The organism is Ancylobacter sp. TW_SC_1 (assembly GCF_056836805.1).
Genome location: NZ_CM166365.1, coordinates 4,654,655 through 4,767,161 on the forward strand (window position 1 = coordinate 4,654,655; position 112,507 = coordinate 4,767,161).

102 protein-coding genes and 2 riboswitches (2 of these 104 cut by a window edge) are annotated in these 112,507 nt (G+C 68.0%); of the genes, 53 read left to right on the forward strand and 49 right to left on the reverse strand.

The features are described 5' to 3' along the window. Positions 1–21, reverse strand: partial view of an ABC transporter permease subunit gene (locus AC1PZ7_RS22080; RefSeq protein WP_482357326.1) — the 5' end (the start) only. It extends 1,092 nt beyond the left edge of the window; 21 of the gene's 1,113 nt are visible here — the first part of the coding sequence; its start codon is at positions 19–21; its stop codon lies beyond the left edge, outside the window. Positions 22–166: 145 nt separating this feature from the next. On the opposite strand from AC1PZ7_RS22080, the gene AC1PZ7_RS22085 reads away from it, so the two are divergent. Together AC1PZ7_RS22085 and hutC are read left to right on the forward strand one after the other, a co-directional pair. Beyond that, complete coding sequence (locus tag AC1PZ7_RS22085) at positions 167–802, forward strand: GntR family transcriptional regulator (RefSeq protein ID WP_482357327.1); 636 nt, start codon at positions 167–169, stop codon at positions 800–802. 559 nt (positions 803–1,361) lie between these two features. After that, positions 1,362–2,102 (forward strand): histidine utilization repressor, encoded by a 741-nt coding sequence (hutC, locus tag AC1PZ7_RS22090; protein ID WP_482359699.1) that lies wholly within the window; start codon positions 1,362–1,364, stop codon positions 2,100–2,102. A gap of 91 nt (positions 2,103–2,193) precedes the next feature. On the opposite strand, the gene AC1PZ7_RS22095 is transcribed toward hutC, so the two are convergent. The 9 genes from AC1PZ7_RS22095 to hutI form a co-directional block, all read right to left on the reverse strand. Then, entirely contained in the window at positions 2,194–2,985 is a 792-nt protein-coding gene (locus AC1PZ7_RS22095; protein ID WP_482359700.1) for a transporter substrate-binding domain-containing protein, read from the reverse strand. Between the two features lie 188 nt (positions 2,986–3,173). Then, complete coding sequence (locus tag AC1PZ7_RS22100; RefSeq protein ID WP_482357328.1) at positions 3,174–3,986, reverse strand: amino acid ABC transporter ATP-binding protein; 813 nt, start codon at positions 3,984–3,986, stop codon at positions 3,174–3,176. A gap of 16 nt (positions 3,987–4,002) precedes the next feature. Beyond that, complete coding sequence (locus AC1PZ7_RS22105) at positions 4,003–4,674, reverse strand: amino acid ABC transporter permease (RefSeq protein ID WP_482357329.1); 672 nt, start codon at positions 4,672–4,674, stop codon at positions 4,003–4,005. After that, positions 4,671–5,315 (reverse strand): amino acid ABC transporter permease, encoded by a 645-nt coding sequence (locus AC1PZ7_RS22110; RefSeq protein WP_482359701.1) that lies wholly within the window; start codon positions 5,313–5,315, stop codon positions 4,671–4,673. The genes AC1PZ7_RS22105 and AC1PZ7_RS22110 overlap by 4 nt, the downstream gene beginning before the upstream one ends. A gap of 134 nt (positions 5,316–5,449) precedes the next feature. Continuing rightward, positions 5,450–6,829, reverse strand: coding sequence for an LLM class flavin-dependent oxidoreductase (locus tag AC1PZ7_RS22115; RefSeq protein WP_482357330.1), 1,380 nt, complete (start codon positions 6,827–6,829; stop codon positions 5,450–5,452). Positions 6,830–6,955: 126 nt separating this feature from the next. Further along, on the reverse strand, positions 6,956–8,623 hold the full coding sequence (gene hutU, locus AC1PZ7_RS22120) for a urocanate hydratase (protein ID WP_482357331.1): 1,668 nt from the start codon (positions 8,621–8,623) through the stop codon (positions 6,956–6,958). An 11-nt stretch (positions 8,624–8,634) separates the two neighbouring features. After that, positions 8,635–9,453: an N-formylglutamate deformylase gene (gene hutG, locus AC1PZ7_RS22125; RefSeq protein WP_482357332.1), complete on the reverse strand. Its 819-nt coding sequence runs from the start codon at positions 9,451–9,453 to the stop codon at positions 8,635–8,637. Between the two features lie 162 nt (positions 9,454–9,615). Continuing rightward, complete coding sequence (gene hutH, locus AC1PZ7_RS22130) at positions 9,616–11,151, reverse strand: histidine ammonia-lyase (protein ID WP_482357333.1); 1,536 nt, start codon at positions 11,149–11,151, stop codon at positions 9,616–9,618. Continuing rightward, a complete protein-coding gene (gene hutI / locus AC1PZ7_RS22135; RefSeq protein WP_482357334.1) occupies positions 11,148–12,350 on the reverse strand; it encodes an imidazolonepropionase in 1,203 nt (400 codons plus the stop codon). Before hutI ends, hutH begins: the two co-directional genes overlap by 4 nt. Before the next feature lie 97 nt (positions 12,351–12,447). Here hutI and AC1PZ7_RS22140 point away from each other — a divergent pair, with 97 nt between their 5' ends. Beyond that, positions 12,448–13,800 (forward strand): formimidoylglutamate deiminase, encoded by a 1,353-nt coding sequence (locus tag AC1PZ7_RS22140; protein ID WP_482357335.1) that lies wholly within the window; start codon positions 12,448–12,450, stop codon positions 13,798–13,800. 74 nt (positions 13,801–13,874) lie between these two features. On the opposite strand, the gene AC1PZ7_RS22145 is transcribed toward AC1PZ7_RS22140, so the two are convergent. The 5 genes from AC1PZ7_RS22145 to AC1PZ7_RS22165 all read right to left on the reverse strand — a co-directional run bounded on the left by AC1PZ7_RS22145 (position 13,875) and on the right by AC1PZ7_RS22165 (position 19,842). Continuing rightward, a complete protein-coding gene (locus AC1PZ7_RS22145) occupies positions 13,875–15,128 on the reverse strand; it encodes an RNA polymerase sigma factor (RefSeq protein ID WP_482357336.1) in 1,254 nt (417 codons plus the stop codon). Continuing rightward, complete coding sequence (locus AC1PZ7_RS22150; RefSeq protein ID WP_482357337.1) at positions 15,125–15,271, reverse strand: hypothetical protein; 147 nt, start codon at positions 15,269–15,271, stop codon at positions 15,125–15,127. The genes AC1PZ7_RS22145 and AC1PZ7_RS22150 overlap by 4 nt, the downstream gene beginning before the upstream one ends. Before the next feature lie 595 nt (positions 15,272–15,866). Further along, positions 15,867–16,517 carry an Isoquinoline 1-oxidoreductase subunit gene (locus AC1PZ7_RS22155; protein WP_482357338.1) on the reverse strand — a complete coding sequence of 217 codons (651 nt, stop codon included), beginning with the start codon at positions 16,515–16,517 and terminating at the stop codon, positions 15,867–15,869. A 44-nt stretch (positions 16,518–16,561) separates the two neighbouring features. Further along, positions 16,562–17,077 carry a (2Fe-2S)-binding protein gene (locus AC1PZ7_RS22160; protein WP_482357339.1) on the reverse strand — a complete coding sequence of 172 codons (516 nt, stop codon included), beginning with the start codon at positions 17,075–17,077 and terminating at the stop codon, positions 16,562–16,564. After that, the gene (locus tag AC1PZ7_RS22165; RefSeq protein WP_482357340.1) at positions 17,074–19,842 is read right to left on the reverse strand and encodes a xanthine dehydrogenase family protein molybdopterin-binding subunit; all 2,769 of its coding nucleotides are present in this window, start codon (positions 19,840–19,842) and stop codon (positions 17,074–17,076) included. Before AC1PZ7_RS22165 ends, AC1PZ7_RS22160 begins: the two co-directional genes overlap by 4 nt. Positions 19,843–20,178: 336 nt before the next feature. Between AC1PZ7_RS22165 and AC1PZ7_RS22170 the strand changes: the two genes are divergently transcribed. Further along, positions 20,179–23,310 carry a multicopper oxidase family protein gene (locus AC1PZ7_RS22170; protein ID WP_482357341.1) on the forward strand — a complete coding sequence of 1,044 codons (3,132 nt, stop codon included), beginning with the start codon at positions 20,179–20,181 and terminating at the stop codon, positions 23,308–23,310. Here the strand turns inward: AC1PZ7_RS22170 and AC1PZ7_RS22175 are convergent. The 10 genes from AC1PZ7_RS22175 to AC1PZ7_RS22220 form a co-directional block, all read right to left on the reverse strand. Next, complete coding sequence (locus tag AC1PZ7_RS22175; protein WP_482357342.1) at positions 23,307–24,911, reverse strand: FGGY-family carbohydrate kinase; 1,605 nt, start codon at positions 24,909–24,911, stop codon at positions 23,307–23,309. The genes AC1PZ7_RS22170 and AC1PZ7_RS22175 overlap by 4 nt on opposite strands. A gap of 2 nt (positions 24,912–24,913) precedes the next feature. After that, positions 24,914–25,642, reverse strand: coding sequence for an SDR family oxidoreductase (locus AC1PZ7_RS22180; protein WP_482357343.1), 729 nt, complete (start codon positions 25,640–25,642; stop codon positions 24,914–24,916). 124 nt (positions 25,643–25,766) lie between these two features. Beyond that, on the reverse strand, positions 25,767–26,804 hold the full coding sequence (locus AC1PZ7_RS22185) for an NAD(P)-dependent alcohol dehydrogenase (protein WP_482359702.1): 1,038 nt from the start codon (positions 26,802–26,804) through the stop codon (positions 25,767–25,769). Between the two features lie 41 nt (positions 26,805–26,845). Then, entirely contained in the window at positions 26,846–27,928 is a 1,083-nt protein-coding gene (locus tag AC1PZ7_RS22190; RefSeq protein WP_482357344.1) for an ABC transporter ATP-binding protein, read from the reverse strand. A gap of 60 nt (positions 27,929–27,988) precedes the next feature. Further along, entirely contained in the window at positions 27,989–28,975 is a 987-nt protein-coding gene (locus tag AC1PZ7_RS22195; RefSeq protein ID WP_482357345.1) for a sugar-binding transcriptional regulator, read from the reverse strand. A 13-nt stretch (positions 28,976–28,988) separates the two neighbouring features. Beyond that, complete coding sequence (locus tag AC1PZ7_RS22200; RefSeq protein ID WP_482357346.1) at positions 28,989–29,900, reverse strand: sugar phosphate isomerase/epimerase family protein; 912 nt, start codon at positions 29,898–29,900, stop codon at positions 28,989–28,991. Continuing rightward, complete coding sequence (locus AC1PZ7_RS22205) at positions 29,897–30,712, reverse strand: carbohydrate ABC transporter permease (RefSeq protein ID WP_482357347.1); 816 nt, start codon at positions 30,710–30,712, stop codon at positions 29,897–29,899. The genes AC1PZ7_RS22200 and AC1PZ7_RS22205 overlap by 4 nt, the downstream gene beginning before the upstream one ends. After that, positions 30,712–31,617 carry a carbohydrate ABC transporter permease gene (locus AC1PZ7_RS22210; RefSeq protein WP_482357348.1) on the reverse strand — a complete coding sequence of 302 codons (906 nt, stop codon included), beginning with the start codon at positions 31,615–31,617 and terminating at the stop codon, positions 30,712–30,714. Before AC1PZ7_RS22210 ends, AC1PZ7_RS22205 begins: the two co-directional genes overlap by 1 nt. Positions 31,618–31,715: 98 nt before the next feature. Continuing rightward, positions 31,716–32,270, reverse strand: coding sequence for an SIS domain-containing protein (locus AC1PZ7_RS22215; protein ID WP_482357349.1), 555 nt, complete (start codon positions 32,268–32,270; stop codon positions 31,716–31,718). 143 nt (positions 32,271–32,413) lie between these two features. Beyond that, on the reverse strand, positions 32,414–33,763 hold the full coding sequence (locus tag AC1PZ7_RS22220) for an ABC transporter substrate-binding protein (protein WP_482357350.1): 1,350 nt from the start codon (positions 33,761–33,763) through the stop codon (positions 32,414–32,416). A gap of 302 nt (positions 33,764–34,065) precedes the next feature. Between AC1PZ7_RS22220 and AC1PZ7_RS22225 the strand changes: the two genes are divergently transcribed. Beyond that, a complete protein-coding gene (locus tag AC1PZ7_RS22225; protein ID WP_482357351.1) occupies positions 34,066–34,881 on the forward strand; it encodes an inositol monophosphatase family protein in 816 nt (271 codons plus the stop codon). Between the two features lie 25 nt (positions 34,882–34,906). Here the strand turns inward: AC1PZ7_RS22225 and betC are convergent, their stop codons facing one another. Both betC and choX (AC1PZ7_RS22235) read right to left on the reverse strand, forming a co-directional pair. Then, positions 34,907–36,421, reverse strand: coding sequence for a choline-sulfatase (gene betC, locus AC1PZ7_RS22230; protein WP_482357352.1), 1,515 nt, complete (start codon positions 36,419–36,421; stop codon positions 34,907–34,909). A 75-nt stretch (positions 36,422–36,496) separates the two neighbouring features. Beyond that, on the reverse strand, positions 36,497–37,438 hold the full coding sequence (gene choX, locus AC1PZ7_RS22235; protein ID WP_482357353.1) for a choline ABC transporter substrate-binding protein: 942 nt from the start codon (positions 37,436–37,438) through the stop codon (positions 36,497–36,499). 152 nt (positions 37,439–37,590) lie between these two features. Here choX (AC1PZ7_RS22235) and AC1PZ7_RS22240 point away from each other — a divergent pair, with 152 nt between their 5' ends. After that, a complete protein-coding gene (locus AC1PZ7_RS22240; protein WP_482357354.1) occupies positions 37,591–38,496 on the forward strand; it encodes a LysR family transcriptional regulator in 906 nt (301 codons plus the stop codon). A 139-nt stretch (positions 38,497–38,635) separates the two neighbouring features. Then, positions 38,636–39,577: a choline ABC transporter substrate-binding protein gene (gene choX, locus AC1PZ7_RS22245; protein ID WP_482357355.1), complete on the forward strand. Its 942-nt coding sequence runs from the start codon at positions 38,636–38,638 to the stop codon at positions 39,575–39,577. Positions 39,578–39,583: 6 nt separating this feature from the next. On the opposite strand, the gene AC1PZ7_RS22250 is transcribed toward choX (AC1PZ7_RS22245), so the two are convergent. Beyond that, the gene (locus AC1PZ7_RS22250) at positions 39,584–40,549 is read right to left on the reverse strand and encodes a GlxA family transcriptional regulator (RefSeq protein ID WP_482357356.1); all 966 of its coding nucleotides are present in this window, start codon (positions 40,547–40,549) and stop codon (positions 39,584–39,586) included. Positions 40,550–40,639: 90 nt separating this feature from the next. On the opposite strand from AC1PZ7_RS22250, the gene bcoG reads away from it, so the two are divergent. The 7 genes from bcoG to zigA all read left to right on the forward strand — a co-directional run bounded on the left by bcoG (position 40,640) and on the right by zigA (position 49,610). Continuing rightward, positions 40,640–41,542, forward strand: a complete 903-nt coding sequence (gene bcoG / locus AC1PZ7_RS22255) for a 3-dehydrocarnitine:acetyl-CoA trimethylamine transferase BcoG (RefSeq protein ID WP_482357357.1) — start codon at positions 40,640–40,642, stop codon at positions 41,540–41,542. Positions 41,543–41,552: 10 nt separating this feature from the next. Further along, entirely contained in the window at positions 41,553–43,073 is a 1,521-nt protein-coding gene (locus AC1PZ7_RS22260) for a carnitine 3-dehydrogenase (protein ID WP_482357358.1), read from the forward strand. A gap of 168 nt (positions 43,074–43,241) precedes the next feature. Continuing rightward, entirely contained in the window at positions 43,242–43,955 is a 714-nt protein-coding gene (locus tag AC1PZ7_RS22265; protein ID WP_482357359.1) for a polyamine aminopropyltransferase, read from the forward strand. A gap of 60 nt (positions 43,956–44,015) precedes the next feature. Further along, positions 44,016–44,711, forward strand: coding sequence for a DUF2161 domain-containing phosphodiesterase (locus AC1PZ7_RS22270; RefSeq protein ID WP_482359703.1), 696 nt, complete (start codon positions 44,016–44,018; stop codon positions 44,709–44,711). 111 nt (positions 44,712–44,822) lie between these two features. After that, positions 44,823–45,067, forward strand: a riboswitch (cobalamin riboswitch). A 111-nt stretch (positions 45,068–45,178) separates the two neighbouring features. Then, positions 45,179–47,533, forward strand: coding sequence for a 5-methyltetrahydropteroyltriglutamate--homocysteine S-methyltransferase (gene metE / locus AC1PZ7_RS22275; RefSeq protein WP_482357360.1), 2,355 nt, complete (start codon positions 45,179–45,181; stop codon positions 47,531–47,533). Next, the gene (locus tag AC1PZ7_RS22280; RefSeq protein ID WP_482357361.1) at positions 47,530–48,285 is read left to right on the forward strand and encodes an acyl-CoA thioesterase; all 756 of its coding nucleotides are present in this window, start codon (positions 47,530–47,532) and stop codon (positions 48,283–48,285) included. Before metE ends, AC1PZ7_RS22280 begins: the two co-directional genes overlap by 4 nt. 110 nt (positions 48,286–48,395) lie before the next feature. Then, positions 48,396–49,610, forward strand: coding sequence for a zinc metallochaperone GTPase ZigA (gene zigA, locus AC1PZ7_RS22285; RefSeq protein WP_482357362.1), 1,215 nt, complete (start codon positions 48,396–48,398; stop codon positions 49,608–49,610). A gap of 40 nt (positions 49,611–49,650) precedes the next feature. Here zigA and AC1PZ7_RS22290 read toward each other — a convergent pair whose 3' ends face one another. The 3 genes from AC1PZ7_RS22290 to AC1PZ7_RS22300 all read right to left on the reverse strand — a co-directional run bounded on the left by AC1PZ7_RS22290 (position 49,651) and on the right by AC1PZ7_RS22300 (position 54,911). Next, positions 49,651–50,772 (reverse strand): ribonucleotide-diphosphate reductase subunit beta, encoded by a 1,122-nt coding sequence (locus tag AC1PZ7_RS22290; protein WP_482359704.1) that lies wholly within the window; start codon positions 50,770–50,772, stop codon positions 49,651–49,653. Between the two features lie 23 nt (positions 50,773–50,795). Further along, a complete protein-coding gene (locus tag AC1PZ7_RS22295; RefSeq protein WP_482357363.1) occupies positions 50,796–53,666 on the reverse strand; it encodes a ribonucleoside-diphosphate reductase subunit alpha in 2,871 nt (956 codons plus the stop codon). A 113-nt stretch (positions 53,667–53,779) separates the two neighbouring features. Beyond that, a riboswitch (cobalamin riboswitch) is annotated at positions 53,780–53,980 on the reverse strand. Between the two features lie 238 nt (positions 53,981–54,218). Then, a complete protein-coding gene (locus AC1PZ7_RS22300) occupies positions 54,219–54,911 on the reverse strand; it encodes a GntR family transcriptional regulator (RefSeq protein ID WP_482357364.1) in 693 nt (230 codons plus the stop codon). Between the two features lie 258 nt (positions 54,912–55,169). Here AC1PZ7_RS22300 and AC1PZ7_RS22305 point away from each other — a divergent pair, with 258 nt between their 5' ends. From AC1PZ7_RS22305 to AC1PZ7_RS22345, 9 genes are all read left to right on the forward strand, one after another. After that, positions 55,170–55,985: an ABC transporter substrate-binding protein gene (locus AC1PZ7_RS22305; protein ID WP_482357365.1), complete on the forward strand. Its 816-nt coding sequence runs from the start codon at positions 55,170–55,172 to the stop codon at positions 55,983–55,985. A 313-nt stretch (positions 55,986–56,298) separates the two neighbouring features. Beyond that, positions 56,299–56,961, forward strand: coding sequence for an amino acid ABC transporter permease (locus tag AC1PZ7_RS22310; RefSeq protein ID WP_482357366.1), 663 nt, complete (start codon positions 56,299–56,301; stop codon positions 56,959–56,961). A 25-nt stretch (positions 56,962–56,986) separates the two neighbouring features. Next, complete coding sequence (locus AC1PZ7_RS22315) at positions 56,987–57,640, forward strand: amino acid ABC transporter permease (protein ID WP_482359705.1); 654 nt, start codon at positions 56,987–56,989, stop codon at positions 57,638–57,640. Between the two features lie 9 nt (positions 57,641–57,649). Then, positions 57,650–58,375, forward strand: a complete 726-nt coding sequence (locus AC1PZ7_RS22320) for an amino acid ABC transporter ATP-binding protein (protein ID WP_482357367.1) — start codon at positions 57,650–57,652, stop codon at positions 58,373–58,375. A gap of 40 nt (positions 58,376–58,415) precedes the next feature. Further along, the gene (locus AC1PZ7_RS22325) at positions 58,416–59,312 is read left to right on the forward strand and encodes a dihydrodipicolinate synthase family protein (RefSeq protein ID WP_482357368.1); all 897 of its coding nucleotides are present in this window, start codon (positions 58,416–58,418) and stop codon (positions 59,310–59,312) included. Positions 59,313–59,448: 136 nt separating this feature from the next. Beyond that, positions 59,449–60,702, forward strand: a complete 1,254-nt coding sequence (locus tag AC1PZ7_RS22330; protein ID WP_482357369.1) for an NAD(P)/FAD-dependent oxidoreductase — start codon at positions 59,449–59,451, stop codon at positions 60,700–60,702. 12 nt (positions 60,703–60,714) lie between these two features. After that, positions 60,715–61,716 carry a 4-hydroxyproline epimerase gene (locus tag AC1PZ7_RS22335; RefSeq protein WP_482357370.1) on the forward strand — a complete coding sequence of 334 codons (1,002 nt, stop codon included), beginning with the start codon at positions 60,715–60,717 and terminating at the stop codon, positions 61,714–61,716. A gap of 162 nt (positions 61,717–61,878) precedes the next feature. Continuing rightward, positions 61,879–62,979 carry a cis-3-hydroxy-L-proline dehydratase gene (locus AC1PZ7_RS22340; RefSeq protein ID WP_482357371.1) on the forward strand — a complete coding sequence of 367 codons (1,101 nt, stop codon included), beginning with the start codon at positions 61,879–61,881 and terminating at the stop codon, positions 62,977–62,979. Between the two features lie 291 nt (positions 62,980–63,270). Then, positions 63,271–64,308, forward strand: coding sequence for a trans-3-hydroxy-L-proline dehydratase (locus tag AC1PZ7_RS22345; RefSeq protein ID WP_482357372.1), 1,038 nt, complete (start codon positions 63,271–63,273; stop codon positions 64,306–64,308). A gap of 89 nt (positions 64,309–64,397) precedes the next feature. On the opposite strand, the gene AC1PZ7_RS22350 is transcribed toward AC1PZ7_RS22345, so the two are convergent. Genes AC1PZ7_RS22350 through AC1PZ7_RS22360 form a run of 3 tightly spaced genes read right to left on the reverse strand, consistent with a single transcriptional unit; the run spans position 64,398 to position 67,346 of the window. Beyond that, positions 64,398–65,390: a TRAP transporter substrate-binding protein gene (locus tag AC1PZ7_RS22350; protein WP_482357373.1), complete on the reverse strand. Its 993-nt coding sequence runs from the start codon at positions 65,388–65,390 to the stop codon at positions 64,398–64,400. 58 nt (positions 65,391–65,448) lie between these two features. Further along, positions 65,449–66,726 carry a TRAP transporter large permease gene (locus AC1PZ7_RS22355; protein ID WP_482357374.1) on the reverse strand — a complete coding sequence of 426 codons (1,278 nt, stop codon included), beginning with the start codon at positions 66,724–66,726 and terminating at the stop codon, positions 65,449–65,451. After that, positions 66,726–67,346, reverse strand: a complete 621-nt coding sequence (locus AC1PZ7_RS22360; protein WP_482357375.1) for a TRAP transporter small permease — start codon at positions 67,344–67,346, stop codon at positions 66,726–66,728. Before AC1PZ7_RS22360 ends, AC1PZ7_RS22355 begins: the two co-directional genes overlap by 1 nt. A 97-nt stretch (positions 67,347–67,443) precedes the next feature. Between AC1PZ7_RS22360 and AC1PZ7_RS22365 the strand changes: the two genes are divergently transcribed. The 5 genes from AC1PZ7_RS22365 to AC1PZ7_RS22385 all read left to right on the forward strand — a co-directional run bounded on the left by AC1PZ7_RS22365 (position 67,444) and on the right by AC1PZ7_RS22385 (position 71,839). Beyond that, the gene (locus tag AC1PZ7_RS22365) at positions 67,444–68,133 is read left to right on the forward strand and encodes a GntR family transcriptional regulator (protein ID WP_482357376.1); all 690 of its coding nucleotides are present in this window, start codon (positions 67,444–67,446) and stop codon (positions 68,131–68,133) included. After that, the gene (locus AC1PZ7_RS22370; RefSeq protein ID WP_482357377.1) at positions 68,130–69,161 is read left to right on the forward strand and encodes an Ldh family oxidoreductase; all 1,032 of its coding nucleotides are present in this window, start codon (positions 68,130–68,132) and stop codon (positions 69,159–69,161) included. The genes AC1PZ7_RS22365 and AC1PZ7_RS22370 overlap by 4 nt, the downstream gene beginning before the upstream one ends. A 110-nt stretch (positions 69,162–69,271) precedes the next feature. Then, positions 69,272–70,012: a 5-oxoprolinase subunit PxpB gene (gene pxpB / locus AC1PZ7_RS22375; RefSeq protein ID WP_482357378.1), complete on the forward strand. Its 741-nt coding sequence runs from the start codon at positions 69,272–69,274 to the stop codon at positions 70,010–70,012. Next, on the forward strand, positions 70,012–71,046 hold the full coding sequence (locus tag AC1PZ7_RS22380) for a 5-oxoprolinase subunit C family protein (protein ID WP_482357379.1): 1,035 nt from the start codon (positions 70,012–70,014) through the stop codon (positions 71,044–71,046). Before pxpB ends, AC1PZ7_RS22380 begins: the two co-directional genes overlap by 1 nt. Before the next feature lie 22 nt (positions 71,047–71,068). Continuing rightward, entirely contained in the window at positions 71,069–71,839 is a 771-nt protein-coding gene (locus AC1PZ7_RS22385; RefSeq protein ID WP_482357380.1) for a LamB/YcsF family protein, read from the forward strand. A gap of 61 nt (positions 71,840–71,900) precedes the next feature. On the opposite strand, the gene AC1PZ7_RS22390 is transcribed toward AC1PZ7_RS22385, so the two are convergent. Continuing rightward, positions 71,901–72,608, reverse strand: coding sequence for a DeoR/GlpR family DNA-binding transcription regulator (locus AC1PZ7_RS22390; protein ID WP_482357381.1), 708 nt, complete (start codon positions 72,606–72,608; stop codon positions 71,901–71,903). 120 nt (positions 72,609–72,728) lie between these two features. On the opposite strand from AC1PZ7_RS22390, the gene deoC reads away from it, so the two are divergent. The 7 genes from deoC to rbsK all read left to right on the forward strand — a co-directional run bounded on the left by deoC (position 72,729) and on the right by rbsK (position 80,194). Next, entirely contained in the window at positions 72,729–73,430 is a 702-nt protein-coding gene (gene deoC, locus AC1PZ7_RS22395; protein ID WP_482357382.1) for a deoxyribose-phosphate aldolase, read from the forward strand. A gap of 62 nt (positions 73,431–73,492) precedes the next feature. Next, complete coding sequence (locus tag AC1PZ7_RS22400; protein ID WP_482357383.1) at positions 73,493–74,539, forward strand: substrate-binding domain-containing protein; 1,047 nt, start codon at positions 73,493–73,495, stop codon at positions 74,537–74,539. Between the two features lie 142 nt (positions 74,540–74,681). After that, positions 74,682–76,178, forward strand: a complete 1,497-nt coding sequence (locus AC1PZ7_RS22405) for a sugar ABC transporter ATP-binding protein (protein WP_482357384.1) — start codon at positions 74,682–74,684, stop codon at positions 76,176–76,178. Continuing rightward, complete coding sequence (locus tag AC1PZ7_RS22410) at positions 76,178–77,149, forward strand: ABC transporter permease (RefSeq protein ID WP_482357385.1); 972 nt, start codon at positions 76,178–76,180, stop codon at positions 77,147–77,149. The genes AC1PZ7_RS22405 and AC1PZ7_RS22410 overlap by 1 nt, the downstream gene beginning before the upstream one ends. A 14-nt stretch (positions 77,150–77,163) precedes the next feature. Next, complete coding sequence (locus AC1PZ7_RS22415; RefSeq protein WP_482357386.1) at positions 77,164–78,159, forward strand: ABC transporter permease; 996 nt, start codon at positions 77,164–77,166, stop codon at positions 78,157–78,159. Continuing rightward, complete coding sequence (locus tag AC1PZ7_RS22420) at positions 78,156–79,232, forward strand: DUF4432 family protein (RefSeq protein WP_482357387.1); 1,077 nt, start codon at positions 78,156–78,158, stop codon at positions 79,230–79,232. The genes AC1PZ7_RS22415 and AC1PZ7_RS22420 overlap by 4 nt, the downstream gene beginning before the upstream one ends. A gap of 44 nt (positions 79,233–79,276) precedes the next feature. After that, positions 79,277–80,194 (forward strand): ribokinase, encoded by a 918-nt coding sequence (gene rbsK, locus AC1PZ7_RS22425; RefSeq protein WP_482357388.1) that lies wholly within the window; start codon positions 79,277–79,279, stop codon positions 80,192–80,194. A gap of 104 nt (positions 80,195–80,298) precedes the next feature. On the opposite strand, the gene AC1PZ7_RS22430 is transcribed toward rbsK, so the two are convergent. After that, a complete protein-coding gene (locus AC1PZ7_RS22430) occupies positions 80,299–83,469 on the reverse strand; it encodes an efflux RND transporter permease subunit (protein ID WP_482357389.1) in 3,171 nt (1,056 codons plus the stop codon). A 27-nt stretch (positions 83,470–83,496) separates the two neighbouring features. Beyond that, a complete protein-coding gene (locus AC1PZ7_RS22435; RefSeq protein ID WP_482359706.1) occupies positions 83,497–84,678 on the reverse strand; it encodes an efflux RND transporter periplasmic adaptor subunit in 1,182 nt (393 codons plus the stop codon). A 672-nt stretch (positions 84,679–85,350) separates the two neighbouring features. On the opposite strand from AC1PZ7_RS22435, the gene AC1PZ7_RS22440 reads away from it, so the two are divergent. The 8 genes from AC1PZ7_RS22440 to soxA are packed head-to-tail and all read left to right on the forward strand — an operon-like array spanning position 85,351 to position 91,614. Next, on the forward strand, positions 85,351–85,809 hold the full coding sequence (locus AC1PZ7_RS22440) for a (2Fe-2S)-binding protein (RefSeq protein WP_482357390.1): 459 nt from the start codon (positions 85,351–85,353) through the stop codon (positions 85,807–85,809). A gap of 11 nt (positions 85,810–85,820) precedes the next feature. Next, complete coding sequence (locus AC1PZ7_RS22445) at positions 85,821–88,013, forward strand: xanthine dehydrogenase family protein molybdopterin-binding subunit (RefSeq protein WP_482357391.1); 2,193 nt, start codon at positions 85,821–85,823, stop codon at positions 88,011–88,013. Next, entirely contained in the window at positions 88,013–88,318 is a 306-nt protein-coding gene (locus AC1PZ7_RS22450; protein ID WP_482357392.1) for a c-type cytochrome, read from the forward strand. Before AC1PZ7_RS22445 ends, AC1PZ7_RS22450 begins: the two co-directional genes overlap by 1 nt. After that, positions 88,254–89,567 (forward strand): FCSD flavin-binding domain-containing protein, encoded by a 1,314-nt coding sequence (locus AC1PZ7_RS22455; protein ID WP_482357393.1) that lies wholly within the window; start codon positions 88,254–88,256, stop codon positions 89,565–89,567. Before AC1PZ7_RS22450 ends, AC1PZ7_RS22455 begins: the two co-directional genes overlap by 65 nt. Next, positions 89,564–90,034, forward strand: coding sequence for a sulfur oxidation c-type cytochrome SoxX (gene soxX, locus AC1PZ7_RS22460; RefSeq protein WP_482357394.1), 471 nt, complete (start codon positions 89,564–89,566; stop codon positions 90,032–90,034). Before AC1PZ7_RS22455 ends, soxX begins: the two co-directional genes overlap by 4 nt. 4 nt (positions 90,035–90,038) lie before the next feature. Next, positions 90,039–90,524, forward strand: coding sequence for a SoxY-related AACIE arm protein (locus tag AC1PZ7_RS22465; protein WP_482357395.1), 486 nt, complete (start codon positions 90,039–90,041; stop codon positions 90,522–90,524). After that, positions 90,521–90,844 carry a thiosulfate oxidation carrier complex protein SoxZ gene (soxZ, locus tag AC1PZ7_RS22470; RefSeq protein ID WP_482357396.1) on the forward strand — a complete coding sequence of 108 codons (324 nt, stop codon included), beginning with the start codon at positions 90,521–90,523 and terminating at the stop codon, positions 90,842–90,844. Before AC1PZ7_RS22465 ends, soxZ begins: the two co-directional genes overlap by 4 nt. Positions 90,845–90,855: 11 nt before the next feature. Then, positions 90,856–91,614: a sulfur oxidation c-type cytochrome SoxA gene (soxA, locus tag AC1PZ7_RS22475; protein WP_482357397.1), complete on the forward strand. Its 759-nt coding sequence runs from the start codon at positions 90,856–90,858 to the stop codon at positions 91,612–91,614. 55 nt (positions 91,615–91,669) lie between these two features. Here soxA and AC1PZ7_RS22480 read toward each other — a convergent pair whose 3' ends face one another. Both AC1PZ7_RS22480 and AC1PZ7_RS22485 read right to left on the reverse strand, forming a co-directional pair. After that, a complete protein-coding gene (locus AC1PZ7_RS22480) occupies positions 91,670–93,211 on the reverse strand; it encodes a sensor histidine kinase (protein ID WP_482357398.1) in 1,542 nt (513 codons plus the stop codon). Then, positions 93,208–93,927 (reverse strand): response regulator, encoded by a 720-nt coding sequence (locus tag AC1PZ7_RS22485; protein WP_482357399.1) that lies wholly within the window; start codon positions 93,925–93,927, stop codon positions 93,208–93,210. The genes AC1PZ7_RS22480 and AC1PZ7_RS22485 overlap by 4 nt, the downstream gene beginning before the upstream one ends. A gap of 282 nt (positions 93,928–94,209) precedes the next feature. On the opposite strand from AC1PZ7_RS22485, the gene AC1PZ7_RS22490 reads away from it, so the two are divergent. Further along, positions 94,210–94,485, forward strand: coding sequence for a hypothetical protein (locus AC1PZ7_RS22490; RefSeq protein ID WP_482357400.1), 276 nt, complete (start codon positions 94,210–94,212; stop codon positions 94,483–94,485). 221 nt (positions 94,486–94,706) lie between these two features. Here AC1PZ7_RS22490 and AC1PZ7_RS22495 read toward each other — a convergent pair whose 3' ends face one another. Then, positions 94,707–95,708 carry an AraC family transcriptional regulator gene (locus AC1PZ7_RS22495; protein ID WP_482359707.1) on the reverse strand — a complete coding sequence of 334 codons (1,002 nt, stop codon included), beginning with the start codon at positions 95,706–95,708 and terminating at the stop codon, positions 94,707–94,709. Between the two features lie 82 nt (positions 95,709–95,790). Here AC1PZ7_RS22495 and AC1PZ7_RS22500 point away from each other — a divergent pair, with 82 nt between their 5' ends. Continuing rightward, on the forward strand, positions 95,791–97,005 hold the full coding sequence (locus tag AC1PZ7_RS22500; RefSeq protein WP_482357401.1) for an MFS transporter: 1,215 nt from the start codon (positions 95,791–95,793) through the stop codon (positions 97,003–97,005). A gap of 214 nt (positions 97,006–97,219) precedes the next feature. Then, positions 97,220–97,342 (forward strand): hypothetical protein, encoded by a 123-nt coding sequence (locus tag AC1PZ7_RS22505; RefSeq protein WP_482357402.1) that lies wholly within the window; start codon positions 97,220–97,222, stop codon positions 97,340–97,342. Positions 97,343–97,369: 27 nt separating this feature from the next. Here the strand turns inward: AC1PZ7_RS22505 and AC1PZ7_RS22510 are convergent, their stop codons facing one another. Beyond that, complete coding sequence (locus AC1PZ7_RS22510) at positions 97,370–97,999, reverse strand: LysE/ArgO family amino acid transporter (protein ID WP_482357403.1); 630 nt, start codon at positions 97,997–97,999, stop codon at positions 97,370–97,372. A 73-nt stretch (positions 98,000–98,072) separates the two neighbouring features. Here AC1PZ7_RS22510 and AC1PZ7_RS22515 point away from each other — a divergent pair, with 73 nt between their 5' ends. Next, positions 98,073–98,996 carry a LysR family transcriptional regulator ArgP gene (locus tag AC1PZ7_RS22515; RefSeq protein ID WP_482357404.1) on the forward strand — a complete coding sequence of 308 codons (924 nt, stop codon included), beginning with the start codon at positions 98,073–98,075 and terminating at the stop codon, positions 98,994–98,996. Positions 98,997–99,190: 194 nt separating this feature from the next. On the opposite strand, the gene AC1PZ7_RS22520 is transcribed toward AC1PZ7_RS22515, so the two are convergent. Continuing rightward, positions 99,191–100,396 carry a M14 family metallopeptidase gene (locus tag AC1PZ7_RS22520; protein ID WP_482357405.1) on the reverse strand — a complete coding sequence of 402 codons (1,206 nt, stop codon included), beginning with the start codon at positions 100,394–100,396 and terminating at the stop codon, positions 99,191–99,193. 527 nt (positions 100,397–100,923) lie between these two features. On the opposite strand from AC1PZ7_RS22520, the gene AC1PZ7_RS22525 reads away from it, so the two are divergent. After that, positions 100,924–101,712 carry a phytanoyl-CoA dioxygenase family protein gene (locus AC1PZ7_RS22525; protein WP_482357406.1) on the forward strand — a complete coding sequence of 263 codons (789 nt, stop codon included), beginning with the start codon at positions 100,924–100,926 and terminating at the stop codon, positions 101,710–101,712. 244 nt (positions 101,713–101,956) lie between these two features. Here AC1PZ7_RS22525 and AC1PZ7_RS22530 read toward each other — a convergent pair whose 3' ends face one another. Beyond that, complete coding sequence (locus AC1PZ7_RS22530; protein WP_482357407.1) at positions 101,957–102,667, reverse strand: L,D-transpeptidase family protein; 711 nt, start codon at positions 102,665–102,667, stop codon at positions 101,957–101,959. Positions 102,668–103,034: 367 nt separating this feature from the next. Here AC1PZ7_RS22530 and hydA point away from each other — a divergent pair, with 367 nt between their 5' ends. Both hydA and AC1PZ7_RS22540 read left to right on the forward strand, forming a co-directional pair. Then, the gene (gene hydA, locus AC1PZ7_RS22535) at positions 103,035–104,459 is read left to right on the forward strand and encodes a dihydropyrimidinase (protein ID WP_482357408.1); all 1,425 of its coding nucleotides are present in this window, start codon (positions 103,035–103,037) and stop codon (positions 104,457–104,459) included. Further along, on the forward strand, positions 104,456–105,121 hold the full coding sequence (locus AC1PZ7_RS22540) for a GntR family transcriptional regulator (protein ID WP_482357409.1): 666 nt from the start codon (positions 104,456–104,458) through the stop codon (positions 105,119–105,121). Before hydA ends, AC1PZ7_RS22540 begins: the two co-directional genes overlap by 4 nt. Before the next feature lie 319 nt (positions 105,122–105,440). Here AC1PZ7_RS22540 and AC1PZ7_RS22545 read toward each other — a convergent pair whose 3' ends face one another. From AC1PZ7_RS22545 to AC1PZ7_RS22570, 6 genes are all read right to left on the reverse strand, one after another. Then, positions 105,441–106,178, reverse strand: coding sequence for an amino acid ABC transporter ATP-binding protein (locus AC1PZ7_RS22545; protein WP_482357410.1), 738 nt, complete (start codon positions 106,176–106,178; stop codon positions 105,441–105,443). Continuing rightward, positions 106,150–106,578 carry an amino acid ABC transporter permease gene (locus AC1PZ7_RS22550; RefSeq protein WP_482359708.1) on the reverse strand — a complete coding sequence of 143 codons (429 nt, stop codon included), beginning with the start codon at positions 106,576–106,578 and terminating at the stop codon, positions 106,150–106,152. Before AC1PZ7_RS22550 ends, AC1PZ7_RS22545 begins: the two co-directional genes overlap by 29 nt. A gap of 33 nt (positions 106,579–106,611) precedes the next feature. Then, positions 106,612–107,975 (reverse strand): IS3 family transposase gene (locus AC1PZ7_RS22555; protein ID WP_482359592.1). Its coding sequence is split into 2 segments (ribosomal slippage): positions 106,612–107,625 and positions 107,628–107,975, totalling 1,362 coding nucleotides; the frame shifts between segments, so codons are not numbered across the junction. Between the two features lie 39 nt (positions 107,976–108,014). After that, positions 108,015–108,377 (reverse strand): ABC transporter permease subunit, encoded by a 363-nt coding sequence (locus AC1PZ7_RS22560; RefSeq protein ID WP_482357411.1) that lies wholly within the window; start codon positions 108,375–108,377, stop codon positions 108,015–108,017. Next, a complete protein-coding gene (locus AC1PZ7_RS22565; protein WP_482357412.1) occupies positions 108,377–109,051 on the reverse strand; it encodes an amino acid ABC transporter permease in 675 nt (224 codons plus the stop codon). The genes AC1PZ7_RS22560 and AC1PZ7_RS22565 overlap by 1 nt, the downstream gene beginning before the upstream one ends. A 90-nt stretch (positions 109,052–109,141) precedes the next feature. Beyond that, on the reverse strand, positions 109,142–109,951 hold the full coding sequence (locus AC1PZ7_RS22570; protein WP_482357413.1) for a transporter substrate-binding domain-containing protein: 810 nt from the start codon (positions 109,949–109,951) through the stop codon (positions 109,142–109,144). A 209-nt stretch (positions 109,952–110,160) separates the two neighbouring features. Here AC1PZ7_RS22570 and AC1PZ7_RS22575 point away from each other — a divergent pair, with 209 nt between their 5' ends. The 3 genes in view from AC1PZ7_RS22575 to AC1PZ7_RS22585 are tightly spaced (at most 22 nt apart) and all read left to right on the forward strand, a layout consistent with a single transcriptional unit that may run on beyond the window. Beyond that, entirely contained in the window at positions 110,161–111,087 is a 927-nt protein-coding gene (locus AC1PZ7_RS22575; RefSeq protein ID WP_482357414.1) for a dihydrodipicolinate synthase family protein, read from the forward strand. 22 nt (positions 111,088–111,109) lie between these two features. Then, positions 111,110–111,532, forward strand: coding sequence for a DUF3830 family protein (locus AC1PZ7_RS22580; protein WP_482357415.1), 423 nt, complete (start codon positions 111,110–111,112; stop codon positions 111,530–111,532). 15 nt (positions 111,533–111,547) lie between these two features. After that, positions 111,548–112,507 carry the 5' portion of an NAD(P)/FAD-dependent oxidoreductase gene (locus tag AC1PZ7_RS22585; protein ID WP_482357416.1) on the forward strand. Its footprint extends 393 nt past the window's final position, so 960 of the gene's 1,353 nt are visible here — the first part of the coding sequence; it begins with the start codon at positions 111,548–111,550; the stop codon falls past the right edge of the window.

Consider the following 112,507-nt stretch of genomic DNA (forward strand, 5'->3'; position numbering starts at 1 on the left):
AATCACCCCGACGACAGCCATTCCCAGCCAGTCAGGGCGGGGGCGCGCGATAGGGGGGCGGCAATGTTGCAAGGTTTTTGCCCTTGGAGTAACCTATGTTGCATACATGTATACATGTCGCGCGTCAATCATATGACAGACCGCTGACAACAGGCGAAGGACCGCGATGACTTTGTTCTCCCCGCGCCCACGGGCCGATGAAATCGCGGATGCAATCCGCAAGCGCATCTGCCTGCAACCGCTCGATGAACAGGCGATGTTGCTTGAGGGCACCTTGGCCGCTGAATTCGGGGTGTCGCGCACGCCGGTCCGGCAGGCGTTGCAGCGGCTGGCCTATGAGGGATTGATCGAGGTTCGGACAGGGGTCGGCTCGATCTCGAATCCGATTGATCTGACGGCGCGCAGGATGCACTTCGCCGTGCATTGCGGGCTGTTGAGGCTGGTCGCCGCCCTGCCCGACGCACCTCTGCCGCTCGAGGTGAAGGGGCGATTGGCCGGGCTGGCGCAGCATATCCGACAAGGTCAGGCTGGGGCGAAGACCGAAGCCTTCGACCTGTTTGCAGAGTTGAACTCAACTCTGTCGCGGCTGATCCCTGATACGGTCATCGCGGATGCCCACCTTGTCAGCGGATGGCGGGTCGTGCGCTGGTCGCTGGCCGACATGCGGCCTGAGGCAGGAAAGCCGATCGAGAGTTTGGCCCGCCTTTGCATTGCCGCGCAGGAAAAGGCCGATACAGGGCGCGCGGCTTTGTTTCATCTGGCCGCTGACCTCTTCGACATCGAAACTGCCACGCAGTCATGATGAGTGATGTTGGAGTTGGTTCGGGAAGTATGAGGCCGGACTCTAGGTCCTCCTGGAGGAAGAACCCAGTGGCGGGTGAGTGCCGCTACGGTCGCGGCCTGCCTAGCTGACGCATACTGCGGGACCTCGTCCAGCCGGGCGCCCTCCTCTCCGGCCCCCCTGATCCGCCGGCCCCGGGATACTCCCGGCCCGCCGAACGTCGTTTTCCGGCTCCAGGACCCGATCACCCCACCACCAGACAACCGGCGCGCAGGCGTGGAAGGCCAGCGCCGCGGCCTGGATGGCGCCCGGCACGGTGCCGAAGCGGGCGAGATGGCGCGCGGCCGGGACGCCGCACAGGCTCACGGCGACGGCCAGAGCCTCCAGGCAGGCCAGACGCTGGACAAACGCGGCATTCCGGCACGCCGGTGCCCCGGCGCGACAGCCGCCCTCCCGGGTACAGCGGGTTTCGTGCTTCGCACGTCCTAATAATGTCTATACATATTCAGGGGTTACGCTAAACTGTAGCGACCCTGCGGCCCTGTCGCCGGCCAGCAAGGAGGGGCATTCCCAGGTGACCGTGACCGTCCAGTCTCATGCCGCAGCCGAATCGGCGCCGACGCTGCATCAGCGCATCCGCGTCGACCTCGAGGCGAAGATCCTCTCGGGGGAATGGCCGCCGGGCCATCGCATCCCCTTCGAGCACGAGCTGATGGTGCAGTATGGATGCGCCCGGATGACCGTCAACAAGGTCATCGCCGGGCTCGTCGCCGCCGGGCTGGTGGAGCGGCGGCGCCGGGCCGGTTCCTTCGTGGCGCAGCCGCGCCTTCACTCGGCCATGCTGCACATTCCCGACATTCCGGTCGAGGTCGCCGCGCGTGGCGAGATTTATGGTTACACGCTGCTCGGCCGCCGTCGCCGGCCTGCCAGCGCCAAGGACCCGGTCGATCTCCTGGCGCCGGGTGCCGCGCGCGAGGTGCTGGAACTCTCCTGCCTGCATTCGGCCAATGGGCGCCCGCTCGCCCTGGAGGAGCGCCTCATCAGTCTCGCCAGCGTTCCCGAAGCGGGCGAGGCCGATTTCGCCGCGACGCCACCCGGCTCATGGCTGCTGCGCCACGTGCCGTGGACGCAAGCCGAGCATCGCATCCGGGCCGTCGGCGCCAATGCGCGGGCCGCCAGGGTTCTTAACCTGCCCAGAGGCGCGGCGTGCCTCAGCCTGGAGCGGCGCACCTGGCGCGGCGGCGAGACCGTCACCGTGGTGCGCCAGCTCTTCCGCGGCGACGCCTACGACCTCGTCGCCCGCTTCTCGCCGCAAGGCTGACAACCGAAGGCGCCTGCGCCGAACGTGAAACGCCCGGACCCGCGCAAGGCCGGTCCGGGCGTCTGGCAAGGTCGGCGCACTCCGCGCAGGATCAGAAGCTCGCTTCCGTCACCTGATCCGGGGTGCTCATCTCGGTGCCGAACCACTTCTTCTGCAGGGCGGCGAGGCGGCCGTCATGCTTCATCTTGATGATGACGGCATCGACGGCGTCCATCAGCGACTTGGAATCCTCGGCCTTGCTGCCGATGAAGCCGAAATAGACCGGCTTGCCGAAGGGCGGCTCGACAACCTCGAACACATCCGGCTTGGACTTGGCGAGGAAGGCGATGTTGGGCAGCGAGTTCGCCACCGCGACGATGCGGCCGGCACCCAGATCCGCGTAGGACTGGCTGAAGTCGACATATTCCTGGATGGTCGGCGCGCTCGGCAGGGTCTTGGCGAATTCCTGCAGCTGGGCGAGCTGGGCGGTCGCCTTGGCGCTGCCCACCTTCTTGCCGGCGATGTCCTCCGGCTTGGTGATCGAGGCGTCGCCCTTCTTCTTCAGGATGGCGACGGTCGCATTGGCGATCGGCGAGGTGAAGCGGTAGCGCTCCATGCGCGCCTTGGTGATGGTCGCGGGGCCGGCGACCATGTCGAACTTGCCCGCTTCGAGGCCCGGCAGCACGCTCGGCCAGGGCAGGTCGAGGAAGGTGACCTTCACGCCAAGCTCCTTGCCGATCTCGGCGAAGATCTCCTTGTTCATGCCGGCCTGCTTGCCGTCCTCGACGAAGTCGAAGGGCGCGAACTGCAGTTCGGTGCCGACCACGAGCTCGCCCTTGGCTTTCGCCTTGGCCAGCACGTCCTCTGCCTGCGCGAGACCCGCGAAGGCCATGGACGCCACCATGCCGAGCGCGGCAAGGCGCGCGATGCGGGTCACGGCGGAGGCCCGCCGGGTAAGCTGCATCATCTGTCTCTCCTGTTCCCTTGGAAGCTTGAGGCGACACACCGTCACCGGCCTTCCTTATGGATTTAAGTATAGACATAAGCCATTTCGCACCGCAACGGACGGTTCGCCACGGCGCGCAGTCGACGTCACGGCGCCGGCGGCATCTCCGACGACTGCCAGAACACGTTACGCTCGAAGTAGTTCTGCAGGAACTGGCGCAGGCGTGGGCTCTCCTCCCGCCGGAAGACCCGCTCCGGCGAGCCGGAGGCGGCGATCACCCCGTGGTCGATGAAGACCACCGTATCGGCCACCTGCGCGGCGAAGCCCATTTCGTGCGTCACCACCGCCATGGTCATGCCCTCGTTCGCGAGGTCGCGCATCACCTGCAGCACCTCGCCGACCAGTTCAGGATCGAGCGCCGAGGTCGGCTCGTCGAACAGCATGATGTGCGGTTCCATGGCGAGCGCGCGGGCGATGCCGACGCGCTGCTGCTGGCCGCCGGAAAGCTGGCTCGGATAGGCCTCGGCGCGATGACCCATGCCGACCTTCTCCAGCATGGCGCGGGCGCGCCTGGCCGCGTCTTCGCGGGCGATGCCGCGCGCCAGCTTCAGCGGCGCGGCGACATTTTCCAGCGCGCTCATATGCGGCCAGAGGTTGAACTGCTGGAACACGAAGCCGACATTGCGGCGCACCCGCGCGACCTCCGCATCGGAGACGCGGCGGCGCCTACCGTTCTCCAGCGAGAAGCCGAGCAGTTCACCCTCGATATAGATCTCGCCCGCGCTGTACTCCTCCAGAAAGGCGATGCAGCGCAGCAGCGTCGACTTTCCCGAGCCGGACGGGCCGATGATGCAGGTCACCTCGGATTTCCGGATCGCGAGGTCGATGCCCTTCAGCACATCGACCGTGCCGAAGCGCTTCCACACGCCGCGTACGTCGATGATCGGTCGCTCCGCCATGTCCATCCTTTCCGGTTCAGCCTTGCGTGCGCAGCATGAAGCGGCCGACCCGCTTCTCGAGCCGCCGCGCGGCCGCCGTGACGATTTCGAGGAATGCCCAGTAGACGAGCGCCAGGAACAGCAGCGTCTCGGCGAAGGCGAAGGTGGTCGAGCCAATGGACTGCACCACCGACGTCATCTCATTGACGGTTATGACCGACAGCACCGCCGTCTCCTTCGACAGCAGCACCGTCATGTTCGCCAGCGCGGGCAGGATGATCACCAGCATCTGCGGCAGTTGCACGTGCCGCACGATGGCGAGCCGGCCGATGCCCATCATCCGCGCCGCCTCGATCTGGCCGGCCGGCACCGACAGGAAGCCGGCCCGGAAAATCTCCGAGAAATAGGCCCCGCCATAAAGTGCGAGACCGGCGATTCCGGCCACGAGCGGCGTCAGGTCGAGACCGAAGAACGGGCCGCCATAGTAGATCACGAAAAGCTGGATCAGGAACGGCGTGCCCCGCATCAGCGCGACGTAGAAGGTCAGCGGCGCCGCCAGCCAGCGATTGGTGAAGAGCTGGGCGATCGCCACCGCGAGCCCGATGACGAGCCCGATCGCGGTGCCGGCGACCCAGATCAGAATGGTCAGCACCATCCCGTCGGCGATCTCGCGCCAGTTGTCGGTGAGGATGGCGGGATTGAAGGTCATCGCGCCTGCTCCATCCGGAACCGGCTCTCGACGAAGCCGCCGACCAGCGTGATGGCACCATTAATGAGGAAATAGATCGCGCCGGCGGTGAGGTAGATTTCCAGCGGCTGGAAGGTGGAGGTCGCAATGTTCTGCGCGAGCCGCGTCAACTCCAGCACGCCGACCACCGAAATCAGCGAAGAAGCCTTCACCATCATAGTCGTCTCGTTGACCAGCGAGGGCAGCGTGAAGCGTACCGCCAGCGGCACCTCGATGCGGGTGAGGATCTGCGCCCGCGACAGCCCCATCATGCGCGCTGCCTCGATCAGCCCCGGCGGAATGCCGAGAAAGCCGCCACGCAGGATCTCGGCGATATAGGCGCCGGTGCACAGCGCCAGCGTGCCCACCGCCGCCACTGTCGAGGGCACGTTCACCCCGATCAGCGGCAGGCAGTAATAGGAGATGAGGAGCTGCACCAGCAGCGGCACACCGCGAAAGAAGCTCACATAGAAGGCAGATGTCGCCCGGCCGAGGCGCGAGGAAGACAGCCCCGCCGCGCACATCAGCGTGCCGATGCAGAAGCCGATCGCCACCGAGGTCAGCGAATAGATCACCGTCCAGACCGAGGCCCCCAACAGCATCGGAAGTGATTTGACGATGATTTCCGTATTGAACATCAAGATTCCAGCCGCATGTGCGCCTTGCTCCGCTGAAGTCGACAGATCAGGACGCGGCCCGCCGTATCCGATGCATCACCGTACGGCTGGAAGCAAGATGTCCGCCAGTTTTGCGCGCGTCAGGCTCGCGCGAGGTTCGCCGCCATCCCCGCCTGCCGGCGCGCCCGCGCATAACGGTTCTCCGGCACGGGCAGGCCGAGATTGGCGCGCAGCGTCGTGCCTTCATACTCGTCCCGGAACAGCCCGCGGCGGCGCAGCTCGGGCACCACAAGCTCGACGAAATCCTCCAGCGCGGACGGCAGCGTGGGAAACATGAGGATGAAACCGTCCGCCGCGCGGCCCTGGAACCACTCCTCCATGAAATCGGCCACCATCTTCGGCGTGCCGGTGATGCCGTTGCCGGTGTGCTTCTCGCTGAACAGCCGGATCAGCTCGCCGACGGTGTGCCCCTTCATCACGAAGTCGGTCAGCTCGTCGAACAGCGCCTTGGAGCCCTTCGGGGCGGCGGGCAGCCGGTCCTTGGGGAAGGGGGCGTCGAGCGGCACGCCGGAGAGGTCGGCTTCAAGAAATTCGGCCAGCATCGCCCGGCCGACATCCGGGTGCAGCTTCCCGGCGAGGAACTCGACCTTCGCCCGCGCCTCCTCCTCGGTGCGCCCGACATTGAGCACGACGCCGGGCATCACCTTCAGCTCGTCCGGCGCCCGGCCGAACTTCGCCATGCGCTCCTTCAGAGTCGCGTAGAAGGCCTGGCTGCGCTCAAGATTGGAGGCGAGGGAGAACACCAGCTCGGCCGTCTCTGCCGCCAGCTCGATGCCGGCCTCCGAACCGCCGGCCTGGGCGATCACCGGGCGCCCCTGCGGCGTCGCGGCGATGTTGAGCGGGCCGCGCACCTGGAAATGCTTGCCCTTGTGATTCAGCGTGTGGAGCTTGTCCTTGTCGTAATAGACGCCGCTTTCGCGGTCGAGCGTGAGCGCGTCCTGCTCGAAGCTGTCCCACAGCCCGAACACGACATCGACGAACTCCTTGCCGCGCTCGTAGCGCATCGCGTGCGGGTCGAGCCCCTCGCGGTTGAAATTGTAGCCGGTCTCGTCGTGATCGGAGGTGACGACGTTCCAGCACGCCCGGCCACCCGACAGGTGGTCGATGGAGGCGAAGATGCGGGCAAGGTTGAACGGCTCGTAATAGGAGGTCGAGGCGGTCGCGACGAGGCCGAGATGCGAGGTCGAGACGCCAAGTGCCGAGATCAGCGACAGCGGCTCGAAACGGTTCATCTTGGTCGGCAGCCGGCACAGGGCCTCCGGGTCGCCGATTGCCGCGGCGGGCGAATCCGCCATGAACATGAAGTCGAATTTGGCGGCTTCCGAGATCTGCGCCACCTTGAGCAGGTGGCGGAAATCATTGGCGCCGTTGACGTCGCTGCCGGGATGCAGCCAGCCGGCCGGATTGTAGCCGAACGTGTACACGAAGGTACCGAGCTTCAGCTTGTCGGAACGTCTCATGCCGGGCACCTCCTGAGTGTCTTCATCTTATTTGTATAGACCTATTTGTCGAGATCGGCCGAGCCGACATCGCCCTTCCACACACCCGGCAGTCAGCAACCCGCGGCGCCCGCAGCGCCGGCCTTCTCAGCCGAGAATGCCCGGCAGATCGAGCTGGTGCTCGCGCGCGCAGTCGATGGCGATCTCGTAGCCGGCATCGGCATGGCGCATGACGCCGGTCGCCGGGTCGTTCCACAGAACGCGGGCGATGCGGGCGTCCGCCTCCGCCGTGCCGTCGCAGCAGATCACCATGCCGGCGTGCTGCGAGAAGCCCATGCCGACGCCGCCGCCATGATGCAGCGACACCCAGGTGGCGCCCGAGGCGGTGTTGAGCAGCGCGTTGAGCAGCGGCCAGTCGGAGACCGCGTCGGAGCCGTCGGCCATCGCCTCGGTCTCGCGGTTGGGCGAGGCGACCGAACCGCTGTCGAGATGATCGCGGCCGATGACGATGGGAGCCTTCAGCTCGCCCGTGCGCACCATCTCGTTGAAGGCGAGGCCGAGCCGGTGGCGATCGCCGAGACCCACCCAGCAGATGCGCGCCGGCAGGCCCTGGAACTTGATGCGCTCCGCCGCCATGTCGAGCCAGTTGTGCAGGTGCGGATTGTCGGGGATCAGCTCCTTCACCTTGGCGTCGGTGCGCGCGATGTCCGAAGGGTCGCCGGACAGCGTCGCCCAGCGGAACGGGCCGATGCCGCGGCAGAAGAGCGGGCGGATATAGGCCGGCACGAAGCCGGGGAAGTCGAAGGCGTTCGACACGCCCTCCTCCAGCGCCATCTGGCGGATGTTGTTGCCATAGTCGACGGTCGGAATGCCGGCGTGGAAGAAGTCGAGCATCGCCTTCACATGCACGGCCATCGACGCCTTGGCCGCCCTGGCGACGCCGGCCGGGTCGGTCTGCCTGCGGTCCTCCCATTCGCCGAGCGTCCAGCCCAGCGGCAGATAGCCGTTCACCGGGTCATGCGCGGAGGTCTGGTCGGTGACGACATCCGGCCTCACGCCGCGCTTCACGAGTTCCGGCAGCACCTCCGCCGTGTTGCCGAGCAGGCCGACCGAGAGCGGCTTACCCTCGGCGCAGGACCTCTCGATCATCATCAGCGCCTCGTCGAGGCTGGTGGTCGAGGTGTCGAGATAGCCGGTACGCAGGCGGAAATCGATCGAGGACGGCCGGCATTCCACCGCGAGGCAGCTCGCACCCGCCATGGTGGCGGCGAGCGGCTGCGCGCCGCCCATGCCGCCGAGCCCGCCGGTGAGGATCCACTTGCCCTTCAGCGAGCCGCCGAAATGCTGGCGGCCCATTTCCACGAAGGTCTCGTAGGTGCCCTGCACGATGCCCTGGGCGCCGATATAGATCCAGGAGCCGGCGGTCATCTGGCCGTACATCATGAGCCCCTTCCTATCGAGCTCGTTGAAGTGCTCCCAGGTCGCCCAGCGCGGCACGAGGTTGGAATTGGCGATCAGCACGCGCGGCGCGTCCTTGTGGGTGCGAAACACCCCGACCGGCTTGCCCGACTGCACCAGCAGCGTCTGGTCGGCCTCCAGCGTCTTGAGCGCGGCGACGATCCTGTCGAAGCACTCCCAGTTGCGCGCGGCGCGGCCGATGCCGCCATAGACTACCAGCTCGCCGGGCTTCTCGGCGACGTCCGGGTCGAGGTTGTTCATCAGCATGCGCAGGGGCGCCTCGGTGAGCCAGCTCTTGGTCGAAAGCTCGCTGCCGTGGGCGGCGCGGATGACGCGGGTGTTGTCGATACGGGTCATGAGTGTCTCCCTCAGGCGCGCGAGCGTGCGAAGGCGATGCACACCTCGAAGATGCGGGTCAGTGCTGCGCGGGCCGGTGCGGCGTAGCTGGGGTCGTAGGCCGCGGGCCAGTTCTCGGGACCGACGGGGCCGAGCGGTTCGGGCATGTAGGTGCGGCAGGCGAGTTCCATCTGCACCGCGTGCACGCCCGTCTCGGGGCGACCGTAGCGACGGGTGATCCAGCCGCCCTTGAAGCGGGCGTTGCTCACCCGGGAAAATTCGGTCGCGTCGCAGATCGCCTCGATGGCGGCCTGCATCTCGGGGGCGCAGGTCGTGCCGGCATTGGTGCCGACATTGAAGTGCGGCAGCGTGCCCTCGAACAGGCGCGGAACCACCGAGCGGATCGAGTGGCAGTCATAGAGCACGACCGTGCCATGGACGGCGCGGGCATGCTCGACCTCGGCGGCGAGTGCCGCATGGTAGGGGTCGAACCAGCCGGCACGGCGGGCGGCGACATCCGGCCCCCTGCCCTCCTTGTAGAGCGGCTCGCCGTCGAAGGTCGTCGTCGGGCAGAGCTCGGTCGTCGCTTGTCCCGGATAGAGCGAGACACCGGACGGGTCGCGGTTCACGTCGATGACGGTGCGCGAGATCGACGTCCGCACCACGCTGGCGCCGAGGCTGGCGGCGAAGTCGTACAGCGTCTCGATCCACCAGTCGCAATCCTTGCGGGCGATCCAGTCCGAGACGAGGTCGGCGGCGATATCGTCCGGGATTTGCGTGCCGGTGTGCGGCAGCGAGACGACGAGCGGCGCGGTGCCGCGATGAACCGAGATGAAGGAGGGGTGGGTCATGTGCGCGGCTCCCGGCACGTGCGGCCGTACACCCTCTCCCCATCGGGGAGAGGGGCGGGGTGAGGGGTCTTCGACGCTCCGCAATCGTACGCCCCCTCACCCGGCGCCATGCGCCGACCTCTCCCCCACGGGGAGAGGTTGAAGATGTCGCTCGTCTTCATCTCACTCCCCGCTGATGGCCGGCAGAACATCGCCCGCCAGCGCGGCGACGGCACCGGAGCGGACGAGCCCGTTCGCCGCCTCCATGTCGGTGGCGAAATAGCGGTCCTCGTCGAGGTGCGGCACCTCGATGCGCAGCGCGGCGCGCACCGTCTCCAGCACCGGGCTGGAGACCAGCGGCCGGTGGAAGTCACAGCCCTGCGCAGCGGCCAGCAGCTCGATGCCGACCACGGCCACCGCGTTCTCCACCATGCCCATGAGCCGACGCGCGCCATGGGCGGCCATGGAGACGTGATCCTCTTGGTTGGCTGAGGTCGGGATGGAATCGACGCTCGCCGGATAGGCCTTCTGCTTGTTCTCCGACACCAGCGCCGCCGCCGTCACCTGCGGGATCATGAAGCCGGAATTGAGGCCCGGCTTCGGGGTGAGGAAGGCCGGCATGCCGGACAGCGCGGGATCGACCAGCATGGCGACGCGCCGCTCGGCGAGCGAGCCGATCTCGCAGACCGCAAGCGCGATCATGTCGGCGGCGAAGGCCACCGGCTCGGCGTGGAAATTGCCGCCGGAGAGCGCGACACCGTCCTCGGCGAAGATCAACGGATTGTCGGAGACGCCGTTGGCCTCCGTCTCCAGCGTGCTTGCGGCCTGCCGCAGCACGTCGAGGCAGGCGCCCATCACCTGCGGCTGGCAGCGCAGGCAATAGGGGTCCTGCACCCGTTCGTCGCCCACGAGATGCGAGGCGCGGATGGCCGAGCCTTCCATCAGCCGGCGCAGCGCCTCGGCGGTCTCGATCTGGCCGCGATGCTTGCGCAGCGCGTGGATGCGAGGGTCGAACGGCGCGTCGGAGCCGCGCGCGGCGTCGGTCGACAGCGCGCCGGTGACGAGGGCGGCGTGGAACAGATTCTCGGCCTCGAACAGTCCGGCGAGTGCGTTGGCGGTCGAGAACTGCGTGCCGTTGAGCAGAGCGAGGCCCTCCTTCGGCCCGAGCTCGACCGGCGCGAGGCCGGCCTCGGCAAGGGCCGCCGCGGCGGGCTTGCGCGCGCCGCCGACGAAGATCTCGCCGACCCCGATCATGGTCGCGGTCATATGCGACAGGGGCGCGAGATCGCCCGAGGCGCCCACCGATCCCTGGCAGGGAACCACGGGCGTGAGTCCCTTCACCAGCATCGCTTCCAACAGCGAGAGCGTGCGGGGCCGGATGCCGGATGCCCCCTGGGCGAGGCTCGCCAGCTTCAGCGCCATCATCAGCCGGGCCACCGCCACCGGCATGGGCTCGCCGACGCCGGCGGCATGAGAGAGCACGATGTTGCGCTGCAGCCGGGCAAGGTCGGCATCGCCGATGCGTACCGTGGCGAGCTTCCCGAATCCCGTATTGATGCCGTAGACCGGCTCGCCCCTGGCGAGGATGTCGGCGACCGCCTTCGCCGAGCGCTCCACCGCCGGCAGGCAGGAACTATCCAGCTGGACCCGCGCGCCGCGATAAACTGCCCGCCATTCGGCCAGCGACACCGCGCCGGGCGTGAGGATGATCTCGGTCATTGGCCCCTCCAGACCCGCGCGTGCAGCGGATTGAATCCCATGCGATAGACCAGCTCCGCCGGGCGCTCGATGTCCCAGATGGCGAGGTCACAACTCTTGCCGGCCTCCAGCGTGCCGATGTCGCCGAGCCGCCCGAGCGCCCGCGCCGCCTCGCGCGTCACCCCCGCGATGCACTCCTCCACCGTCAGGCGGAACAGCGTCGCGCCCATGTTCATGGTCAGCAGCAGCGAGGTGAGCGGCGACGTGCCAGGGTTGCAGTCGGTGGCGAGCGCCATATGCGTCCCGTGACGGCGAAACAGCTCGACCGGCGGAACCTTGGTCTCCCGGATGAAATAGAACGCGCCCGGCAGGAGCACCGCGACGGTGCCGGCCGTGGCCATGGCGCGCGCGCCTTCGTCATCCGTGTGTTCGAGGTGATCGGCCGACAGCGCGCCGAAATCCGCCGCGAGGCGCGCGCCATGAAGATTGGAGAGCTGATCGGCATGCAGCTTCACCTGCAGGCCGAGATCGCGCGCGGCGGTGAAAAGCCGCGCCACCTCCTCGGGCGAGAAGGCGATGCCCTCGCAGAAGGCGTCCACCGCATCGGCGAGCCCCTTCTCGGCGATGCGCGGCAGCAGCGCGATCATGCGGTCGATATAGGCCGCCTTGTCGCCCCCGGCCTCCGGCGGCAGGGCATGGGCACCGAGGAAAGTGGTGGCGACCGACACCGCCCTTGCGTTGCCGACCGCCCGGGCCGCTCGAAGGCTCTTCAGCTCCGCTTCTTCGGAAAGGCCGTAACCCGACTTGATCTCGATCGTCGTTACGCCCTCGGCGAGCAAGGCGTCGAGACGGCGCACGGCGGAAGCGACCAGTTCGTCCTCGCCTGCCGCCCGCGTCGCCTTCATGGTGGAGACGATGCCGCCGCCCGCCCGGGCGATCTCCTCATAGGAGGCGCCGGCGAGCCGCAGCTCGAATTCGTGCGCACGGTCGCCGCCGAACACCAGATGGGTGTGGCAGTCGATCAGGCCGGGAGTGATCCAGCGCCCCTCGCAGTCGATGGTCTCGTCCGCCGCGAAAGCCGGGGCCGCCTCGGCCGCGCCGGCGTAAACGATGCGGCCATCGCGCGCGGCGACGATGCCATGATCGACAATGCCGAGCCCCGCCTGCGCCGGAGCCAGGGTGGCCAGCCTCGCCTGCCGCCATACTCGGTCGCAGCGCATGAGCCTCTCCTCGGGAACAGATGACAGGCGACGAAATAATGTCTATACATAATCGTAGATTCTGCCGCCTGTCCATAGCTCCCGGGAGCGCCTCGCCATGACCCGCCTGTGGTTCGAATCTGCACTTCTCCCAACGGGTTGGGCTTCGAACGTCGCGATCGGCATCGAGAACGGCGTCGTCTCCTCTCTGTCGCCCGGCGCCACTCCGGCGCCGGGCGACGAACGGCACGCCATCGCGCTGCCCGGCCTTTCCAACCTGCACAGCCACGCCTTTCAGCGCGCCTTCGCCGGCGGCACCGAAGTGCGCGGACCCACGGGTGACAGCTTCTGGACCTGGCGCGAGGCCATGTATCGCGCGGTCGACCGGCTGGACCCTGAGGATGTCGAGGCTATCGCCGCCCAGACCCAGGTCGAGATGCTGGAGGCCGGCTTCACCCGGGTCGGCGAGTTCCACTACCTGCACCATGACCGCGACGGCCTGCCCTATGCCGACATCGGCGAATTGTGCGCCCGCATCGCGGCAGCCGCCGACGGCACGGGCATCGGCCTGACGCTGCTGCCCGTCTTCTACGCTCATGGCGGCTTCGGGCCGCAGGCACCGACGCACGGCCAGCGGCGTTTCATCAACGATGTTGAACGCTTCGGCCGGCTCATGGACGCGGCCCGGCAGGCGCTCGCGCCTCTGCCGGACGCCGTGCTTGGCCTTGCCCCGCATAGCCTGCGTGCCGCGACCGCCGGAGAGATAGCCGCGATCCTGCCGCTCGCCGACGGGCCGATCCATATCCATGTCGCCGAGCAGATGAAGGAGGTCGAGGACTGCCTCGCCTGGAGCGGCCGCCGGCCGGTCGCCTATCTGCTCGACGAAGCCCCGGTCGACGGGCGCTGGTGCCTCATCCACGCCACCCACATGACGGCGGACGAGACGGTGCGCCTGGCGCGGAGCGGCGCCGTCGCCGGACTCTGCCCGATCACCGAGGCCAATCTCGGCGACGGCATCTTCCCCGCGTCCGCCTTCGCCGCCGCCGGCGGCACCTATGGTGTCGGTTCCGATTCCAACGTGCTGATCGATGCCGCCGAGGAACTGCGCCTGCTGGAATATTCCCAGCGCCTCGCCCATCGCGCCCGCAATGTGCTGGCGATGCGCGAAGGCCGCTCGACCGGCGCCACGCTGTTCGAAGCCGCCCTCAGAGGCGGCGCGCAGGCGCTGCGCGGCACCTGCGGCCTCGCCATAGGCACGCCGGCCGACCTCGTCAGCCTCGATGCCACGCACCCGGCGCTGGAGGGGCGGCGGGGCAATGCGGCCCTCGACGGATGGATCTTCGCGACGGCGCAGAACGGCATCGATTGCGTCTGGCGGCGCGGCGTCAAGCTGGTGCAAGGCGGCCGGCACCGTGACCGCGATGCCGTGCGTCGTCGCTTCCGCGCGGCGCTGGGCAGGATCGCGGGCTGAAGCGGCAAGCCTTTGCGGCAACGCCGGAAACCGGCTCGGGCGGTCGGACGGCCGCCGGAGGGGGCGCCTCCCCCTCACTCCAGCCCATCCAGTTGGGTACGAATATGGGCGGCCTCCGCGGCCGTGGTCGCGAGGCTGAGCGCGGTCATGAATCCCTCGCGCGCCTCATTCGTTCGGCCGAGTTGCACCAGCAGCGCGCCGCGCAGGCCGTGATAGTGGAAATAGCCGGCCAGCCGGCCGCCCAGCGGTTCCACCATGGCGAGCGCCGCCTCCGGCCCGCGCAGCTTCGCGATCGCCACCGCCCGGTTCAGCGTCACGATTGGCGAAGGCTGCATGATTTCGAGCGTGCCATAGAGCAGGTCGATCTGCGCCCAGTCGGTTTCCTCCGGCGTCTGCGCCCGCGCGTGCAGCGCCGCGATCGCCGCCTGCACCTGATAGGGGCCGGGCCGGCGATGGCGCACCGCCTTGTCGAGCAAGGCAAACCCTTCGGCGATCAGCGGCCGGTTCCACAGCGCGCGGTCCTGCCGGTCGAGCAGGATCACGGCTCCGTCCTTGTCGAAGCGCGCGGACGCGCGCGCGTGCTGCAGCAGCATGAGCGCGGTGAGCGCCATGATTTCGGGCTCGGCCTGGAACAGGCGCAACAGCAGCCGGGCGAGACGGATCGCTTCCTCGCACAGGGGCTCGCGCGCGGCGGAGGCGTCGCCGGCGGCGGAATAGCCCTCATTGAAGACGAGATAGATCATGGCGGCGACGGCGCCGAGGCGCTCGGCCCGCTCGACAGGGCCCGGCGGCTCGAACGGCACGCCGCCCTCCCCTGCCTGGGCCTTGGCGATGCGCGCCTTCGCCCGTGTGATGCGCTGCTCCATCGCCGCCTCGCTCACCAGGAAGGCACGGGCGATTTGCCGGACCGAGAGCCCCGAGACGATGCGCAGCGCCAGCGCGATCTGCTGCGTCGCCGGCAGGTCCGGATGGCAGCAGATGAACAGCAGGCGCAGCACATCGTCGCGATAATGCGCGCCGTCCATGCGCGCGGCGATCTCGGCCTCGGCATCCCCGGTGTCGGAGAACGCGTCCTCGGGCGGCAGCTCGGCCTGCTTCGCCCGGCGCCTCACCACGTCGAGCCCGGCATTGCGGCCGACGAAGACGAGCCAGGCGCTCGCGTCGCGCGGCGGGCCGTTCTGCGGCCAGCTGTGCAGGGCGCGCAGGCACGCCTCCTGGAACGCCTCTTCGGCGAGGTCGAGATCACGGAAATAGCGCAGCAGCGCAGCGACCGCCTGCGGGCGCGCGGCGGCGAGCGTCAAGCCGATCGCGTGGGCCTCGCCCGTCATAGCCGCGCCGCCGGGCCGAACCTGCCCGCCCCGGCGAGCCACGCCTGCGCGATGGCGAGCCTTTCCGTCACCGCCTCATCCCGTTCGCGGGCCCGGGCACAGACGACGTCTTCCTGATGGTGGCAGAGCAGGGCGTGGAACATGTGTGGCCTTTCGCAATGCTGGAAGGGTCAGCCGCCGGTGATGACGAAGACGTCGGCGCCTCGGCGCCAGCGGTGCCGGGAGGCGGGCGCGAATGAGGCCAATTCCGGCACGAGGAGGCGGTGCCTTTTGCAGCAGCGGGAGAGGCACAGCTGAACCGCCCCGGCTCGCCCCCACCTTCTCAGGCGCCGAAGCCTCCGACAAACCCGGGGCGATTGAAATCGTGTCGGGTGCGCCACTTCCGTACAGAACCGCGAACGTTGCCCGCTTGAGTTTACCGGGGCGGCCTGATCGTGCCAATTGCCCCCGCCAGGATGCTTCCGGCACAGGTCGACAGGGTGTCGATGGCCGTTCCGGCGGCGTGCCCCCCCGATCTCCCGCATGAAGGATGGAGCGCCCGGTGCTGAACCCGCAGCATGACGCGTACTGGAACGACGAGGTCCGTCTTGCCGGGCATGGGGACGTCGACAGCGCCGGTACGACCTGCTCAAGGCCTGAGCGGCAGGAGACTTCAGCGCCGACCGGCGGCTGGCGGTATGCCTGCCCGCGGGCGGGCGGGGCATGGCCCCTGTGTGGCACCGGTGTAGCGCCTGCCGCTCAGTCGGCGGGACAGGCGGCGCCGGTGTCGATCCAGGCTTCAACCAGCGCCTTTGCCTCCAGCTGGGTACCCGGCGCCGGAATCCGGCCGGGGCCGGGGTGCCAGGCCCAGCCGACCAGGCTGTCGTCGCCGATATGCTCCACGAGGTCCTTGAGCGACCGGCCGCCGTTCCGGGCGGGGTCCTTGATCTGCCGGCAGATCTCCGCGAGCGTCTTGCCCTCGAACGCCATCTGCCGCGGCGCCAGCGCCCACGGATCGTGGCCGGGCATGCGGGCGGGATCGTAATTGGCCTTGCCGTGGCAGATCGGACAGCGCATCGCGGCGAGCCCCATGCCGTCGACGCCCCGGAACACCGGCGGCTGGTGAAGGCGCCGGCTATCGCCCTGCCGCGGCCTGTTGCCGGCGGGATGACAATTGACGCAGCGAGGGCTGGTCAGCACCCGGCCGAGTTCGGTGAAGACCGCCGCCGAGCGCGCGGCCTCGTCGCCGAGCGTCGCGAAACTCTCCGGCGGCGCGAGGCCATCGGAGGCCGCGCCCGCAACCGGACGCGCCGCGAGAAGCGCCAGAGCGAGGGTGGTGGCGAGGGTGGCCGCGAGCGTTGCCGCGCCGACGCAAGCCAGCCATGGCGGAAGGCGCAAGATGGAAATCATCGTCGATCGCCCCCTGAGAGATGTGACCGGCCGCCCCCGGACGTCTAGGCGAGGTAACGGCCGGGGTCGGCGAGAACGACATTCCTGACCGCCTCGTGATAGCGGACATATCCCGAGCACCGGCACAGATGCCCATCCAGCGCCTCGAGGATCGCCTGTTCGAGCGTCTCGCGGGCGATCGGCGTCGCTTCGAGCCGCTCGAGAAACACCTGGCCCTCATTGAGGAAACCCGCGGTGCAATAGCCGCACTGGAACGCGAAATGCGCGATGAAGGCCTTCTGCAGGGGCGTCAGCCCGTCCTTGCCGGCATGGCCCTCGACCGTGCGGATGCGCTTGCCGTTGAATTCGGTCGCCGGCGCGACGCAGGTGGGCTTGGTATAGCTCGTGCCGTCGGGATCATCGACGATGACGGCGCAGCTCAGGCACTGGGCGGCACCGCAGCCGAACTTGGTGCCGGTCATACCGAGAACCTCCCGCAGGAAGTCGTTCATCGAGAGGTCGTCGCGGACGTCGATCGGGCCGTGCGGGCGATCATTGATGGTCAGTGAAATGGTGGTCACGCGAGCACCTCCCGCAGCATCTCCTGCGTCACCGGCAGCGACTGGAAGCGATGCCCGGTGGCGTCGCAGATCGCGTTGAGAAGCGCCGGCACGACCGGAAGCATGACGACCTCGGCCATGCCCTTTGGCGGCTCCCTGGCCGAGATCGGCGGCAGCACCTCGATTTCGAGGCGATGGAGCGGCAGGTCCGAGGCGCGGGCGACGACATAGTCGCCGAGGTTCCAGCGGCCATTGCCGGGGCCGTCCTCGAAGGGCGGCAGAGATTCCAGCAGCGCGTAGCCGACGCCCATCGCGAACCCGCCCTGTGCCTGCCCCTGCACCAGTTCCGGCACGAGAACCTCGCCGCATTCGAACACGCTGTAGGCCTGCGCGATCCGGATCTCGCCGCTCGGCACGGCGATCTCGACACGCACAGCCGTGCCACAGGACGAGGTGAAGGCCGTGCCGATGCGGTTGTAGTCGGTCGGCGGGAAGAACACGAAGCTGCGGTCGAGCACCTCGAAGCCGCCCGTCCCGCGACGGACCGCCAGCGCGTCGATATTGGAAACCCAGTCCAGTCCGTCGAGCGGGAACGCCGCCTGCGCCCACGCCCAGCGCGAGAAGGCGTGGGCCATCGCGCCCGTCACAGCCCCCCGCTCATGCGCCCTTGCCGCGATGTCCGCCTGGGCGAGCGGCGGCATTCCCGACAGGATCAGATGGTCGTCCTGCCAGAACGCTTCCTCCCAGAGCGCCTCGCGCGGATCGCCGGGGCGAATGTTCCAGAGATCGAGCGCGGCCGGCCAGAGGCCGAAGCGCAGGACGATCCGCGCCGCCTGCGCCGCCGCCTGGGTGCCCACATGCGCCCCGATCGACGCGCTGGTGGCCGAGCTGATCGCCGGAACCCAGCGCGGGTTTCGCGCCGCCGCGTCCTGCTCCGCCTGCGTCATGCTGTAGGGATCGCCGGAGGACACCAGCCCGAGTTCGTCGAACCGGTCGATTTCGGCGACCGTCACCGCATCGGCGGTCCGGCCGAGGATCCCGGCGACGCGATGGGCGATCGCCGTGCCGATCCCGTTGCCCATCTCGACCGCGTCGGCATGGATGGCGATACGGCCGTCCGGGCCGACCTCGACCCGGCCGAGCGAGCAGTCCGCGCCGGTTCCGTAATCCTTGGTGCAGCAGGCGACGCCGGTGCCCACGCGGGTCCCGTGCGGCGCCGCCGCCTTGTTAGCGGCACGGTCGCGCCAAATCGGATGCGCCTCCAGCCTGTCGAGGATTTCGGGCGTGCGCACCGACACCGTCCAGGGATTGCCGGTCATGGTGCGCGCGCCGGCGAGCAGCAGATTGCGGCGGCGCAGATCGATCGGGTCGATCTTGAGCTCGACGGCGGCTTCGTCGATCAGCGTCTCGATCGCGGTCATCGTCTGCAGCGTGCCGTAGCCGCGCATCGATCCCGCGGTGACGCCGCGCGTGTGCTCGGCGACGGTGGTCACGTCCACCTTCGGGATATCGTAGATGCCGGTGGCGGCGGTCGCGCCGACCACGGCGACGCTTGCCGAGTAATTGGCGAGACCGCCCCCATCGAGCACATGGTCGCCGGCGAAGGCCACGATCCGGCCGGTCGCGCGGTCGATACCGATCTGCGAGCGGATCTGAAAGGCGTGGCGCTTGATGCCTCCCTGGAACTGCTGGTAGCGGTCATGCGCCAGCCGTATCGGACGGCCGGGCAGGAACAGCGCGGCCAGCGCGACATAGAGCGGGAACGGCGTGTGATCGCGCCCGCCGAAGCCGCCGCCGATCGAGGTGAACTGTACCTGGAGCCGCTTCGGCCTGAACGCGGCGGATGTCTCGCCGAGCATGAACTCGACCGCCTCGGCGGCCTCGAAGGGCGACTGCACGCCGAGCACGAGATGGAGCGCGGCCTGCCCGTCCTCGTACCAGGCCAGGCCGCATTCCGGCTCGAGGAACATCGGGTCGACCGACTGCGTCTGGAAGCTGCGGTCGAGGACGAGGAGCGCCGGGTCGTCCGCGGCGAGCCGTTCGCGGATATCCTCGCCGAAGGTCGCACCCCTGGCGTAGTCGCCGCCCTCGGCGAGCGGAAGCGGCTTCCAGATCGGCCGGCCGTTGCTCTCGGTGAAGCCGGGGCTGATCCAGCCCTCCTGCAGCGGCGAATAGAGGTCGGGCGAGGACGGCGTCGGCCCCGCGACCCGGGTGAAGCGCAGGGCGGCATAGTTGGGCAGCGTGCGCGGCCCGGTCTCCGCGCCGAACCGGACCGGATCGCCCGTGCGCAAGGCGACGCGCGCGCGGTCGAAGGCGTCGAAGGTCTCAAACAGAAGCAACGCCACCGGCTGGCCGAGATAGAGCGGCGTCGTTCCGGCCGGACAGAACAGGTCGCCGGCGTAGAAGGGCGGCACGCGGGTGCCGACCCGCGCGAGATCCTCCGCCGTCACCACCACGGCCGGCCTGGCGTCGGCGCCAAGCGCCGCCAGATCGATGCCCTCATAGACATGGGTGGCATCCGCCGCGCGGACGAGCAGCGCATGCGCCGTCCCCGACGGCCAACCCTCCATGTCGCTCGCCCGGAAATCGGAGACGTAGAGCTTGGCGCCGGTCACCTTGGCGATGCCGTCGATCCGCCCGCGCCCGGCCAGAGCGGGGTCGGGCCAGCCCGGAAGGGTCTGCGTCGCCTCGAAAGGCAGGGCGTGCGCCGGAACGAGGCGCGAGAGGCCCAGCGTGATGCCGCTGGCCGCGACCCAGCTTACGAATTCACGACGCGTCGGCCGCATCGCCGCTCTCCACTCGGTGGCCTGATCGCCGACACCGCCGCGACGGAGGCAGATTAGAATACTTCCCACGTGGCGACCAGCGAATGACCTAACGTTATTCGGGCCCGCAACTGACCGCGATCGTCTTCATCGCGCGACCATCCTTGCCGTCATATGCCGGCCACCCCGGGGTGGCCGGCGCGACAGGGCGACCGTCGCCACGGCAGGCGCGCATGCACCCTGTCACCCATCATGCGGCCTCTTGATCCCGCCCGGAATTCCATCGTCGCTCGCCCGTGTCGGGAGCGCATCCGTGATACGCTGTCTCAAGAGGCATGCGGGCCTCGGGGGCGTACTATGAACCGTTCCATCCGGCAGGTCGCCCGGGCAATCCAGGCGACGATCCTCCTCGTAGCGCTGGGCGTCGGCCCGGCATCTTCCCAACCGTCCGCTCACGTCGCGGCCGAGTTCCGCGAGCCCGTCACGCTGTCGAGCGTCGACGGCGTGCTGGAGGTGACGCTCACCGCCCAGCAGAGCGAGGTCGAGCTCGACACCGCGGCGGTGCCGGTCAGGAACGCCCTTCTGTTCGGCTACCGTCTCATTCGCGGAAAGGCGTCGAATGGCGAGACCAGCGCGCGCGGCATCTATCCCGCGCCGACGCTTCAGGTCTTCCCCGGCGAACGGCTCGTCATCCATCTCGAGAACGGCCTCACGGGCCTCGACATCCGCGATTTCTACGACCCGAACTACACGCGCGACGGCGCGGATGTGCCCGTCTATCCCTCGCCCCTCACAAAATCGCCGCTGAACCTGCACACCCACGGCCTGCACGTCAGCCCGAAGGGCAACTCGGACAACGTGCTGCTCCATATGCCGATCGGCGTGGTGAACACCTATGTCTATGACGTGCCCACCAGCATGCCGCAGGGCGCCTACTGGTACCATCCCCATCTCCACACGCTGACGGCGGCGCATGTCTATTACGGGCTCGCCGGCCTGCTCGCCATCGGGCGGACCGACGGCAATCTTCCGCTCGTGACGCAGAAGGCGATCCCGATCCGGAACATGGTGCTTCAGTACAATTTCGTCTTCGACCGGCAGGGGCCCGATCCGCAGTTCAACAACCCCAACTGGCCGCAATTCGTGAGCACGCTCACGCCGCCGGCCGAAGGCGAGCTGGCGGCCGGAACCTATCGCCCGGTTCTGGCGCCGGTGAATTTCACCCAGTCCCGGAAGGGCGCGCGCTTCGCGACCGTATGGTATGCGGGGCCGCTGTCGATCAACAACATGCGCGGGCGCTTCCAGTTCATCCCGAACAACCTGCAGTCCTTCACGGCCACTGCGGGACCCGAGGGAAACGTGCCGGCCGATCCCTCGCTCCCCGACCATCTGCGCGACATCCAGTTCACCGTGAACGGCCAGTTCCAGCCGGTCATCCGCAGTAAGCCGGGGCAGACCGAGATCTGGGTCCTCGCGAATATAAGCGACATGGCCTACATCACCGTCCGGCTGACCGAGACGGCGACCGGCCGTCACCCGAAGATCGCCATCGTCGGGCAGGACGGCAATCCGAGCCCCTCGGTGCGCACCCCGGTCGAAGAGAACGGAACACGCCTGGTCATCGCGCCCGCGTCGCGCTTCGCCATCGCGGTGACCATTCCGGAAGAGGGCGAGCTGGTGCTCGACATGCCCGAGCGGGGCGGCGGCGCCAGGACGGAGAACGCGCCGGGCATCCTCTACACCAATGCCGGCACGGAAAATCCGCCGGCCGTGCTCGGCACGCTCAGCGTGGCGCCGTCGGCCGTGAGCTACTATGACGGGTTCTTCTACTTCCCGACCCAGGTCCTCGCACGGGCGGTCGCCGGCGAGGGCCGTGGCGAAACGACGGTCTTCGCCGACGGCCAGCCCCTCGGGGCCTTCACCTCCTTCGACGATCTGTCCACCGTCACGCCCGACCTCACGCGCAACATCCTCATCAATGGCGGCTTTCTCAACAACCTCGCGAGCAAGGCCGATCCCAAGGCCTTCATCTATGCCTTCAACAGCGAGGCGTTTCCCAACGTCCCACTGATCCAGCCGCGCCTGAACTCGGTGGAGGAATGGGCCTTCCGCAACGAGAACAATGACGAGCACCCCATCCATGTGCACGTCAACGATTTCCAGATCACGAGCGTCTCCGACCCGACCATCGGCCTGAAGCTCGGCCCGCAGATGCAGGGCATCGACAACGCCAACGTGCCGGCCCCGAATCTCGGACCGAACGAGACGGTGATCGAGCCCGGCACGCTCTCGATACGTACCCGCTTCGAAGACTATGCCGGGCTGTTCGTCATGCACTGCCACCGGCTCAACCACGAAGACAACGGCCTCATGGCGCTGGTCAACGTCATCCCGGCGGTCTCCTCCTATGCGGCGGCGATCCCCGGGGGCCCGGGGCGACCGGCCACGGTGCGCCTGATGGACGGCGACAGGGAACTCGCCACCGTGACGCCGTTCCCCGGCTTCGAGGGAACGCTCAGCGTGGCGATGGGCGATGCCGACGACGACGGTGTTTACGATCTGGTCGCCGGCGCCGGTCCCGGCCACGCGCCGGACGTCGTGGTGCTGTCGGGCGCGGGCGGGAACGGGACAGCCCCCTTCACGCGGGAGCTGGCGCGCTTCACCGCCTTCGACACCGCCATGACCGGCGGGGTGAGCGTCGCGCTCGCCCAGATCGACGGCCTCACGTCGGGCGACAACATCATCGTCGGTTCGGGACCCGGCACCTCAAGCGAGATCCGGGTGTTCAGTTCGATGCTGCCGCCCCTCGGGAAAGCCCCCGAGCTCTTCGCCACCTTCAACCCGTTCTACGGCGAGCGAAACGGCGTGGTCGTCAGCACGGGCTTCGTCGATTTCACCACGGGCCGGCAAAGCATCGTCACGGCGCCCGGTCCCGGCTCGCTGTCAACCGTCAAGGTGTTCGTCTTCCCCCTGTTCACGGCGATGGACGGCGTGATCGGGAGCCACCTGCACCGCGTGAAGGGCCCTCCCCGCCCGGCGCTGTCCACCTCCTTCACGCCGTTCGGCGAGGACTACCGGGGCGGCGTATCGCTGGCGACCGGCTGGCTCGCCGGGGTGCTGGGCGGCGCCGAGCGTATCGTCGTCGGTCAGAACGACGGGGCCGAGGTGCGCGTTTTCTCCAGCGGCTCGGCGCTCGACGGCGGACCTTCCATGTACCTGCACAGCGCCGCCGCCCACCCGAAGGCCGTCTTCACCGAGATGGCGCGCTTCACCCCGTTCGGCGCCGACGCCCGCGGCGTGAGCGTCGCCACCACGAGCACGACGACGGGGGCCGATCTTCTCGTCGGCGCCTCGCCTGGGAAGGGAAGCGCCATGATCCGCCGGCTGTCATTCGAAAGGGCGAGCGAGACGGCGACCTCGCTGACGGCCACGCTTGTCAGCGAAGCCTCCGTGGAGAGCCCCGGCGCGACGGGCCTCGGCGGCGACTAGTCGCGAAGGCCGCGATAGGCGGCCTGCAGCGCTTCGAAGCTCCCGAACCGGCGCTCGTGCCAGGCGCGGTTGGCGGCGGTCGGCGAATGGACCACGTCGATCTCCGACATGGACAGCATCGCCGTCTCGAAGCCGTCATAGTGGCCGGCGGCCACGGCGCCGAGCATGGCCGAGCCGAGCAGCACGGGCTCCGGCGAACTGATGCCGGCGATGTTCACGCCCGCCGCATCCGCCAGCACCTGCCGCACCAGCGCGTTCTGGCCGGCGCCGCCGGACACCACGACGGTGTCGGTCCTCGCGCCCTGCGCCGCCTGCGCGTCGAGAATCTGCCGCAGCCCGTAGCCGATGCCGGCAAGGCCCGCCATGTAGAGTCCGACGAGGCTGTCGAGCCCTTCATCCATGCCGAGCCCGGCGATGATTCCGCGCGCGAGATGGTCGGCGAAGGGGGCGCGGTTGCCGAGAAATTCCGGCACCACGTGGAGCGTGCCGACGAGCTCGGCGATCGCAGCCGCGCCGCCTGCCGCCTCGGCGCGGCCGGCGAGCCACATGCTGAGATTCCGGCCGTCCGCCCGCGCCGATTCCAGGGCTTGCGGCGCCGCCGGATGCAGACGCACCAGCCGGTCGATCGCCGCGCCGGCGGCGGACTGGCCGCCCTCGTTGAGCCAGAAGCCCGGGATCATGGCCGAGAAATAGGGGCCCCACACGCCGGGCACGAAGGCCGGCTCGGTCGTGGTCAGCAGCGTGCAGGCCGAGGTGCCGAACACATAGGCCATGCGGTTCAGCGCGCCTCCGGTGCCGCCGCGCGCGCCGACCGTGCCGAGGCCGCCGGCATGGGCGTCGATCAGACCCGCGGCGACTGCCGTGCCGGGAACGAGGCCGAGCGCGGCAGCGGCCGCCGCGGTCAGCCCGGCGCCCAGCGGGGTGCCGGCGGCGGCGATGTCCGTGCCGATCCGCGCAAAACCCTCATCGGCCAGCACACCAAGGCCGATCCGCCGGAAATACTCCTCGTCCCACCGCCGCTCATGCGCGAGATAGGTCCATTTGCAGGCGACGGTGCAGACCGAGCGGACGAGACTGCCGGTCGCCTTCCAGGTGAGGAAGTCGGCGAGATCGAGGAACTGCCAAGCGCCGTTGAAACTCTCCGGCAGTTCCTCATGCAGCCAGAGCAGCTTCGGCGTTTCCATCTCCGGCGAGATGGTGCCGCCGACATAGTCGAGCACGGGGCTGCCGAGCGCGTTGATGCGGTCGGCCTGTCCGGTGGCGCGGTGGTCCATCCAGACGATGACGTTGCGCGCGGCATCGCCGTGACGGCCGACCGGCACCGGCCGGCCCTCCGCCCCGAGCACCACCAGCGAGCAGGTGGCGTCGAAGCCGACGCCCTTGACCGCGGCCGGAGGGACGCCGGAAGCCTCGAGCGCCTCGCGCACGCTGGCGCAGACGGCCTGCCAGATGTCGTCGCTGGACTGCTCGACGATGTCGCCCGGCTCCTTCCAGATCCGGATGTCCCGCTTGGCCGAGGCGAGCAGCCTGCCCGTCACGTCGAAGATGCCGGCGCGGACGCTGCCGGTTCCGACGTCGATTCCGGCGAAACACCCGTTCATGGTCAGAGGTCCGTTCCGTTCGGCAGGATCACGAGATCACGAATGGTGACATTGCGCGGACGGGTCAGCATGAAGATGACGCTGTCCGCCACTTCCCTTGGTTCCATCAGCGCGCCGGAGGCAAGCGCCTCGTCGAGCTTGGCCTGCGGCCAGTCCTTGATGAGGGCGGTGACCACCGGCCCCGGCAGCACGGCACCGACGCGCACGCCGTCTTTCGCCACCTGCCGACGCACCGTGTGGACGAAGGCCTGCACGGCGAATTTCGAGGCGGTGTAGACCGGCTCCCACACCACCGGCACCACGCCTGCGATGGACGAGGTGAAGATCACGTCGCCGGTCTTGCGCTCCACCATGTGCGGCAGCACCGCCCGCACCGTGCGGAAGGCGGCGTTGACGTTGAGGTTCAGCACGCGGTCCCACACATCCGGGTCGCCGTCCACCACCGGGCCGCCAATATAGGCGCCGGCATTGGCGTGAAAGATGTCGAGCTGGCCGCATGTGTTGAGGATCGAGGGCAGCATGGTGGCGACGCTCGACGGATCGAGCAGGTCGACCACCAGCGGCACCGCCCGGTCGCCGAGCCCGGCGCAGATCTCCGCGAGTGCGTCGGCGGCGCGGTCGACGAGGACGACGGTCGCCCCCTCCTCCAGCATCGCGCGGGCGCATTCGAGGCCGATGCCCGACGCCGCGCCGGTAATGGCGGCAACCTTGCCCTGAAGCCTGCTACCCATGTGGAACTCCGATCGGGTTGATGTAGACGCCCGGTCGAGCGGGCGGGAAGAAGCTTCTTTCTTTTCCTCTTCCCGATGGGGAGAGGGGGCGCGGCCGTCTGTTTACTCGGCCGCGCTCTAGCGCTCAGCCCGGCATCCTGATCTGCAGCTTCACATCGGTGGGCAGCCCCTTCGCCGCGCGGTCGAACGCCTCGATGCTGCGCGCGAAGTCAAAGGTCTCGGAGATCAGCGGCTTGAGGTCGACCTTGCCGGAGGCGATCAGGTTCACCGCGCGGTCGAAATTGTTGGCGTAGCGGAACACCGTCTCGATCCGCGCTTCCTTGATGATCGCCGCGGCCACGTCGAACCTGGTGGTCTCGACCGGCATGCCGATCAGCACCAGCGTGCCGCCGGGGCGCACGATATCGAAGATGCCCTCATAGGCGCGCGGGCTGCCGCTGGCCTCGAACACGACGTCGGCGCCCCAGCCCTCGGTCTCTTCCGCGATGACCTCGGCCAGTGGGCGCTCGGTGATGTTCACCGGATGGATGCCGGGATACTGGCCGGCAATGGCGAGCTTGGGCGCGGAAAGGTCGGAGATGTAGACGCGCGAGCAGCCCCCCGCCAACGCCGCCAAAGCCGTCATGATGCCGATCGGGCCGCAGCCGATCACCACGCCCACATCGCCGGGCGTGATGCGCGCGCGGGTCGCCGCCTGGAGGCCGACCGCGAAGGGCTCGACCATGGCTCCTTCCGCGAAGGAGACGTTGCCGGGCAGCTTGTAGGTGAAGGCGGCGGGATGGACGACCTCGGGGGTGAGCACGCCATGGATCGGCGGCGTCGCCCAGAAGCGCACGTCCGGGTCGACATTGTAGATGCCGAGCTTGGTGGCGCGCGAATTCATGTTCGGCACGCCCGGCTCCATGCAGACCCGGTCGCCCACCTTCAGGTTCTTCACATGAGCGCCGACCGCCGTGACGGTGCCGGCCGCCTCGTGGCCGAGCACCATGGGCTCGCGCACCACGAAGGAGCCGATGGCGCCGTGTGTGTAGTAATGGACGTCGCTGCCGCAGACGCCGACCGTGTGGATGGCGATTTTCACGTCGTCCGGGCCGACCTCCTGCGGGAGGTCGATGTCGCGAAGGGAAAGCTCGCCCTTCTTTTCGAGAACCAGTGCCTGCACCATGGGGCTTGTCCTGCTGGAGTTGCCGTCGTCGGGACCGCTCAGAGAGCGAGGCCGGCGGCGTCGAAGAGATAGATGTGGCGGGAATCGATCCCGAGCTTCAGCACGTCGCCCGGCTTCAGTTCCGGGCGTCCGGCCGTGAGCGCGATCACCGGCTCGCCGTCGCCGCGCGCATAGAGCTGGGTCGACCCGCCGAGACTTTCGACAAAGTCGAGGGTGAGCGAGAGGACCGGATCGGCCGCGTTGACGACCAGGTGCTCGGGGCGCAGGCCGACCGTCACGGCGTCGCCGACCTTGACGCGGCCGGCGGCCGGCGTGTCGAGGGTCAGCGTGCCGCCGGCGAAGGTCGGGTGCTCCAGCGCGAGGCTGGCGCCGGAGACGGAGGCGACCCTGGCATTGATGAAGTTCATCTTCGGCGAGCCGATGAAGCCGGCAACGAAGGTGTTGGCGGGCTTGTCGTAAAGCTCGGTGGGCGAACCGATCTGCTCGACCAGGCCGGCGCGCAGCACCACGATGCGGTCGGCGAGCGTCATCGCCTCCACCTGGTCGTGGGTGACGTAGACCATGGTGGCGCCGAGCGAACGGTGCAGCTTGGCGATCTCCACGCGCATCTGCGAGCGCAGCTCGGCGTCGAGATTGGACAGCGGCTCGTCGAAGAGGAACAGCTTGGGGTGGCGCACGATCGAGCGGCCGATGGCGACGCGCTGGCGCTGGCCGCCGGAGAGGGCGCGCGGCTTGCGCTCGAGCAGCGCCTCGAGCTGCAGGATGCGGGCGGCCTCCAGCACCTGCGCCTTGATCTCCGCCTCCGGCTTCTTCGCCATGCGCAGGCCGAAGGCCATGTTCTCGAACACGCTCATATGCGGGTAGAGCGCATAGGACTGGAACACCATGGAGACCTCGCGCTTGGCGGGCTCCTCATAGGTGACGTCCTTGTCGTCGATATAGAGCTGGCCGGAGGTGACGTCCTCGAGCCCGGCGATCATGCGCAGCAAGGTGGACTTGCCGCAGCCCGAGGGGCCGACGAACACCACGAACTCGCCCTTGGTCGCAGAAAAGCTGACGCCCTTGATGACGGAGACGTCCGCGTAGCTCTTCTTGATGTTGTCCAGCCTCAGGAAAGACATCGGCTCATACTCCAAAATCTCCGGCCACGGCCCCTTCGGGTCTGCGTCGGGCGGTGTTGATCATCGCTCCAGCAGAGCAGCGGCGCATTTTTCGTCGGTCACGAGGTGCTTCACGTAACCACCCCTCAGGATGGCCCGGATGATCGGCTGCTTGTGCAGGCCGCCGGACGCCAGCAGGGAGAACTTCACCTTCTTGAGCTCGTGCGGCGACAGCGACAGCACCCGCTCGTTGAGCGGGTGGTCGAGCGGGCGTCCCTCGGCATCGAGGAACACGCCGAGCAGGTCGCCCACCGCCCCCGCCGCGATCAGGCTGTCGCGGTTCTCGGTCACGGTCTGCGTCTGGACCAGCAGCGAGCGGTCCGTCATGTCGCCGCAGGACACCAGCGCGGCATCGACCAGGCGCGCGCGCCGCAGCGTCTCGCCGATGCCGTGATGCGACAGCAGGATGCTGCGGCTCTCGGGCGTCGGCATGTAGATGGGGGCGGCGATGTAGTAGCAGTCGGCCGAGATGGCCCGCGCATAGCCGGTCGCCACCTCGAAGGTCGAGGCGCCGGACCCGCGCGTAACGCCGCCCATGATCGAGGTGACCCAGGCATCGGGCAACGGGCGGACGGAAATCCGCTTCAGCCCGGCGGCCAGCGTCTTGCCCCAGCCGACGCCGATGCCCATGCCGTCGGTCAGATGGCGGTCGAGGATGGCGCCGGCCGCCTCGCCGATCACCCGCTGCTGGTCGGCATCGTCCGGCAGGCTCGGCACCACGCTTACCCCGAGCAGGCCGTAACGCTCGCGCAGGCCCTGCTCCAGCTCGACGCAATCTGCCATGGGCAGGCGGATATCGATGCGCACCGAGCCATCGATGCGCAACTGGCCGAGGATCTTGTTGATCCGCAGCCGGGTCAGCCCGAGCTGGTCGGCGATGTCCTGCTGGGTGAGACCGCCGATGAAATAGAGCCAAGCGACGCGGGCGCGAATCTGCGCCGCCTCGATGTCGTCCAGCGAGGTCGGTTGGCCGGCGGTCTGGCCATTCCTGTCGCGTACGCCCGTCATGCTCCCGGCCTCCTCAGGCGAAGGCCTGCTTGAGATGCGCCGACGACGCCTCCAGCACCTTCAGGATCGACAGATCGTCGCGCTCGAAGGGATAGAACACTTCGAGGAACACCGGCGTGCCGCCATGGCCCGTGCGGCGCAGCAGGGCGGCGGCGGCGGCGGGGTCGACCCTGCCGGGCACGGTGAAGTCCCAATGGCGATCGAGAGCGAAATCCGTCTGCTGGATATGCACGGCGGTGGTGACGTCGGCAAGCTCGCGCAGCCACGGCTCCATGGCACCGTGATCGGGGCCGTAGAGCGGCTCGAAGGTGCCGTGCCCCCAGTCGACGCAGAGCCGCCACGGCACGGCGCTGTCGGCGACATCGCCGGTCATCTGGCGCGCCTGCGCGATCGTCCACGGCCATTCGCGGCGCAGCGGCGTCGGCTCGATGTAGAGCTCGTCGAGGCCCTCGGCCGCGGCGCGCTCACCAAGCCGGTGCATGCGCGTGATCAGCTCGGCATAGTCGGCCGGGTCGAGCGCCTCGGCCTCGCTTCCGTCGAGCCGGGAGGCGATCGCGCCCAGCGGACCGCCGACGCGCCGGATGCCGGCCAGCGCGGCGAAGCGATAGGCCCGCCCGAGCCAGTATTCGGCATAGTTGCGCACCGCCGGATCAGGATGCAGCAGCTGGTTGAAGGTGTAGTGGGCGAGGCCGATGAAGGCGCTGTGGATGGTGATGCCGGCCGCCTCCGCCTCGCGCCGGACGGCGGCGGCGTGGCGGTCGATGATCGCGTCCGGCCACATCGGATCGACGAGGTCGAAGGAGAACTGAACGAGGTCGAGGTCGAGCCGCTCGCGCACGACGCGCGTCCACAGTTCCGGCGTCACCCAGCGCTTCACGCAGAAGCCCAGATTGATGCCGAAGGGGATCGGGGCGTGGCCGCTCACTTGGTCGCCCCCATGGTGAGGCCGCGCACCATGTGGCGCGAGACGATGAGCGCGAAGATCGTCACCGGCAGCACGATCACCGTGCCGGTGGCCATGATCTTGCCCCAGGGCAGTTCGTAGCCGGACATGAAGGAGGTGGCGACGACGGGCGCGGTCTGCGCGCTGCGGCGCGTGAGCACCAGCGCGTAGAGCAGCTCGTTCCACGAGAAGATGAAGGAGAAGATCGCCGATACCGCGATGCCCGGCGCGCCGAGCGGCAGATAGATCCTGCGGAAGATGGTGAACTGGTCGGCGCCGTCGAGCCGCGCCGCCTGTTCGAGGTCGGGCGGGATCGACTTGAACTGGTCTGTGACGATCCACACCACGATCGGGATGTTGAAGGTGAGGTAGATCAGGATCAGCACGAGATGGGTATCGAGCAGGTTCGCATACATGGCGAGGAGATAGACCGGCAGCGCCAGCACGATCGGGCTCGTCATGCGGTTGGAGATGAACCAGAACCACAGGTCCGACTTGCCGCGGAACTCGTAGCGGGCCAGCGCGAAGGCGGCCGGCGTGCCGAGGCCCACCGCCAGCAGCGTGGTCGCGGTGGCGACGATCAGCGAATTGACGATCGCGCCGGAAACCTTCGTGTCGGCGAAGATCTCATAATAGTTCTGCAGCGTCGGGGTGAACAACCACACCGGCGGCGAGGCGAGGATGTCGGACTGGGTCTTGAAGCTCGCCGCCACCATCCACAGGAACGGGAACAGCGAGAACAGCACGACGGCGGCGAGGCCGAGCGCGTGCAGGAGCTTGCCGGACGAGCGCATCAATTGACCTCCCGATAGAGCAGGCGGATGTACAGCCGGCTGATGACGATGGTGATGATGAGCAGGAGGATCGCCTGCGCCGAGGCGGTGCCGAGGTCGAAGATGCGGAAGCCGACGCGCTGGATGTAGATCGAGATGAGGTCGGTGGCCGAGCCCGGACCGCCGCGGGTCATCACGAACACCATGTCGAACAGCTTCAGCACGTCGGCCGAGCGCAGGATCATCACCGCCGTGAGGCCGGGCATCAGATAGGGCATCTGAACGTGGCGCAGCAGCGCGAGCTTGGACGAGGTCTCCAGCCGCGCCGCTTCCTCGATCTCGCCCGGCACCATCGACAAGCCGGCGAGGAAGATGAGGGCGCAGAACGGCGTCCACTGCCACACATCCATGATGACGATGGCGGCGAAGGCTCCCCCCTGGGTGCCGAGCCAGTCGATGTTTCCGATGCCGAGGCCGCCGAGGAACTGGTTGGCCACGCCGAATTCGCGGTTGAAGATGAGGCGGCCGATGAGGCCGACCACCGCATAGGTGGTGGCGAGCGGCACCACCAGCGTCACCCGCGCGAGCGATTTGAGCAGGCCGAGGCCCGGCTTGTGCAGCAGCAGCGCGACGATCAGGCCCAGCACCACCTGGATCGGCAGCACGGTGACGTAGAACTTCGCGGTGAGCAGCAGCGACGCCCAGAAGGTACTGTCGGTCAGCACCGCGACATAGTTCTCGAAACCGACGAAGGGAAAGCCTTCGCGCGGGCGGGCGATGTTGTAGCGCCGGAACGAGGTGACCAACGCGAAGATGGTCGGATAGATGCCGATCAGGAACAGCGTGAGGACGGCCGGTGCCAGGAACCAGGCCGGCGTCCAGCGGCCATATCCTCGATTGGGCTTGGCGGCGGGGGCTTCACTCATGGGCGTTGGGTCCTGGTGGCCATCGATCTGGCAGGGCTCCTCGACGGGGGCCGACGGGTTGCGGGGCGCCGACAGGGGCCGGAAGCGCATCCCGGCGGTCACTCCAGATTGGTATGGTTCGCCCGCATCTGCGCCGGCGTCACCCCCAGCCTGTCGCGCAGGCTCAGGATGAGGATCTCGAACAGTACATAGAGCGCACCCTCATAGAGCGAACCCATGGGCAGCACCGACGTGGCGCCCGCCCCCTGGTCGCGCGCCATGGTCTGCGCGGGCACGGCGAGCACGAGGTCGGCGCGCGCGGCGGCGGCGCCTTCCGGCTCGGCGGTGACGACCAGCACGCGGGCACCGGCGGCGCGCGCGACGCCGATGAGCGCCGAGACGGTGGAGAAGTCGCCCGGACCCGCCGAGACGATGAGCAGATCGCCGGGACCGACCGGCGGGGTCGTCATGTCGCCCACCATCGCCGCCGGGCGGCCGAGATGGAACAGCCGCATGGCGAGGCCCTTGATCTGCAGGCCCTCGCGACCAACGCCATAGAGCGCGATGCGCCCGGCATCGGCAATCGCCGCGACGGCCGCGTCGAATTCCTCGCGGCGCACCTTGTCGAGGCAGCCGCCGATCTCGTCGAGCGCCTGACGGTGAAGATGGCTCATGACATGGACACCGGATTCACGAGGCGGAAGGACCGGGCGGGCGCCGGCGTGCGGGAGTACGCGTCGCCCGCCCGGATCGGCCGACCGGACACGCCGCGTGGAAAGCGGCCCATCCGGTCGGCACGAAGCTCAGGAAGCCGCACTCACTGCAGCAGCTTCTTCTTGCCGTCGTAATAGCCTTCCTTGCCGAGGATCGCTTCCATGCGGGTGCCGATCTCCTTGGAGCCGGCCTCAACGGAGACTTCGCCGAGCTCGATCTTCGAGCCCCATTCGGCGACGATCTCGGAGATGGCCGGCCACGCCGGGAAGCGCGGGCGATACTCCGGCACGCCCTTCTCCCAGGACGCGACCATCGGCTCGACGAACTTGTACTTCGCCCGGACCTCCGGGTCCTTGTAGACCGCCTGGCGGCCGGAGACGCCGCCGGCGTCGACATAGGCCTTGGCGATCTCTTCCGAGGTGGCCCACTGGATGAACAACCAGGTGGCCTTCTGCTGCTCGGGCGTCGCCTGCGCGGCGACGGCGAGCGAGAAGCCGCCCAGCGCCGGCAGGCGGCCGGCCGGACCGGCCGGTTCCGGCGCGACGGCGAGGCAGTCGCCAAGCTTGGAGGTCGCCGGGTCGGCGAGCGTCGAGTAGAAGGCCGACCACTCGGTGATCATCGCGACCTGGCCCTGGGCCAGCGCGTTCACGGCTTCGGCGTGATCGAAGCTGACGACGCCGGGCGGCTGGTACTTGAGCAGTTCCTGACGGAAGTTCAGGCCGTCCTGGCTCTCCTTGCTGAGCAGGTTCGACTTGAATTCCTTGTTCAGCAGCGAGCCGCCGAAGGGCCACAGGAAGCGCATGAAGCTGTCGGCCGACTGGGTCTCGCCGCGGCGCGACTGCAGGGCGTAGGCGTACTGGTTCTTGGAGGCGTCGGTCAGCTTGGGCGCGTAATTGTCCTTGAACTCCTGCCAGGTCGCCGGCGGCTTGTCGAAGCCGGCCTCCTTGAGCTTGCAGGAATTGTAGAACAGCAGGCCCGAATAATTGTCGAAGGGCAGGCCGTAGGTGGTGCCACCCCAGGAGCCGAAGGCGTCGAGCAGCAGCGGGAAGAAGCCCTTGAGATTAAGGTTCGGATCGGTGGTGGACGCGTCCTTGGAGAGTTCGTCGACCGAGACCAGCCAGCCGTTCTCGGCGAACTCGCCGATCCACACCAGGTCGACCAGCGCCATGGTGGCGTCGCCGCGCGAGGTGAAGTTCAGCACCTGCTTCTCGCGGGCGTTCTCGTAGGGGACGATCTCGTAATTGACCTTGATGCCGGTGCGCTTCTCGAACTCCGGCAGCAGCTTGATGATCGCCCGGTAGCCCGGACGGTCGAGGAACACGCCGGAAATCTCGGTGCCCTTCAGCGGCTTGGCGGCGTCGGCGAGCCAGTCGGCGAAGGCGGCGACCGGCATGGTCGCCGTGGCAGCAGCGACCGCGGCGATGCTGGCGCAGATTCTCAATGCACGTTTCATTTTTTCCTCCTGAGATGGTGCATCGCCACAGGGCGGGCGAGGCCGGCATCCGGGCGGCTTGGGCCGCCTCTCATCATTGGCGGACGCACCAGGAAGGGCGGAAATGCCACCGCTTCCGGCTCATCCACGAGTCGTCTGCGTGCCCCTTCGACCCGGATGCTCTCGAACAAGCACGACGGTCCAGGGCTCAACAGCACGTATCCGATGCCGAAACCGATACATTTGTAATTTGAAATATGCAATAGGATCAGCGCAAGCTGACGCGCGTTGGACCACGACAAGAGGCCGGGAGACCTTCGAGGATGAGTGCGGGACAGAAAGACGTGAGCGCTGCGCTCGAAAGCCGGCTTGCCCTCGCCGAGCGGCTGGCGCAGACGGCCGGCGACAAGGCCCGCGCCTTCTTTCTCGATCGCGACACGCTGCATCCCGAATCCAAGTCCGACTCGCAGGACCTCGTCAGCGAGGCCGACCGGGCGGTCGAGAGCTTCCTGCGCGGCGCGATCCGCAAGGCGTTTCCGGAGGACGGAATCGTCGGCGAGGAAGAGGCCGCCGCAGAGGGCCGGTCGCGCTTCGTCTGGGTGATCGACCCGATCGACGGCACCATGCCCTTCCTGGTCGGCCAGCCGAACTGGACCGTCTCGATCGGCATCTCCTGCGAAGGCGAGCCGGTGATCGGCGTCATCTTCGCCCCCGTGCTGCAGGAGCTCTATTCGGCGCTGAAGGGCGGCGGCGCCTGGCTCAACGGCCGCCCCCTGACCATCAACCCGGACTGGACGATCGCCTCCACCACCATCGGCTTCGGCGCCACCCAGAAGGCCGCGCCCAAGGAAGTCGGCGCCTTCGTGGAGGCGCTCTACAGCGCGGGAGGGGTTCTGTTCCGGGTAGGATCGGGGGCCCTGATGCTCGCCTATGTCGCGGCCAACCGGCTGGCCGGCTATTACGACCCCACCCTGTATTGCTGGGACTGCTGGGCCGGCATCGTGCTCGTCCGGGAAGCCGGCGGCGTAGTCACGTTCGATGGCGACCTCACCCGTCCCGGCCCGATGTGGGCCGGCAACCGGCACGTCCATGACGAGCTCCGCCGCCTGAGCGGCACGGCGGGTGACAACGCGTCCTGAAGCGCTTGCGGCCGCATCACCCCGGTCATTCGCCTCTGGGATAACGTTGGCGGTCTTCCAGCACGTTCAGGTCCATGTGGTTGCGCATGTAGCGCTCGGAGGCCTTCTGCAGCGGCTGGAAGTCCCAGGGGTAATAGGCGCCGTTGCGCAGCGCCTCATAGACGACGTGCCGGCGCGCCTGGCTCGAGCGCACCTCGGCGTCGAAACGGGCGAGGTCCCAGCGCGCGCGCATGCGGGCCGTCAGGTCGGCGAGCACGGCTGCACAGGCAGGGTCCTGCGCGCGGTTGACCAGTTCGTGCGGGTCTTCGTCCAGATTGGTGAGGATCGGCGGGTCGAGATCGCACAGGACCAGCTTCCACGGCCCGTCGCGCAAGGCGACCAGCGGCGCGTAGGAGCCTTCCGCCGCATATTCCATCGGCACCGGACCACGCGCCCCGCGCCCCAGCACGGTGGGGATCAGGCTCTCGCCATCCGTCCATGGCATGATGCCGGTCAGGTCCAGCGCGGCGAGATCGGCCAGCGTCGGCAGCACGTCCAGCGTCGAGGCCGGCCGGTCGATCCGGCCCGCCGGCAGGCCGGGCGCGGCGATCATCAGCGGCACGCGGGCGGAACCCTCGAAGAAGTTCATCTTGAACCACAGCCCGCGCTCGCCGAGCATGTCGCCATGGTCGGAGACGAACACGACGATGGTATCCTGCGCCATCCGGCAGCGTTCGAGTATGTCGAGCAACTCGCCGATCTTCTCGTCGATATAGGAGATGTTGGCGAAATAGGCGCGGCGCGAGCGGCGCACATCCTCCGGCGCCACATGGCCGTTGGCATGGTCGCTCGCCAGCATCAGCCGCTGCGCGTGCGGGTCCTGCCGCTCGAACGGGATCGGGGCGATCGCGGGGTCGAGCACCGGGCAATCCTCATAGAGGTCCCAGAAGCGTCGCCGCGCGACATAGGGGTCGTGCGGATGGGTGAAGCTCACCGTCAGGCACCACGGCCGGTCGTCCTGCCGGCGGGCCAGGTCATAGAGCTTGCGCCCGGCGTGATAGGCGACCTCGTCGTCATATTCGAGCTGGTTGGTGATCTCCGCGACGCCCGCGCCTGTGACCGATCCAAGATTGTGATACCACCAGTCGATGCGCTCGCCCGGCTTGGTGTAGTCCGGTGTCCAGCCGAAATCGGCCGGGTAGATGTCGGTGGTCAGCCGCTCCTCGAAGCCGTGCAACTGGTCGGGCCCGACGAAGTGCATCTTGCCCGACAGGGCGGTGTGGTAGCCGGCGCGGCGCAGATGGTGCGCGAAGGTCGGGATGTCGGAGGTGAACTCGGCGGCGTTGTCATAGACCCGCGTGCGGCTCGGCAACTGCCCCGACATGAAGGAAGCACGCGCCGGCGCGCAGAGCGGGCTCGCCGTGTAGCTGTTGGCGAAGCGGGCGGAACGCTGCGCCAGCGCCTTGAGATGCGGCGCGTGCAGGAACGCGGCCGGCCCGTCCGGGAACAGCGTCCCGTTGAGCTGGTCGACCATGAGGATGAGGATGTTCGGCTGCGTCATTGCCCGGTCCGTCGCAAGGAAGGAGGACGGGCGCCATCCGCAGGGGCGCCCGCCCGCAGTTACAGGAGGAGCGGGTCACAGACCGAGCGCGGCGTTCACGGCGGGCAGGCCGGGCTTGCCGTCAAGGGTGGTGACGCCGTCGAGCCAGGGCCCGAGCGCATCGGGATGCGCCTTCAGCCAGGCCTTGGCGGCGGCATTGGGCTCCTGCCCCTCGTCGAGGATCTTGCCCATCATGGCGTTCTCGATCGACAGGTCGAACGTCAGATTGCGGAACAGCGCCGCCGCATTGGGGCATTCGGCCGACCAGCCGGTGCGCGCCAGCGTGCGCACGTCGGCGCCGCCATAATTCGCGCCGAAATAGGCGTCGCCACCTGAGAGGTAGGTGATGGCGAAGCTCTCGTTCATCGGGTGCGGCGCCCAGGCGAGGAAGACGATCCAGTCCTTGCCGTTCTGCGAGCGCTTGACCTGCGCCAGCATGGCCTGCTCGCCGGATTCCACCAGCTTCCAGCCCTTGAGACCGAAATCGTCGGCATCGATCATCTTCTGGATGTTGGCGTTGGCCGGCGCCCCCGGCTCGATGCCGTAGATCTGCGTGCCGAACTTGTCGGCATTGGCGGCGAGGTCCTTGAAGTCCTTGACCCCGGCATCGGCGACATAGTTCGGCACGGCGAGGGTGAACTTGGCGCTGCTCAGATTGGTCGCCAGCACCTCCACCGCCTTCGCCTCGTTCAGCGCGTCGATGAACTTCTGCTGCGCGGGCATCCAGTTGCCGAGGAAGACGTCGAGATTCCCGTTCTTCATCGACTCGTAGCCGATGGGAACGGAGAGGGTCTTGACGTCCTGCCTGTAGCCGAGCCCGTCGAGCAGCACGCCGGCGATGGCATTGGTGGAGGTGATGTCGGTCCAGCCGGGATCCGACATGCGGACGGTCTTGCAGGCGGGCGCGTCCGCCGCCGCGGCCGGGCCGGCGGCGAGGACGATGACGAGGGCGCCGGCAGCCCAAGCGAAGCGATTCATGGTCGACCTCTGGAAAGGGTGTGAGCTGAAGGATCGCAAGAGGGGGTGCCTTGATTGGGTCTGTGGCCCGCCTTGCCCTGGCGTTCATCAAATCGTTAAATGACAACCTGTGTGAAGCTCCCGCTTTTCAATGACAGACCCAATGGATTTTTATGGCTGAGCGGCTTCTTGACCTTGGCTGGGTGCGGGTGTTCGACGCCGTCGGCCGGCTCGGCAGCCTCACCGCGGCGGCGCATGAGCTCGGCCTTTCCCAGCCGGCGGTCAGCTACACGGTACGCAATATCGAGCAGCAGCTCGGCACGGTGCTGCTGGAGCGTGGCCATCGTGGCAGCACGCTCTCCCCGGCCGGCGAGAGGCTGCACCGCGCGGCCAGTGCCGCCGTGGCCGAGCTCGATGCCGGCGCCCGCGCCATCCGCCGCATGAACCGGCGCCCCGTGGTGCGGCTGTTCACCGATTACGGCTTCGCCTCGTTCTGGATGATGCCGCGGGTGGCGCAGTTCAGGCTGGTGCGCCCGGAGACCGAGGTTCACATCATCGCCTCGGCGGCGGCCGATCCCGGTGCGGACGAGGCCGAGGACGTCGCCGTGCTGTTCGGCGCGCAGTCGGACTTCGGCGACGGCGCCACCCGGCTTTTCGAGGAATGCGTCTTTCCCGTCTGCAGCCCGACATTCGCCGCACGGCACGGGTTGGCGGATGACCCGCATCTCATCGCCCGCCTGCCTCTGCTGCATCTGGAGAGCACGCCACGGCCGCGCTGGTTCACCTGGCACGACTGGTTCGCCGCCATGCATGTGGCGCGCGAGCCGGGACCGGGCGATTTCAGCCTGAATACCTATGGCCTTGTCGTGCAGGCGGCGATCGCCGACCAGGGCGTGGCGCTCGGCTGGGCCGGCCTGATCGACGGCGCGATCGCCGACGGCACGCTCATGCCGGTGGGCCCGCCGCTGTCGCGGGCCGGCAGCGGCTATTGGGTGAGGCCGGGGCCCGAGCCGTCGGCACAGGCCAGCGACCTGATAGACTGGATCATCCGCGAAGCGAGCTCGGCGATTCCGGCATGACCGGTACGGCACGGCAGGCCGATCCTGCGCAACCGATCATCTGCACTTCGATACAGGTCAATCAATCCAGCTTGCGACGGGTAGGGTCTCGGTGCGGTGCCGGTCTCAGCGGCATGATCGCCAACACGAGGGAACAGCAATGATTTCGCGCATTCTCGTTGCCTGCGTCACCTTATCGACGCTCATGTCCTCCTCCGCCTTCGCCACCGACCCGGCCTCCTGCGCCAAGCCGCGCTTCTCGGATGTCGGCTGGACCGACATCACCGCGACCACAGCGCTCGCAAGCGAGGTCCTCAAGACCCTAGGCTACAAGCCGGACGTCGCCGTCCTGTCGGTCGCCATCACCTTCAAATCGCTGGAGAATGGCGACCGCGACATCTTCCTCGGCAATTGGATGCCGCTCCAGGAGCCGATGCAGGCACCGCTGGTGAAGGCCGGCAAGGTCGAGGTCGCCGCGACCAATCTTACCGGCGCGCGCATCGGCTTCGCCACCTCCAAGGACGCCTATGACGCCGGCCTGAAGACCTATGCCGACATCGCCGGCTTCAAGGACAAGCTCGACGGCAAGATCTACGGCATCGAAGCCGGCAGCGGCGCCAACGGCACCATTTCCAAGATGATCGCCGACAACACGTTCGGCCTCGGCGGCTTCTCGCTGGTCGAGTCCAGCGAGCAGGGCATGCTGGCGCAGGTGACGCAGAAAATCCGGCAGAAGCAGCCGGTGGTGTTCTTCGGCTGGCGGCCGCACCCGATGAACGTCAACATGCCGATCGCCTATCTCGAAAAGGGCAACGACGTCTTCGGCCCCAATGATGGCGGCGCCACGGTCGTCACCCTGACGCGGCCGGGCTACTCCAAGGAGTGCCCGAATGTCGGCCGCCTGCTGGCCAATCTCGTCTTCGACGTCGAGATGGAGGATCGCCTGATGAGCGACATCCTCGACAAGGGCATGCAGCCCGAGGCGGCGGTGCGCGCCTGGATGAAGGCGAATCCGGCGGCGCTCGATCGCTGGCTCGACGGCGTGACAACGCTCGACGGCAAGCCCGGCATTGCCGCCGCCAAGACCGGCCTCGGCCTCTAGCTGCGTCTAGAGCCGCGCCCGCCGGGCGGCCGAGGGCGGCACGCCGAACTGGCGCCGGAAGGCACGCGAAAGCGACGCGATGGCGGAGAAGCCGGTCCGCTCGGCGATATCGGCGATCGGCAGATTGGTGTCGAGCACAAGGCGTCGCGCTGCGTTCAACCGCAGCGTGACGTAATACGCGCCCGGAGTGGCGTCGACGGTTTTCAGGAACAGCGTTTCGAGCCCGCGTGTCGACACCCCGACCCGGCGGGCAATGACGGCGATCGTCAGCGGCCGATCGATATGCGTCTCCATGATGCGGATGGCTTCCGCCACGCGCGGCTCGTGCTGGCGGATGCGGCCGAGCGAGACGATGGGCTGCACGTCCGATCCGGTCCGCACCTCCTCGTAGATATAGAGGCTGGCGACGTCGAGCGCGGCGGAATAGCCGTTGCGCGTGCGGATCAGCGACAGCATGCAGTCGAGCGCCGGCGTCGCGCCGCCCGTGGTGAACACCGGCTCGTCCACGACGAAGCGGTCGGGATGCACGTCCACATGCGGGAAGCGCGCGGCGAAATCCTCCAGATCCTCCCAGTGCGTCGTGGCACGGCGACCGTCGAGCAGGCCGGCGAACCCCATGAGCCACGAGCCGGACTCGATCCCACCGACCGCGGCCGAGCGCTTCGCGCCGGCACGCAGCGACCTCAGGATCTTCGGGGTCGCATGGCGCATCGCATCGAAGGCGGCGATCACGATCAGCGCATCCTGCCGCTCCGCCGGATCGAAGGCACCGTCGACAGGTATGGGCAGACCGCAGCTGGCAACCGGCATCGCCCCGTCGATCGACACCAGCTTCCAGCGATAGGCCGGACGCCCGAGCACGCGATTGGCGCCGCGCATCGGGTCGAGCGTCGCCGCCAGCGAGAGCAGCGACAGCCCGGAGAACAACAGCAGCGTGACGTCCAGCGGCTCGTCGGAATGGGCAAAGATCATGGCTTCGCAGAATGCTAAATGGTTTACGCAAATAGTTGCGTCACGGTTGCGCTTTCACGTCAAGCTGGACGCCTCAGTTTGGAGGTCGAAATGCCCTTGTCGATGAATCGCGACGTCTTCATCACCTGCGCCGTCACCGGTGCCGGCGACACGGTGGGGCGGTCGCCGCATGTGCCGGTGACGCCGCAGCAGATCGCCGATTCCGCCATCGACGCGGCGAAGGCGGGCGCGGCGGTGGTGCACTGCCATGTGCGCGATCCCGAAACCGGCGCCGCCTCGCGCCGGCGCGACCTGTTCCGCGAGGTAACCGACCGCATCCGCTCCGCCGAGATCGACGTCGTGCTGAACCTGACCGCCGGCATGGGCGGGGACCTTGTCTTCGGCAGCGTCGAGGCGCCGTTTCCGTTGAACGAGAAGGGCACCGACATGGCCGGCGCCACCGAGCGCGTCGCCCATGTCGCCGAATGCCTGCCGGAGATCTGCACGCTCGATTGCGGCACGATGAACTTCAACCTCGGCGACTATGTCATGACCAACACGCCCGCCATGCTGCGCGAGATGGCGCGGCAAATGACGGCGCTCGGCGTGCGGCCGGAAATCGAGGCCTTCGACACCGGGCATCTGTGGTTCGCCAAGCAGCTCGTCGAGGAAGGGCTGATCGAGGACCCGGTGCTGATTCAGCTCTGCATGGGCATTCCCTGGGGCGCGCCGGACGACCTCAACACCTATCTGGCGATGGTCAACAATGTGCCGGCGGGCTGGACCTTCTCCGCCTTCTCCATCGGCCGCAACGCGCTCGCCTATCCCGCGGCGGCGGTACTGGCCGGCGGCAATGTGCGCGTCGGGCTGGAGGACAATCTCTATGCCGGCAAGGGCCAGCTCGCCACCAACGCCCAGCTGGTCGAGAAGGCGGCGACCGTGGTGACGCACATGGGCGCGCGGATCATCGGCCCGGCCGAGGTGCGCGAGAAGCTGAAGCTGGTGAAGCGCTGAGGTGACGACGATGCACGCCCCGAATCTCGCTCCCATCTCCCGCGCCGCCTGCATCGGCGGCGGCGTCATCGGCGGCGGCTGGATCGCCCGCTTCCTGCTCGCCGGCATCGACGTGAAGGTGTTCGATCCGCACCCGGAGGCCGAGCGCATCGTTTCCGAGGTGCTGGCCAATGCCGAGCGGGCCTATGGCCTGCTCACCGGCGCGCCGCTGCCGCCGCGTGGCCGGCTCGCCTTCTGCGCCAGCATCAACGAGGCGGTGGCGGACGCGCAATGGGTGCAGGAGAGCGTGCCGGAGCGGCTCGACCTCAAGCGCCGCGTACTCGCCGAGATCGACGCCGCCTGCCCGCCGGATGCGCTCATCGGCTCGTCGACCTCCGGCCTCAAGCCTTCTGACCTTCAGTCGGAGCTGACGCACCCCGAACGTCTCTTCGTCGCCCACCCCTACAATCCGGTCTATCTGCTGCCCCTTGTCGAGATCGTCGGCGGCGCGCGAACGACGCCGGATACCATTGGGCGCGCGAAGGACGTGCTCGAGGCGATCGGCATGAAGGGCGTCGTCATCGCCCGCGAGATCGAGGCGTTCGTCGGCGACCGGCTGCTGGAGGCGCTGTGGCGCGAGGCGCTGTGGCTGATCAAGGACGACATCTGCGACGTCGAGACGCTCGACGACGTGATTCGCTATTCCTTCGGCCTGCGCTGGGCGCAGATGGGCCTGTTCCAGACCTACCGCATCGCCGGCGGCGAGGCCGGCATGCGCCATTTCCTCGCCCAGTTCGGCCCGTGCCTGCAATGGCCGTGGAGCAAGCTGACGGACGTGGTCGACCTCGACGACGCCCTCGTCGAGAAGATCGGCGCCCAGTCCGACGCTCAGGCGCCCGGCCTGTCGATCCGGGAACTCGAGCGTATCCGCGACGAAAACCTCGTCGGCATCGTGCAGGCGCTGAAGGCCGGGCGCGGTGGCGAGGGTTGGGGTGCCGGCAAGCTGCTGGCCGATTTCGAGCACCGGCTGCTGGCCCGAGCCGAGCCGCCGGGCTCGGCCGACGTCGCCGCGCCGCTGCCGCTCGTCGAGGCCCGCGTGTCGCCGGCCTGGATCGACTATAACGGCCACATGACCGAGCATCGCTATTTGCAGGTCTTCGGCGACACCACGGACGCGCTGCTGCGCCTCATCGGCGTCGATCTCGCCTATGTCGAGGGCGGCCACAGCTATTACACGGTGGAGACGCATCTGCGGCATCTCGACGAGGCGCGGCTCGGCGAGGAGCTGAGAGTGACCTGCCAGATACTGGCCACGGACGACAAGCGCATCCACGTCTTCCACCGGCTTTTCGCCGGTGCGCAGGGGCGCGAGATCGCCACCGCCGAGCAGATGCTGCTGCATGTCGACAGCAAGGCGGGACGTGCCGTTCCGGCACCCGCCGACGTGCTGGCGCGGCTGCGGCCGATCGCCGACGCGCATGCGCGGCTCGAAAGCCCGCCGGGCACCGGCCGGGCGGTCGGCAAGAAGCGTGCGGCGCCGACGGCGGCCTGACCCCGGCAGGAGACTCCCGGCGCCCTGCCGGGCAGTCTCCGTCGCTCGCCGAAGCGGTCTCACTTCACCGCCGCCTCCGTCGACCTTAATGTGCCCGCGCGAACATCTCTTGTTCTGCCCCCATGAAGGGCGATACGCGACGCACATCATCGTCCGACGGGTTAGCGCATGATTCCCTGGTCCCTGCTCGACACCGCGAAAGTGCCCGACGGATTCGGCGATCTCCGCCTGATGAGGCGGGGCGACGAATTCTCCATCATGTCGGGCGCCACGGAGCTGATGAACAGCCGCCTCAGCGGATCGGAGAAGGCACTCGCCACGCTGGTCTGCGAACGGCTCGGACAGCGCCCCAAGCCGCGGCTGCTCATCGGCGGGCTCGGCATGGGCTTCACGCTGCGCGCGGCGCTGGCCCAGCTCGGGCCGGACGCAGACATCGTCGTCGCCGAGCTAGTGCCGGCCGTCGTCGCCTGGGCGCGCGGACCGATGGCGGGGATTTTCGGAACCAGCCTGAGCGACCCGCGCGTCAGCCTTTACGAGGGCGATGTCGGCGAACCGATACGCGCCGGCCGGGCCACCTATGACGCGATCCTGCTGGATGTCGACAACGGCCCGGGCGGGCTGACCCGCGCGGCCAATGACGGTCTCTACGATCCGCGCGGACTGCTCGCCGCCCGGGTCGCCCTGCGCCCCGGCGGCCTGCTCGCGGTGTGGTCGTCGGCGCCTGACCGCGATTTCACCCTGCGCCTTCGCCGGGCCGGGTTCCGCGTGGAGGAAGTGCGGGTACGGGCGAACGGCAAGGGGCGTGGCGCGCGGCATGTCATCTGGATCGCCACCCGGCTCGCCGATGACGCCGGCCCGCCGCCGGCGCGCACGCGGAACTGATCGCGCCCCGCCCCTGCCATCCGGGCTCCTTCAGGCGAGCCGACCCGTGGAGAACCTATCCTGGAGACGTCGCTTTACCTGCCGGTCAAACGGTTCATCGAGGGCCTCGGCTTCACCGTCAAAGGCGAAATCGGCGGCTGCGACCTGCTTGCGCTCTCGGCCGACAACACGCCGATCGTCGTCATCGGCGAGATGAAGCTCAGCTTCAATCTGGAGCTGGTCCTTCAAGCCGTCGATCGTGCCGGCGCCTGCGACGAGGTATGGCTGGCGGCACGCGCCTCGCTGCGCGGGGGCGGCCGAGAGAGCGATACGCGCTTCCGCAATCTCTGCCGCCGACTGGGTTTCGGCATGCTCACGGTCTCGCAGGCCGGCGAGGTGACGATCCTCGTCAGCCCGGTCTCGCCCATGCCGCGCAAGGACCCGCGCCGCCGATCGAGGCTGGTGGAGGAGCATAAGCGGCGGTTCGGCGACCCGGCGGTGGGCGGCAGTTCGCGCGTGCCGCTGATGACCGCGTACCGCCAGCAGGCGCTCGCCTGCGCCGCCGCCATGGCCTCGGGTCCCAAGCGCCCGCGCGACCTGCGCGCCGTCGCACCGGATGCGGGAAAGATCCTGCTCGGCAACGTCTATGGCTGGTTCGTCCGCGCCGAGCGCGGCGTCTACGCCCTCACCGAAGCTGGGCACGAGGCGCTGCGACGCTGGCCGCAAGGACGGCCGGACACCGCTGCCGGACCCGAAGGCGTGGCGGTGGATTCCTGACCGGCCGGAACGCGCGAGGCGCGGTCCTTCCCTATCCGGCCTCATCGCCCAATAGAACATTACAATATAAACATGTCTTTATATCTTGCTTGACAGCACGGACCTTCCGGCACATTTTCATCGTGTCGAGGTTCTTCGGCGTCTTTCGTATGGGCGCCGGAGCTAAGAGGGAATCCGGTGAGCCATTGCCCCTCCAGGGCGGGTGATGCCGGAGCTGCCCCCGCAACTGTGAGCGGCGAGTCTTCGTCCATTCAGCGTCACTGAGACGGCACGTCACTGAGGCGTCACGTCTCGGGAAGGCCGGACGAAGACGGCGACCCGCGAGCCAGGAGACCTGCCCCGGCAACATAATCGTCCCTGGGCGGGGTGTCCCGGTGGTGCGTTCGCGCGTCCGCCGGTGCCTCGCGCCGGTGGGTGCGCCTGCGTCCGCTCGGCCTTTGCCCCCAATTCTGATTGGGGTTAGCCGAATGAACTTCCCTTATTCCGCCGGCTCGGTGCCGGTTTCCACCCTCGGCACGCCGCGCATCGGTCCGCGCCGCGAGCTGAAGACCGCACTGGAAAGCTACTGGTCCGGCAAGAGCGACGCGCAGGCGCTGCTCGACGCCGCCGCGCGCCTGCGTGTCGCCAACTGGGCGCGGCAGAAGGCGCTCGGCGTCACCAACATCCCGTCCAACGACTTCTCGCTCTACGACCATGTGCTCGATACCGCCGTGATGGTCGGTGCGATCCCGGACGCCTATGGCTGGGGCGGCGGGCCGGTATCGCTCGACACCTATTTCGCCATGGCGCGCGGCAGCGAGGGCGACGCCCACGCGGCCTGCGGACACTCCCACGGCTCCGGTGTCCCGGCGCTGGAGATGACCAAGTGGTTCGACACCAATTACCACTACATGGTGCCGGAATTCGCGCGCGGACAGCGCTTCACCCTCGCCTCGACCAAGCCCATCGACGAGTATCGCGAAGCTAGGGCGCTCGGCTATGAGACGCGCCCGGTACTGCTCGGCCCCGTCACCTTCCTCAAGCTCGGCAAGGCGAAGGAGCCGGGCCTCGATCCGCTCACGCTGATCGGCGAGTTGCTCCCCGTCTATGTCGAGCTGCTGCGCCGGCTTTCCGCCAACGGCGCGGAATGGGTGCAGATCGACGAACCCTGCCTCGTGCTCGATCTGGACGAGGCGACGCGCGCGGCGCTGCGCGAGGCCTATGGCTTTTTCGCCCACGCTCTGCCGAAGCTGAAGATCATGCTCACCAGCTACTTCGGCCGGCTCGGCGACAATCGCGACACCGCCCTGTCGCTGCCCGTTGCCGGGCTGCATCTCGATCTCGTGCGCGGAGCCGACCAGCTGCGCGAGGTGTCGGAGAAGGCACGGCCCGGCCTGGTGCTCTCGCTCGGCGTCATCGACGGACGCAATGTCTGGCGCGCCGACCTACCGAAGCTGCTCGACGCGCTGGAGCCGTTCGTGCGCAAGCGCGGTACCGATCACATCGAGATTGCCCCCTCCTGCTCGCTGCTGCATGTGCCGATCGACCTCGCGCAGGAGACGCAGCTCGACCCGGATGTGAAGAGTTGGCTGGCCTTCGCCGTGCAGAAGATGGAGGAACTGTCGACGCTCGCCACCGCCCTTGCCGGCGGGCGCGAAGTAGTGCTCGGCAAGCTGATGGAATCGGGCGCCGCAGCTTATGCGCGCCAAGCCTCGCCCAAGGTGCACAACGCCGCCGTGGCCACACGGCTGGCCGCGGTCACGCCCGCGCAGGCGCGCCGCGTCAGCCCGTTCGCCGCGCGCGCCGACGTGCAGCGCAAGCGCCTCGGCCTGCCGCCCTACCCGACCACGACGATCGGCTCCTTCCCGCAGACGAGCGAGGTGCGCAAGGCGCGGGCCGCCCATGGCAAGGGGGAGCTGAGCGACGACGCCTATGACGTCTTCCTCAGGCAGGAGACGGCAAAGACGATCCGCTGGCAGGAGGAGATCGGCCTCGACGTGCTCGTCCATGGCGAGTTCGAACGCAACGACATGGTGCAGTATTTCGGCGAGAAACTGTCCGGCTTCGCCTTCACCCGGCATGGCTGGGTGCAGAGCTACGGCTCGCGCTATGTCCGCCCGCCGATCCTGTTCGGCGACGTCTCCCGCCCCGAGCCGATGACCGTGGAATGGTGGCGCTATGCGCAGGGCTGCACCGACCGGCCGCTCAAGGGCATGCTCACCGGTCCCGTCACCATCCTCAACTGGTCCTTCGTGCGCGACGACCTGCCCCGCAGCACGGTCTGCCGGCAGATTGCCCTCGCCATCCGCGACGAGGTGCAGGACCTGGAGGCGGCCGGCGCGGCGATGATCCAGATCGACGAGGCGGCGATCCGCGAGGGGCTACCGCTGCGCCGCGCCGCGTGGGACGCCTATCTCGACTGGGCGGTGGAGAGCTTCCGCCTCTGTGCCTCGGGGGTGAGGGACGCGACGCAGATCCACACCCATATGTGCTACTCGGAGTTCAACGACATCATCGCCGCCATCGCCGCGATGGACGCGGACGTCATCTCCATCGAGACTTCGCGCTCGAAGATGGAGCTGCTCGACGCCTTCGTGTCCTACCGCTACCCCAACGAGATCGGCCCCGGCGTCTACGACATCCACTCGCCCCGCGTGCCGCCGGTCGAGGAGATGGCCGATCTGCTGGTCAGGGCGACGCAGCGCCTGGCGCCGGAGCAGATCTGGGTCAATCCCGATTGCGGGCTGAAGACGCGCAGGTGGGAAGAGGTGCGCCCTGCCCTCGCGAACATGGTCGCGGCGGCGCATCGCCTGCGTGAAAAGCTCGCGCAGGCTGCCGAATGAGCGGCGAGACAAGCCAGGGAGTGACGCGTCTCGTCGACATCGTCTTCCCCGGCGCCACCAACCATCACGGCACCCTGTTCGGGGGTGCCGGCCTCGCCCATATGGACCGTGTCGCCTTCATCGCGGCGGCCCGGCACGCTCGATGCGACGTCGTCACCGCCTCCTGTGAGCGCATCGACTTCGTCGCGCCGGCGCATCTGGGCGAGATCGTCGAGCTGACCGGGCGGGTGATGCGGGTCGGGCGGCGCTCGCTCGGCGTCGAGGTCGAGATGATCGCGGAAGCTGCGCTGACCGGCGAGCGGCGGCGCTGCACATGCGGTGTCTTCAACATGGTAGCCGTCGGCACGCCGGGCGCCTTGCCGCAGCGTCCCGCGCAGGACCTGCCGGGCGAGGGCGGGTTGCGCATGGCGGATCTCGTGATGCCGGAGCAGACCAACCATTACGGCAGCCTCTATGGCGGCAGCGCGCTCGCCATGATGGCCAAGGCCGCCTTCGTGGTGGCGACGCGGCACGCGCGCCGGGCGGTGGTGATGGCCTCCTCGCGGCGCGTCGACTTCGTGAGCCCGCTCCGCCCCGGCGAGGTGGCCGAGGTCGACGCCTGGCGCGCCGAGACCGGCCGCAGCTCGATGACCGTCGAGGCCCGGCTGTGGTCGGAAGACATCGCCACCGGCGCGCGCCGGCTCTGCGGCACCGGCGCCTTCGTCATGGTGGCGGTCGATCCGGACCATCGGCCGGTCGCCATCGCGCGCTGAACAGGGGAAGGGGCTCCGCCCGGACGCCCCTTCCTCACGCCGGACTTGATCCGGCAGGCCGCACCGTGCAAATGATATATTGTATCATTTAACGAATGGAGCGCGCACAGATGTCCGACACACGCCTTCCGGCAACGGTGCTTTCCGGCTTTCTCGGTGCGGGCAAGACCACCCTGCTCAACCATGTGCTGGCCAATCGCGAGGGGTTGCGCGTGGCGGTGATCGTCAACGATATGTCGGAGGTGAACATCGACGCCGAGCTGGTCCGCTCGGGCGGGGCGAACCTCTCGCAGACCGAGGAAAAGCTGGTCGAAATGACCAATGGCTGCATCTGCTGCACCCTGCGCGACGACCTCCTCGCCGAGGTCAAGCGCCTCGCCGGCGAAGGGCGCTTCGACTACCTGCTGATCGAATCCACCGGCATCGCCGAGCCGCTGCCCGTCGCCGCCACTTTCGAGTTCCGCGACGAGGACGGCTTCTCGCTGTCGGACGTCGCCCGGCTCGATACCATGGTGACGGTGGTGGATGCCGCGAACCTCTTGAAGGATTTCGGTTCCCGCGACTTCCTGCGCGACCGTGGCGAGGTGGCCGGCGAGGAGGACAGCCGCACGCTGGTCGACCTGCTCACCGACCAGATCGAGTTCGCTGATGTCGTCGTGCTCAACAAGGTCTCCGACGTCGCGCCCGCCCGCCGCAACGACGTGCGCGCAGTCGTGAAGGCGCTCAACCCCGACGCGCTGATCATCGAGGCCGACCACGCCAATGTGCCGCTGAAGGACATTCTCGGCACCGGCCGCTTCGATTTCGAGGCCGCCCATGAACATCCGACCTGGTTCAAGGAGCTGAACGGCTTCAAGGACCATGTGCCGGAAACCGAGGAATACGGCGTCTCCAGCTTCGTCTACCGCGCCCGCCGTCCGTTCCATCCCGAGAGATTCAACGCCTTTCTGGCCAAGACCTGGCCCGGCCTCGTCCGTGCCAAGGGGCTGTTCTGGCTGGCCACCCGCCCGCGCCGGGTCGGGGAGATGTCGCTGGCCGGCGCCATCTGCCGCACCGGCTCCATCGGCCAGTGGTGGGCGGCGATCCCGACCGAGCACTGGCCGACGCAGCCGGACTGGCGGAGCTGGCTACGCCAGCACTGGACGCCGGGCTATGGTGACCGCCGGCAGGAACTCGTCTTCATCGGTGTGAACATGGACGAGGCGGCGATCCGCGCCGCGCTCGACGCCTGCCTCGTCGGCCCGCTCAAGCCGACCCTGTTCGATCCCGCGCCGTTCCGGCACCTGCCCGACCCGTTCCCGCAATGGGAGCACGTGCCGGCGTGAGGTGAGGGCCGGCGGCGCCGAGGCGCCGCCGGCCGCGCACTCAGTCCCACGCCAGCGCGCCGCCGTTCTGGTACTCGATGACGCGGGTCTCGAAGAAGTTCTTCTCCTTCTTGAGGTCCATCGCCTCGCTCATCCAGGGGAAAGGATTCTCGGCCTCGGCGAAGACAGGGGCGAGCCCGAGCTGGGCGCAGCGGCGGTTGGCGATGACGTGCATGTATTGCTCGCACAGCGCCGCGTTCAGCCCGAGGAAGCCGCGCGGCATGGTGTCCCGCCCATAGGCGGCTTCCAGCTCGGCAGCATCCTTCAGCATGGAGCGTACCTCGTCCTGGAAGGCGGGCGTCCACAGATGCGGATTCTCCGCCTTGATCTGGTTGATCACGTCGATGCCGAAATTCAGGTGGATGCTCTCGTCGCGCAGGATGTACTGGTACTGCTCGGCGATGCCGACCATCTTGTTGCGCCGGCCGAGCGACAGGATCTGCGCGAAGCCGGTGTAGAACCACATACCCTCGAACACGACGTAGAAGGCGACGAGGTCGCGCAGGAACTGCTGGTCCGCCTCCGGTGTGCCGGTGGCGAAGGCGGGATCGTCGAGGCTCTGCGTGTGCTTCAGCGCCCACGCCGCCTTGTCGGTGATCGAGGGCACCTCGCGGTACATGTTGAACAGTTCGCCCTCGTCGAGGCCGAGGCTTTCGACGATGTACTGGAAGGTGTGGGTGTGAACCGCCTCCTCGAAGGCCTGGCGTAGCAGGTACTGCCGGCATTCCGGATTGGTGAGGTGGCGGTAGATCGCCAGCACGATGTTGTTGGCCACCAGCGATTCCGAGGCGGCGAAGAAGCCGAGATTGCGCTTGATCATGCGCCGCTCGTCTTCAGTGAGCCCGTCGCGCGACTTCCACAGCGCGATGTCGGCCTGCATGGAGACCTCGGTCGGCATCCAGTGATTGTTGCAGCCGGAGAGGTATTTCTCCCACGCCCATTTGTACTTGAGCGGCAGAAGCTGGTTCACGTCGGCGCGGGCATTGATCATCCGCTTCGCGTCCACCGTGACGCGCGCGGCGCCGCGCTCGATGGCGCCGAGGCCGGTCGCGTCGACGGCGGGCGGGGCGAAGGCGGGATGGATCGGGGCAGGGGCGGGCTTGGTGTCGGACCAGTCGAGCATGGTCATGTCTCCTTCGTTTCCGCTCACTGGCAGGCTTCGCAGTCGGGATCGTCGATGGCGCAGGTCGGACCGAAGGCGGTCTCCGGCAGGTTGATGGGGGCAGCCGCGAAAACGGCCGACACCGCATTGAGCTTGCCGTCGGTGCCCTTCAGCGTCGATTTCTCGACATGGGTCGCCGAGCGCGAGCGCAGATAATAGGTGGTCTTCAGGCCGCGCTTCCACGCCAGCCGATAGGTCTCGTCGAGCCTGCGGCCCGAGGGGTTGGCGACATAGAGGTTGAGCGACTGCGCCTGGTCGATCCATTTCTGCCGGCGCGCCGCCGCCTCGATCAGCCAGGACGGCTCGATCTCGAAGGCCGTGGCGTAGAGCGCCTTGAGGTCGTCCGGGATGCGGTCGATGGAGCCGACGCTGCCGTCGTAATATTTGAGGTCGGAAACCATCACCTCGTCCCACAGGCCACGCGCCTTCAGGTCGCGCACCAGTGCGGCGTTCACCACGGTGAAGTCGCCGGACATGTTCGATTTGACGAAGAGGTTCTGGTAGGCCGGCTCGATCGACTGCGACACGCCGCAGATGTTGGAGATCGTCGCCGTCGGCGCGATGGCCATGGTGTTGGAGTTGCGCAGACCTGTGGTCGTCACCCGCGCACGCAGGGCCTCCCAGTCGAGCGTTGCGGAACGGTCGAGGTCGAGCCCGCCGCGCGCGGCGCTCAGCAATTCGAGGCTATCGATGGGAAGGACACCCTTCGACCACAGCGAGCCCTCGAAGGAGGGATAGCGCCCGCGCTCGGCGGCGAGGTCGCAGGAGGCGGAAATCGCGTGGAAGCTCACCGCCTCCATGCTCTCGTCGGCGAAGCGCACGGCATCTTCCGAGGCATAGGGGATGCGCAGCGCCTGCAGTGCGTCCTGGAAGCCCATGATGCCGAGCCCGACCGGACGGTGGCGCAGATTCGAGCGCCGCGCCTCGGGAATGGTGTAGAAATTGATGTCGATGACGTTGTCGAGCATGCGCATCGCCGTCGTCACCGTGCACGCGAGCCGCTTCTGGTCGAGCCCGTCCGCCGTGACATGGGCGAGAAGATTCACCGAGCCGAGATTGCACACCGCCACCTCGTCGGCGCTCGTGTTCAGCGTGATCTCGGTGCACAGGTTGGACGAGTGCACCACGCCGGCATGCTGCTGCGGCGAGCGGATGTTGCAGGGATCCTTGAAGGTGATCCATGGGTGTCCCGTCTCGAACAGCAGGGTCAGCATGCGCCGCCACAGGTCGACCGCACGCAGCTGCTTCGACACCTTCATCTCGCCGCGCGCGGCCTTCGCCTCATAGGTCTCATAGGCCGCCTTGAAGGCGGAACCGGTGAGATCGTGCAGATCCGGCGCCTCGTCCGGCGAGAACAGCGTCCACGGCCCGTCGGCCTCGACCCGCTGCAGGAACAGGTCCGGCACCCAGTTGGCGGTGTTCATGTCGTGGGTGCGCCGGCGGTCGTCGCCGGTGTTCTTTCGGAGGTCGAGGAATTCCTCGATGTCGACGTGCCAGGTCTCGAGATAGGCGCAGACCGCGCCCTTGCGCTTGCCGCCCTGGTTCACCGCGATGGCGGTGTCGTTGGCCACCTTCAGGAACGGCACCACGCCCTGGCTCTCGCCATTGGTGCCCTTGATGTGGGCGCCGAGGCCGCGGACCCGCGTCCAGTCATTGCCGAGGCCGCCGGAATATTTGGCCAGCAGGGCATTGTCCTTGATCGATTTGAAGATGCCGTCGAGGTCGTCCGGCACGGTGGTCAGGAAGCAGGAGGAGAGCTGCGGGCGCAGCGTGCCGGCATTGAACAGGGTCGGCGTCGAAGCCATGAAGTCGAAGGAGGACAGCAGACGGTAGAACTCGATCGCCCGCGCCTCGCGGTCGACCTCGCGCAGGGCGAGCCCCATGGCGACGCGCATGAAGAAGGCCTGCGGCAGCTCGAAGCGGGTGCCGCGCGCGTGCAGGAAATAGCGGTCATAGAGCGTCTGCAGGCCGAGATAGTCGAACAGCAGGTCGCGCTCGGGAAGCAGCGCCGCTGCCAGCCGGTCGAGGTCGAAGCGGCCGAGCTCCGGGTCGATCAGTTCCTCGGCGATGCCCCGCGTCACATAGGCGCGGAAATAGTCGGGATAGCGCTCGCCCATCTCTCCTTGCGTCGCCTGCGCCGGTCTGCCGTCTATGAAGCTGAGCGCCTCGCGGCGCAGATTGTCACCCAGCAGCCGGGCGGAAACCTTGGCGTAGTTCGGCTCACGCTCGATCAACGTGCGCGCCGCGAGGATCGGCGCCAGCGCCAGTTCGTCGACGCTGATGCCGTCATAGAGGTTGCGGCGGGTCTCGCTCAGGATCGCCTCGGGCGACACGTCGGCGAGCCCGTCGGTCGCCTCGCGCACCACCGCCTCCAGCCGGGCGGCGTCGAGCGGCGCCCGCGCGCCATCCGCCGTCGTCATGGAGAGCGATGGCGTCTGCAGGGGCGCGACCTCCGCCGCCGCCCTCTCCCGCGCCCGCTCCTCGCGATAGAGCACATAGGCGCGCGCCACCTTGTGGTGTTCGCTGCGCATCAAAGCGAGTTCCACCTGGTCCTGTATGTCCTCAATGTGGAAGGTTCGCCCGGCATCCGCCCGGCGCGTCAGTCCGGCGACGATCTGCTCCGTCAGGCCCGCCACGACGTCGTGGACGCGGCGCGAGGCGGCCGCGCTCGATCCCTCCACGGCAAGAAACGCCTTGGTCAAGGCCACGGCGATCTTCGAGGCGTCGAAAGGGGTCACGCCGCCATTGCGGCGGATGACCTGATAGCCGGGCGTCGCGGGATCGGCGGACGCCGATGGCGCATGCGACGCGGGAACCCGGACCACCGGGCGTTCGGTTTCGAGACTGGGAGACATCGGCTGCAAACCCCGTTGCATGGGGAAGGGGCCGAGCGGAAACGGCGCGGCGCGTGGACGCCGGACACCCGGCGGCACACACCACAGCGTTCCTCCGGGGCACCCCGCCCGAGGACGTTATCGCAGTCGCGGCAGGTCTCCTGGCTCGCGGGTCAAACGCCTTTGTCCGGCCTTCCCGGAGCTTTCGCCCCAGTGACGCTGAATGGACGCGGGCTCGCCGCTTACAGTTGCGGGGGCAGCGCCGGTATCGCACCGGCTTCCCTCTTAGCCCCCCCCTCTCGCGATTCGGGGGCACCGTGACTACTAGCTATGGTGGCTTGGAGACTGATGGACGTCAATATATGGATGGGACTTTCTCGTCCCACTCCATCATCCGCCCTTAGGGGCGCCCGGCCGACGAACGTTGCGGCAAGATGGGGGCAAGGGGCTCGGCCCGCCGACCGGACATTCACAGTATCGCCCATGCAGATTGCCGGCTTAGGTCTCAATGTTTCCGGATCATTTCACCTTGTATCCCGCGGTCGGCCAGGGCCGGCCGACGACGTGCGACGGTCAGCTCCGCGGCGAGCCGACGTCGTTCGCCGGTCGCGTGCGCTGCAGGAAGTCGATCAGCGAGACGCTGGCGCCGAGAATATGCTCCCGGGTGAGACGCGCCGCCTCCTCGGCATCGCGACGGATGCAGGCGAGCAGGATGCCCTCGTGCTCGCGCCGCGCCCGCGCCATGCCGTCGGTCAGCACAAGCTGGGCCCGCAGATAACGGTCGACCCGGTCGAGTGCGGCGCTGATGGTCTGCAGGTAATAGGGCCGCCCTGACGCCTCATAGAGACTGTAGTGGAAACGCCGGTTCAACTCGCCCCAGTGCGAGGAATCGGTCTCGGTCGAGAAGGCGTGGGCGAAGCGCTTGGCGTTCTCCAGCCCCTCCTCGGAAATGCGCTCGACCGAATAGCGCAGCACTTCCGGCTCCAGCAGCGCGCGGAACTCGAAGATCTCGCGAATCTCCTCGGCCGACAAGGTGGTGACGACGGCGCCGCGGTAGCGCTGCGTCGACACCAGTCCCTGTTCTTCCAACCGGGTCAGCGCCTCGCGCACGGGAATCCGGCTGACATTGAACATGCGAGCAATGTGATCCTGCCGCAGCGTCTGGCCTTCGGAGATGTCCCCCTTGGCGATCGCCTCGCGCAGCGCGTCGAAGATGACGTCCGAGGCGGACGCCATCTGCGCGATGTCCGTTGCCCTAACCTTCATCTTCCCACCTCCCGACTGGCCCGGACGACCGGCTTCACTGCCGATTCGCTGCCGACGAACTCGTTGCGCACCCTGCCGTTTCACTGCCCGCGACGCCAGAGCCCGAGCATCTCGAGGCAAATTCGCACGGATATTGAAAAAAGGATATTGAAACTTGGATCCAAAAATTGGAAGCTCCCTTCGTCGCCGGGCGGCGCCTGCACTTCCGACGCCGACGGCCACTAACAGAGAAACAACTTCCTTCAGAGGAGAGCCGTTATGGCTAAGGGATTCGGCATTCTGGCCGCTGCGGCGCTGACGCTCGCCGCCGCCATGCCCGCGCAGGCGGACAAGCTCGACGACATCATCGCCTCCGGCACGCTGCGCTGTGCCGTCGTGCTCGACTTCCCGCCCATGGGGTCGCGCGACGCCAATAACGAGCCGATCGGCTTTGATGTCGACTACTGCAACGACCTCGCCAAGGTGCTCGGCGTGAAGGCGGAGATCGTCGAGACGCCGTTCCCCGACCGCATTCCCGCACTGGTCTCGGGCCGCGTCGATGTCGGCGTCGCCTCGACCTCCGACACGCTGGAGCGGGCCAAGACCGCCGGCTTCACCATTCCCTATTTCGCCTTCAAGATGGTGGTTCTCACCAAGGAAGGCCTGGGGATCAAGGATTACGCCAGCCTGAAGGGCAAGAAGACCGGCTCGGTCTCCGGTACCTTCGAGGCGATCGCGCTCGATAACGACGTCAAGAAATGGGCGGATGGCACGACGTTCCGCGGCTACCAGACCCAGGCGGACGTGTTCCTGGCGCTGGCGCAGGGCCAGATCGACGCCACCGTGGTCACCTCGACCGTCGCCGCGGCGATCGTGAAGGAAGGCAAGTACAAGGGCCTGATGATGGGCGGCGATGCCCCCTACGACATCGACTATGTCGCGCTGATCGCCCTGCGCAACGAGCAGGGCCTCATCAACTACCTGAATCTGTTCGTCAATCAGCAGGTCCGCACCGGCCGCTACAAGGCGCTCTACGACAAGTGGATCGGCCTTGGCGAGGCGCCCGACCTGACGGTGCCCGGCGTCTATCGCTGATCGCCCCGCCCACGTCGTCCCGGAACGGCCGCCAGGCCGTCTCCGGGAGCGCGGCGGCGCTCCGCACGGCGATCCCGGCCCCGCGCCCGCGGCCCCGGCCGGGAGACGTCCGTGATAGGACGCGGGCAGTGCCCGACTGCCGGCGCTGCTGCTACATCAAGCTGCGGCATCCGGCTGCAGACTGCGCCTTCAAGACCTGACTGCAAGATTTGCCTGCAGGGCCCACCCGCAAGCAAGATTTGACGGCAAGACCCGCCTGCAAGCACGATTTGACGGCAAGACCCGCCCGCAAGGTCCGAGCGACGAGCGACCCATGAACTACACCTTTCACTGGCTGCCGGCGTTCCGTGCGCTGCCCGACATGCTGTGGGGCGCGCTGGTGACGCTGGAGATCGCCGCGCTCTCCATGCTGCTCGGCGTGTTCTTCGCCATCCTGCTCGCGGTCGGCGCCAGCTCGAACCACCGCGCCCTGCGCGCCGCCGCCGCCAGCTGGGTGGAGCTGGCGCGCAACACGCCGGCGCTGTTCCAGATCTACATGGCCTATTTCGGCCTCGGCTCGCTCGGCATCCATCTCGACAGCTTCGTCGCCCTGCTCGCCGGCATCACCTTCAACAATGCCGGCTATCTCGCCGAGACCTTCCGCGGCGGCCTGCGCGCCGTGCCGCAGACCCAGGTCCGCGCCGCCCGCTCGCTCGGCATGGGGCAGATCCAGGCCTTCCGGCTGATCGTCATGCCGCAGATGTTCCGCATCGTGTTCTATCCGCTCACCAACCAGATGGTCTGGGCCATCCTGATGACCTCGCTCGGCGTCATCGTCGGCCTCAATGACGACCTCACCGGCGTCACCCAAGAGCTCAATGTCCGCTCCTTCCGCACCTTCGAGTATTTCGCCCTGGCAGCCGTGATCTACTACCTGCTCGCCAAGTTCGTCACCGTCTCCGCCCGCCTGCTGGCGTGGCGCCTGTTCCGCTACTGAGGGAGGCCGCGCCATGTTCTCCTCCCTGTTCGACACCAGCTTTTCGCCGGGCGACCTCTGGTTCATGCTCAAGGGCGCCGGCGTGACGCTGGCGATCACCTTCTGGGCGGTGATCGGCGGCACGCTGCTGGGCGTCGCCTTCGGCGTGGTCCGCGCGGTGTCGCCCTGGTGGATCAACGCGCCGATCGGCGCGGTGCTCGACGTGTTCCGCTCGATCCCGCTGCTGATCCAGCTGGTGCTCGCCAACTCGTTCAAGACCATCGTCGGCATCCACTGGAGCCCGTTCACCGTAGGCTGCGTGGTGCTGGCGCTCTACATGTCGGCCTATTGCACCGAGATCGTGCGCGCGGGCTTCCTCGCCGTGCCGGCGACCACCCGCCGGGCCGCCCGCTCGCTCGGGCTCTCCTACCGGCAGGACCTGACCGAGATCGTCTTCCCCATCGCGCTCAGGGTCGCGCTGCCGAGCTGGATCGGCCTGACGCTGGGCGTGATGAAGGACACCGCCATGGTCTGGTGGATCGGCGTCGTCGAATTGCTGCGCTCCTCGCAGGTGATCGTCACCCGCATCCAGGAGCCGCTCTTCGTGCTGTCCATCGCCGGCCTGATCTATTTCCTGATGAGCTTCCCCATCGCCCGCCTCGGCGCGCGGCTCGAGAAGCGCTGGCGCGAAAACGACTGAGAAAGAGCCATGTCGATTGAGATCGAGAACGTCCACAAGGCCTTCGGCTCGCTCGAAGTAGTCAAGGGCGTCACCATGACCGTCGAGAAGGGCGAGGTGGTCTCCGTCATCGGCGGCTCCGGCTCGGGCAAGTCGACCCTGCTCATGTGCATCAACGGGCTGGAGCCGATCAATTCCGGCCGCATCCTGGTCGACGGCACGGATGTCCACGCCCGCGGCACCGACCTCAACAGGCTGCGCCGCAAGATCGGCATCGTCTTCCAGCAATGGAACGCGTTTCCCCATCTCACCGTGCTGGAGAACGTGATGCTGGCGCCGCGCAAGGTGCTGGGCAAGTCGAAGGCCGAGGCGGAAGCCGTCGCGGTCGAGAAGCTCTCCCATGTCGGCCTGGCCGAAAAGCTGAAGGTCTATCCCTCGCGGCTTTCCGGCGGCCAGCAGCAGCGCATGGCGATCGCCCGCGCGCTCGCCATGTCGCCGGACTACATGCTGTTCGACGAGGTGACCTCGGCGCTCGATCCCCAGCTCGTCGGCGAGGTGCTGGAGACCATGCGCCTGCTCGCCGCCGAGGGCATGACGATGATCGTCGTCACCCACGAGATCGCCTTCGCCCGCGAAGTCTCCGACCGCGTCGCCTTCTTCAACAAGGGCAAGATCCACGAAATCGGCCCCCCCGCCCAAGTCATCGGCAACCCGCAAATGCCCGAAACAATCGACTTCCTCAAATCCGTCCTTTGATCCCACACGATCGCATTCGAAAGACTCAAGGAGCATTCCCATGTGGCAGGGCGTCTATCCCGCCGTTACCGCGAAGTTCAACGAGGACGACACCCTCGATCACAAGGAGATGGAGCGCTGCTTCGCCTTGCAGATCGACGCCGGCGTCGACGGCCTCATCGTCAACGGCTCGCTCGGCGAAGGCCCGATGCTCTCGCATGACGAGCGCCTCTCCGTGCTGAAGACCGCCAAATCGGTCGCCGGCAAGCGCCCGGTGCTGATGACCATCGCCGATGCCGCGACCCGCGACTGCGCCTCGCTGGCCAAGCGCGCCGCGCAGGCCGGCGCCGACGGCCTGATGGTGGTGCCGAGCCTCGTCTACCACACCAACCCGAAGGAGACGGTGGCGACGCTCTCCGCGGTGGCGCAGGCCGCCGACCTGCCGGTGATGATCTACTCCAACCGCATCGCCTACCGCGTCGACATCACCGTCGACATCATGGCCGAGCTCGCCAAGGACGCGCGTTTCGTGGCGGTGAAGGAGTCCTCGGACGACATCCGCCGCACGGTCGAGCTGCAGAACGCCTTCGGCGACCGTTTCGACATCTTCACCGGCGTCGACAATCTCGCCTTCGAGGCGCTGGCGCTCGGCGCGGTGGGCTGGGTCGCCGGCCTCGTGGTCGCCTTCCCGGAAGAGACGGTGGCGATCTACAAGCTGATGAAGGCCAAGCGCTATGACGAGGCGCTGGAAATCTACCGCTGGTTCCGCCCGCTGCTCGACCTCGACGTGTCGACCTATCTGGTCCAGAACCTGAAGCTGGTCGAGGCGATGGTCACCGGCACCACCGAGCGCGTGCGCGCCCCCCGCCTGCCGCTCGACGGCGAGCAGCGCGCCAAGGTCGAGAAGATCGTGCGCGAGGGCCTCGCCACCCGCCCGACCCTCGCCAAGGCGGCGTGAGCCGTCGACCGCCGAACTGACCCCTCATCCCCGGGCGTGACCCGGGGACCCAGGGACCGGGTGTTTCCTTCCAGTCTGGGTGGCCGGGTCGAGCCCGGCCATGAGGGCAATAGTCCATGTGCCTGAGCATGAGAGCATGAGCGACAAGGCTGCCGCAGGCGAGATCGCCGTCATCGGCGCGGGCATCGTCGGGCTCGCCACGGCCTTCCATCTCGTCGCCGAGGGCTATCGCGTGCGCCTCGTCGAGCGTGGCGGCGTGGCGGAAGGGGCGAGCTTCGGCAATGCCGGGGCGTTCGCCTTCACCGACATTCTCCCCCTCGCCTCGCCGGGCATGCTGCGCAAGGCGCCGAAATGGCTGCTCGACCCGCTGGGGCCGCTCTCCATTCCGCCCCGCTACCTGCCGCAGATCACCCCCTGGCTGATCCGCTTCTGGCGCGCCAGCCTGCCCGACCGCTACGCCGCCTCGATCACCGCGCAGGGCGACCTGATGCGCTTCGCCGCCACGGCGATGCGGGACATGGTGGCGAGCGCCGATCTCGCCGGCCATGTGCGCCGCGACGGCAATCTCCAGCTCTATGAGAGCGAGGCCGAGCTCGCCGCCTCGCTCCCCGGCTGGGAGGCGCGGGCCAGGGAAGGCATCGAGTTCGAGCATGTGCGCGGCGGCCGGCTCGACGAGCTGCAGCCCGGCCTGTCGCCGCGCTTCGTCGCCGGCACCTTCACCCCGCACTGGCAGACGGTGGACGACCCCTATCACTACGCCCTCGCTTTGTTCCGCACGGTGATGGCGCGCGGCGCGGCGCTCACCCATGGCGAGGTCGTCGCCATCGAGCCGGAGGCGCGCGGCGTGCGCCTGCGGCTCGCCGGCGGCGGGACGATCCATGCCGGCCGGGTGGTCGTCGCCGGCGGTGCCTGGTCGCGCCCGCTGGCGCTCCAGCTCGGCGACAAGGTCCCGCTGGAGACCGAGCGCGGCTACAACACCACGCTGCCGCCGGGCGCCTTCGACCTCAAGCGCCAGCTCACCTTCGGCGGTCATGGCTTCGTGGTGACGCCGCTGTCCACCGGCATCCGCGTCGGCGGCGCGGTGGAGCTGGGCGGGCTGAAGGCGCCGCCGAATTTCAAGCGTTCCGAGGCCATGCTGACCAAGGCCGCGGCCTTCCTTCCCGGACTGAGGACCGAGGGCGGCAAGCAGTGGATGGGCTTCCGCCCCTCGCTGCCGGATTCGCTGCCCGTCATCGGCGTCTCACGCGCCTCGCCCCACCTGTTCTACGCCTTCGGCCACGGCCATCTCGGCCTCACCCAGAGCGCGGCGACCGGCCGGCTGATCGCCGATCTCGTGGCCGGGCGCCTACCCTCGATTCCCCTCGACCCCTTCCGTCCCGACCGCTTCTGACGAGTGACCTCCATGGCGCGACACAGCTTCTTCTGCATAGACGGCCACACCTGCGGCAATCCCGTGCGGCTGGTGGCCGGCGGCGGGCCGAACCTCGTCGGTTCGACGATGATCGAGAAGCGCGCGCATTTCCTGCGCGAATTCGACTGGATCCGTACCGGGCTGATGTTCGAGCCGCGCGGCCACGACATGATGTCGGGCTCGATCCTCTACCCGCCGACGCGGCCCGATTGCGACGTCGCCATCCTGTTCATCGAGACCTCCGGCTGCCTGCCCATGTGCGGGCACGGCACCATCGGCACGGTGACGATGGCGATCGAGCACGGGCTGGTGACGCCGAAGACGCCGGGCGTGCTGATGCTCGACACGCCGGCCGGGGTGGTGAAGGCCGAATACACCCAGGTCGGGCAGTATGTCGAAGAGGTGCGCATCACCAACGTGCCGGCCTTCCTCTACGCGCGGGGCCTCACCGCCGAATGCCCCGGCCTCGGCGAGGTGACGGTGGATGTCGCCTATGGCGGCAACTTCTACGCCATCGTCGAGCCGCAGGAAGCCTTCCGCGACATGGCCGATTTCACCGCCGGCGAGCTGGTCGGCATGAGCCCGGCGCTGCGCCGCGCGCTCAACGAAAAATACGAGTTCGTGCACCCGGAAAAGCCCGAGATCCGCGGCCTGTCGCACATCCTGTGGACCGGGATCGCCCGGCACCCCGAGGCGCATGCGCGCAACGCGGTGTTCTATGGCGACAAGGCGATCGACCGCTCGCCCTGCGGCACCGGCACCTCCTCGCGCATGGCCCATCTCGCCGCGCTCGGCAGGCTGAAGGTGGGCGACGATTTCGTGCATGAGAGCATCATCGGCTCGCTGTTCAAGGGCCGCGTCGAGGCGGCGGTGAAGGTGGGGGATCGCGACGCGATCATCCCCTCCATCGGCGGCTGGGCCCGCATGACCGGCTACAACACCATCTTCATCGACGACCGCGACCCCTTCGCGCACGGCTTCGTGGTGGTGTGACGCTTTCGGCGCGCGGCGTCATCCCGAGGCGCTCGGGCATCGCCCGAGCCTCGAAGGAGGCTCACGCGCCATCTGTTTCAACATCCTTCGAGGCTCGCTGCGCTCGCACCTCAGGATGACGGCTGAACGCGGGCGGCAACGGCAGATAACGGAAACCACGCCATGAAGATCACCGGCATCAAGGCCTACAAAGTCGGCTTGCCCCTGAGGGAGGGCCGCTACAACTGGTCGAACGGCAATTTCATCGAGGTGTTCGATTCCACCGTGGTGGCGGTGGAGACCGATGCCGGCATCACCGGCTATGCCGAATGCTGCCCGCTCGGCTCGGCGTACCTTCCCGCCTATGCGCATGGCGTGCGCGCCGGGCTGGAGGAGATCGGCCCGAAGGTGATCGGCCTCGACCCGACCGACCTCAACGTGCTGAACCGGCACATGGATGCGGTGCTGCGCGGCCACCCCTATGTGAAGGCGCCGATCGACATCGCCTGCTGGGACATTCTCGGCAAGGTGGCGGGGCTGCCGGTCTACAAGCTGCTGGGCGGCGCGGCGCAGGAGAAGGTCGCGCTCTACCGCGCCATCTCGCAGGAGGCGCCCGAGGTGATGGCGAAGAAGATAGCCGGCTACAAGGCCGAGGGCTACACCAAGTTCCAGCTCAAGGTCGGCGGCGACGCCGACCAGGACATCGACCGCATCCGCGCCACCCGCAACATCCTCGACGCGACCGACATTCTGGTCGCCGACGCCAATACCGGCTGGACGCGGGCGGAAGCCGCGCGCATCGCCGCCGCCGTCGCCGATCTCGACGTCTATATCGAGCAGCCCTGCCCCACCTACGAGGAATGCGTCTCGGTGCGCCGGCGCACCAACCGCCCCTTCGTGCTCGACGAGGTGATCGACGGCGTCGGCACGCTGATGAAGGCGCTGGCGGACGACGCCATGGACATCATCAACCTGAAGATCTCCAAGGTCGGCGGCCTCACCAAGGCGCGGCTGATGCGCGACATCTGCGTCGCCTCGGGCACGCCGATGACCATCGAGGACACCTGGGGCGGCGACATCGTCACCGCCACCATCGCCCATCTCGCCCGCTCGACGCCGGAGGAGTTCTCCTTCTCCGCCACCGACTTCAACAGCTACGGCACGGTGGACATCGCGAGCGGCGCGCCGAAGCGTGAGAACGGCTTCATGACCGCCTCCGACGCGCCGGGGCTGGGCATCACCCCGATTTTCGACGTGCTCGGCGATCCGGTGGTGGTGATCTAGTGCTTCTTCTGAAGCAAAACCCAGCGGTCGAACTCAATTCGGTTCATGTGTATCCGATCGACACGTATCGAGTAGCTACGATCTAGCCGCCACTTATGAGCTAACACCTCTTCGATTGTATCGTACTCGCCTTCGATAGAGGACGGTCGATTGTCGATATCGAGTCGATATACGATGAAACGCTTCGGCATTTCATCGTCTGCATATTGGGTGTCGTCGGGGCGCATCTGAGTTGTCCCAGTGACTGATTCCGGTAAGCGTAACATAGCTCCAACCGACGAGGCCGCCCCCATGCGCAGCTCCAAGGTCATCCACATCGTCGGCTGCCATGCCGAGGGCGAGGTCGGCGACGTGATCGTCGGCGGTGTCGCCCCGCCGCCCGGCGACACGGTATGGGCGCAGTCGCGCTTCATCGCGCGTGACAACACCCTGCGCAATTTCGTGCTGCAGGAACCGCGTGGCGGCGTGTTCCGCCATGTGAACCTCCTGGTGCCGCCGAAGGACCCGAAGGCGGTGGCGGCGTGGATCATCATGGAGCCGGAGGACACCCCGCCCATGTCCGGCTCCAACTCGATCTGCGTTTCCACCGTGCTGCTCGACACCGGCATCGTGCCGATGGTGGAGCCGGAAACGCACATGGTGCTGGAGGCGCCGGGCGGGCTGATCGAGGTCACCGCCTATTGCCGCAACGGCAAGGCCGAGCGGATCAAGGTGCGCAACCACCCCTCCTTCGCCGAAAAGCTCGACGCCAGGCTGGAGGTCGAGGGGCTCGGCACGCTCACCGTCGACACCGCCTATGGCGGCGACAGCTTCGTCATCGTCGACGCCCATGCGCTGGGCTTTTCCATCCGGCCGGACGAGGCGAAGGACCTGGCCGAGACGGGCATGCGCATCGTCAAGGCGGCCAACCGGCAGCTCGGATTCAAGCACCCCGAGAATGCCGACTGGAACCACATCTCGTTCTGCCAGTTCGCCGCGCCGGTGGTGGAAGAGAATGGCGTGAAGTCGGGCGCCAATGCGGTGGCGATCCGCCCCGGCAAGATCGACCGCTCGCCGACCGGCACCGGCTGTTCCGCCCGCATGGCGGTGCTGCACGCCAAGGGCCAGCTCAAGGTCGGCGAAACCTTCGTCGGCCGCTCGATCATCGATTCAAGCTTCGAGTGCCGGATCGAGGGCGAGACCACCTTGGGCGGGCGCCCGGCCATCCTGCCCTCGATCATGGGGCGGGCCTGGGTGACGCATACCGCCCAGCTCATGCTCGACCCCGAGGATCCCTGGCCGACCGGCTACCGGCTCTCCGACACCTGGCCGGTGTGGACGCAGGACTGACGGCCGGCAAACATAACCGGTAGCCGGTTTAAAAAATGAAAGAGGCGCCCCGCAGGGCGCCTCTCGTCTTTCGGGCTGTAGGGCGCCGCTCAGCCGAGCGTGGCGCCGACCTTGCGCAGCTCGGGAAGGATCGGGGCCTTCGGCGCCCAGATCTTGTCGTATTCGGCGATGATCGGCGCGGCGTCCGCCGCCGGCGGCACGACGATCTTGATGCCGGTGCCCTCGAACTGCGTGATCAGCTTCGGGGCGTTGGTCACCGTCTCGTCGACCTGGACTTCCAGGGCTTGCTTGGTCGCCTCGGAAATCAGCTTGCGATCCTCGGCCGAAAGGGTCTGCCAGGCCTTGCCCGAGGCCAGCGCGATGAAGGGCATGAACACCGCATCCATGCGCATCAGCACCTTCGAGACCTTGTCGAAGCGCTGGTTCCACGAGAAGTCGAGATCGGCCTCCAGCCCGTCCACCTGGCCGTTGGCCATGGCGTCGAACACCTGCGGCGTCGGGATCGGCGTCGGCGCGGCGCCGAGCAGCGAATAGAAGTCGCGGAAGGCCGGCGTTGTGTTGATGCGCAGCTTCATGCCGTTCAGGCCGGCGATGCCGTCGATCGGCTTGGCCGAGAACACCACGCGGATCGAGGTGATGCCCCAGCCGAGGCCGAGCGTGCCGGTCTCCTTGGGCAGCGGGTCGAGCATCTGCATGGCGATGGGCTGGCGCACCAGCTTGGCGGCGGCCTCGGTCGAGCGGATGACATAGGGCGCGAGAATGGCGGCGACGTTCGGCACGCGGTTGCCGACCTCGGCCGCCTGCAGGAAGGCCATGTCGAGCGCGCCGGTCTGCAATTGCTGCATCATCGCGCCTTCATTGCCGAGCTGGCCGGCATGGAAGACGGTCATGGTCAGCTTGCCGCCGGTCTTCTCCTTGAGCACGTCGGCGACCTTCAGCGCGGCGTTGTTCCAGGGATGGCCGGGCGGGGTGATGATGCCGAGGCGCAGATCGCGCGTCTGGGCGCGCAGCACGCCCGGGGCGGCGAGCGGCAGGACGGTGCCGGCGGCCGCGGCCGCGAGCAGGGAACGGCGAGAGATCATCGGATTTCTCCTCTTGGCTCGGAAGGTTGTGTTGCGGAGGTTTCTTGGTGCCGGCGCCTCATCGCACGAGGGCCGTGGAAAGCACGGGGAAGATGGAGAGCAGCACGAGCAGCACGCAGGCCGCGAAGAAGAAGGGCAAGGTGACGAGGAACATCTTGCCGGGCTTGGCGCCGGTGACCGCCGCCGCCACGAAGAAGCACAGCCCCACCGGCGGCGACAGGAAGCCGAGGACGAGGTTGATCACCGCCACCACGCCGAACTGCACGGGATCGATATTGTAGACCTCGGTGGCGACGGGCAGCAGGATCGGCACCGTCATGATCAGCCCCGGCGCGCCGTCGATCACCGTGCCGATGATGAGCAGGATGACGTTGACCAGCAGCATGAAGGAGATCGGCCCCGCGGCGATGGACTGGATCCACAGCGCCACCTCCTGCGGGATCTTGGCGAACACCAGCACCCAGGACAGCACGCCGGCGGCGGCGACGAGGAACAGCACGATGCCGGAATAGACCCCGGCGCGCAGGAACATGTGGGGAAGCTGCGCCAGGCGCAGTTCGCGCGTCCAGAAGCGGCCGACGAGGATCGAGGCGAGCGCGCCGATGGCGGCGGATTCGGTGGGATTGGCGAGGCCGGTGAGGATCGAGCCGACGATGACGATGGGAATGAGCAGCGTCGGGGCGCAGGCGAGCACGGTCGACACGCGCTGGCGCAGCGAGGCGGCCTCGCCGCGCGGGTAATTATAGACGAACCCCATCAGCGCGATCACGAGGCAGAACAGCGTGGTGAGGACGACGCCGGGAATGAGGCCGGCGATCAGCATGTCGCTCACCGGCACCTGCGCCAGCACCGAATACATGACGAACATGATGGAGGGCGGGATGATCGGCCCGAGCATGCCGGCATAGGCGGTGAGGCCGGCGGCGAAGGTCTTGTCGTAGCCCTTCGCCTCCATCTCCGGCACCATGATCTGCGCCATGATCGCCACCTGCGCCGTCGCCGAGCCGAGGATCGAGGAGACGAACATGTTGGCGAGCAGGTTCACATAGGCGAGGCCGCCGCGCAGCGCGCCGACAAAGGCCATCGTCATGTTGATGATCTGCCGGGTGATGCCGCCGCCGTTCATGATCTCGCCGATCAGGATGAACAGCGGGATGGCGATCAGGCCGTAATTGTCGACCGAGCCGAACATCTGCATCGGGAAGCTCTGGTAGAGCACCGGATTGCCCGAGGCGGCGATGAACACCACGCCGGTGAGGCAGATGGCGATGCCGATCGGCACGCCGATCAGCAGGCAGATCAGCAGGCAGATCAGGAAGGCCGCGCTGGTCAGCATCAGGCGACCTCCTCGGCGCTGCCGAGGCCGAAGCCGCCGCGGTCGGGCCTCGCGGACAGGCCGAGATCCTCGACGAGGTTGGCGATGCTGTGGAAGACCAGCGTGAGCGCGAACAGCGGCACCACGAGATAGACGATCCAGCTCGGCCAGTTCAGCGTCTGGGTCCGCTCCGTGTAGAGGAAGTTGAAGGTCGCCCCGCCATATTCCTTGCCGTCGAAGCCGGCGCCGGCAATGCCGACCGGGTCCATCCACACCCAGCACATGGCGGCGAGCGACAGGCCGAATCCGAGGACGCACAGGGTGGCGAGCACGCGCGTCGCCATCGCGCCGCGCGGCGACAGATGCTCGGTCAGCAGCGTCATCGAGAAGTCGAGCCGCAGCCGCGACATGGCGGAGGCGCCGATGAAGGTGAGCCATACCGTGGTGAAGATCGCCGACTCGTCGACCCAGTAGAGCGGCGCGCCGCTGTAGCGGGTGGCGACGTTGAGCAGGATGAGGCCGGTGAGCAGCGCCATCAGCGCGCCGATCGCGATCCGCTCGACATGCAGGATCGCCTCGGAAATGGCGGTGACCGCTCGAAAGGGGCCGCCACCGGCGGGCACGCCGTCGGCTCGTGACATGAGCACGCTTTCCCTCTGTCTTTTCACGGATCGTAGATTTTATAAATTATATCCGTCAATATGCCGATGTGATTATCCAGGCTCGAAACGCGCTAAAATGACCCCGCTCCTCAAGCACCGGACCCTTTCGGCCGCCATTGTCGACCAGTTGCGCAAGGCGATCCTCGACGGCACCTACGCCGCCGGCGCGCAGCTGCGGCAGGACGCGCTGGCCGCGACCTTCAAGGTCAGCCGCATTCCCATCCGCGAGGCGCTGTTCCAGCTCGACGCCGAAGGGCTGGTGCGCATCGTCCCGCAGAAGGGGGCCATCGTCTCGGAACTGTCGGCGGACGAGATCAACGACGTGTTCGAGCTGCGCTGCCTGCTGGAGCCGCGCCTGCTCGCCTGCTCGATCCCCAATCTCGGCCCCAACGACTTCACGCTGTTCGACGACCTGCACAAGCAGATGGTGGTGGCCACCGCCACGCAGGACCTCAGCCGCTGGGGCCAGCTCAACGCCGATTTCCACATGGCGCTGTACGGGCATGCCGGGCAGCCGCGCTCGCTGTCCATCGTCCATTCCCTGCTGCAGTCGAGCGACCGCTACACGCGCGTGCAGCTCAGCGGCACCGCCGGCTCGGGCATGGCCGGCATGCAGCGCGCGGTGGACGAGCATGCCACACTCGTCGAACTGAGCCGGGCCGGCGAGATCGACAGGGCCTGCGCCTTCCTCGTGCAGCATATCGGCTCGGTGCATGAGGATCTGCTGCGCGCGATCGAGCGCGGCTCGCGCGAGGCGGCGTCGTGAGCGGCGGCGCCAGCGATAGCGTGCGGCTCGGCCTCGACGAGGTGCACGCGCTCTGCCGCGACACCTTGCTGGCCGCCGGCCTCGGCGAGCCGCATGCGCAGGCCATCGCCCGCTCCATCGCCCGCGCGCAGGCCGACGAGTGCCATTCGCACGGGCTCTACCGGCTCATCGGCTATGTCGACAGCGTGCGCAGCGGCAAGGCCGAGCGCGACGCGCTGCCGGTGCTCACGCGGACGACGCCCGTGGTGCTGCGGGTCGATGCCCGCCGCGGCTTCGCCCCGCTCGCCATCGAGACCGGCGTGCCGGCGCTGATCGAGGCGGCGAAGACCTACGGCATCGCGGCGCTGGCCATCCATGACTGCTATCACTTCTCGGCGCTGTGGGCGGATATCGAGCCGGCTATCGACGCTGGTCTGGCCGCGTGGTGCTTCACCGTCGGCCAGTGCTGCGTCGCCCCGGCCGGGGGCACTCAGCCGCTGCTCGGCACCAATCCGATCGCCTTCGGCTGGCCGGGTCCGGCGGGGCGTCCCTTCCTGTTCGACTTCGCCACCAGCGCCGCCGCGCGCGGCGAGATCGAGCTGAAGCGCCGCGCCGGCGACCCCATCCCGCCGGGCTGGGCCGTCGGGCCGGACGGCGCGCCGACCACCGACCCCGCCGCCGCGCTGGCCGGCGCCCTGCTGCCCTTCGGCGGCCACAAGGGCTCGGCGCTGTCGATGATGGTCGAGCTGATCGCCGGTCCGCTGATCGGCGACGTCACCAGCCGGCAGGCCAAGGCGCTGGAGAACGGCGATTCCGGGCCCCCGCTGGGCGGCGAACTCTTCATCGCCATCGACCCGGCCGTGTTCGGCCGCGAGACGCTGGACCGGCGCCTCGCCGACGCGGAGGAACTCTTCGCCCTCGCCCGGACGCAGCCCGGCGTGCGGCTGCCCTCCGAGCGACGCTATGGCGCCCGCGCGCGCAGCCGCGAGGGCGTCCTGGTACCCGCCGCGCTCCTCGCCGAACTCCGGGCGCTGTCGGCACCCGCCTGAACCAATATCCCGGATGCCGGACGGGTAGCCCGAGCCGCGCGCTCATGTTCTATGTCGTTCCGGCCTGCGCGTGGAAGCGGAGGCCGGATCCCGTGCACGGAACGACCCGCATGCCGAGCAACGCCGCGACAGCGCCCCGACTCCTCGATGCCGGCGAGAGCGGCCTCGTCGTCGAGCTGGGCGACGCCATCGACGAGGGCGTGAACCGGCAGGTGATCGCGCTCGCCGGGGCGCTGGACGCGCGCGCCCTGCCCGGCCTGCGGGAACTCGTGCCGACCTATCGCTCGCTGCTGATCCTGTTCGATCCGCTGGTGCTGCCGCGCGCGCGGCTGCGCGAGGAAGTGCGCGCGCTCTGGCCGCCGCGCCCCGATGCCGGCGCGCGGGGCGGCTTCTGGCGCGTGCCGGTGATCTATGGCGGCGCGCATGGCGTCGATCTCGACCATGTCGCGCGCCTGCACGGGCTGACCACCGCGGAGGTGATCGAGCTGCATGCGGGCGCCGCCTACCGCGTCTACATGATCGGCTTCGCGCCGGGCTTCGCCTATCTCGGCGGCCTGCCGGAGGCGATCCACACCAGCCGGCGGACCGATCCGCGGCTGAAGACACCGCCGTCCAGCATCTCGATCGGCGGCCAGCAGGCCGCCATCGCCCCGCCGATGGAGATTCCCAGCGGCTGGCACCTGCTCGGCCAGACCCCGGTGCGCTCCTACGACCCGCGACGCGGCGAGCGGCCCTTCCTGTTTTCCGCCGGCGACGCGATCCGTTTCGTCCCGATCACAGACGGCGAGTACCAGGCCATGGGCCGCGCCGCCGAGGCCGGCGACATCGTCGCCGAATGGCAGGAGGGATGATGGGCGCGCATCTCCTCATCGAGCGGCCCGGCCTGTTCTCCAGCCTGCAGGATTTCGGCCGCTTCGGCTTTCAGCGCTTCGGCATTTCCGCCTCCGGCGCCATGGACGACCTCGCCATGCAGGCCGCCAACGGCCTCGTCGGCAACCCGCGCGGCATGGCGGTGATCGAGCTCACCCTGCTCGGCCTGTCGGCCCGCGTCGAGGACGGGCCGGCGCGACTGGCGCTGGCCGGGGCCGACATGCCGCTGACGATCAACGGCCAGCCGGCCGAGAGCTGGCGCGCCCATGCGCTGGCCCCCGGCGACCGGATCGAGATCGGCGCCGCCCGCAGCGGAATGCGCGGCTATCTCGCCGTCGCCGGCGGCTTCGACATCGCCCCGACGCTGGGCAGCCTGTCGACCCATTCGCGCTCGGCGATCGGCGGCCTCGACGGCCGGGCGCTGCGCGCCGGCGACCGCCTGCCGCTGCGCGGCGCCCCGCCCGGCCCGCCGCTCGCCCTCGCGCCGGAACACCGGCCGGCCGGCGCCGGCCCGATCCGCGTCGTGCTCGGCCCGCAGGACGACCATTTCACCGCGGACGGCCTCGCCACCTTCCTGTCCGCCGCCTATCGGGTGAGCGACCGGGCCGACCGCATGGGCCTGCAGCTCGACGGCCCGGTGATCGCGCATGCCGAGGGCTTCAACATCGTCTCCGACGGCATCATGAACGGCAGCATACAGGTGCCGGGCAATGGCCGACCGGCGGTGCTGCTCGCCGACCGCCAGACGACGGGCGGCTACCCGAAGATCGCCACCGTCATTGGCCCTGACCTCTGGCGGCTCGGCCAGGCGCGGCCGGGCGACCTGCTGCGCTTCGCCGCCATCGCGCCGGAAGCGGCGGAAGCCGAGGCGCGCGCCCATGAGGCCCGCATCGTCACGATGATCGGCCGGATGGGCGAGGCCCGCGCCGCCGGCGCCGGGCTTTCCAGCGCGCTGCTTCTCGCGCACAACCTCGTCAGCGGCGTCTGCTCGGCGACCGAGCCGCCGCCGGAATGAACCTCTCCACGGGAGCCTGCCCATGACCGCCATCGATCTCAACTGCGACATGGGCGAGGGCTTCGGCGTCTACACGCTCGGCGACGATGCCGGCATGCTGGAGACCGTCACCTCGGCGAACATCGCCTGCGGCTTCCATGCCGGCGATCCGCAGGTGATGTCCAGAACCCTCGCCGGCGCGCGCAGGCACGGCGTCGGCTGCGGCGCGCATCCCGGCTTCATGGACCTGTGGGGGTTCGGCCGGCGGCCGATCCTCGGCCAGAGCCCGGCCGAGATCGAGACGCAGATCGTCTACCAGATCGGCGCGCTGCAGGCGCTCGCCCATGCGCAGGGCGCGCGCCTCGGCCATGTGAAGGTGCATGGCGCGCTCGCCAACATGGCCAATGAGGACATCGAGCTGGCGCGCACCGTGGCGCGGGCGATCCGCGCGGTCGACCGCAATCTCATCTTCGTGGTGATGCCCGGCCTGCCGAGCGAACGCGCCGGCGAGGAAGCCGGCCTGCGGCTGGCGCGCGAGATCTATGCCGACCGCGCCTATGCCGACGACGGCAACCTCGCCTCGCGCCGGCTGCCCGGCGCCGTACTGCACGACGCCGAGGAGGCGGCCGCGCGCGTCCTGCGCATCCTGGAGAGCGGCGAGGTGATCACCACCGGCGGAGCGCGCCTGCCGGTGCGCGCCGACACGGTCTGCGTCCATGGCGATACCGCCGACGCGGTCGCCATGGCGCGCGCCGTCAAGCGCCGCCTCCTCGAGGCCGGCTATGCCGTCGAGCCGATGGCCGAATGGCTCTGACGACGGCCGCGCCGGCCCGACCGCTCAGCGCTCGCCGTCGGGCGTCGATGGGCCCATCCACCTAGCCGGGAGTGGCGTCGGTGATGATACGGGCGAACTGCTCGGGGCGGGCGAAATAGGCCGGCTTGATCTTGTCCAGCTTGCTGGAATCCACGACCAGATAGGCCACGGCCGCCCGCGCCAGCACGGCCTGCTTCACCGGCACCTCGTGGAAATTCGAGCAGGTGACGCCGTACTGGGCATGGACGCCGCCGGCGGAGATGAAGGCCTTGCTGATGCCGAGCCGCTCCAGGCTGCGCAGCGCCTCCTCGCCGGAGAAGGTCTGCGACGAGGCGTGAAACAGTCCGCCGAGCAGGATGAGGCTGGTATTGGGCCGCATCGCCACCCGCGTGGCGACGTTCATCGCATAGGTGATGACGGTGAGCCGGCCGCTCACCGGCAGATGCTCGATCATGCGCGGCGTGGTGGTGCCGCAGTCGATGAAGATGGTGTCGTCCGGCTCGACCAGACGCGCCGCCGCGCGGCCGGCCAGTTCCTTCGCCTCCGCATGGGCATCCAGCTCGGCATCGAGCCGGTAGGTGGTCGCGCGCTCGCCGCCGGCAGGCAGGATGTAGCCGCCGAAATAGCTGAACAGATCGGGCGAGGCCGCGAGGTCGCGGCGCACCGTCATCTCCGAGACGTCGAGATGCTCGGCCGCCTCGCGCAGATGCAGCACGCCGGCGGCGCGCAGCCGCTCGTCTAGTCGTTGGATGCGTTCGGACTTTTTCACAGCGCGTCCCGTTCCCCCGCCTTCCATCGGCGCTCGCCCTTGACTCGTCAAGATGCGCGTGAAATGTTCGCAACAAAATTTGTGATAATCATAACAAAATACGCCAGATCGAGACTTTCAATGCCAGAAAATGCACACCCGCCGCTGCGCGATCCGCGCGCGCTGGCCGGGTTCATCGACCATACGGTCCTCAAGCCCGAGGCCTCGCGGGCCGAGGTGGCGCGCTATTGCGACGAGGCGCGGGCCTATGGCTTCGCCTCGGTCTGCGTGAATGCCGTTCATGCCGGCTTCGCCGCCGGCCGCCTCGCCGGCAGCCCGGTGAAGACCTGCGTGGTGATCGGCTTCCCGCTCGGGGCCGGCGGCGCCGCGGCGAAGGCCTTCGAAGCCTCGCTCGCCATCGCCGGCGGGGCGCAGGAAATCGACATGGTCATCGACATCGGCGCGCTGGTCGAGGGCGACCTCGCCCGCTGCCGGGCGGACCTCTCCGCCGTGCGCGAGGCGACGCGCGGCACCGTGCTCAAGGTCATTCTCGAAACCTGCCTGCTGACCGACGCGCAGAAGGAAGCCGGCTGCCGCCTCTCCCGGGAGATCGGCGCGGACTTCGTCAAGACCTCGACCGGCTTCTCGACCGGCGGCGCCACGCTCGCCGACATCGCGCTGATGCGCCGGGTGGTCGGCCCCGCCATGGGGGTCAAGGCTTCCGGCGGCGTGCGCGACGCCGCGACCGCATGGGCGATGATCGACGCGGGCGCCACCCGCATCGGTGCCAGCGCCAGCATCGCCATCGTGGGAGGAGCCGCCCCGGCCGCCGCCGGCTACTGACTGTCGGCAGCGATGCCCGATCAACACCATCAAAGATCAAACGAATGTCTGGGAGGACATCCATGAGAAAGACCCTGTTGACCCTCGCCGCCGGCCTGTCGCTGCTCGCGGCGCCGGCCTTCGCCGACAACGTCGTCGATGTCAGCCAGGTGCCGAAGGACATCACCGCCGCCGCCACCGGCAAGAAATTCTCCATCGCCACCGTGGTGAAGGTCGACGGCATCGCCTGGTTCGACCGCATGCGCGACGGGGTGAAACAGTTCGGCACCGATACCGGCATGGATGTCTGGCAGGTCGGCCCGAGCCAGGCCGACGCGGCCGCGCAGGTGCAGCTCATCGAGAACCTGATCGCCCAGGGCGTCGACGCCATCTGCATCGTGCCCTTCTCGGTGGAGGCCGTCGAGCCGGTGCTGAAGAAGGCCCGCGACCGCGGCATCGTGGTGATCGCCCATGAGGCCTCGAACCTCAAGAACGCCGACTACATCCTCGAGGCCTTCGACAACAAGGCCTATGGCGCCCAGCTCATGGAAGTGCTCGGCAAGTACACCGGCGGCAAGGGCAAGTACCTCGCGACCGTCGGCAGCCTGACCTCGCAGTCGCAGAACGAATGGATCGACGGCGCCATCGAGTACCAGAAGAAGCATTTCCCGGAGATGGCGCTGGCCACCCAGCGGCTTGAGACCTATGACGACGCCAACACCGACTATAACCGCCTCTCGGAAGCCCTCACGACCTACCCGGACGTGAACGGCATCGTCGGCGGCCCGATGCCGACCTCGGCGGGCGCCGGCCGGCTGATCGCCGAGCGCGGGCTCAAGGGCAAGGTGTTCTTCTCCGGCACCGGCCTGCCCTCCGTCGCCGGCAAGTATCTCGCGGACGGCGATATCCAGTACATCCAGTTCTGGGATCCGGCGGTCGCCGGCTACGCCATGAACGAGCTGGCGGTGATGGCGCTCTCCGGCAAGAAGGACGAGATCAAGGCCGGCCTCGATCTCGGGCTGAAGGGCTATGAGAAGCTCTCCACCCCGGCCGGCGCCGCGCCGAACCTGCTCTATGGCCAGGGCTGGGTCGGCGTGACCAAGGAAAACATGGACCAGTACAAGTTCTGACGCGCCTTTCCGGGCGGGGCGGCCGAGCGCCCCCCGCCCGTGCGCGTCGCCCTGAAGCCGGGCTATCCATGGAGCCCCGGGCTCCTGCGCGAACGGCCGGGATGCGTCCCGGCCGTCCCTGCCCCTTCCCAGAGCGCGTATCATGGCCGAACCACTGATCGAACTGCGCGGCGTCACCAAGCGCTTTCCCGGCATGAAGGCGCTGGACGGCGTCGACTTCCGCATCGAGCCGGCGGAGATCCTGTGCCTCGCCGGCGAGAACGGCTCGGGCAAGTCGACGCTGATCAAGATCGTCTCGGGCGTCTATGATTTCGACGAAGGCACGCTGCTGATCGACGGCGTGCCGGTCTCCGGCTTCTCGCCGCGCGCGGCCATCGCCGCCGGCATTCAGGTGATCTACCAGGACTTCTCGCTCTTCCCGAGCCTCTCCGTGGCCGAGAACCTCGCCATGGGCCGGCTGCTGAGCGAGGGCCGCCGCTTCATCGCCCCCGCCGAATGCCGGCGCCTCGGCACTGAAGCGCTGGCGCGGCTCGATGTGAGCATCGACCTCGACGCGCGCGTGGGCGAACTCTCCACCGCCGACCGGCAGATCGTCGCCATCGCCCGGGCGTTGATGAGCCGGACGCGCCTGCTCATCATGGACGAGCCGACCACCGCGCTGACCGGGCGCGAGGTCGACCGGCTCTTCGCCCTGGTGCGCGAAATCCGCGCCAAGGGCATCGCGGTGCTGTTCGTCAGCCACAAGATGCGCGAGATGCTGGAGATTTCCGGCCGCATCTGCGTCTTCCGCAACGGCCGCAAGGTCGAGGAAGGCCCGACCGCCGATTTCACCGAGGCCCGCATCACCCGTGCCATGACCGGGCAGGATCTCGGCCATGAGCGTTATGCCTGGGCGGGCGACATCTCGGCCGAGCCGCGCCTTCGCGTCCGGGGCCTGGGCGTCGGGGAAGCGGTGCGCGACGTCTCGCTCGACCTGCGCGCCGGGGAGATCGTCGGGCTCTCCGGCCTGCTCGGCTCCGGGCGCACCGAGCTGGCCCTCGCCCTGTTCGGCATGGAGCCGGACCATCGCGGCGAGATTTTCCTCGACGGGCGGGCGCTGCGGCTCTCCAGCGTGCCCGAGGCGGTCGAGGCCGGCATCGCCTATGTGCCGGAGGACAGGCTGTCCGAAGGCCTGTTCATGAGCCAGTCCATCGCCCGCAACGTGGTGGCGAGCGCCATCGACCGGGCGACGCGCGGGCCCTTCCTGTCGGACGAGGCGGTGACGGCGCTCGCCGAGCGCACCGTGACCGACATGCGCATCGCCACCACCGATGTGGAAAAGCAGGTCGGCAAGCTCTCCGGCGGCAACCAGCAGCGCGTCATCATCGGCCGCTGGCTGCTCACCGGGCCGCGCGTGCTGATCCTCAACGGCCCCACCGTCGGCGTCGATGTCGGCTCCAAGGCGGAAATCCACCGGCGCATCCGCGAGCTGGCGGTGAAGGACGGGCTGGCCGTGCTGATGATCTCCGACGACGTGCCGGAGCTCCTGCACAACTGCAACCGCATCCTCCTGATGCATCGCGGCGCGATCGTCGACGATCTCGATCCGCGCGGCCTCGAGGAGGACGACATCCACACCCGCTTGAAGACGCTGCGCTGATGAACCTCCTCGCCAAGCTGATGCGCCGCTCCGAGACGGCGGTCTTCCTCATCGTCGTCGCGATCATGATCCTGATCGGCGCGATCAACCCGGCCTTCTGGCAGGCTGACAACCTGTTCAACCTGCTGCGCGCCAACGTCATCATCGGCATCATGGCGCTGAGCGTGCTGATCGTGATGATCTCCGGCGGCATCGACGTGTCGTTCCCCGCCTTCGCGGCGGCGGCGATGTATCTCACCGTGCTGGCGATGAACGCCTATGGCCATGAGGGCGTGCTGCTGCCCTTCGTCGGCGCGATGCTGATCGGCCTCGCCTGCGGGCTGGCCAACGCCTTCTTCATCCACACCTTCCGCATGATCCCGCTGATCGTGACGCTGGGCTCGGCCTCGGTGGTGCGCGGCCTGCTGCTCGGGCTGGTGGGCACCTCGATCGTCAATATCGACCGGATGCCGCCGGCGCTGATCGCCTTCGGCCGCTCCAGCCTGGACATTGGCGGAGCCAGGCTGTCGATCATGGTGTTCGTCTATCTCGGGCTGGCGGTGCTGGCCTGGCTGTTCCTCACCCGCACCATGACCGGCCGCTCGATCTTCGCCTATGGCGACGACGCGGAATCGGCCAAGCGCGTGGGCTTCAACACGAGGCGCACCGTCTATGTCGCCTATGGCCTGGCCGGGGCGCTGGCGGGCTTTGCCGGGCTGCTGCACGCCTCCATGATCTGGCTCGCCAACCCCCGCGACTTCGTCGGCTATGAACTCGACGTCATCGCCGCGGTGGTGCTGGGCGGGGCCTCGATCTTCGGCGGGCGCGGCTCGGTGCTCGGCACCGTGCTCGGCGTGTTCCTGCTGGTGCTGATCAAGAACAGCCTGATCATCATGCGCATCGACAACACCTGGCAGGGCGTGGTGGTCGGCTGCGTCATCGTCGTGGCGACCGCGCTCACCGCCTGGCGCGACCGCAAGACGCCGGCGTGAGGGGAATGGACACCATGAACAAGCGTCTCGACCTCTCGCGCGTCATCAACCGCGACAACAACATCCTCCAGCTCATTGTCATCACCGTGGTGATCTTCGCGGTGATGAGCTGGCTCGAGCCGAACAAGTTCCTGCGCTACTACAATTTCGAGTCGATCAGCTTCATCTTCCCCGAGCTCGGCATCGTCGCCATCGCCATGATGCTGGCGATGCTCACCGGCGGCATCGACCTCTCGGTGATCGGCATCGCCAATCTGGCGGGCATCCTCGCCGGCGTGTTCTTCACCAGGGTCTTCCCCGGCGACCCTGCCGCCGGCATGGCCGGGGAAATCGCCCGCGTCGCCGCCGGCGTGATGCTGGCGCTGGGCGTCGGGCTGATCGCCGGCGCGCTCAACGGGCTGCTGATCACGCGGGCGAAGATCACCCCCATCCTCGCCACGCTCGGCACGGGCCAGGTGTTCACCGGCCTGTGCATGGTGCTGACCGGCGGGCCGGCCATTGTCGGCTTCCCCGCCTATTGGGGGCTGATCGGCAACGGCAAGCTGTTCGGCGTCGCCGTGCCGCTGCTGATCTTCGTCGCCGTCGCCATGGTCATCGCGGTGATGCTCACCCGGACCTCCTTCGGCCTGAACCTCTTCCTGATCGGCACCAATCCGCGCGCGGCGGTGTTCGCCGGACTGAAGAGCGACCGCATGGTGCTGTACTCCTACATGCTGAGCGGCACCCTCGCCGCGCTCGCCGGCATCATGCTGTCGGGCCGCACCAATGCGGCGAAGTCGGATTACGGCACGTCCTACCTGTTGCAGGCGGTGCTCATCTGCGTGCTCGGCGGCACCAACCCGGCGGGCGGGCGCGGCACCGTGCTCGGCATCTCCATCGCGGTGATCGCGCTGATGCTGCTGGCCTCGGGCTTCCAGATGATGCGCTTCTCCAACCACCTCATCGATTTCATCTGGGGCGGCTTCCTGCTGCTCGTCATGGTGCTGAACGCGTTCAGGAACCGCACATGACCCGCATCCATCTCGACCGCCGCGCCTTTGGCGACGCGGAGACCCTCGCCGTCGAGCATGGCGGGCTGACCGCCACGCTGCTGCGCTACCCCACCGGCGTCGAGGCGGTGCGGCTCGCCAATGCGCGCGGGGCGCTGGTGGTGCTGCCCTTTCTCGGCCAGATGATCTGGTCGGCGGCCTTCGACAGCGTCGACCTGACCATGCAGAGCATCTTCAAGGCGCCGCGCCGGGTTCGCACCATCGCCGAGACCTATGGCCGCTTCGCCTTCCATTCCGGCCTGCTGCGCAATGGCGTGCCCGGCCCCTCCGACACCCACCCCGCCCATGGCGAGATGCCCTGCGCGCCGATGGATTCCGCAGGGATCGAGCTTGGCGAGGATGCGCGCGGCCCGTGGATGCGGCTGTTCGGCGCCTATGAGTACGCCATGGGCTTCGGCGCGCACTACGAGGCGCGGCCGAGCGTGACGCTGCACGCCGCCGACGCCCGCTTCGACATGGGCATGGAGGTGACCAACCTCTCCGCCGGCGACGCCATGGACCTGATGTACATGGCGCATGTGAACTACGCCTTCGTCGAGGGCGGCGAGATTCGGCAGCAGGCGCCCTTCGACGCCGCCCACACCGTGGTGCGCCGCGCCGTGCCCGCCCATGTGACGGCGAGCCCCGCCTATCTCGCCCGCATCGACGCGCTGGCCGCCGACCCTTCCGCAGGCCGCATCATCCGCCGGGCCGACGGCTTCGATCCCGAGCAGGTGTTCTATCTCAGCGATCTCGCCACCGATGCGACGGGGTCGACCACGATGCTGCTGCGCCGGCCGGAGGGCGACGCCTTCCTCGCCCGCTACCGCCCGGCGGATTTTCCCAGGACCGTGCGCTGGATTCTGGCCGGGCACGACCAGTCGGTCTGCGCCTTCGCCCTGCCCTCGACCTGCGAGCCGGAGGGCTATGCCGCCGAGAAGGCGAAGGGCAACGTCATCCGCCTGCCCGCCGGCGCCACCGCGCGCTATTGCGTCGAGCTCGGCCATCTCGATGCCGGCGAATGCGCGGCGCTCGCCCAGACACTCGGCGGTTGAACGCTACAAGGCCGGCCCGGCAAGGGGCGGAACGGGAGGTTGAGATGTCGAAGATCGCCGTCGTCGGGTCCAACATGATGGATCTCATCACCTATGTCGACCACATGCCGCTGCGCGGCGAGACCGTCGAGGCGCCGAGCTTCGAGATGGGCCATGGCGGCAAGGGCGCCAACCAGGCGATCGCCGCCGCGCGGCTGGGCTCGCAGGTGGTGATGGTGACGCGGGTGGGCGACGACACCTTCGCCGACGCCACCATCGCCAATTTCGCGGCATGCGGCATCGACACCACCCATGTCATCCGCACGCCGGGCGCCCCCTCGGGCGTCGCGCCGATCTTCGTCGAGCCTTCGGGCGAGAATTCGATCCTCATCGTCAAGGGCGCCAACGCGCAGCTCGCGCCCGCCGATGTCGACGCCGCGAGCGAGCTGCTGAGGGGCTGCGCGCTGATCCTGATGCAGCTCGAAATCCCCGTCGAGACCGTCTACCACACGGTGCGATGGGCGAAGGAGAACGGCGTGCCGAGCCTTCTGGTGCCGGCGCCGGCGCTGCCCGACCTCGACGTCGCGCGGCTGAAGGACCTCGGCTTCCTCACCCCGAACGAGACCGAACTCGCGACGCTGACCGGGATGCCCGTGGACAGCGAGGCGCAGGTGGAGGCGGCGGCGAAGACGTTGACCGCGCGCGGCATCGGCACGGTTGTCGTCACCATGGGCGGGCGCGGTGCGCTGCTGGTGACGGGAAGCGAGGCGAGGCGGGTCGCGCCGGTGAAGGTCGAGCCGGTCGACACCACGGGCGCGGGCGACGCCTTCATCGGCGCCTTCGCGCATTTCCACACGCAGGGCCTGCCGGTGTTCGAGGCGCTCGGCGAAGCGGCGAAATATGCCGCCGATTCGATCACCCGCCGCGGCACCCAGCGCTCCTACGCCACCGCCGCCGCGTTCCGCTCGCGCTTCCCGCGCTGACCGCCCCGCGGCGTGGTGCGGAGGTCAACGGAATCATCGGCTGCACGTTCCGATCAGGCGCGTCACGCACCCGACGGCACCACCGAAGCCCGTCGGCAGTTCCCTTAGCCGGCAACGATATCGGGCGAAGATCGGGACGATGACGCCGCCGCGCGAGGCGCGGCCGGCTTCTGCCGCAGCCGTTCCAGCACGGTGAAGAAGGCCGGAACGAAGAGCACCGCGAGCCCGGTCGAGGCGAGCATGCCGCTCACCACGGCGATGCCGAGGGAGACCCGGGCGCCCGCCCCCGCTCCGGAGGCGAACACCAGCGGCAGCATGCCGAAGATGAAGGCGAAGGAGGTCATCAGGATCGGCCGGAACCGCAGCCGCGACGCCTCGATGGCGGCTTCGCCTATGTCCATGCCTTCCATGCGCTTCTCGCGGGCGTACTCGACGATGAGAATGGCGTTCTTGGCCGCCAGCGCGATGAGCAGCACGATGCCGATCTGCGTGTAGAGATCGTTCGGCAGGCCGGTGATCTCCAGCGCGGCGACGGTGCCGAGCAAAGTGAGCGGCACGGCGAGGATGACCGCCAGCGGCTGCAGCCAGCTCTCATACTGGCCCGACAGCACGAAATAGACCAGCACCAGCGCAACGGCGAAGACGTAGTAGATCTGGTTGCCGACCAGCCGCTCCTGATAGGACATGCCGGTCCATGCCGTGCCCATGGAGGACGGCAGCGAATACGCGGCGACCTGGTCCATCAGCGTCATCGCCTGGCCGGAACTGAAGCCCGCGGCCGGGCTGCCGGTGACCTGCGCCGCCGGGTAGAGGTTGTAGAGCGTGATCAGCGGCGGACCCGCAGCATCGACGAAATGCGCCACCTGGCCGAGCGGGACCATCTCGCCATCCGCGCCCTTCACCTTGAGGTTCAGGATGTCGCCCGGCTGCAGCCGGAACGGCGCGTCCGCCTGCACATAGACCTGGAAGACAGTGTTGAACCGGGTGAACTGGTTGACATAGGACGAGCCGACATAGGCCTCCAGCGCGGAAAACACCTGGCCGACCGTGAGCCCGTAGGTCTCCGCCTTCACGCGGTCCACCTCCAGCCGCAGCTGCTTGACCGCGCCGCGGAAATTGGTCGCGACATGCGACAGGCTGGTCTGCGTGGCGGCGGCATCGACGACGTCGCTGGCGGCGTTCTGCAGCGCGGAGAAATCCGAGGTGCCGTCCTTCATCTCCACCATCATGGCAAAGCCGGAGGAGTTGCCGATGCCCTGTATGGGCGGCGGCATCATCACCATCGCCTCGGCGGTGCCGAGATCACCGAGAGCGGCGCGTACCTTGCCGCCGATGCTGGCGGCGCTGAGCGCCGTCGTCGTGCGCACGCTCCAGTCCTTCAGCACGACATAGAGCATGCCGGTGTTGTAGAGCGTGGCGTTGTTGTCCAGCGGCGAGATGCCGGACACGCCGATCACGCTGTCGACGCCGTCAAAGGACTTGATGCGCTGCACGGCCTGCGCCACCACCGCCTCGGTGCGCGCGGCGGAGGCCGAGTCCGGCAGGGTCAGGCTGACGATGAAATAGCCCTGGTCCTCGCTCGGCAGGAAGGCGGTCGCCACGTGCGAGAGGCCGTAGAAGGCGAGCCCGATGAGGCCGAAGCCGACAAGGCTGGTCAGCACGGCGACGCGCACCAGCCGACGCACCAGCGCGACATAGATCTCTTCAGCCCGCGCATAGGCCGCGTTGAAGGCGCGGTAGAGGATGTTTCGCGCGGCCGGCGGCGTGGAGGGCCGCAGCCACAGGGCGCACTGGGTCGGCTTCAGCGTCATCGCGTTGATCGCCGAGATCAGGGCGGTGGCGGCGATGACGAGGGCGAACTGCTGGTACATCCTGCCGGTCAGGCCGGACATCATCGCCGCCGGCAGGAACACCGCCATCAGCACCAGCGTGATGCCGATGACCGGGCCGGTCAGTTCCGACATCGCCTTGATCGAGGCCTCGCGGCTCGACATGCCGGCCTCCATGTGGCGCGACACGCCCTCGACGATGACGATGGCGTCGTCCACCACGATGCCGATCGCCAGCACGAGGGCGAATAGGCTGGTGGTGTTGATGGTGTAGCCGAGCATGGCCATGGCGGCGAAGGCGCCGACGATGGTGACGGGCACCGTGGTGGCCGGAACCAGCATCGCCCGCCAGTCCTGCAGGAAGATGAGGATGACCGCGAGCACCAGCACCGCCGCGATGATCAGCGTCTCATAGACCTCGTCCACCGAGGCGCTGACGAATTTGGTGCTGTCGAAGGAGACCTTGTAGTCGAGACCCGGCGGGAAGGATGCCGCCAGTTGCTTCATCTTGGCGTTCACCTCCTCGGCCACGGCGAGCGCGTTGGCGCCGGTGAGCTGGGAGATGGCGATGGCGGCGGAGGGCTTGCCGTCCAGCGTCGCTGTGTGGCCATAGGTGGCGGCGCCGAGCTCCACATGGCCGATGTCGCCGACCCGCACGATCCGCCCGCCGCCCTCGTCGATCACCTTGACGACGATGCTCTCGAAATCCTTCGCCTCGTCGAAGCGTCCGGTGACGTCGATGGCGTACTGGAAATTGACCGTGGCGGGCGTCGGCGGGGCGCCGACCAGCCCGGCCGTGACCTGCGTGCTCTGCTGCTGGATCGCCGCGGTGACGTCGGCCGGCGTCAGGCCATAGGTCTGGAGGCGCTCCGGGTCGAGCCAGATCCGCATCGCGTAGCTGCCCGAGCCCAGCACCGTCACCGAGCCGACGCCCGGCAGGCGGGCGAGCTCGTTCTCCAGGCTGATCGCGGCGTAATTGGCGAGGAACAGATTGTCGTAGCGCCCGTCCTGCGCATAGAGGTTCACGAACTGCAGGATCGAGGTCGACTTCTTCTGGACGTTCAGCCCCTGCGTCGAGACCGCGCTCGGCAGCTGCGCGGTGGCCAGCGAGACGCGGTTCTGCACCAGCACCTGCGCCATGTCGGGATCGGTGCCGATGTCGAAGGTGACGACCAGCGAATAGCTGCCGTCATTGCCGCTGGTCGACTGCATGTAGATCATGCCCTCGACGCCGTTGACCTGCTGCTCGATCGGCAGCGCCACGGTATCCATCACCGTGCGGGCGCTGGCGCCGGGATAGGTCGCCGTCACCGAGACGGTGGGCGGCACCACATCGGGATATTGCGAGACCGGCAGGCTGGTGAGCGACAGCGCACCCAGCAGCACGATGAGCAGGGCCAGTGTGTTGGAGAGCACCGGCCGTTCGATGAAGAAGCGCGAGAACATGGGTCCGCCTCGGGGTTGGCCGGAAGGTCAGGGGGTCGTGGTGGCCTTCTCAGCCCCGGCGGCCGTCGTCGCCGGAGCCGCCTCGGGCAGAGCCGCCATGGTCCCCGCCACGGGATCGACGGTCTTGCCCGCGACGGCGCGCTGCAGCGAGCCGACGACCACCTTGTCGCCGGCGCTCAGCCCCTTGGTGATGACGCGCAGCTGACCCTCGACGGGGCCTGTCGTGACGGCGCGCTGCTCCACCACATTGTCCGTGCCGACCACCATCACATAGCTGCCGGCCTGATTGGACTGCACCGCCGTGTCGTCCACCAGCAGCGCATTCTCGATCCTGCCGATCGGCACGCGCACCCGCACGAACTGGCCCGGGATCAGCTCCACATCCCTGTTGGCCAGCGCGGCCCGCATCTGCAGCGTGCCGGTGGCACCATCGAGCTGCGGGGCGATGTAGTCGATCGTGCCGGCATATTTGTAGGCCGCCTCGCCGGCGAGCGCGATCTCGACCGGCGGCGCGATCCGGTTCTCGCGCACGTCGCGCAGCGTCTTGCCCTGCGCGGCCAGCGCGTCGCGCATGGCGATCTGCTGCTGCTCGCTCATGTTGAAATAGACGTGCAGCGGATCGACCCGGAGGATGGTCGCGAGCTTGGTCGGGCCGGAGGAGCCGACCAGCGACCCGACATCGACGAGGTGGCGCGTCACCACGCCGTCGAAGGGGGCGCGGACGGTGGTGTAGCCGAAGCTCAGCCTCGCGAGGCTGAGGCTCGCCTCGTCGGCCGCCACCTGCCCCTTGGCGGCGTCGAGCGTGGCACGCGCATCGTCGACGCTGCGCTGGCTCGACACCTGCTTCTGGCCGAGGTCGGCCTGGCGGTCGAACTCGGTCTGCGCATTGGCCGCCTTGGCCTGCGCGATGGCGAGTTCGGCCTCCTGCAACGCGACCTGATCGCGGTACTGGTCCTTCTCGATCTCGAACAGCACCCGGTCCTTCCGCACCGCCTCGCCATCGGCGTAGCCGACGATGGTGAGATAGCCCTGCACGCGCGCCTCGAGGTTGACCTCCTGCGAGGGCGCGGTCTTGCCGGTGAACTCGGCATAGAGCGTCACCGGGGCCTGCGCCGGCGTGGCGACCGTGACCTTGGCCGGCGGCGGCGCCGCGAACGTGTTCGGCTCGTTGCAGCCCGACAGCAGCAGCGCGGCGCCGAATGAGCACATCGCCAAACGCGCGCCCGCACCGCCGCGGCGCACATGACCAAGCCTGCGATACATGCAACGAGTTCCTTCCGCAGCCGCACATCCTGCGAGGCCCTCATCAAGGCCGCGCTCAGCACTGTTTATCCCGCTCGCGCGACACTTAGATACCGTTTTTCACGTATGGAGCGACCTGACGTGCTCCCGATTTTATGCTCCGGCCGAAACCGGAATTTTCCGCCGGCGATCCCCGGATCGGGGACGAGGAGAGCGCCATGAGGGCAGCGAATGTCTCGGAAGCGCAGTCCGCCTTCGTGCCGAAGCGGAGCCTGGCGGGCCTGCCGCTCACCACGGCGACGCGGCAGGGCGTGCCGTCGAAAGAACTCTGAGGCCTGCGCGCAAACGGGCGCTTGTCGACGCGCGCGTCGACGACTGGAAGGTATCGACGCGCGCGTCGGCACCCGGTCGGCAGCGACGGTGCTCTGACCCGGACGCCACGGACTCTCTTTGTATCAATTCTTATCAAGACCCGCCGCCGCGACACATCGCGACAATGAGGCGCGCGGGCGGCACGCTTCTGCGACACCGCCCGCCTAGCGTTGCCCGGTCGATGAACGCCAGCCGCGACGCTCGCCGGGCGCTTCCATGCCTTCCGGCCCCTGCGGCACGCACCGTTTCTCCAGCCGGGAGTCCATCATGGTCCAGATCACCGTCAACGGACAGACGCATGAGATCGAGGCCGAGCCCGATACGCCGCTTCTCTGGGTGCTTCGCGAGCAGATCGGCCTTACCGGCACCAAGTTCGGCTGCGGCATCGCGCAGTGCGGCGCCTGCACGGTGCATATCGACGGCGTGGCGACACGCTCCTGCGTGATGCCGCTTTCGGCCGTCGAGGCCGACCAGAAGATCGTCACCATCGAGGGGCTGTCGCCGGACGGCTCGCACCCGGTGCAGAAGGCCTGGCTGGCGCTCGACGTGCCGCAATGCGGCTACTGCCAGACCGGCATGATCATGGCGGTGGCCAGCCTGCTGGAGAGCAACCCGAAGCCGAGCGACGACGACATCAGCGCCGAGATCACCAATATCTGCCGCTGCGGCACCTATAACCGCGTCCGCGCCGCCATCCACATGGCGGCCGACGGCAAGGCCGGCTGAGGGAGAGCGCCATGAGCATCATCCAGTCGGTCTCGCGCCGAAACTTCATCGTCGGCTCCGCCGCCACGCTCAGCGGCCTGTCGCTCGGCTTCCATGTGCCGTTCGCCGGCCCCGCCCTGGCGCAGGACGCGGCACCCGCTTCGCCGCCGGAGATCAATGCCTGGGTGGTGGTGAAGCCGGACGACACCGTCGTCATCCGCATCGCCCGCTCCGAGATGGGCCAGGGCACGCTGACCGGCCTCGCCCAGCTCGTCGCCGAGGAACTGGAATGCGACTGGTCGAAGGTCACGACCGAATATCCCGCGCCGGGCGAGAACCTGAAGCGCGACCGCGTCTGGGGCAGCTATTCCACCGGCGGCAGCCGCGGCATCCGCGATTCCCATGACTATGTCCGCAAGGGCGGCGCCGCCGCGCGCCACATGCTGATCGCCGCCGCCGCGGAACGGTGGGGCGTGCCGGCGAGCGAATGCACGGCCGCCGACAGCGTCATCACCCACGGCCCCAGCGGGCGCACCCTGCGCTTCGGCGAGGTGGCCGAGGCCGCCGGCCGCCAGACGCCGCCGGCAGAGGTGTCGCTGAAGGACCCGAAGGACTGGAAGATCGCCGGCAAGCCGCTGCCGCGCCTCGACACGGTCGAAAAGCTCACCGGCAAGCAGGTCTATGGCGCCGATCTCAAGCTTCCCGGCCTGCTGAACGCCGCCATCAGGGCCTGCCCGGTCTTCGGCGGCACGCTGGCGAGTTTCGACGCGGCCGCAGTCGAAAAGATGCCGGGGGTGAGGAAGGTGGTGCGGGTGGACGACCGCTCGGTCGCCGTCGTCGCCGACACCTGGTGGCGGGCCAAGACCGCGCTCGACGCGCTGCCGATCACCTGGGACGAGGGCCCCAACAAGGACCTGACCAGTGCCGACATCCGCCAGATGCTGGCGGAAGGGCTGGAGGCCGAGGACGCCTTCATCGGCAACAGCCAGGGCGATGCGAAGGCCGAGTTGGCCCGCGTGGCAGCGGCGGGCGGCAAGGTGATCACCGCGACCTATGCCTTCCCCTACCAGAACCACGCCACCATGGAGCCGATGAACGCCACCGCGCTCTACACCGCCGACAAATGCGAGGTGTGGGTGCCGACGCAGAATGGCGAGGCGAGCCTTGCCGTGGTCGCCGAGGCGGCCGGGCTGCCGGTCGGCCAGTGCGAGGTCTACAAGATCCATCTCGGCGGCGGCTTCGGCCGGCGCGGCAATTTCCAGGACTATGTCCGCCAGTCGGTGAGCATCGCCAGGCAGATGCCCGGCACCCCGGTCAAGCTGCTGTGGACGCGCGAGGAGGACATGCTGCACGGCGCCTATCACCCGACCACGCAGGCCAGGCTGACCGGGGCGCTGGACGCGGACGGCAACGTGACCGCCCTGCACATGCGCATCTCCGGCCAGTCGATCCTCGCCGCGGTGCGGCCGCAGGGCATGCAGGGCGGCATGGACCCGGTGGTGTTCCAGGGCCTGACGGCGAACCTGCCGGAGGGCCATCTCGCCTACACCGTGCCGAACCTGCTGATCGACCACGCCATGCGCAATCCGCCGGTGCCGCCGGGCTTCTGGCGCGGGGTGAACCTCAACCAGAACGCCATCTACATGGAGTGCTTCATCGACGAGCTGGCGCACGCCGCCGGCGCCGAGCCTCTCGCCTTCCGCCGCAAGCTGATGGCGGATCATCCCAAGCACCTCGCCGTGCTTGAGGCGGCGGCCGAGGGCATCGGCTGGGACACCCCGCCGGCGCCGGGGCGCTTCCGCGGCCTGAGCCAGATCATGGGCTTCGGCTCCTATGTCGCCGCCGCCGCCGAGGTGTCGGTGGAGGATGGCGAGCTTCGGATCCACCGCATCGTCGCCGCCACCGACCCGGGCCATGTGGTCAACCCGGCGCAGGTCGAGCGGCAGGTCGAGGGCTCCTTCGTCTATGGCCTTTCCGCCTGCCTCTATGGCGAATGCACGGTGGCCGGCGGGCGGATGGAGCAGGAGAACTTCGACACCTATGAGGTGTTGCGCATGGCGCAGATGCCTGCGGTGGAGACCCTCATGCTGCCCTCCGGCGGCTTCTGGGGCGGGGTGGGCGAGCCGACCATCGCGGTCGCCGCGCCGGCGGTGCTCAACGCGCTGTTCGCCGCCACCGGCAAGCGCTACCGCACCATGCCGCTGAAGAACCACGAGCTTGCCTGATGCGCCTGTTCCATTTCATGCTGCCGGCGCTGTGGCTCTTCATGGCCTCGGCTCCGGCGGACGCCGCGCCGCCGCGCGGGGCGACCTCCTGCTCGGGATGCCATCCGCGCACCGCCGGCAAGGGGCCTGTGCCGAGCCTGAACGGGCAGCCGGCGGAGCAGACCGTGGCGCAGATGGCCGCCTTCCGTTCGGGCGAGCGCCGCTCGACCATCATGACGCGCATTGCCAAGGGTTTCACCGATGAGGAAACGCGCGCGATCGCCGATTATTTCGCCGCCGGCGGCAACGTTCCCGCTCAGCCGTAGGCGCGTTCTAGGCTTCGCCGCCGGCGCCTGCGCGGTTCTGGCGAGCCCGGCCGTGCGCGCCCAGGCGGCACCGAGGGTGGTGGTGATCGGCGGCGGCTTCGCCGGCGCCAGCTTCGCCCGTGCCGTCAGGCGGGAGGACCCGCAGATCGCGGTCGCGCTCATCGAGCCCAGCGCGCATTACACCGCCTGCCCGCTCAGCAACGCGGTCATCGCCGGGCTGCGCGACATGAAAGCCCAGCATTTCGGCTATGCCGGGATCGAGGCGGACGGCATCGTCCATGTGCCGCAGAAGGTGGTGCGGATCGAGGCGGAGCAGCGGCGCGTGGTGCTCGCCGACGAGGTGCGGCTGAGCTACGACCGGTTGATCGTCGCGCCGGGCATCGACATGCGTCTCGACGCCCTTCCCGGCTATGACGCCGCCGCCACCGGGCTGATGCCGCACGCCTGGAAGGCGGGCGAGCAGACCCTGCTGCTGCGCCGCCAGCTGGAAGCGATGGCCGATGGCGGGCTCGTCGTGCTCTCGGTGCCGGCCAACCCGTTCCGCTGCCCGCCCGGCCCCTATGAACGGGCGAGCCTCATCGCGCACTATCTCAAGGCCCACAAGCCGCGCTCGAAGATCCTCATCCTCGACGCCAAGGACGCCTTCTCCAAGCAGCGCCTGTTCGAGGCCGGCTGGGCCGCGCTCTATCCCGGCATGATCGAATGGGTCGGGCTGTCCTTCGGCGGCGGCGTGACCGAGGTGGACGCGCCGACGCGGACCTTGCGCACCGAATTCGGCGAGCACCGCGCGGCGGTGGCGAACGTCATCCCCCCGCAGCGCGCCGGGGCCATCGCGGCCATCGCCGGCGTCGCCGACCGCACCGGCTGGTGCCCGATCGACCCGGTCAGCTTCGAATCCCTCCTCGTGCCCCATGTCCACGTCGTCGGCGACGCGGCCATTGGCGGCGCCATGCCCAAATCCGCCTTCACCGCCAACGCCCAGGCCAAGGCCTGCGCCAGCGCCGTCATCGCGCTGCTGCGTGGCCGGAGCCCCGGCGAGCCCAAGCTGATCAACACCTGCTACAGCCTGCTCGCGCCCGATTACGGCATCTCGATCGCCGGCGTGTACAGCCCCAGAAACGGCCTCCTCGCCGAAGTCGAGGGGGCCGGCGGCACCTCGCCGCTCGACGCGCCGCCGGCCGTGCGCGCCGAGGAAGCCGCCCTTGGCGAGGCGTGGTTCGCCACCCTCACCGCGGAAGCCTTCGGGTGAGGGGCGCCGCGGCGGGCGCATGGGCCGCCTTCGCCCTCTCCTGCGGGCTGCCGGGCACCGCGCGGTCCGACGACATGGCCGGGCACGAGCTTGCGCCCTATGTCGTGTCGGGAGACGCGATCCTGGAGCCGCTTGCCGGGCGGCGCGGCGACCCCGCCCTCGGGCAGGCGCTGATCGGCGAGCGCCACCGCAGCCTCTGCATTCTCTGCCACGCCCTCCCTTCCGGCGCGGCACAGCTTCAGGGCACGCTGGCGCCGAGCCTCGCCGGCATCGGCTCCCGGCTCGACGAGGGCCAGATCCGGCTGCGGATCGTCGACATGAAGCGGCTGAACCCGGAGAGCCTCATGCCGGCCTATCATTCGCTCCGGGCGGGCCAGCGGACCGCGCCCGCCTGGCAGGGCAAGCCGGTGCTCGGCGCTGCCGAGATCGAGCATCTGGTGGCCTATCTCGTGACGCTGAAGGAGTGAGCCCATGAAGGAGCCCACCAGACTTGAGCCTGCCGGCGGCCCCTCGCTCGGCCGGCGCGCCGTGCTCGCCGGCGGCGTCGGCATCCTCGTGATGGCCCTGCCCCTGCGGGCGCTGGCGCGCCCCTCGCTTGAGGCGGCCGTCGCCGGCTTCACCGGGGGCGCGCCGGTCCATGCCGGCCGGGTGAAACTCAGCGTGCCGCCGCTGGTGGAGAACGGCAACGCGGTCGGCGTCACCATCGAGGTCGAGAGCCCGATGACGGAAGCCTCGCATGTGCGCCGCATCGGCCTGTTCAACGAGAAGAACCCGCAGGCCGACGTCGCGGTGTTCTCGCTCGGCCCGCGCAACGGCCGGGCGCGCATCGCCACCCGCATCCGGCTGGCCACCTCCCAGACCCTCCTCGCGGTCGCCGAACTCAGCGACGGCACCTACTGGACGAGCGAGGCGAACGTCATCGTCACCCTCGCCGCCTGCATCGAGGACCTGTCATGAGCAGGACCCTCGTCAGCGTGCCCAAAACCGCCAAGAGCGGCGACATCGTCGACATAAGGGCGATGATCGCCCACCCGATGGAAACCGGCTACCGGATGGGGCCGAACGGCGTCGCGTTTCCCCGGCGCATCATCACCCGCTTCGTCTGCACCTATGACGGGGAGGAGGTGTTCGCGGCCGAGTTCTTCCCGGCCGTCTCCGCCAATCCCTTCGTGTCGTTCAGCCTCGTCGCCTCAGCGAGCGGCACGGTGGAATTTGAATGGACCGATGACGAGGGACAGACGGAGACCGCCGGCGCCGAGATCGTGGTGACCGGATGATCCGGCCGGCCATGAGCCTGGTCGCCCTGGCGCTGCTGGCCGGCGTCGCGCCGGCGGGCGAGATCGGCTCCGGCGAGCGGCGCTCCGGGCGCGCCTTCATGGCGCCGGAGACGCAGGCCCTGCAGGCGGACGATACTAGCAATCCCGGCATGCTCTGGGTCGTGCAGGGCGCGGCCCTGTGGGAACAGAAGGCGGGAGCGTCGAACCTGTCCTGCGCCGGCTGCCACGGCGCGGCGGCAAGCATGCGCGGCGTCGCGGCCCGCTATCCCGCCCTCGATCCCGCCAGCGGCAAGCCCATCGATCTCACCGGCCGCATCAATCAATGCCGCCGCGAACGGCAGGGCGGAACGCCGCTGGCGCGCGAGAGCGACGACCTTCTGGCCCTCACCACTTTCGTGGCCCATCAGTCGCGCGGCATGCCGATCGCGCCGCCGATCGAGCCCGCTCTCGCGCCGTTCCGCGAGAGCGGGCGTCGGCTCTTCACGACACGCATGGGCCAGCTCGATCTCGCCTGCGCCTCCTGCCACGACGACAATTGGCGCCAGCGTCTCGCCGGCAGCCCCGTCACGCAGGCGCACCCGACGGGCTATCCCCTGTACCGTCTGGAATGGCAGGGGATCGGCTCGCTGCAGCGGCGCATGCGCAACTGCATGATCGGCGTGCGCGCCGAGCCCTTCGCCGCAGGGTCCGACGCGTTCATCGCGCTGGAACTCTACCTCATGCAGCGTGCCGCCGGCATGGCGATGGAAACGCCCGGCATCCGCCCCTGAGCGGCTTGCGCCCCTGAGCGGCTTGCCCACCTGGAACCGGTGCACGCCGAACCGCTCATTCCGCCGGCGTGCGCCGTGGCGTGCCGCTGGGCAGGCCGGCCCGCTGCGCGGAACGCGCCATTGCCCGCGCATCCGGCGCCGGCGTCTCGGCATAGGGCAGGCTGATGGTGGCGCGCAGCCCCCGCCCGGTATTGGCGAGGATGATGTCGCCGCCATGGTGGCGCACCATGTTGCGCGAGATCGACAGGCCGAGGCCGATGCCGCCGGTGGCGCGACTGCGCGAATGCTCGATGCGGAAGAACGGCTCGAATGCCTTCTCGACGATTTCGGGGGGAATGCCCGGCCCGTCATCCTCGATCACGATCTCGATCGCCTGCGGCGTCGTGCGCAGCGAAACCCGCGCGCGTTCGCCATAGCGCACCGCGTTCTCCACCAGGTTGCGCACCGCCCGCTTCAGCGCGTCGGGACGGCAGCGATAGCTGATCTTCGGCCCCTCGGCGCAGCATATCTCGTGGCCCAGCTCGACCAGGTCGTCGCACAGGCTCCCCACCAGCGCCGTGAGGTCGACATTGCGCGTGACCTCCTCGGTCGCCTGCTCGCGCGAGAAGGCCAGCGTCGCCTCGGTCATGGCGCGCAGCTCGTCCAGCGTGTCGAGCATCTTCTCGCGCGTCTCGTCATCGGCGACGAACTCCGCCCGCAGCCGCAGCGAGGTGATCGGCGTGCGCAGATCATGCCCGATCGCCGCCAGCATGCGGGTGCGGTCCTCCACGAAACGCTGGAGCCGCGACTGCATCAGATTGAACGCCACCGCCGTATGGCGGATGTCGTCCGGGCCCTTCTCCGAAAGCGGCGCCACGCTCTCGCCGCGGCCCAGCGCTTCCGCTGCCGCCGCAAGGCGCCGCATCGGCGTCGTCATGGTGCGGGCGATGAAGGCCGCGCACAGGGACAATATGACCGCCGTCACCGCCAGCGAGATCAGCGAGCGCGTGGTCAGCATGCTGTTCATCATCTTCTTGGAGAACGCGCTGTTGAGCCACGATCCGTCTTTCAGCTGCACGGCCAGGCCCATGCCGCCGGCATCGCCCCAATAGACGAACTTGGCCGCCCGCGAGAGCGGCCAGGCATGGGCGGGAAGGTCGATCCAGGACGAGGCCGGCGTGCCGTTCGCGGGTATCGGCGCGGCCACCGTCGCGCTCGCGGGCCGCGGTGCGAGAACCGGCGCGGCCGCTGCCGTCTCCGGCGTGCCCTGTTCGGTGTCCGCCAGATTGGCCAGCGTCGGCAGCGGCTCCGCGAGGCGCCTCTTGGCCTCCTGCCGCCAGCTCTCGACATCGCCGGGGAAGGTCGGCGACACCCAGAAACGGGTATAACTGGTGCCGCTGGCCTGCAGGATGTCCTGCTGCACGGCGGGCGGCGTGGTCTCGAGCACCTGTGCCACCGAGGCGCTGCGGCTGAGGAATTCGGCCTTGGCCACGCGCACCAGCGCGCCGCCCATCTCATCGGTGAACAACAGGAAGCTGATGCCCTGCGAGACCGCGAGCGCCAGCAGCATCACGGCGACGAAGCGGGCGGTCAGGCCGCGGTTCCACACCCCGATCATTGGCCTTCCACCTCGACCGAAAAGCTGTACCCGCCGCCCCAGTGCGTCTTGATCAGCACCGGCGATTTCGGGTCGATCTCGATCTTCTTGCGCAGCCGGCTGACCTGGTTGTCGATCGCCCGGTCGAACGGCTCGGCGCTGCGCCCGACCGTCAGGTCGAGCAGCTGGTCGCGGCTCAGCACCAGCCCGGCATGGTCGAGGAACGCGCTCAGCAGCCGGAACTCGGCGGTGCTGAGCGGCACGGTCAGCCCATCCTGGTCGATCAGCTCGCGCCGGCCGACATTGAGCGCCCAGCGGTCGAAGCGCACCTCCTTGGCCTTGAGCTGCCCGCGCTGCGGCGGCAGGCTCTGCACCCGCCGCAGCACCGCCTTGATCCGCGCCAGCAATTCGCGCGGGTTGAAGGGCTTGGAGAGATAGTCGTCGGCGCCCAGCTCCAGCCCGACGATGCGGTCGGTCTCCTCCGCCATCGCCGTCAGCATGATCACCGGCAGACTGGTGGATTCGCGCAGATAGCGGCAGAGCGAGAGCCCGTCCTCGCCCGGCATCATCACGTCGAGCACCACGAGATCGAACGCGTTGCGTTCCATCAGCCGGCGGAACGACGCGGCGTTCTCCGCCAGCGACGTGCGGTAGCCGTGCCGGTGCAGATATTTGCCGACCAGATCGCGAATGTCGCGATGGTCATCAACGATGGCGATGTGCGGTACGGCGTCCATGAGAGAGCTCCACGCCTTTTACATACCGCTATCGCCCTTTTCGCGCTGGGGAAAATTGTAACAAACCGTATAGCCCGCGAAACCTGCGACACCCGGAGACAATTGACACCCCGAACTGAAGAAATTCTGCGACATCTTCCCCCTATGTTGATCTCATCCGACGACGACAACCCCACGTCGTGTCAGACGCCCGAGTAAATTCAATTACTCGCATCTCATATACGCCTTCTCCTGCGCGCCAAAAGGTCGATCAGGAGGGAAAAAGAGACAGGAAAGATCACCATGACTTCTATCAACTGGAAGATGACCCTCACCGCCACCGTCCTTTCCCTTTCCGCCGCCGGCCTCGTCAACACGGCGCTGGCCGAAGGACGGGATCCTGTGGAGAAGGCCGGCTACGACGCCGCTGTCCGCAGCGCCAGCGAGGCGCGGGTCAATGGCGGCGCCGGCGCGCCTGTCATCGAGGGCCGCAATACCTATGTCAGCGAGCCTTCGACGATGAATGTCGAGCCCTACATCCAGCGCCAGATCGAGCAGAACGCGCGCTCCACCCGCTGAGCGCGTCACGCTCTCGAGGCAAGGGCGCGGGCCGGGAGGCCCGCGCCCTTCGCGCTTCCGGCACCATCCCCTCTCCAGACAACCGCATCAGCTCTCGGACATCGCGGCCGCGATCTCGGCCGATGGACGCGCCGGAGCGTCGACCGCGGCGCAACGGCCAATGTGAAGGCCGGCTTCAGATGAGGCGCCGATGACCGCTCCCGGCGCAATTGCGCCGCGCGTTACTCGGCCGCTCGCGGGGTGAGCTGTGTCGCCCTCATCGCCCCCGGCGCATGTCCCATGGTCCTCTTGAAGGCACGACTGAACGCGGCCTGCGAGCCATAGCCGAGCCGGTTGGCGGCGGTCTCGATGGATAGGTTATCCCGCGTGATCCACTGCGCCGCCAGACGCATGCGCAACTCGGTGAGATAGCGAAGCGGCGTCATCCCGGTAACCTCGAGAAAGCGCGCGGCGAACACGGAGCGGGAGGCGCCCATCACCGACGCCAGCTCGGCCACCGTCCATTCGCGACCCGGATGACGATGCACGGCGGCGATGACGCGTACGAGCCGTGGATCGCGCAACGCCGCCACCCAGCCGGCCGCCGCGCCACAGCCGCACTCGACCCACGCCCGAACGATGAAGACGGAGACGACTTCGGCGAGACGAGCCAGGATACCGGCGAAACCCGCGCGATCGCCACGCGCCTCCCGCTCCATGGCGTCCAGCATCGGGGGCAGCTCCGGGTAGCGGTCGAGCAGCGTGCCGACCGACATCACCGACGGCATCAAAGCCACCAGCGGCGTCATGCCGCCGAGCTCGAACTCCATGCAGCCGCTGAAGATCACCACGTCCGTGCTGCGGCACGCGTCGGCATCGCAGGCGTTGATCGCGGCGACGGTGCCGCAAAGCGGCGCCTCCGTGAAGGCCGATACCGTTCGGCACGGCAGGTCCGGCCCGGATACGAGGTCATGAGCGCCGCCATGCGGCAGCAGGACCGCCGATCCGGCCTCCAGTTTCTCCGTCACGCCCTCGGCCCGGCGCAGATAGACCGAACCGCGGGAGATGAAATGGAACTGCGCGCGCCCCTGCTCGCTGCCGAAATGCACGCCGAAAGGCGGGGATATCTGTATCCGGCGATATTTCAGCCCGACGAGCCTCATGCCGCCGAGCAGCTCGCTGACGACGTCGGAATAGGCGGGCGGTCGCGAAGAGGTCGCGTCTTCGGACGAATGATCAAACATGCCGGACATTCTGGCATGGTTAGTCCTGCGGAGCCAGCGTAGCGTGTTGCGATGCAGCATCCTTCTCTGGAAAGGCAGTTGAATGAGTGAATCGCTCGCGCTCGACGCGTCAGCCGTTACCCCGATCTCGCCCGCCTGGGCGGCGGTCGGGTCCATGACATTGGGGGTTTTCGGGCTGGTGACCGCCGAATTCCTTCCCGCCAGCCTGCTGACCCCGATGGCGGCAGATCTCGGCATTACCGAAGCCGCCGCCGGACAGGCGGTGACGGCGACGGCCCTCGTGGCGCTCGTCGCCAGCCTGCTCGTCGCCGCGGCCACGCAGCGCATCGACCGGCGGAATCTGCTGATCGCCTTCTCCGTGCTGCTGGTGATCTCGAACCTCGTGGTTGCCTTTGCACCGAGCCTGCCGCTGCTCATCCTCGGGCGCATACTGCTCGGCATCGCTCTCGGCGGCTTCTGGGCGATGTCGGCAGCGCTCACCATGCGCTTGGTGCCGGAAGCCCTCGTGCCACGCGCCCTGTCGATCCTGTTCAGCGGCGTCTCGGCCGCGACCGTGTTCGCCGCCCCGGTCGGCAGCTATCTCGGCCATCTGTTCGGCTGGCGGGCGGTCTTCCTGCTGGCGGCGGCGATGGGCATGGTGACGATCATCACTCAGATCATGACCCTGCCGCGCCTGGCTCCGTCCGGTTCGGCACGGTTGCGCACACTCGTCGACGTGCTGCGCCGGCCGGGGGTCGCGCTGGGGATGTCCGGGGCAATGCTCGCCTTTGCGGGGCATTTTGCCGTCTTCACCTATATCCGGCCCTTCCTCGAGACGGTCACGGGCGTCGGCGTCTATGCGGTATCCGGCATATTGCTGGGCTTTGGTTTCGCGAACTTCGTCGGAACGCTGGTCGCCGGCCCGCTGATCGAGCGAAGCCTGAAGGCCGCCCTGCTCGGAATGCCGCTGCTGATGGCCGGGCTGGCCGTCGCCCTCGTCACGCTGGACGCCGACCCGGCCGCCCATACCGCGCTGTTCGCCTTGTGGGGTTTCGCATTCGGCGGCGTTCCGGTGGCGTGGTCGACATGGCTTACTCGCGCGGTGCCGGATCAGACGGAGACCGCCGGCGGCCTGCTGGTCGCGTCGGTGCAGCTGGCGATCTCGGTCGGCGCGGCCGGCGGCGGCGCGATACTGGCTATCGATGGAGTGACGGGCACGTTTGCCGCTGCGAGCCTCGTCTTGCTGATAGCGGCGCTGATCGTCCTGCTCGGTGTGCGCACCGCACCCGTGAGCGAGCGTGCGGTGGCCACGCATTAGGCCAATGATGCAGTGGCTGAACGGCTCGCGCCTTGCGCGCTCTTCGGCCACTGCATCGCTCGACATACGAGGTTCCAAGACCTGCGTTGCGCCGGTAGGCAGGCGCCCGCTCATGACGCGCCCCGGCCATGGCGTCGATGGGCCAGGCGAGATGACGTGTCCGTCGAGTTTGGACGTACAATTATGGTTCCGCGCGCATGGAAGCCTGCGCGTCATGTGCGTGATCGCGCAGCGGCTCGGTCTCGAAGTCGGCGATCCGCCGCTGCCGCTGCGACGGCCGGGTCCCGAGGTGGCGGCAGGGGTCGAGGCCGCGCTCGACAGGCCCGCCACGCCCTGAGCGCGCAACGCTTTCGCGATCGACGGATCAGCCGGGCAGCGTGAGCGCGCGTGCCACCAGGGAGGTGGCAAGGGCGAGCATGACGATCCCGACGCCGGCATCGAGCACCCGCCAGGCGGCCGGCCGGGCGAAGAGCGGCTGCAGGAGCCGCGCGCCATAGCCGAGCGTCGCGAACCAGGTGAAGCTCGCCGCCGCCGCGCCGGCCACGAAGAAGGGGCGCACCTGCTCGGCCTGGGCGGAACCCGCCGCTCCCATCAGCAGGACCGTGTCGAGATAGACATGCGGATTGAGCAGGGTGAAGCCGGCGGTGGCCATAAGCGCCCGCGTGAGCGTCATGGTGCTCACCGCGCTCACCGCCATCGCCTCCGATCCCGCCATCCGCCGCAGCGCCCGGACGCCATACCATCCGAGGAAGCCGGCGCCCGCCAGGGCGAGGAGCGTCGTGAGCTGCGGCACGGCGGCGAGAAAGGCGCCGACGCCGGCCACGCCGGCGCCGATGAGCAGCGCGTCGGCGGTGCCGCAGAACAGCACGATGGCGCCCACGTGCTCGCGCCGCAGCCCCTGCCGCAGGACGAACAGGTTCTGCGCGCCGATGGCGATGATGAGCGCGGCGGAGAGCAGGAAGCCGGTGGCGAAGGGCATGAGGACGTTTGTCATGCCGCGTTGGTGGCCCGGCGGACCCATCAAGTAAAACTTGTTCTTCTAAGTTCGATGAAGCAAAACTTCATCCATGCTGGATTACCCCTCGCTTGCCGCCGTCGCCGCCGTGGTGCGGGAAGGCACGTTCGAGCGCGCCGCCACGGTGCTCGCGATCACCCCGTCGGCGGTCTCGCAACGGGTGCGCGGGCTCGAGGAGCGTCTCGGTGCGATCCTCATCGTCCGCGGCCAGCCCTGCGAGGCGACCGAACTCGGCCGCGCCCTCTGCGCCCATCTCGATCGCGTGCGCCTGTTGGAGCATGATCTGGCGTCGGCGCTCGGCAGCATCGCCGCCGGAGCGGGCGAAAGGCTGACGCTGCCGGTGGCGGTGAATGCCGACAGCCTCGCCACCTGGTTTCCGGCCGCGGCCGCCGCCTTCGGGCGGATGACGGACGTGTCGCTCGACCTCGCCCTGGACGACGAGGCCCATACCGCCGCGAGGCTTCGTTCCGGCGAGGTGCTGGCCGCAGTCACCGCCGAGCGCGAGCCGGTGCAGGGATGCCGGACGATCCCGCTGGGCGCGCTGCGTTATGCGGCCTGTGCGAGCCCGGATCTTGCCGGGCGTTACTTCGCGCGCGGCGTCACCGCCGAGGCGCTGGGACAGGCTCCGTGTCTGCGCTTCGACCGGCGGGACTTCCTGCAGGCGCGCTGGGCGCGGGCGGCGTTTGGCGTGGAGCTGGCCGGCCCGGTCCACTGGGTGCCCTCCACCCACGGATTCCTCGACATGACGCTGGTCGGACTGGGCTGGGGCATGCATCCCTGCGTGATGGTGCAGGACCACATCGCCGCTGGTCGCCTCGTCGAGCTGGCGCCGGCGCACAGAGTGGACGTCCCGCTCTACTGGACCGTGACCCGCCTCCACGCCGCCGCGCTGCGGGGGCTGACGCAGGCCGTTCGCGTGGCGGCCGGCGCGGTCCTGGCGACCGGTGAACAGGGGGTGGGCCACGGCGATCTCTGACATCGCAGGAAAGCTCCGCCCCGAGTGGCGAATGCTGAGTGCCCGCCCCGCCGCCCATGGGGCATGCCGGTCCACGACGCTTGCCGCGCTTGTCGCTATCCAAGGCCGGCCGGTGACGTGCCCTTCCGCCCGTAGGCACTCTGCGTGCGGGCCCATGCGGCGCAGGGGCCCGATGCAGGCCACGTGCCCGGCAATCACTCGGGATACGTCTCGCCGCCGTCCGGCGTCGCCCTGTGGAACAGGATGAACACCAGGGGGTTGCCCGGCTCGGCCATCGCGTCGCTGCGCTGGCCGGTCACCTCGCCGGCCACGCCGCTTGTGTATTCCGCGACCACCTCACCGAAGCTGTCGCGCTGGACAGCGACCTTCTGCCCGGGCTCCACCTTGTCGTTGAGCCCCACCAGATGCTCGACGATCCCGCCCTCGGTTGCCAGGATCGGGAGTGCGCTGTTGCCGACGAAGACGCCCACGTCCTTGCCCGTGCGTCCCATCGGCCCGGCCACGATGCCGTGATGCTTGAGGACGTTCATCGTGCCTTCCACGAACAGCGCGATCCTCCCGGGGTCGAGCACGCGGGCAGCGCCGATCTCCGGCGTGAAGGCGGGGATGCCCACATCCATGAAGGCGTTGTGCAGCACGCCGGGATAGACGTGATTGTCGAAGATCTGGCCGACGGGATAGAGCTCCACCATCGCCTTGACCTCGGGCACATCCATGCCGGCGATGTTGAAGGCGGTGACGTCGAACCCGGTCGTCCCGGTGTGGAAGTCGATCGCGGCATCGGCGTTCGGCCGCAGCAGCCGGTTGAACAGCAGTCCGGCATGCCGGCTTGGCGCGGTGAGGCCGTTCTCGTTGCCGGGCCATTCCCTGTTCATGTCGATCAGGTCGGCGCCCCGGCCTGCATTGGGCCATCGGCGCTGCATGCCCTCCAGAGCCGGGCGGGACACGTCGGTGACCGCCATCACCGTGCCCGACATCTCAACCGGATCGAGCTGGTTCATCACGCTCTGGACCGTATGCACGGAACTCATCTCGTCGCCGTGCACGCCGCTGACCAGCACGACGCGCTTGCCCGGCCTCGCCCCCTTGGCGACGGTCACCGACACGTACCAGTGCTGGCCGCCGGCCATCTCGACGCCCTGGAAATACAGAAGGTGCCTCTGCCCGGGCTCCAGGTCGCTGACGTCGAGCGCGCTGACGACCTTTTTCCCCTGGATGATGTCGCCGGTGTAGACCGTCGCTGACGGCGCGCCGGATGCCGGACCGGCAGCGGACGCCGTCGGTTCCTGGGCGCCGGCGGAACCGGCATTGGCGACGAGCCCTGCCGATGCGCCGATCGCTGCAACGGACGCGATCACGAAGTTGCGGCGGTCGAGGTGCTCGTCCGGCTTGTTCGACATGGGCAGATCCTTTCGATGTCCATCGCGCCGGGCCGGGGTTTTGCAAGGTGGCCCGGCAAGCTCGCAAAAGGCGCGAGTAGACGCTTGATGCGACCCGAAGGGCCGCGGTTTCCGCTCTCCATGCGGACCTGCCCCCGGAACAGTCAGGATGGACCGGCGGGCATCATGGTCCGGCTTACCACTTTGTTTTCCTGCATGTCGGTGTCGAGACTATGATGACGGGTGCAACGGGTCTGCTCGCCCCGGCTCCGCCGATGAACGACCGCTTCCGGCGTTCGGCCGACCGTCCGCTTCAGGCGCGAGCAGGCATGCTGTCGACCGCCGACCGCTTGCACGGGGGGCTTGCCGACGCCACTTCCCGGCTGATCCCGTGTCTTGAACCCAAGGAGACGAGCCCCTAGAGTCGCGTCATGATGATCATGTCCATGTTCTTCCCTCTGATCTGAACGACCTTTGTCGTTCCGGCGCATCGCGCGCCTATCAGATCAATCTGGCGTCGCTGATGCGAACGCCAACGGGGAACGTTCATGCCCAAAACAGAGCATGCCGGCCTGACCGATCGTCAGGTGCAGGATTTCATCGTCGATGGTTTCGTCAAGATGGAGGGTGCTTTCAACCCCACGCTGGCGAGGCAATGCAGGGACGAATTGTGGGCGGATATCGGCCTGTCCCCGGATGACCCGGGCGGCTGGACCAAGCCGGTCATCAGGGTTGCATCCAAAGGCTCTCGTCCCTTCGTGGAAGCAGCCAACTCACCACGACTTCACCGGGCCTACGACCAGTTGGCCGGCGCGGGCCGCTGGCTGAAGCCGCAGGGGCTCGGCACCTTTCCGATCCGCTTTCCCTCATCGGTAGCCCCAGGTGACGATGGTTGGCATGTCGATATGAGTTTCGGAGAATCTCCGGACTTCATGGAATGGCGCGCCAATGTGAAGAGCCGCGGACGGGCGCTGCTGATGCTCTTCCTGTTCTCGGATGTCGGTCGAGACGATGCGCCGACGCGTATCCGGAAGGGTTCGCATGCCGTCATTGCCCGCGAGCTGCTGCCCCATGGCGAAGACGGGGCATCGCTCCGCCAGCTCTCCGCCGACGGCTACGCCTCGAGCGAGAGCTGCACGACCGAAGTGGCGACAGGTCCGGCCGGCACGGTTTTTCTGTGCCATCCCTTCCTCGTTCACGCCGCTCAACCTCACCGGGGAACGCAGCCGCGCTTCATGGCGCAGCCGCCGCTGCTGCTCAAGGGTGATTTCGATCCGGACCTGCCGCCGTCGCCCGTCCAGGTCGCGATCCGCAAGGCCTGCGGCTTGAAGCTCTGAGACGACGTCACCCGGGGCCGCTGGCGGTCCCGGGTTTCATCAGACCTGTTTGGCAGTGACCGGCTGGGGCCAAGGAGGGAAGGTCTGGTTCCGGGCGGCCCCGATATCGGCTCGTGGCGCCGGGCGGGCGGCCGGTTCGGCGATTTTCCAGGGGCCGCCGGCGCCCCATCGCCGGGACTGCGAGCGCGCGCGCGAGCCCTGCGCTGCCCACGCCCGCGCCGCCTGGGCTGGAAAACGCCCGCGGCTATGCCGGCAGGACGACCACCTTCGTCTTGACCGGCGTGCGTGCGTAGAGGTCTATCATGTCCTGGCTCAGGAGGCCGACACAGCCGCTTGTGATGCCTGAGCCGATGGTCTCCGGATCGCTGGTCGCGTAGATCGTGTAGAGCGTGTAAACGCCGTTCTGATAGAGGTGCAGCGTGCGGGCGCCGAGCGGGTTGTCGAGGCCGCCCGGCATGCCGCGGGCATATTTGGCCGCCTCGGGCTGGCGCTTGATCATTTCCCTGGGCGGTGTCCAGGTCGCCCACTCGCTCTTGCGCCCGACATAGGCGTCACCGCTCCACAGGAAGCCGTCGCGGCCGACATTGGCGCCATAGCGGGTGGCGGTTCCGTCGTCCTCGACGCGATAGACGTAGTAATTGCCGGGGTCGACGATGATCGTGCCCGGCGCTTCCTCGGTCTCGTAGCGAACGGTTCGGCGAAAATACTTTGGCTTTACCTTGTTGACGTCGACCGCCGGTATCGGGAACTTCTCGTCCGGCACCGGCCCGTAGACCTTCGCCGCCTCGGCGAGGCTCATGCCGTCGGGTGCCGCACACCCGGCCAGCCCCAGCGCGCCGAGGCTGACGGCGGAACCGGCGAGAAACGACCGGCGGCTGAGAAGCCCCGCCCGACGCCGGAGCCGGGCGATCCCATCCATCGTGCCGGCATCGGCATTCCGATCGTCCATGAACATGATTTTGGACTTCCCGTGTCCTGCTGCCCGGCGAGATGATATCCCGTCATACACCCGCGGAGCGTCCTGCTGGCCGTTGTATGCCGTCACGCGGCGCGACTGGCAAGCTCGGGCACTCGCCGCACGGCGCTCGCGATGCGCCAAGGCCGGCCGAGATGGAGCGCAAAGCGGCTTAAACCCGTCCACTTTTTCGGGGGGGAAGATCAGATCGGCCATCCGGGACCGCGGTCCGCATGTCGCGCGCCTCGTCAGTTATCGACGGCTCAGCGGACCATTTCCCCGTCTTGTTCCATCGGCACAACGCAAATCCAGCTTCTCCTTTGCATTCGATATGTATACAATCATGCGATATGATTGAGGAATATCGATGACCGAGTTCGATACCGTGATTTCAGGCGGCCTGGTGGTGACCGCGGGTGATCGCGTTCGCTGCGACATCGGGATCCGCGACGGCAAGGTCGCGACACTCGGTTTCGATCTGCCAGGCCGGGAGATCATCGACGCGTCGGGCAAGCTGGTGCTTCCGGGCGGCGTCGATTCCCACGTCCACATCGCCCAGCCTTCGGGTGATGGAATCGTCATGGCCGACGATTTCGAGACCGGCACCCGCTCCGCCGCGTTTGGCGGGACGACGACCATCATGCCCTTCTGCCTTCAGGAGAAGGACGTGCCGCTGCGCGAGACGCTTCGGGCGTATCACGCGAAATCCGACGGGCAATGCCATGTCGATGTCAGCTTCCACCTGATCATCAGCCAGCCGAACGAACAGCTTCTGGGCCAGGACCTGCCCGCGCTGGTCGAAGACGGTTACACCTCGTTCAAGATCTTCATGACCTATGACGGGCTGAAGCTGAACGACCGCGAGATTCTCGACGTCATGTCGGTGGCGCGGGAGACCGGCGCGCTCGTGATGGTGCACGCCGAGAATTACGACGCGATACGCTTCATGACCGAGGAGTTGGAAAAGGCCGGAAAAACCGCGCCGCGCTACCACGCGACCTCTCGCCCGAAGGTGGTGGAACGCGAAGCGACCCACCGCGCGATCTCGCTCGCCGAACTCGTCGACGTTCCCGTGATGATCGTGCACGTCTCCAATCGCGAGGCGATGGAGCAGATCCGCTGGGCGCAGCAGCGCGGCTTGCGGGTGCTGGGGGAAACCTGCACGCAGTATCTGGTGCTCACCGAGGATGATCTCGACGGTCTCGGGATGGAGGGCGCGAAGTATGTCTGCTCGCCGCCTCCCCGCGACCGGGAAAGCCAGGAGGCCTGCTGGGAGGGCCTGCGGACCGGCGTATTCTCGGTGTTCTCCTCCGATCACTGCCCCTTCCGCTATGATGACGAGCAGGGAAAGCTGGCCCCGAAGGGACGCTCCAGCTTCCGCTGGGTGCCCAACGGCATTCCCGGCATCGGCGCGCGGCTGCCGATCCTGTTTTCCGAGGGTGTGACGAAGGGGCGGATGAGCCTCGAGGAGTTTGTCGCGGTCACCTCGGCCAATCCGGCGAAGACCTACGGCCTGTATCCGCGCAAAGGAACGATCGCCGTCGGCGCGGATGCCGATATCGTCATCTGGGACCCGGAAAAGCGGATGACGCTGCGCCACGAGATGCTGCAGGACGGCGCCGACTACACGCCTTATGAGGGCATGGAGATCACCGGCTGGCCCATCCTTACCCTCGTGCGCGGCAACAGGGTGGTCGAGAATGGCGAACTGGTCGGCAAGAAGGGAATCGGCGCCTATCTGCCACGCGACCGTTCACCCTTCACTTCCCCGATAACGAGAGACGATCGATGAGCACCACTGCCGCGATGGATGTCGAGTCAGGTGCGCGCAGCGAGAACCTGTCCAATCTCGCCTACAAGTCCGTTACGGAGCTGATCCGTGACCGGCGCCTGCGCGGTGGCGAGACAATCGTCGAATCGCGGCTCGCGGACCAGCTGAACATCTCGCGCACCCCGCTGCGCGAGGCGTTGCAGCGGCTGGAAGGCGAAGGGCTGGTCGTCAAGGGCAATGGGCGCTCCTTCAAGGTGCGCCATGTCGACCTCGGCGAGTATCTCCAGAGCCTGCGCGTTCGCGAGATCCTGGAGCCCGAAGCCGCCGCGATGGCCGCCGGGCACATTCCGCGGATGGAACTCGCGACAGTACGCGCAGAGATCAACAGCCTGCAGGCCGCGACGGCCTACCACACCGACGCTCACTGGCGCTCCGACGACAATCTCCACGAACTGTTCGCCCGTCATTGCGGCAACGAGGTGCTGATGAAGGCGATCCGCGGTTTCCGCGTGACGACGCGCCTGTTCGAGATCGCGCGCCTCGCCGACCGCGTTCAGCCGGATTCGCTCGAGCATCTGGCCATTCTCGAGGCGCTGGAAGCCGAAGACCCGAAGGCTGCCCGCAAGGCCGTCCAGTCCCATATCCGCAGCATCGGCGACTTCGCCATCGCCACGGTCCGCTAGGGCGTCTTCGAGCGAAGTGGCTCCGGTTCGCGTGAGGGAAACGCGTCGACCCAAACCACTGGAGCATTTTCGGTCAACTCCCGTTCACCGAAACGCTCGGGCGCCGCGCGGACGCACCCGCGCGCAGCAGCAGGACGCCGCTGGCGATGATGACCGCGCCGCCGATCATCACATGGAGATCGGGCATCTCGCCCCCGACATCAGGAGCGCCGCGAGCCATGGCCGCGGAGCTCTCTCCTGCAGCGGCGGAGGCATGGCCTGCGAGGCGTGGCCTGCGAGGCGTGGCCTGCGCCCCGTCCGGCGTGGCGCCCGCGCTCATTCAGTGACGCAGGATCTTGGAGACGAAATCCTGCGTGCGGGCCTGTGTCGGTGCGTCGAAGATCTGCGCGGCCGGCCCTTCCTCGACGATCTTGCCGCTCGCCATGAAAACCACGCGGGAAGCGATTTCGCGGATGAAACCCATCTCGTGCGAGACGATCATCATCGTCATTCCCTCCTTGGCGAGGAGGCGGATCGAGTCCAGCACCTCGGACACCAGCTCCGGATCAAGCGCGGCGGTCACTTCGTCGAGCAGGAGGATTTCGGGCCGCAGGGCCAGCGCGCGGGCGATGGCGACACGCTGCTGCTGTCCCCCGGAGAGCTGGTCGGGGTAGGAATTGAACTTGTCCGCGAGCCCGACCTTTGCGAGCAGGGCCTTCGCCTCCTCCTCGACCTCCGCCTTGGGGCGCTTCTTGATCTTGGTCGGCGTGATCGTGACGTTCTGCAGCACCGTCATGTTCTGGAACAGATTGTACTGCTGGAACACGATGGCGATGCGGTCGCGCAGGCGCCGCACGTCGCGCGGCTTGGCGTAATCGACCGATTCGCCGTCTAGCTTCACGGTGCCCGAGACGGGCGGCAGCAGCCCCATCACCACCCGCAGGATCGTACTCTTGCCGGAACCTGACGGCCCGATCAGGCCGATGACGTCGCCGCGGCCGACGCTGAGGTCGATACCGGACAGCACGTTGTGCGACCCGTAACAGGCCTCAAGAGCGGTGATGTCGAGATGATGCAAGGCGAACCTCCAGCGCCGCGCCGAGCCGCGCGAGCGGATACGAAATCAGGAAATAGATGATCAGGATCGCGCCGAATGCGAGCGCTGGCGAGAAACCCTTGTTGTTCAGCACCTTGCCGGCATAGGTGAGCTCGACCACGCCGATCTGCGAGGCGAGCGCGGTGTCCTTGATGAACAGCACGAAGAAGCCGAACGCCGGCGGCAGGATGAGGCGCCAGGCCTGCGGCAGCACGACATGGCGAATGGTCTGCAGCAGCGAGAAATTCATCGCCGCCGCCGCTTCCCACTGGTTCTGATGTACCGCGTTCAGCCCGCCACGGATGATCTCCGCCAGGAACGCTGCCGCGATGAGTGTCGTCTGTCCGTCGTCAGAACATTTGGCGCAACTCGCGGGGTAAATTAGCGGAGTGCGGGCCTCGTCTGGGGGTTGATGTTAGGCGGCGAGCTTGCGGTGCTGCAAGCGCCGATGTTCGATGGTCTGTCGCTTGATCCTTTCACGCTGTTGGATGACCGCCGGAGCCCTTCCGAAGTAGGTGTCGGCGGGCGTCACATTGTTCAGGCTCTCGTGGTAACGCTGGTGATTGTAGTGTTCGACGAAGGCCTCGATCTGGGCCTCGAGATCGCCGGGCAGGAAGTAGTTTTCCAATAGGATGCGGTTCTTCAGGGTCTGATGCCAGCGTTCGATCTTGCCCTGGGTCTGGGGATGCATCGGGGCGCCGCGCACATGGCTCATTTTCCGGGCCTCAATGTATTCCGCAAGTTCGCCGGCGATGTAGCTGGGACCATTATCGCTGAGCAGCCTGGGCTTGTGCAGCACCGTGGCGCTGTCGCAGCCGGAAGCCGCCAGAGCCAGGTCCAGCGTGTCGGTCACGTCCTCGGCCCGCATGTTGGTGCACAGCTTCCAGGCGATGATGTAGCGCGAGAAGTCATCGAGGACGGTCGACAGGTACATCCAGCCCCACCCAATGATCTTGAAGTAGGTAAAATCAGTCTGCCACATCTCGTTCGGCCGGGTGGTCTTGGTGTGGAACTGATCGGCGGCCTTGATCACGACATAGGCCGGGCTGGTGATCAGATCCTGGGCCTTCAACAGGCGGTAAACCGCGGATTCTGACACGAAGTAGCGTTTCTCGTCGGTGAAGCGCACCGCCAGTTCGCGGGGGCTGAGGTCGGTCGCCTCCAGCGCCATCTCCACGATCTGATCCTGGATGTCGCGGCCGATCCGGTTCCACACCCGGCTCGGCGCCGATGGCCGATCCTCCAGCGCCTCCGGCCCGCCCTCAAGATAACGGTCATACCAGCGGTAGAACGTCCGACGGGCGACGCCCAACTGGTCGAGCGTGCGTTTGGCGGGCAGGTGCGACTGTTCCACGATCCGGATGATCTCGAGCTTTTCGGATGCGGGATACCTCATTCGTCGTCGCCCCCATCCGCAATCATGCTTTTTTTGAGCAACCGGTTTTCCAGCGTCAGGTCCGCCACGCATTCCTTCAAAGCACGGGTTTCGCGGCGCAGATCCTGGACCTCACCGGTGGTCGCCGCGCGGGCAGTATCGCCGGCCAGGCGGCGCTTCCCCGCTTCCATGAACTCCTTCGACCAAGTGTAGTACAGGCTCTGGGCGATGCCTTCCTTGCGGCACAGCTCCGCAATGCTGTCCTCGCCGCGCAGCCCATCGAGCACGATGCGGATTTTGTCCTCGGCCGAGAAATGGCGACGCGTCTGCCGCCGAATATCCTTCACAACACGCTCAGCAGGGGCCTTTGTCGGCGATTTTTTCAAGGAGGGTTGGGCCTTCATCTTCGTTCCTTCGTCACTACGACGAAGCCCCAACCCTCCTTAAATCACAACCTCAAATCTGTGCCATTGGTGCTGACGGCGGACAAGTGTCGTCGTCACCGCCGCCACCACGAACAGCGAGGTGTCGGCGAGGAACATCTGGAAGACGAAGAAGGCGAGCATCAGGGTGACGAGGAACGGCACCCGCCGGAAGATCTCGGTGAAGGTGAAGGCCAGCACCCGCAGCGGCGCGAGCAGCCATCCGCGCGTCGTGCGCGTCACCGCGACCAACAGTCCGAGCAGGCTTCCCATAATGACGCCGAGCGCGGAGAGGGCGAGCGTCGTCCCGGCCGCCTGCGCCAGGAAGAGCAAATTGTAATAGGTGGCGAATTCCGGCCATTCGGAGACGATCTGCGAGAACATCACGCGACCCTCGTACGCGCACGGAAGACATACCTGCCGAACAGGGCGAGCAGCGTCGAGGCAACCAGCGTGAGGACGACATAGATGCCGGCCGTGATCGTGAACACCTCGATGGAGCGGAAGGTCAGCGAGTTGACGTTCAACGCCTCGCCGGTCAGTTCCTCGACGCCGAACATCGACGCCATCGACGTGCCCAGCGTCATGAGGATGAAGTGGTTCGACAGCGGCGGGAAAAGCACTTGCGCGACATGCGGCAGGATCACGTAGCGGATCTGCTGCATGCGCGAGAAGCCGAGCACCTCGGCGGCCTCCAATTCGGAACGCCGCGCGCTTTCGAAGCCGGCCCGCTGGATCTCGGTGAGATAGGCGCCGGCATTGAGCGTCATGCCGAGCAGAACGGCATTGAACGAAGACAGCAGGATTCCGCTGTCCGGCAATGCGAAGTACAGGAAATAGATCTGCACGAGCTGCGGCGTGTTGATGAAGAACGTCACATAGACGCCAACAACAGCAACCGCCCAGCGGGGCCCGAAGCTCTTCACGGCGGCGCAGGCCGTGCCGATCAGCAGCCCCCCGCAGAAGGCGAGGACGGCGATCTGGATCGACAGAACCGCGCCTTCCAGAAGGCGCGGCAGATAGGGCCAGACCTGACCATATTGCAGGACGTAGCTCATTGCTGAACCTGGCTCATGCGTGGAACAACTCCGCAGGACGCAGATCCGGCCGGGGTCGCCCCCGGCCGGATCGAGCTCTGCTCCCGGGCTTCAGAAGTAAGGCGTGACCTGCACGGGGGCGATCATTTCCATGCCGAACCACTTCTTCCACAGCTCGTCCGTCTTGCCGCGACGGTGCATCTCGAAGATCGCGACATTGAGCCAGTCCTTGAGGCCGGTCGAGTTCTTCGCCACGCCGAGCGAGCAGTAGTAGATGTCGACGGGGGTCTCGACGATCTTCCACTTCGTGTCCTTGTGGCGGTCCATGTGCTCCTGCATGAAGTCCATGACGTCGATCATGGCCGTGCCACGGCCCTGGGCGAGCGCGCGCACCGCATCGGGATAGTTGTCGAGAAGGGTCAGCTTGGCGTTCGGCAGGTTTTCCTCGATGAACTTCACCGGCGTCGAGCCGCGCACCTGGACGAAGGTCACCTCCGGCGAGTTCATTTCCTTCCACTGCGTGAAGGGCTTGTCCTCGGTGGTGAGGATGCCGAGCACTTCCGTGTGGGCGGGAACGGTGAAGTCGATGACCTTGGCGCGCTCCGGGTTACGCGTCATGGCGCCCATCACGAAGTCGATCTTGCCGGAGGCGACGAAGGGGATGCGATCGGGCGAGCCGACCTGAACCACCTCGAGCTTCACGCCGAGCATCTTGGCGATATCGGTGGCGAAATCGACATCGAAGCCGACGATCTCGTTCTTCTCGTTGAACTTGCCGAGCGGAGGAAGGGTCGGGTTGACGCCGACACGAATGACGCCTGACGAGATCACCTCGTCCAGCGTACGCGCGGCGGCGGGCGCCACGGTCGCGGCAAATGCCGTGAGCGCGACGAGCCCGGAGAGGGCGAGTTTCTTCAGCATCGACATTCTCCTCGTGGAAAGGCCGCTTGACCGCTGCGGCGGCTGCTCGGCGGCTATTGCTTATTGGTCGACAATTTGTATACAAACTGCAGATATGTAAAGTGCAAAAAGTGAGCACATGGACGCCTGAAACCGCGCACGCAAGAAGCGTTGCCGCGTGTGCTAAGTCCGTCGTGACGCTTGATGCGACGCGGAGATTTGAGACGCTCATGGCGCAGTCATTCACGGATCGTCTGACCGGCATCCACGCAGCAACCATCGTCCCGATGCGAGACGATTTCTCGATCGACGAGGCCGCGTTCAAGGACCACATCGCGCGTATCGCAGCCGTGCGGGGCATTCAGGGCCTACTGCTGAACGGCCATGCCGGCGAGAATCTGGTGCTCTCGCGCGACGAGAAGGTTCGGATCGTCGAAATGGCGCGCGAGGTGGCGCCGGAGCTGCTCATCGTCTCCGGCGTGAACGACGAATCGAGCCTCGAAGCGGCGCGGGAGGGTGCGGCGCTCGAAGCGGCCGGTGCCCATGGCTTGCTGGTCTTTCCCCCCAATAGCTGGGCGCTCGGCCATGACGAGGACTGTGCCGTGCTGCACCACGAGGTGATCCGCGACGCCACGCGCGTTCCCCTGATGCTCTATGGCGCGCCCATCACCGCGGGAACGATGTCCTATTCAGGGAAACTCCTTTCGCGCCTCGCCCGCGAGCCGCGTATCGTCGCCATCAAGGAGGGAAGCTGGGAGGTCGCCGCCTATGAGGAGAATATGCGCCTCCTCCACGCACAGCGGCCCGACTTCGCGGTTCTGGGCTCTGGCGACGAGCATCTGCTCGCCTGCTATCTGATCGGTACGGTGGGCAGCCAGGTGTCGCTGGCGGCAGTCGTACCGCAGCTCATTGTCGATCTCTGGGAAGCAGCGCAGGCGCAGGACTGGATACGCGCGCGCCAGTTGCACGACCGGGTCTATCCGCTCGCCGTGGCGATCTACCGGGATGCGCCCGGCGGGCGGGCGACCGCGCGGCTGAAGACCTGCCTGAAGCTGCTCGGCCAGCTCGGCAACGACACGTTGCGCCCCCCGCAGTTCCCCTCGACTCCGCGCGAGACCGAGGCGCTGAAGCGCGCGCTCGATCATGCCCTCGCCTGATCACCCTTCAAAGAGGATCCCCATGACCTCCCTTCGCATCACCGCCGGCCCCTACGAGTTCGAGGCCCGGCTCGAGACCGAGGCCGCCCCGAAGACCTGCGAGCTGTTTCTTGGCCTGCTGCCCTACAGGCAGCGTATCATCCATGTGCGCTGGAGCGGTGAAGGCTGCTGGATCCCGCTCGGCGACACCGATTTCGGAATCGGCTTCGAGAACGCGACCAGCTTCCCGGCCCCCGGGCAGTTCATTCTCTATCCCGGCGGATTCAGCGAGACGGAACTCCTGCTCGCCTATGGCGGCGTGTGCTTCGCCAGCAAGATGGGCCAGCTCGCCGGCAACCATTTCCTCACCGTCACCAGGGGGCAGGAAAACTTGCCGGCCCTGGGCAAGAAGACACTGTGGGACGGCGCTCAGGACATTCTGTTCGAGCGGATCGACGGTAACTGATCGGGGTGCCTCGTCATGGCTGAAGCGGGGATGCGCGACGTCGTCATCATAGGCGGCGGGATCGGCGGATTGAGCGGCGCCTGGCGCCTGCGTCACCGCGACCTGCTGGTACTGGAATCGGGGAACCGTCCCGGCGGACGGCTGCGCTCGCAGAAGCGGGGCGATTACTGGCTGAACTTCGGCGCGCACCTTTTCGGCGAATCCACGTCGCCCTCCGGCGCGCTCGCCGACGAGCTCGGCCTCGACGCGCGGCTCATTCCGGGAGATCGGATGGGCATCGCCTTCAAGGGCAAGGTCGTGGCAGGCGGACGCTCCGAGAGCTTTCCGCTGCGCCTTCCGCTCGACCTTGGCTCTCGCCTGTCCTTTGTGAAGATGGGGCTCAAGCTGCGCTCCGGCGTGATGCGGCTGCTGGAGGTGCAGAAGGCGGTTCCCGGCGAGGCGACCGGCGCGCGCCGCGTACGTCAGCTCTCGTTCGAGAACGAGCGCACATTGGAGAGCTATGTCGGCGCCCTCACGCCCGACATCGCACTGATGCTGCGCACGATCACCGAGCGCACAGCGGCCGACCCTTCCGAGATGGCGGCAGGGTACGGCCTGACCTCGTTCGGGCAGGTCTGGTCGAAGCACTCCTTTGGCCGCAACCTGTTTGGCGGCTCGTCCGGCCTGGCGGAAGCGATCGCCGCCGCGCTTGGCGACCGGCTGCACCTGAACGCCGAGGTGATCTCCGTCGAGCAGAAGGGCGAGACGGTCGAAATCGCGTACCGCCAGGACGGCGAGGAGCGGGTCGTCCGCGCTCGGCACGCCATCGTCGCGACCCCGGCGACGGTGTCCGCGACCATCATGCGCGGGCTGCCCGCTGACACCGCCGACGCGCTGGGCAAGATCCGCTACGGCGCCTTCCTCTCGGCAGCCGTCCTCACCTCCGAGACCGGCCCGATGCCGTGGGACGCGAACTACGCCATCGCAACGCCCGGC

What these genes read in the sequence shown, in the direction of transcription:
- AC1PZ7_RS22290 (WP_482359704.1), bottom strand. Translation starts at nt 50,772, where the DNA reads ATGCTCGACTGGTCCGACACCAAGCCCGCCCCTGCCCCGATCCATCCC.
- AC1PZ7_RS22260 (WP_482357358.1), top strand. Translation starts at nt 41,553, where the DNA reads ATGCACGCCCCGAATCTCGCTCCCATCTCCCGCGCCGCCTGCATCGGC.
- AC1PZ7_RS22580 (WP_482357415.1), top strand. Translation starts at nt 111,110, where the DNA reads ATGACCTCCCTTCGCATCACCGCCGGCCCCTACGAGTTCGAGGCCCGG.
- AC1PZ7_RS22505 (WP_482357402.1), top strand. Translation starts at nt 97,220, where the DNA reads ATGTGCGTGATCGCGCAGCGGCTCGGTCTCGAAGTCGGCGATCCGCCG.
- AC1PZ7_RS22430 (WP_482357389.1), bottom strand. Translation starts at nt 83,469, where the DNA reads ATGTTCTCGCGCTTCTTCATCGAACGGCCGGTGCTCTCCAACACACTG.
- AC1PZ7_RS22100 (WP_482357328.1), bottom strand. Translation starts at nt 3,986, where the DNA reads ATGGCGGAGCGACCGATCATCGACGTACGCGGCGTGTGGAAGCGCTTC.
- AC1PZ7_RS22530 (WP_482357407.1), bottom strand. Translation starts at nt 102,667, where the DNA reads ATGTTCATGGACGATCGGAATGCCGATGCCGGCACGATGGATGGGATC.
- AC1PZ7_RS22210 (WP_482357348.1), bottom strand. Translation starts at nt 31,617, where the DNA reads ATGAGTGAAGCCCCCGCCGCCAAGCCCAATCGAGGATATGGCCGCTGG.
- AC1PZ7_RS22410 (WP_482357385.1), top strand. Translation starts at nt 76,178, where the DNA reads ATGAACCTCCTCGCCAAGCTGATGCGCCGCTCCGAGACGGCGGTCTTC.
- AC1PZ7_RS22365 (WP_482357376.1), top strand. Translation starts at nt 67,444, where the DNA reads ATGACCCCGCTCCTCAAGCACCGGACCCTTTCGGCCGCCATTGTCGAC.
- AC1PZ7_RS22445 (WP_482357391.1), top strand. Translation starts at nt 85,821, where the DNA reads ATGAGCATCATCCAGTCGGTCTCGCGCCGAAACTTCATCGTCGGCTCC.
- AC1PZ7_RS22095 (WP_482359700.1), bottom strand. Translation starts at nt 2,985, where the DNA reads ATGGTGGCGTCCATGGCCTTCGCGGGTCTCGCGCAGGCAGAGGACGTG.
- AC1PZ7_RS22195 (WP_482357345.1), bottom strand. Translation starts at nt 28,975, where the DNA reads ATGACGGGCGTACGCGACAGGAATGGCCAGACCGCCGGCCAACCGACC.
- AC1PZ7_RS22420 (WP_482357387.1), top strand. Translation starts at nt 78,156, where the DNA reads ATGACCCGCATCCATCTCGACCGCCGCGCCTTTGGCGACGCGGAGACC.
- AC1PZ7_RS22220 (WP_482357350.1), bottom strand. Translation starts at nt 33,763, where the DNA reads ATGAAACGTGCATTGAGAATCTGCGCCAGCATCGCCGCGGTCGCTGCT.
- AC1PZ7_RS22525 (WP_482357406.1), top strand. Translation starts at nt 100,924, where the DNA reads ATGCCCAAAACAGAGCATGCCGGCCTGACCGATCGTCAGGTGCAGGAT.
- AC1PZ7_RS22335 (WP_482357370.1), top strand. Translation starts at nt 60,715, where the DNA reads ATGGCGCGACACAGCTTCTTCTGCATAGACGGCCACACCTGCGGCAAT.
- AC1PZ7_RS22510 (WP_482357403.1), bottom strand. Translation starts at nt 97,999, where the DNA reads ATGACAAACGTCCTCATGCCCTTCGCCACCGGCTTCCTGCTCTCCGCC.
- AC1PZ7_RS22310 (WP_482357366.1), top strand. Translation starts at nt 56,299, where the DNA reads ATGAACTACACCTTTCACTGGCTGCCGGCGTTCCGTGCGCTGCCCGAC.
- AC1PZ7_RS22450 (WP_482357392.1), top strand. Translation starts at nt 88,013, where the DNA reads ATGCGCCTGTTCCATTTCATGCTGCCGGCGCTGTGGCTCTTCATGGCC.
- AC1PZ7_RS22575 (WP_482357414.1), top strand. Translation starts at nt 110,161, where the DNA reads ATGGCGCAGTCATTCACGGATCGTCTGACCGGCATCCACGCAGCAACC.
- metE (WP_482357360.1), top strand. Translation starts at nt 45,179, where the DNA reads ATGAACTTCCCTTATTCCGCCGGCTCGGTGCCGGTTTCCACCCTCGGC.
- AC1PZ7_RS22385 (WP_482357380.1), top strand. Translation starts at nt 71,069, where the DNA reads ATGACCGCCATCGATCTCAACTGCGACATGGGCGAGGGCTTCGGCGTC.
- hydA (WP_482357408.1), top strand. Translation starts at nt 103,035, where the DNA reads ATGACCGAGTTCGATACCGTGATTTCAGGCGGCCTGGTGGTGACCGCG.
- AC1PZ7_RS22440 (WP_482357390.1), top strand. Translation starts at nt 85,351, where the DNA reads ATGGTCCAGATCACCGTCAACGGACAGACGCATGAGATCGAGGCCGAG.
- AC1PZ7_RS22560 (WP_482357411.1), bottom strand. Translation starts at nt 108,377, where the DNA reads ATGTTCTCGCAGATCGTCTCCGAATGGCCGGAATTCGCCACCTATTAC.
- AC1PZ7_RS22500 (WP_482357401.1), top strand. Translation starts at nt 95,791, where the DNA reads ATGAGTGAATCGCTCGCGCTCGACGCGTCAGCCGTTACCCCGATCTCG.
- AC1PZ7_RS22240 (WP_482357354.1), top strand. Translation starts at nt 37,591, where the DNA reads ATGGCTGAGCGGCTTCTTGACCTTGGCTGGGTGCGGGTGTTCGACGCC.
- AC1PZ7_RS22515 (WP_482357404.1), top strand. Translation starts at nt 98,073, where the DNA reads ATGCTGGATTACCCCTCGCTTGCCGCCGTCGCCGCCGTGGTGCGGGAA.
- AC1PZ7_RS22320 (WP_482357367.1), top strand. Translation starts at nt 57,650, where the DNA reads ATGTCGATTGAGATCGAGAACGTCCACAAGGCCTTCGGCTCGCTCGAA.
- choX (WP_482357355.1), top strand. Translation starts at nt 38,636, where the DNA reads ATGATTTCGCGCATTCTCGTTGCCTGCGTCACCTTATCGACGCTCATG.
- AC1PZ7_RS22305 (WP_482357365.1), top strand. Translation starts at nt 55,170, where the DNA reads ATGGCTAAGGGATTCGGCATTCTGGCCGCTGCGGCGCTGACGCTCGCC.
- AC1PZ7_RS22405 (WP_482357384.1), top strand. Translation starts at nt 74,682, where the DNA reads ATGGCCGAACCACTGATCGAACTGCGCGGCGTCACCAAGCGCTTTCCC.
- choX (WP_482357353.1), bottom strand. Translation starts at nt 37,438, where the DNA reads ATGAATCGCTTCGCTTGGGCTGCCGGCGCCCTCGTCATCGTCCTCGCC.
- AC1PZ7_RS22115 (WP_482357330.1), bottom strand. Translation starts at nt 6,829, where the DNA reads ATGAGACGTTCCGACAAGCTGAAGCTCGGTACCTTCGTGTACACGTTC.
- AC1PZ7_RS22170 (WP_482357341.1), top strand. Translation starts at nt 20,179, where the DNA reads ATGAACCGTTCCATCCGGCAGGTCGCCCGGGCAATCCAGGCGACGATC.
- AC1PZ7_RS22455 (WP_482357393.1), top strand. Translation starts at nt 88,254, where the DNA reads ATGAGGAAACGCGCGCGATCGCCGATTATTTCGCCGCCGGCGGCAACG.
- AC1PZ7_RS22415 (WP_482357386.1), top strand. Translation starts at nt 77,164, where the DNA reads ATGAACAAGCGTCTCGACCTCTCGCGCGTCATCAACCGCGACAACAAC.
- AC1PZ7_RS22180 (WP_482357343.1), bottom strand. Translation starts at nt 25,642, where the DNA reads ATGGGTAGCAGGCTTCAGGGCAAGGTTGCCGCCATTACCGGCGCGGCG.
- AC1PZ7_RS22360 (WP_482357375.1), bottom strand. Translation starts at nt 67,346, where the DNA reads ATGTCACGAGCCGACGGCGTGCCCGCCGGTGGCGGCCCCTTTCGAGCG.
- AC1PZ7_RS22190 (WP_482357344.1), bottom strand. Translation starts at nt 27,928, where the DNA reads ATGTCTTTCCTGAGGCTGGACAACATCAAGAAGAGCTACGCGGACGTC.
- AC1PZ7_RS22150 (WP_482357337.1), bottom strand. Translation starts at nt 15,271, where the DNA reads ATGTTCCACGCCCTGCTCTGCCACCATCAGGAAGACGTCGTCTGTGCC.
- pxpB (WP_482357378.1), top strand. Translation starts at nt 69,272, where the DNA reads ATGCCGAGCAACGCCGCGACAGCGCCCCGACTCCTCGATGCCGGCGAG.
- hutH (WP_482357333.1), bottom strand. Translation starts at nt 11,151, where the DNA reads ATGACCGAGATCATCCTCACGCCCGGCGCGGTGTCGCTGGCCGAATGG.
- AC1PZ7_RS22435 (WP_482359706.1), bottom strand. Translation starts at nt 84,678, where the DNA reads ATGTGCTCATTCGGCGCCGCGCTGCTGCTGTCGGGCTGCAACGAGCCG.
- hutU (WP_482357331.1), bottom strand. Translation starts at nt 8,623, where the DNA reads ATGACCCGTATCGACAACACCCGCGTCATCCGCGCCGCCCACGGCAGC.
- AC1PZ7_RS22350 (WP_482357373.1), bottom strand. Translation starts at nt 65,390, where the DNA reads ATGATCTCTCGCCGTTCCCTGCTCGCGGCCGCGGCCGCCGGCACCGTC.
- bcoG (WP_482357357.1), top strand. Translation starts at nt 40,640, where the DNA reads ATGCCCTTGTCGATGAATCGCGACGTCTTCATCACCTGCGCCGTCACC.
- AC1PZ7_RS22400 (WP_482357383.1), top strand. Translation starts at nt 73,493, where the DNA reads ATGAGAAAGACCCTGTTGACCCTCGCCGCCGGCCTGTCGCTGCTCGCG.
- AC1PZ7_RS22485 (WP_482357399.1), bottom strand. Translation starts at nt 93,927, where the DNA reads ATGGACGCCGTACCGCACATCGCCATCGTTGATGACCATCGCGACATT.
- AC1PZ7_RS22495 (WP_482359707.1), bottom strand. Translation starts at nt 95,708, where the DNA reads ATGTTTGATCATTCGTCCGAAGACGCGACCTCTTCGCGACCGCCCGCC.
- AC1PZ7_RS22250 (WP_482357356.1), bottom strand. Translation starts at nt 40,549, where the DNA reads ATGATCTTTGCCCATTCCGACGAGCCGCTGGACGTCACGCTGCTGTTG.
- AC1PZ7_RS22085 (WP_482357327.1), top strand. Translation starts at nt 167, where the DNA reads ATGACTTTGTTCTCCCCGCGCCCACGGGCCGATGAAATCGCGGATGCA.
- AC1PZ7_RS22225 (WP_482357351.1), top strand. Translation starts at nt 34,066, where the DNA reads ATGAGTGCGGGACAGAAAGACGTGAGCGCTGCGCTCGAAAGCCGGCTT.
- AC1PZ7_RS22295 (WP_482357363.1), bottom strand. Translation starts at nt 53,666, where the DNA reads ATGTCTCCCAGTCTCGAAACCGAACGCCCGGTGGTCCGGGTTCCCGCG.
- AC1PZ7_RS22540 (WP_482357409.1), top strand. Translation starts at nt 104,456, where the DNA reads ATGAGCACCACTGCCGCGATGGATGTCGAGTCAGGTGCGCGCAGCGAG.
- AC1PZ7_RS22215 (WP_482357349.1), bottom strand. Translation starts at nt 32,270, where the DNA reads ATGAGCCATCTTCACCGTCAGGCGCTCGACGAGATCGGCGGCTGCCTC.
- AC1PZ7_RS22140 (WP_482357335.1), top strand. Translation starts at nt 12,448, where the DNA reads ATGACCCGCCTGTGGTTCGAATCTGCACTTCTCCCAACGGGTTGGGCT.
- AC1PZ7_RS22165 (WP_482357340.1), bottom strand. Translation starts at nt 19,842, where the DNA reads ATGCGGCCGACGCGTCGTGAATTCGTAAGCTGGGTCGCGGCCAGCGGC.
- deoC (WP_482357382.1), top strand. Translation starts at nt 72,729, where the DNA reads ATGCCAGAAAATGCACACCCGCCGCTGCGCGATCCGCGCGCGCTGGCC.
- AC1PZ7_RS22145 (WP_482357336.1), bottom strand. Translation starts at nt 15,128, where the DNA reads ATGACGGGCGAGGCCCACGCGATCGGCTTGACGCTCGCCGCCGCGCGC.
- zigA (WP_482357362.1), top strand. Translation starts at nt 48,396, where the DNA reads ATGTCCGACACACGCCTTCCGGCAACGGTGCTTTCCGGCTTTCTCGGT.
- AC1PZ7_RS22480 (WP_482357398.1), bottom strand. Translation starts at nt 93,211, where the DNA reads ATGATCGGGGTGTGGAACCGCGGCCTGACCGCCCGCTTCGTCGCCGTG.
- AC1PZ7_RS22380 (WP_482357379.1), top strand. Translation starts at nt 70,012, where the DNA reads ATGGGCGCGCATCTCCTCATCGAGCGGCCCGGCCTGTTCTCCAGCCTG.
- AC1PZ7_RS22105 (WP_482357329.1), bottom strand. Translation starts at nt 4,674, where the DNA reads ATGACCTTCAATCCCGCCATCCTCACCGACAACTGGCGCGAGATCGCC.
- AC1PZ7_RS22345 (WP_482357372.1), top strand. Translation starts at nt 63,271, where the DNA reads ATGCGCAGCTCCAAGGTCATCCACATCGTCGGCTGCCATGCCGAGGGC.
- AC1PZ7_RS22355 (WP_482357374.1), bottom strand. Translation starts at nt 66,726, where the DNA reads ATGCTGACCAGCGCGGCCTTCCTGATCTGCCTGCTGATCTGCCTGCTG.
- hutG (WP_482357332.1), bottom strand. Translation starts at nt 9,453, where the DNA reads ATGACCCACCCCTCCTTCATCTCGGTTCATCGCGGCACCGCGCCGCTC.
- AC1PZ7_RS22490 (WP_482357400.1), top strand. Translation starts at nt 94,210, where the DNA reads ATGACTTCTATCAACTGGAAGATGACCCTCACCGCCACCGTCCTTTCC.
- AC1PZ7_RS22155 (WP_482357338.1), bottom strand. Translation starts at nt 16,517, where the DNA reads ATGATTTCCATCTTGCGCCTTCCGCCATGGCTGGCTTGCGTCGGCGCG.
- AC1PZ7_RS22300 (WP_482357364.1), bottom strand. Translation starts at nt 54,911, where the DNA reads ATGAAGGTTAGGGCAACGGACATCGCGCAGATGGCGTCCGCCTCGGAC.
- soxA (WP_482357397.1), top strand. Translation starts at nt 90,856, where the DNA reads ATGAGCCTGGTCGCCCTGGCGCTGCTGGCCGGCGTCGCGCCGGCGGGC.
- AC1PZ7_RS22565 (WP_482357412.1), bottom strand. Translation starts at nt 109,051, where the DNA reads ATGAGCTACGTCCTGCAATATGGTCAGGTCTGGCCCTATCTGCCGCGC.
- AC1PZ7_RS22340 (WP_482357371.1), top strand. Translation starts at nt 61,879, where the DNA reads ATGAAGATCACCGGCATCAAGGCCTACAAAGTCGGCTTGCCCCTGAGG.
- AC1PZ7_RS22570 (WP_482357413.1), bottom strand. Translation starts at nt 109,951, where the DNA reads ATGCTGAAGAAACTCGCCCTCTCCGGGCTCGTCGCGCTCACGGCATTT.
- betC (WP_482357352.1), bottom strand. Translation starts at nt 36,421, where the DNA reads ATGACGCAGCCGAACATCCTCATCCTCATGGTCGACCAGCTCAACGGG.
- AC1PZ7_RS22520 (WP_482357405.1), bottom strand. Translation starts at nt 100,396, where the DNA reads ATGTCGAACAAGCCGGACGAGCACCTCGACCGCCGCAACTTCGTGATC.
- AC1PZ7_RS22330 (WP_482357369.1), top strand. Translation starts at nt 59,449, where the DNA reads ATGAGCGACAAGGCTGCCGCAGGCGAGATCGCCGTCATCGGCGCGGGC.
- AC1PZ7_RS22265 (WP_482357359.1), top strand. Translation starts at nt 43,242, where the DNA reads ATGATTCCCTGGTCCCTGCTCGACACCGCGAAAGTGCCCGACGGATTC.
- soxZ (WP_482357396.1), top strand. Translation starts at nt 90,521, where the DNA reads ATGAGCAGGACCCTCGTCAGCGTGCCCAAAACCGCCAAGAGCGGCGAC.
- AC1PZ7_RS22465 (WP_482357395.1), top strand. Translation starts at nt 90,039, where the DNA reads ATGAAGGAGCCCACCAGACTTGAGCCTGCCGGCGGCCCCTCGCTCGGC.
- AC1PZ7_RS22325 (WP_482357368.1), top strand. Translation starts at nt 58,416, where the DNA reads ATGTGGCAGGGCGTCTATCCCGCCGTTACCGCGAAGTTCAACGAGGAC.
- AC1PZ7_RS22175 (WP_482357342.1), bottom strand. Translation starts at nt 24,911, where the DNA reads ATGAACGGGTGTTTCGCCGGAATCGACGTCGGAACCGGCAGCGTCCGC.
- AC1PZ7_RS22280 (WP_482357361.1), top strand. Translation starts at nt 47,530, where the DNA reads ATGAGCGGCGAGACAAGCCAGGGAGTGACGCGTCTCGTCGACATCGTC.
- rbsK (WP_482357388.1), top strand. Translation starts at nt 79,277, where the DNA reads ATGTCGAAGATCGCCGTCGTCGGGTCCAACATGATGGATCTCATCACC.
- hutI (WP_482357334.1), bottom strand. Translation starts at nt 12,350, where the DNA reads ATGCGCTGCGACCGAGTATGGCGGCAGGCGAGGCTGGCCACCCTGGCT.
- AC1PZ7_RS22205 (WP_482357347.1), bottom strand. Translation starts at nt 30,712, where the DNA reads ATGCGCTCGTCCGGCAAGCTCCTGCACGCGCTCGGCCTCGCCGCCGTC.